This window comes from Acinetobacter lwoffii (assembly GCF_019343495.1).
GTDB classification, from domain to species: domain Bacteria; phylum Pseudomonadota; class Gammaproteobacteria; order Pseudomonadales; family Moraxellaceae; genus Acinetobacter; species Acinetobacter lwoffii_P.
The window spans coordinates 2,824,509-2,939,851 of sequence record NZ_CP072549.1 but is presented as its reverse complement, the minus strand read 5'-3'; the positions used below and the strand labels follow the sequence as shown (position 1 = coordinate 2,939,851).

Genomic DNA, 115,343 nt, shown 5'->3' with positions numbered 1-115,343 from the left:
TGCGGATGATGCTCACGGAACCGCGATCATGCTACGTGCCGAAGCGAATGGCATTTCACCTGAAGCGCAAATTGCCAATGTGCAAAAAGAACACATTCGTGACTTTGACGGTTTCGGTGTGCATTTCGATCATTATGATTCTACACATAGCGATACCAACCGTGCCCGTGCGTCAGAAATCTATGTGAAAAACCGTGATGCGGGCAATATTGCAGTTCGTCCGGTGACCCAGCTTTTTGATCCTGAAAAAGGCATGTTCCTGTCAGACCGTTTCATTAAAGGCACCTGTCCTAAATGTAAGGCGGAAGATCAGTACGGCGACTCATGTGAAGTCTGCGGTGCAACTTATAATGCGACAGAGTTGTTGAATCCGCATTCCACTTTAAGTGGCGCAACTCCAGTCGAAAAATCATCTGATCATTACTTCTTTAAATTGCCAAATTTTGGTGAATACCTGCAAAAATGGACTCGTGATGAAGGTCGCTTGCCGGTATCGATTGCCAACAAGCTGGACGAATGGTTTGAAAATGGCTTGAATGACTGGGACATCTCACGTGATGCGCCATACTTCGGTTTTGAAATTCCAGATGCGCCAAACAAATATTTCTATGTTTGGGTGGATGCGCCGATTGGTTATATGTCGAGCTTTGAAAACTACATCAAAACCAAACGTCCTGAATTGAATTTTGATGACTACTGGAAAAAAGATTCTGAAAATGAGGTCTATCACTTCATTGGTAAAGACATCGTGTATTTCCATGCCCTGTTCTGGCCGGCAATGCTTGAAGGTGCAAACTACCGCACGCCATCAGGCTTATTCGTGAATGGTTTCTTGACTGTCAATGGCCAAAAGATGTCAAAATCTCGCGGCACATTTATTAAAGCGGAAACCTATTTAGAGCATTTAAATCCTGAATATCTACGCTATTACTTCGCGTCGAAACTTTCTGACAAAGTTGAAGATTCTGACCTGAACCTTGATGATTTCGTTCAGAAAGTAAATTCAGATTTGGTCGGTAAAGTCGTAAATATTGCCAGCCGTTGTGCAAAATTCATTAACACCAAATTTGATAACAAGTTAAGCACGACATGTGCTGAACCTGAATTGGTACAAAGCTTTATTGATGCCGGTAGTTCAATTGCTCAAGCTTATGAAGCACGTGAATTCTCTGCGGCGATTCGTGAAATCATGGCACTGGCAGACAAAGCCAACCAGTACATCGACGAGAAAAAGCCTTGGGCACTTGCTAAGCAAGAAGGTCAGGAACAACAGGTTCATGATGTATGTTCTGTGGGGATCAACCTGTTCCGTCAATTGGCAGTTTACTTGGCTCCTGTATTGCCGACACTAGCTCAACAGGTTCAAGATTTCTTGCAACTTGAAAGCTTCGATTTTGCTTCTCGCAAAACCATTCTAGTGGGTCATGAAATTGCATTGTTCCAACCCTTAATGCAACGTGTAGATCCAAAAGCGGTTGCTGCCATGGTGGATGCATCTAAAGATTCTTTAGCTGCTCCTGCTGCTGAACCAGCAAAAGCTGAGAAGAAAAAAGAGAAGAAGATTGAAAAGAAAGCTGAACCTAAAGTCGGTGAAGCTGAAATCATTAATATTGATGATTTTATGAAAGTTGACCTGCGTGTGGCTGAAGTTTTGGAAGCGGCTACGGTTGAAGGTTCTGACAAACTGCTTCAACTCACTTTAAACGTTGGTGAAGCTGAGCCACGTAATGTGTTCAGTGGTATTCGTGAGTTCTACCAACCTGAAGACTTAAAAGGCAAACTGGTGGTGATGGTGGCGAACCTTGCGCCACGTAAGATGCGTTTTGGTATTTCGAACGGTATGGTACTTGCAGCGGGTAATGGCGAAGGTGTTTGGGTGATTTCACCTGAATCTGGTGCTAAACCGGGTGATAAAGTGTCTTAAGATTTCCATTTTAAGCAAAGAAAGCCTCTACTGATGTAGGGGCTTTTTTATTAGTTATTTCCCTCATCCCAACCTTCTCCCAGAGGGGGAGGAGCATTCATTACTAAATAAATTTTTGTGTAGTTCCCTCTCCTTATAGGAGAGGGTTAGGGAGAGGTCAGAAACTATTGCCTTACTTTTGAAAGATCAAAAGTAACAAAAATCTTTTGTTAACTTGATGATACTTCCATGTATCACAAGTGAACGGCGACATCCATGTCGCCTCCAACTAAATTAATACCATCATTAAGTCAACTTTTTTATTACATCGAACAGACCAAATGTTTAAATAAAGTATTGGCTTAACACTATTTTTAGTTTGAAATCATTTTAATTTGAGCCAAAAAACTTGAGTTGCAATATTTAAATACTCATATGCAACATTAGTTTTTTGCGCAAAGGCTTCATCACGAGTGATTAGATATTCACAAAAACAACCATAAGATGCATGTGACATGTCACTGAATGATGCAATAGAACGCTTTTCTTTATGTAATCCTTCATCTTGATAATAACCGATCAGATTTAATATAGTATAAATTTGATTTACTTTTTGAAAAATATAGTATTCCTGCTCTGAACCAATTAAATTTTTCAATTGAAAGAAGTCATCTAACTCATTATTTTCCAATTCAGGATTGTTTTCTTGAAGTAATTTCCATATTTGATTTAAAGCATTTGGTAATTTAATTTTTTGTAAGTTATCATGATTGATATTCAATGATTCTCGTAAAGATTTATGAGGTGATTTTTCTTTATTAGACTCTTCTAAATGCCTTACCGATCTCTGAATATATGATTTATATTTATCTCGCTGATTCATTAGGTTCGGGATTTTAACTTTAAATTTTTCTATTTCTGATAAAAGATAGTCATCTTTGTATGTACTGTTCTTAAGATCACTTAAAGATTTTTCTAAAAATAGTAATAAATTATCAAAAGCTTCAATTTGTTTGTATTCAAAAGTTTTAAAATCCTTTACACCACCATATAAAGCAAATAAATTCTTAGTTGATGGATTAATCATTTTGTTTAAAAAATTATTTTCAATATAATTATTAAAATGAACTAGTGGATCATCCCAGGATCTAAAAATAGTATTTGTTAAAGTCCCATGCTCATTAGTAGTTAAGGCGATATAGTGTGCATTTAACTCCCTTAAGATATCTAAAAACTCGACACAATATTTACTGCTTTTCCCCTTTATTACTGATCTGTAAATTTCTTCTAAAGTAATGGGTGAATAAACAGCTTGTACTTCTTCTTTTAAATATCTAAAAAAATCTGAATCTCTACTAAGCAATGGCTTTTCTTTATATTCACTAAATAAGTCTAGAATATTTTGATCTAAATAAGCTAGAGGTTTTCCTGAGTGCTCTGGTTCGCTCATACAATGCTCTCATTAAGTAATTATCTATTTTCTTCGAAATAATCCATCAAAAAAGCCTCTATCTCTAGAGGCTTTTTTATAGCTGGGTCACTTAGCCTTGCAACACAAATTCCCAAATCACATAGCCCAGTCCAAAACCCAGTAGTGAATATAAGGTAATAATGAAAAATACAAAGCTGGCATTGTTTTTTCTTTTCCAAAAACTCATCGCGACACCCAAAGCTTGTTCGTAATACCCCATGTTAACGAGCTTTTCATAAAAAGTGAAATGTATCTAAGCATTTTATTTATAATAATATTTTCATCAAAAATAAATTCTTTACTTTCAAAAAATCAATATACAGATTCAGACTTAATTTTTAGTACAGATGCCAAATCGGCATTGCTATTTAAAAAAATGGTAAATATATTCATATTCTTTTTTGCTGGCATCCGTGCTAATACATAGAATTGACTTTAATTACATAAGAATAGCCATGAAATACTTCACATCTTCTCTCGTCATGTCACTGCTTGCTTTAGGTTCAATGACGGGTATCTCTCAAACACATGCACAAACCGTTTCTAGCACCCAACAACAAAAACAGGTTCCGGGGTATTATCAGTATAACTTCGGAGATTACCAGATTACTGCCCTGCTGGATGGTAGCAATTATCTGTCCAAAGCCTTATTTAAAGATATTCCAGCAGCCCAAGCCGATCAGATCTTGAAAAAATACTACGTCGATCAGGCCAAAGGCATCCAGACATCCGTGAATGCCTTTCTGGTCAATACAGCCAAAGAACTGGTTCTGGTCGATAGCGGAACTTCAAGCTGTAATGGTCCACACCTAGGTTCAGTGTATTCCAATTTACAGGCTTCAGGGCATAAACCTGAACAGGTCAATGCCATCCTGCTCACGCATTTGCATCCTGACCATGTATGCGGCATCAGCAATAATGGCGTGGCCAATTTTCCCAATGCCAATATTTATGTGTCTCAAACTGAACTGGATTTCTGGATGAATTCTAAAACAGCAGACAAATTACCAAAAGCCAAGCAGGCAGGTTTTTTGGGCACAGTCGATAAAATCAAGAAAGCCATTGCCCCCTATCAGGTCAAGAATCAGCTCAAAACCTTTAAAACTGGCGATAAAATCCATGCTTTCGATGTCATCAGTTCGGCTGGACATACACCGGGGCATTTTGGTTTTAGCTTAAAATCACAAGGTCAGCAGATGGTGTTTATTGGAGATATTGTGCATTCACATACGCTGCAGTTTGATCGCCCACAGACCGGCGTTGACTTTGATGTCGATCCGAAAAAGGCGATCGAAACCCGCTTAAAATATTTTGCTGAATATGCGAAAAATGGTCAGACGGTAGCAGCACCACATTTGCCATTTCCGGGGATTGGACATATTTATTCTAAAGACAATAAAAGCTATCAATGGATTCCGGTACATTTTAAAGATTAATTGAATACTTCAATAATTTTATCTAAGCATGAAACCCTAATTTTTTAGGGTTTCATTTATTTTAAATATCCTTCAGCCAGATTCCCTATGACTTGGTAAATTTAAAACTTGAATGACGCTTTGAAATTTAAAAGCAATAGTTTCGTTTATTTTTAAATTTTTTCTTAAAAATCTTTTACTTTTTACGTGCACCTTTAGCATGCTTTTTTAGCACCGTTTTTCTTACGATAAATATAAACACCTAAAAATATAATATAAATCTGAATTTTATGAACTCTCGCCATGTCTTAGTTTGGTGCAAAAAAATAGTAACGTGCTTTATATCGAGTCTTATCAATTTCAAGAAATTCTTCATCAAAATTTCCCTTGCTTAGCCCTCTTCTACAATCAATTTGCCTCTATATACTGATTTTCTTTTGTGATCCCGCGCACTAAATTGGAACGCACCATGCAAAATATAGACTTATTATTTCTTCTTCTCGGTGCAGTTCTAGTGCTTGCCATGCATGCTGGATTTGCTTTTTTAGAGCTTGGAACAGTTCGACATAAAAACCAGGTCAATGCCCTAAGTAAAATTCTAACCGACTTTGCCATCTCCGCCATCGCCTATTTTTTAGTGGGCTACTATATTGCCTACGGTCAGCACTTTTTCCATGATGCTGCAACCTTGTCTGCCGATCATGGCTACAATCTGATGCGCTGTTTTTTCCTGTTGACTTTTGCTGCAGCAATTCCAGCGATTATCTCTGGAGGGATTGCAGAGCGTGCCAAAATGCGTTCACAGGCTTTAGCGACATTATTTCTGGTTGCGCTGATCTATCCGTTTTTTGAGGGTATGATCTGGAATGGCAACCTTGGTTTTCAGGATTGGCTGACCCATGCATTTGGTGCAAGTTTTCATGATTTTGCCGGCTCAGTTGTCGTTCATGCAATGGGCGGCTGGATGGCACTTGCCGCAATAATCCTACTTGGTGCGCGTCATGGCCGTTACAAAAATGATGGCCGGATCACCGCGCATCCTCCTTCATCAATTCCTTTTTTGGCTTTGGGTTCATGGATTCTGATTGTGGGATGGTTCGGCTTCAATGTCATGAGCGCGCAGCGGCTGGATGCCATTTCTGGACTGGTCGCCATTAACTCTTTGATGGCCATGATCGGTGGAACAATAGCAGCCAAAGTTGCGGGGAAAGATGACCCGGGCTTCCTGCATAATGGTCCCTTAGCAGGTCTGGTGGCGATTTGTGCTGGATCAGATGTTGTTCATCCCTTGGGTGCTTTTTTTATCGGGATCAGCGCCGGTATTATTTTTGTGAAACTTTTTACCTATACCCAAAATAAACTTAGAGTGGATGATGTATTGGGAGTCTGGCCTTTACATGGTGTTTGTGGTGCTTTTGGTGGATTAGCTGTGGGTATCTTCGGTCAGCAATGGCTCGGAGGAATGGGAGGAGTGTCTTTAATTTCACAACTCATAGGTACAGTGCTGGCGATTGTCATTGCTTTGGCGGGTGGTTTTTTGGTGTATGGCCTGCTTAAGGTTTTGATGGGTATTCGCCTGACTGAGGAAGAAGAGTTCAATGGTGCAGACTTGTCGATTCATCGTATTTCTGCTAATTCGGAAGAAAATACTTTTTAATAGACATAAAAAAAGCCTCTACGACTAGGGGCTTTTTTTATTTATAAGCAGAGCATCTAGATGAAGTAATTACTTCATACCAAAAATTAATTTTAAGCCAAGTACCGTCATAACTGCGCCTGCTGCGCGGTCAAACAAAGCCTTAAACTTCAAATAAACACGACGTGGCTTTTCCGCAGATAATGCAACTGCGACTAGTGAACACCAGCCTGCATCAATAAAGAAACATAAGACAGGCAAAACAAAATAAAAATACGTTGGAATTTCTTTGGGCAATAACGCGGTAAAAATACTGGCCAGCACAATCGCAATTTTGGGATTGGACAACTGTGTGATTAAACCAGTGGTAAAAGCACGGCGTAAAGACATCTGTTTGCTAATGGTTGTATCCGCTTCGATCGGATCTTTGGCATGTTTAATGATTTTAAACGCCAACCAAAGTAAATATAAACCACCACAAAGTTTTAAGGCCAGGTACGCTGAGGGTACAGCCAGTAAAAATGCCTGCAAACCGAGAACCGCCAGCAGACCAAAAATCGCTGCACCGAGACCAGTACCCAAGGCAGTAAATAAACCATGTTTACGTGAAATGGCAATTGAATTTTTTGCCACATAAATAGAAGTTGGCCCGGGACTCATTGCGCCTAACATCAGGGCAAAAGCAATCGAACCTAAAATCCAGAATGATTCCACGAAATAACCTGACTTAAAAATTGAAGGGCTATTTTAAGCAAAAACCTGACGATTTGCTGTAAAAATTTCTGGATTTATCATGAATTTTAACTATGGCAATTACTTAAGGTTTTAACTGATCCTGAGCACTTAAATGCTTGTCTAGCAGTTGATAATCCTGCTCATGTACAGGTACGCCACCAATAATCATGGTGCGGGTTTCTGTTTTAGGTTTATTCATCGCATCATCACAGCCCGACAGACTGAGCAGCATGCCGACCCACACAGCATAGGATAATATTTTCATTATTCTACCCTCCTCAGGGTTTCCTCTGTTTAGATTAGCATTGTTATTTAAATTATCAGCAGAATATTTGTGACAATCTACAACCAACTCCATAGCTCTCAGCGAATAATGGCTTATTGAAAAGCTCTGATTTTTAGCACTTCCGCTATAATGTTTTAATAACCTACTATCTTAATGTCTATGTTTGAAAAAATTGCTCAAAATATTCCAGATCAACAGATTAATTTTCACGATATTACTTTAACAATACGTCGTCTGGATCTGGTGCATCCGCAAATTTCGGGCAACAAGTTTTTTAAACTGAAATATAATTTTCTTGAAGCCAAAAGACAGGGTTATCAGCATATTCTGAGTTTTGGAGGTGCTTATTCCAATCATATTGCTGCTACTGCATTTGCCGCACAGCAGTTTGGTTTTCAGAGTGTTGGAGTGATTCGGGGTGAAGAACTGGCTGATCGACCATTGAATCCAACATTAGCCACCGCCCAAGAATTCGGGATGCAGTTGCATTTCGTCAGTCGTGATGAATATCGGCGCAAGCAACAGCCTGAGTATTTGGCCGAACTCGCTCGACAATTTCCTGAACATTATGTGATTCCTGAAGGTGGAACCAATGCTTTGGCGATTCAAGGGTGTCAGGAAATATTAAAAGATAGCGATGCGCAATTTGATGTGATTTGTTGTGCAGTAGGCACCGGTGGCACCATCAGCGGATTGATCGAAGCCAGTCACGCGCATCAACAGATCTTAGGATTTTCCGCACTGAAAGGTTCATTTTTAAAAGATGAAGTCGCCCAACTAATGAATAAAACCAACTGGAACATTCTCGATGATTATTGCTGTGGTGGCTATGCCAAAACTAGTGCAGCCTTGGTACAGTTTATCCGGGATTTTGAAGCCGAATTTGCAATTCCACTGGAGCAGATCTACACGGCTAAAATGCTGATGGGGATTTTTGATCTAATCGAGAAAAATTATTTTCCGGCTGGATCAAAACTGTTGGTGATTCATACTGGTGGTCTGCAAGGCCGTCATATTCCCTTTGGTTTTACAGCAACCTAAGCTTCAATCGGTTGATTATTATTTAAGGCAATTAACCCTTTGACCAAGCGGTAGATATGCCAGATAAAGACCAGAAATACAATCAGGAAACCAATCAAGATCACAGTCAATAAGCCACCGACGATATAGCCCAGCAAACTGATCCAGAAGGTTTTAATTTGCCAGTCGACATGACTTTCCAGCCAGGTACCGCGCATTTCATCACGCTTGATATAATTCATCACAATCGCAATAAATGGGGTCAGACCAAGAAAAAATCCTAAAATATAAAGAATATAAGTAATGAGATTATATTGTTTTAAATCTTCCGCGCTTGCCATTCGCTTTTCCTTGTTATTATGTTTTTAGTTTGTACAAAAACTATGCATGAGTTTTAGACAGCTTTCAAATATTTTATGTTTAAAATCCACTGTGAATCTGCAATCACGGAACTGATTTTTCTGGAATAGAGAAAGCTGAAATAAAATTGTCTATAATGCTTCCCTTTTCTTCTCCCTTGAGTGTGTGATGTCTTCCAAGCAATACGATGTTCTAGTCATAGGTGCCGGTGCCTCAGGTTTAATGACGGCGTATATGGCTGCGCAACGTGGGCGTAAAGTCGTGGTAGTGGAAAAAGCCAATAAGGTTGGCAAAAAAATCCTGATGTCTGGCGGTGGTAAATGTAATTTCACCAATCTGGAAGTCGAACCGAGCAATTACATTTCACACAATCCACATTTTGTGATTTCAGCTTTAACGCGTTATACCAACTGGGACTTTATCGGCTTGGTATGTGAATACGGTATTGCCTATGAAGAGCGCAAACATGGACAGCTGTTTACCTTAAATGGTGCAAAAGATATCTTGTCGATGCTGCTGGCGGAATGTGACAAAACCGGTCTGGTCGATATCAAAACCAGCTGCGAAGTGAAAGCAGTCAATCCAGTCGATGATCAAGGTTTTCAGGTGGCAACCTCACTGGGATACTTTGAAGTTGAATCTGTCGTCGTGGCATCCGGTGGTTTATCGATTCCTACACTTGGCGGTTCAGGCATTGGCTATGAGATTGCAAAACAGTTTGGACATCACGTCTATCCAACCCGTGCCGGACTGGTTCCATTTACCTTCTCTGACGGATTTAAAGAAGTCACCACGCGCTTAAGCGGCAATGCCGTAGAAGCAACACTCTCGAATGAGCTTAATAGCTTTACCGAAGCGCTACTATTTACCCATCGCGGTTTAAGTGGGCCAAGTTCCCTGCAACTTTCCAACTACTGGAATGTCGGGCAGAGCTTTAAGGTAGATTTTTTTCCAAGTGTTGATCTGTTGGATTTCTTCAAATCCAAAAAACAAAGCCAGCCCAAAGTCTTGTTACGTACACTACTCAATGAATATTTACCGAAAAGTGTGGTGGCTGAATTACAAAGTATAATCTGGACTGAAAGCGCTGAAACTGCCATTGGCAATATCAGTGATGACAAGCTGGAACAGATTGCGGCACGTCTGCATGGCTTTGAAGTGAAACCTTCAGGAACTGAAGGCTACCGTACAGCGGAGGTGACTTTGGGTGGTGTAGACACCACGGAAGTATCCTCAAAAACCATGGAAAGTAAAAAGCAGAAAGGCTTGTATTTTATTGGTGAAGTGCTGGATGTTACCGGACATTTGGGCGGTTATAATTTCCAATGGGCATGGTCATCGGCACATGCCGCATCGGAATATATTTAATCAATAGATAATCTGGATTGCTACTTAACTCATTCCAGATAATCTGTTTTAAACAGGTTAAGATTGGCCGTATTGGTTAGACGGTCAATCGCCAGCTGCATTTTTTGAGCTTCTCGCAGACATAGCGGTAAGTCATCTGCTGAAGATGCCATGAATTTATGTTGCAGTGCTTTCCACATATTGTTGATCTCCTTTTCTTTATATTTTTAATGCAAGAAAAATACCAAAATAATTTTAGTATTCACTTGAATATTCTATATTTTTTAAAAAATAAATTCTATTCCTAGCGACTGAGCAGGATTGACTTCTCAGTTAAATTCGTCTGCCTCTGGTATTTTCTTATCCAGCTCCCGCTCAGACTGCTCGTCCTGCTTGCTCTTTACAAAAATAAATCGATAGGCAGCGGTAAAAAAGCCAATCGTAATTCCTGCAATGACTAAAGGCGCCAGAACTTTGTTAGGTTTCTTGGTATTCATTCATTTTTCCTTATGACTGAACAAAATCGACCACATGAGCGTGGTCGATTTTGCTTAAAAATAAAAGGTTATTTCAGGTCATCTTTTTTCTGAGTTGAACGGTCAATATCGACATCTGGCTCTTTTTCTCCGGTTGAACCAAATGGATTATTGGCTGGTGGATGAGTCGGATCGACTTTTACTGAATCTGGTACGGCCTGATCCGCATCCGGATTGACAGGATCAATACCTAATGACTCATCATCCTGTGGTGCAGTGGTAAGGATTGCCGGGGTAGTATGGGATAAATCCGTACTCATAGGCGTACTCTTGTCTGAATCCTGATTTGGCACGATGCCTGCTCCTGGAGTTGTGATTGAGGAATCGCTAGTACCCGTAGCAGTTTGCGAACCACCAGAGGACTGGCTCATTGAGCTATCTGTAGAACTCATACCCATCGCCGCACCTGTAGTACCTGACATGTCGGCTGCACTTGTACCTGTGGTCTTGCTACCTAATCCAGAAAATATGCTGTTCTCAGCTTTTTCTTTGACTGGATTGGGTTCTTTAGCTTCTCGTTTGGCTTTATCAATCAAATCTGTGAGTACACGCTCCGCAGGTTGACGACCACCCAAACCAAATGCCAAGGCAAATGCCACTGCTACAGCACCCAAAGTTAGACCAAATGCCAAGTTAACAATTGAATCGGCAATACCCATGGCACGCAGACCCATTGCCACAACGAGTCCCATGATCAGAACACGAACCAGATTGGCTAACCAGCGTGAGCTGTTATATTCACCACGTTGTACGATATTCGCAACAATATTTGCCAGCCAGAAACCGATTACCAGAATCACCGCACCGAGCAGGATATTGGCACCGAAGTAGATGAACATTGCAATAAGACCACTGATCTGTTCAAAGCCCAGACGGTTCGCTGCTTCAGATACCGCAAATAGCATGGTGAATAAAACGATCAGGAAACCGACTACACTGGAAAGTTTAGTCGTGCCTAAAAAACGCTGGATATCCAGTTTGGCAGGAATTTCATCAACACCTGTACCGGCAACTACTTCAACCACCAGACGTGCTACCAGTTTAGACACCACATACGCCAGAATCAGAATCAACGCAGCAGCGATGATATTCGGAATGGCATTCATGATTTCATACAGCATGGCTGTAGCAGGCTGAGAAATGGCCTCGATACCCAATGCTTCAAATGCAATGATCAGTGCGGTAATGATCACCACGGCGAAGATAAATGACCCAATCACCTGGGAAACATTCGAGTTTTTAAAGATGCCTACTTTTTCAGCATGTTGTTGTACGTTCAGACTGTTTAATAGCCCTTCAACAATACCGCGCACAATTTTCGCCAGGATATAACCAACAAAAATGATGACTGCAGCAATGAAGATGTTTGGTAAGTAGCTTACGACATCGGTCAGCATATTTTGAACTGGTAACAACAGACCGTTGAGACCCAAAATAGACAGTACGATTGGCAAGAACAGCAATAAAATTAACCAGTAAGCAATTTCACTGATGTTTTTACTAATCGGACTGACACCGACTTCAGCACTAAGTTTTTCATCGAGTTGCGTTCGGTCCAGTAGCTTTTGTAACCCTATCTTGACCAGATTGGCCACAATCCAACCTATGAATCCGACTGCAATTGCACCTAGTAACTGCGGGATAAATAACAGGAATTGCTGGATCATATTACTGAATGGACCGCTGACACTGGTAAGATTAAGTACATTCAGCGCACCAATCACGGCAATAATCAGAATAATCCAGAACACGACGCGGGCGATAATGCTCTCCACATTGGAGTGATGACCTGTCGCCGTATTTAAATGTGTATTGGTGCCCAGTTTTTGCAAGAGCTTTTTAACGCCTGCCGAGACCAGTAACGCAATGATCCAGCCAATTACTAATATGGCAATTGCACTAAGAATGGGATGGAACTGATCCCAATAGTACATGGCATCGAAGCCACCACGCGGGCTTCTCATATAATCATTCATGTTGTTCTACCCTCTTTGTTATTAAGCTATTTATCTGAAATCGGGGGCATCTCCCTGAAACAATCAGCCCCTTCTTTTTCCGGATTCATATTAGATTTGATGTTTTCAGGCTCAAGCCAGGTAGATGGCACTACCTTAAAACATCACCATCCATTGCAAAAAAGCCCCAGTGGTTCACTAGAGCTTTTCAGGTATTTTCAGTTATTGAGTCGCCTGTCCATCAGTCGCAGTTGCTGTTGCTTCCGTGCCATCACCCACGGTTGCTGTAGCTTCCGTTCCATCATTCATGGTGGCGGTGCCTTGTGTAGGCTCACCGACTGGAGTTGAATTATTTGGGGTAGCAGGCTGTACATTCGGATTTGGATGTCCTGCAGGAGCATCATTCGCATCTGGATTCATGTCAGCAAACATATAGAACAGTAGTGCGAGTAAAAAAATACCGACCAAAATCAAGATATAAACAGGGATACGCTTTTTCTGCGTCACGTCTGCCTGATGATTTAAAGGTGGTTTTTTATTGAAATCATCGACCATAACCATCCTCACTCTTTGTTATTCATAAGTAGATTTTTAGAATAACAAGCTGTGAATAGGGCTTCTGTGACAAAACATGGTGAGATGGTGACGGGATGTAAGTCACTAATCCATCAGAATTCTCTGCTAGATGCTACTTTAAAATAGCCGTTTGGCTGGGCTATGTTGCATATCGACTGGGGTTTCGTGTTCATCTTTCAACTGCACCCCTGAAAGCTGTAACTCACAGGATTTACGCATCAATGCGACCAGTCGCTGGATAGCTAGTGGATAGGCCAAGCCCGCAGAACGGACATTGGAAATACAGTTGCGCAAGGCATCATGACACCCTTTAAAAGCATTATAAGTGTAATAAATTCCCATACTATCGGGTGAGCTCAAACCCGGCCGTTCGCCAATTAGCATGACCAGCATTTTCGCCTGTAAAATTTCTGCCAATTCATCACCCAGTGCCACACGACTGCCACGGGCAATCACTAAGGGGGCAATCTGCCAGCCTTGTTCTTTGCATGCCTCTAGCAAGGCCGGAATAAAATGCAGGCTATTTCCTCAATGGCACGTGCTGATAGTCCATCTCCCAGCACAATGGCTACATCCCAATGTTGCTGATGTTCGGCCCGGTATTGCTGCAATATCGTTTTGGACTGTTCTGAAAGCACACGCCCAAGATCGGGACGTTTAAGATAAAGATCTTTCTCTACCGCCTGGCTTTCAATTTCCAGAATAGGCAGTCCCGTTTTAGCTAAGCCAGATTTTAAGAATTCAACATCAAGTGGCTTCAGTACCGCATCTTTAGCTTGCGCATGTGCCAACTGAAATTCCAGACTTGGTCGAGTCGGCAAGCTGCCCCCAGTTCGACCTAAGGCAATCCGTGCATCAGTAAAGGCTTTTAACTTCTGCCAGGGATTATCCTGCAATTGAGACTCAAATTTCACATCAGCAATTAGTTTCATAGCACTTCTTCAAGACAAGATCAGACGTGAAAATTGCTTCGGCAATTCGGTCGGCCAGTGCAACTGATTAGACTGTTGCGCCAAAATTCCCTGCTGCTCCAGCCAGTGGTCAAATTCAGGAGCTGGTTTCAGTCCTAATAACTGTCGAATATAAAGAGCATCATGAAAGGATGTCGTCTGATAGTTCAGCATCACATCATCTGAACCGGGAATCCCCATGATAAAATTCAATCCGGCATTGGCAAGCAAGGTCAGCAGTATATCCATATCATCCTGATCGGCATCGGCATGATTGGTGTAGCAAATATCACAGCCCATTGGTACACCGAGCAGCTTGCCACAGAAATGATCTTCCAGCCCGGCCCGGATAATCTGCTTGCCGTTATACAGATATTCTGGCCCGATAAAGCCGACTACAGTATTGACCAGCAAGGGATTAAACTTACGCGCCACGGCGTAGGCACGCGCTTCCAAAGTCTGCTGGTCCACGCCATGATGCCCATTGCTAGACAAGGCACTGCCCTGTCCGGTTTCAAAATACATGACATTTTGGCCCACGGTGCCGCGTTGCAGGCTTAGAGCGGCTTCATAACCTTCCTGTAACAGCGCCAGATTGATGCCGAAACCGGTATTGGCTTTTTCGGTTCCCGCAATAGACTGAAACATTAAATCAATCGGAACATTTTTATTGGCGAGCTGAATGCCGGAAGTGATATGGGTCAAAACACAAGATTGAGTCGGAATATCATATTCCTGAATAACGTGATCGAGTAGTTTGAGCAGCTCAGTCAAATTCTGCAGATTATCTGTAGCTGGGTTGATTCCGATGACTGCATCACCATTGCCGTACATCAGCCCATCCAGAATAGATGCAGAAATTCCCATCAAATCATCAGTCGGATGGTTCGGCTGCAAACGTGTCGACAGATGACCTTCCAGACCAATGGTATTTCTAAAACGTGTGATTACACGACATTTTTTTGCCACCAGAATCAGATCCTGATTGCGCATAATTTTGCTCACTGCTGCGACCATTTCCGGAATCAAGCCCATTTTTAAAGCAGCAAGTTTTTCTGTGGTGGCATCTGCACTCAGCAGCCAGTTACGAAAATCCCCCACAGTAAAATGCGAGATCGGATAAAAAGCATCGGCATCATGTTCATCCATAATCAGGCGGGTGATTTCATCCGCCTCATAAGGAATCACAGCTTCATGCAAAAACTGCTGTAACGGTACTTCTGCCAGACACATTTGTGCAGCGATACGCTCGGTTGCATCCACGGCCGCAATCCCTGCCAGCTGATCACCAGAACGTTCAGGGGTAGCCTTGGCCAATAAGGTTTTTAAATCCTCAAAGACATAATGCTGACTGGCCACATTGATCTGATACAGCATAAGCGTATTCTCCCTGCAAGATGGTTTATTTCAATTCCTTTTCTGCTGCCTCGATACGCGCAAATTCTTCTTCCGGTGTCCCGGCCACCAGATGATGACGGCTATACAATAGGAAATAGAGAATCAGTACGACATAAATCGCAGCTGCCATTAACCAGACTTTAGGATCGACCAGAAAGCCAGCCACTACGGCAATCGCCGCAAGTACCAGCGCAATTGATGCAGTCACAATACCACCAGGTGCTTTATACGGACGCGCCAGATTTGGTCTGGATAACTTAAGCTTGATGTACGACATCATCATCAGCACATAGGAAATGGTGGCACCAAAGACCGCCATCAGAATCAGCAAATCACCTTCACCTGAAAGGGATAGCAGGAATCCGATAATGCCCGGAATAATAATGGCCAAATAAGGTGCATGATTGCTGTTGGTTAAGGACAATTTTTTCGGTAAATAACCGGCACGTGAGAGCGCAAAAATTTGACGGGAATAGGCATAGATAATCGAGAAGAAACTGGCAATCAGACCCGCCAGCCCGACAAAATTCACGAAACTTGCCATCCAAGTATTGGCCCCATAAACCGCTACTAAAGCATCAACCAGTGGCGCACCGGAATCTTTCAGCGTATCTGCACCTGCTGCGCCAGGACTGATTAACAAGATACTTAGCGCAAAGAATGCCAGAATCAGCATGGAACCAATCAGGCCACGTGGCAAGGATTTGGCTGGTTCTTTGGCCTCCTCTGCTGCCAGCAGCACCCCTTCAACTGCCAGAAAAAACCAGATCGCATAAGGCACTGCTGCCCAGATGCCCAGATAGCCCAATGGTAGGAAACTGCTTGCACCCGCCGCTTCCGTACTGACCGCAATATCAAACAGGTTTGCACTATTAAAATGGGGCAACATGCCAAAGATGAACACCATCAAGGCTACCGCAGCAATTGCGGTAATCACAAACATGATTTTGAGTGCCTCACCGGCACCTTTCAGATGCAAGCCCATAAACACCAGATAGCTCACCAGATAAATGATCCAGCCGCCAATACCAAACAGGGCTTCGCAATAGGCACCAATGAAACAGGCAATTGCTGCCGGTGCGATAGCATATTCAATCAGGATGGCACTTCCGGTCAGATAGCCGCCAAAGGGACCAAAAGCAGTCCGGGCAAAACTGTAACCCCCACCCGCAGTCGGCAGCATGGTTGACATTTTGGACATGGCCAGGCACATACACAGATACATAAATGCCACCACAATGGTCGCAATAAACATGCCTCCCCACCCCCCCTGTGCCAAACCAAAATTCCAGCCAGCGAAGTCACCGGAAATCACATACGCGACCCCCAGACCGACGAGAAGCAGCCAACCTACGGCGCCTTTCTTGAGCTGGCGCAAGGCAAAATAATCTTCTTGTACTGCTGTTTCAGTCACACTGGTATCAATCACACTTTTTGACTCTGACATAGCAACCTCGTTGTTTTTATCGTTGTTCCCTGAAGATATGCATAAGCCATACCGGTTCCGCAGGCTTTAGTGAAGACAGTTGAGACGCTGCCTTTCAGCGATGAAATGCGTTATAATTATCCACCTTCTCATTTATACACCCGAGTTATATGGCGTATCGTCAACAAAGTGTATCGCTTGATCTTGATACTGACGTCACACATCAATGCATGCTGCACTACAGCCGTGATCAGCATCTGATTGGAATTATTGAATTCAGCAAGCCAAGCTTCCTGCTGCGCTGGCAGGATCTGGAATATTTCCGCCGTCGTACCGAAGAATTTTCCGTGATGCCTTTTCCGGACTGTGTCAATGCGATGATTATCGATATTCGAGATGTAACGGCATGGTTGGATAATGAAGTGCCGATTATTCCGTGGCGATTATTGGAAGAAGACTGTCCGGTTCGCCTGGTGGTGCCTGCAGACCGTATTGAGCACTATGCCGGATTCTTTGAACCGACCTGGCTCAGCCCCGATGTCGAAACAGCTATTCAGGAAATCCGTGAATCCATGGATATGTTTGTGCATTAAGCTTGAATCGAAAAAACCTCCGTAATGGAGGTTTTTTTATGGCTTATTCTTTTTTCATCTTTTTAGCTTAATCCCTTTATCTATTTGTATGAAGCCATTTATCAGCAGATTTTCTTTGCTGATTCAGTAACATTTCAGCAATAAATTCAGCTTGAGTCATGCTGGATTTATCCCCTAAGATGAATATAAACGAGCACTTAGACTTTATAGCAATAATCCAAATACAGTCTCAGCATTAGAAATCGGCTCAAGCATAATAATTGAAAAATGGAGTTTTACGATGAAATCAAAATATCAGTTCGCCACGCTGCTGTGTGTCAGTGCCCTGACCTTGGGACTGAGTGCCTGTAGTGATAATCAGGCGCCAAATCATCAGCAAAGTGGCGAGAATGCTTCCGGCACACTGAATAAAATTAAACAGTCCGGCACCATTGTTCTAGGTTATCGCGACTCCTCGATTCCATTTTCCTATATTGCCGACAACCCGAATCAGCCGGTTGGCTATGCGCATGACCTGCAACTGAAAGTGGTCGAAGCCGTTAAACAGAAGCTGAATCTTCCTGATTTAAAAATCCGTTATAACCTGGTGACCAGCCAGAACCGGATTCCACTGGTCTCCAACGGTACAGTAGATCTGGAATGTGGTTCGACGACTAACAACAAGGAACGTCAGCAACAGGTCGATTTCTCGGTCGGCTTCTTTGAAGTGGGTTCTCGCCTGTTAACCGCAACCGATTCCGGAATCAAGGACTTTAGCGATCTGAAAGGCAAAAAGCTGGTGACCACGGCCGGTACCACATCGGAACGTTATATCCGTCAGCATGAAAAAGAATTGGGCATTGGTGAAATCATTTCCGCCAAAGATCATGCAGAATCTTTTTTAATGCTACAAAGTGGCCGTGCTGCAGCCTTTATGATGGATGACATTCTGCTGGCCGGAGAAAAATCCAAGGCTAAAAATCCGGAGCAATGGCAGATTGTCGGGACTGCGCCAATCAATGAAATTTACGGCTGTATGCTCCGTAAAGGCGACACCAAATTTAAGCAGGTGGTCGATGACGCGATTAAAGCCACGTATAGCTCAGGTGAAATCAACAATATGTATAAAAAATGGTTCCAGTCGCCCATTCCACCGAAAAATATCAATCTAAACTTTGCCATGTCGGACGACTTAAAAAGCTTGATTAGCAACCCGCATGACCGTGATCAATAAGTTCTAAATTTTATCCACATTGCTTGGGCATGATCTGCCTGAGCATATTTGTTGGAGTTGCGATGAATTACAGCTGGAATTGGGGTGTCTTATTACAGCCGACCGGGATTGGCGATAGCACCTATCTCAACTGGATTATGACTGGCATCGGCTGGTTGGCCGTGATTGCGATTGTGGCCTGGTCGATTGCCATGCTCCTGGGTAGTCTTCTGGGCATCATGCGGACCTTACCCAGTCCTACGGCTCGAGCAATTGGGACTACTTACGTCACTATTTTCCGTAATATACCTTTACTGATCCAGTTATTTATCTGGTTTTATGTGGTGCCCGACTTTCTACCGGACAGCATTCACAACTGGTGGATCAATGATTTAGGCGCCAATACCACGGCGCTAATTTCTGCCAGTATCGGCTTGGGGCTGTTTACCGCAGCGCGGGTTTGCGAACAGGTACGTACCGGAATTGAAGCCATCCCACCCGGGCAGGTCAATGCGGGCTATGCCATGGGTTTTAGTACCGCACAATTATACCGCTATGTGATTTTACCGCAGTCTTTCCGCATGATCTTGCCACCGCTCAGTTCTGAACTGACCAACTGCGTCAAGAATACTTCGGTGGCTTCACTGGTTGGGGTTGCAGAAATCATTTCCCAGATGAAAACCATCAGCGAATATACCCAAAATACCATTGAGATTTATACCTACGTCACGCTGATTTTTATCCTGATTAATGTCTGCTTAATAGGCTTGATGAACTTCCTGGAAAAGCGATTTCAGGTGCCTGGTCTGATTGCAGGAGTGAAATAATGGAATGGTTCACTGCGTTTTTTCAGGATTTACAGTTATCGGCACCGGCCCTCTGGCATGGTTTCAGTATCACCTTAAAAGTTTTATGTTTTGCCACGGTTGGCGGAGTTTTGATTGGTACCTTACTCGCCTTGATGCGGCTGTCTTCAATCCGAATATTGAACTGGATTGCCAAAGGCTATGTGAATCTGTTCCGTTCGATTCCCCTGCTGTTGGTGCTGATGTGGTTCTATTTCGCTGTGCCCTTTATCTATACCGGGGTGACTGGAAACTACCTGACCATGGATACGGCATTGGTGTCCAGTATTGTCGCCTTTATGCTGTTTGAAGCCGCCTATTTTTCCGAAATTGTCCGTGCCGGGATTCAGTCTATTCCCAAGGGACAAACCGATGCCGCCTCTGCACTGGGCATGAGCTATAGCCAGTCCATGCGGCTGATTGTGCTGCCTCAGGCTTTTCGCAAGATGACACCCTTGTTATTGCAACAGACCATTATTTTGTTTCAGGATTCCACCATGGTCTATGCGATTGGCCTGCTGGACTTTTTCCGTACCAATTATGTCCGGGGTGATCTGATGTCTTTACTGACTCAATATATTCTTTTTGCCGGTTTGGTGTATTTCATCGTCAGCATGATCGCTACATATATCGTGAAAAAATTACAACAGAGGTTAACTGTATGAGCGAAGCTAAAGTCATGATTGACCTCCAGCATGTCAGCAAATGGTATAAGGATTTCCAGGTACTGACTGACTGCACGACGCAGATCCGGCAAGGTGAAGTTGTCGTTGTCTGCGGTCCTTCAGGCTCAGGAAAATCCACCCTGATTAAAACCGTCAATGGCCTAGAACCTGTCCAGCAAGGCAATATTCTGGTGGATGGGATCAAAATTAATGATCCGAAAACCAATTTAAATAAATTGCGCAGTCGCGTTGGCATGGTCTTTCAGCATTTTGAGTTGTTCCCGCATCTCAGCATTATGGAGAACCTGAGCATTGCACAAATCAAAGTATTAGGTCGTTCTGAAGCCGAGGCCAAGCAGAAAGGGCTTGCCTATCTGGATCGTGTCGGCTTAAGTACACAGGCCAATAAATATCCGGCACAGCTTTCTGGAGGACAGCAGCAACGTGTTGCGATTGCCCGTGCACTGAGTATGGATCCGATTGCCATGTTATTTGATGAACCGACTTCTGCACTTGATCCTGAGATGATTAATGAAGTGCTTGATGTCATGGTCGGACTGGCCCAAGAAGGCATGACCATGATGTGTGTCACGCATGAAATGGGCTTTGCACGACAAGTCGCCAATCGGGTGATCTTCATGGATCAGGGTAAAATTGTGGAAGATTGCAGTAAAGACGACTTCTTCAATACACCGCGTGGTGAGCGTGCCCAGCAATTCTTAAACAAGATTCTGCACTAAGCTATCGTCCTTAAATAGGATCATTCACAAAAAAGCTCATCTTGGGATGAGCTTTTGACGAGGCTAGATTCAGCCTTACCAGTAATTCTCGACCGCGATATTACCTTCACCACGACGGTTCATGGTCAGGCCACGGGCTTTTAAGGCTTCTTTGGTGTCATCGACCATATCCGGGTTACCACAAAGCATGACATGCGTTGTTTCCGGATTAAGCGCTATACCTGCTGCTTTTTCCAGCTCACCATTGGCAATCAGAATGGGTAAACGGTCGTGTAAAGGTGCATCGGGTTCACGGGTAATAATCGGGATAAATTTAAAACCGGTATGCCCTTCACCAAAGGTCTCGGCGATTTCCTGAATCCGGTCAACATAAGCGAGTTCTGCCCGGGTGCGTACACTATAAACCAGATTGATTTTTTCGTATTTGCTCCAGGTCTCAAAGTCTTGCAACATGCAAATAAACGGTGCCAGCCCCGTGCCGGTACCCAGTAACCATAGGTCTTTAGGCAAAGGCAATTGATAACGTGCCAGAGTCAGATAACCATAAGGAATTTTTTCCAGATGCAGCTCATCCCCGACTTTGAGGTGCTGTAAATTGGAGGTAAATTTACCTTCAGGAACGACAATCGAGAAAAACTCCAGAGTTTCATCAAAAGGAGATGACACTACCGAATAGGCACGAACCACCAGTTCATCCCCCACTTGCAAACCAATACGCGCAAACTGCCCTGCGGTAAACTTAAAATGTGCCGGGCGTGTCATCGTAAAACTAAATAATGTATTGGTCCAACGGTGTACAGATAAAACTTTTTCTCGGGTAAATTTTTCAATTGACATGATTTCAACGTGGCATGAAAGACTGTGCTCATGGTAGCATGGCAACATAATTTATTAATATTTTTTAAATGTTAAGGCTCTACCCATGCGCATGACTTTACGCCAATTGGCTGTTTTTGTAGCAGTGGCACAAGAGGGTACCGTAACGAAGGCTAGCGATGCCGTCAAGCTTACACAAAGTGCGGCTAGTATGGCTTTAGCAGATCTGGAAGATGGTCTGGGTGCTCCACTATTTGACCGTCTAGGCAAACGTTTACAGCTAAATGACCTGGGGCGCTTTCTTCTCCCTCAAGCCCTGGAAATTTTAGGTCGTTGTGAATCTTTTGAACAAGTCGCTAAAGGTGAGCTTCAAAGTATCGATTTACGTTTGGGTGCAACCCTGACGATTTCAGATTACCTGATTCCTGACCTGATGGCCGATTTCTTGAAAATCAAGCCGCAAGCACATTTACAGCTTCAAGTCGGTAATACCCGTCAAATGATTGAAGCGGTGAATCAGTTCCAGCTGGATCTGGCCCTGATCGAAGGATCTTGTCATCTGCCACAATTGCAATGTATCCATTGGCGTGATGATGAGCTGGCTGTGTGCTGTGCGCCAGACCACCCTCTTGCGCAATTGAACCGTGAACTAACCGCTGAAGATTTCAAATCTGTAGAATGGATTTTGCGTGAAGAAGGTTCAGGTACCCGTGAGGTGTTTGACAATGCCATCTTGAAAGATGTACCAGATGCCAATATCCGTCTAACACTCGGTCATAATGAAGCGATTTTAAAAATTGTAGCGGGCGGAATTGGTATGTCCTGCATTTCCAAACTTGCGATTGAGCCTTTACGTGAAAAAGGTCAACTGGTAATTCTGGATACACCATTCTGGTCGCTGACTCGTCCTCTGTTTATGCTGGTACATCGCCAGAAATATCAGGGTCCAGGTCTGAGAGCCTTTATGAATTTTTGTGAAAGCTAAAATATTAGAAGCACCTTCAGGTGCTTTTTTTAGGATTCATCAAAACTGACTTTCACATGGTATCCCATCGCCGTCACCATCCATTTTAGTATTTGGACAGTTACGAATGAAAAATAATGCTTCCTCATAAGAACCCATCTGACTACAGTGTTCTCGACCATCGCATTTAAATTGAGATACAGATGGCGAAGTCGTTTCTGAAGTTTTCGAATTAACTGGGTTACTTTGGCTTCTTAACTCAGTGCCTTGATTTTCCAGGTTCTTCCTGCCCTGCTCAGATAATCCTTGCATAGGTAGATCACCTTGCGCTGCTCGCTGTTCAGCGACAATTCGTTGCTGCTCTACCATCAGTCCTTCCAGCTTTTGCTGTTTTTGAACTTGGTAGCTTTGGTATTTGTTATAAACAAGAACAGCAAGAATCACCATAATCACCAGTCCTGATATTGTGATTATTTTTGATGTAGTTGATGATTTTTTTTTTCATAACGTAGAGAAGCTCTGGTTTCAGTATCTCCATGTAGATCATTGTTTTGTGTAACAGGAACTTCTTGCTTAATATCCAAGCGAATAATATGGTTTGCCTTAAACTTTCCATTATCTTCCACAATCAAAAACTTTAATTTTTCCCCCATTTTTGGCGGAATATTTTTATTGGGAAAGTCTTTGACATGGAAAAATAAATCTTTGGATTGCCCTTCGATCTGAATAAAACCAAAACCACGATCTTCGTTATAGGCTTTGATTTTCCCCTCTTGAAACATAATTCGCTCTTATCTTTAATATTTTTTATGATTGTAATCAAAAAGAGACTGAAAATCTTTTGTAAAATTCTCTAAAGCAGAAACATAAAAACTAGAAGTGCATCTTATGGCGGAAGAATAGATCCCTAGTTAAAAGTAAAAAAAATAAAATTTCTGTTTTTATTTATACTTCGCCAAAAATCATAAAACCAACAGCTGATGCCAATGCCAGCCATAGGGTCGGACTAAAGAAAAGTGAATTACGTACAGGAACACCGACTGTGGGTGCCAAGGATTGCAAGGCGACGACTTCTGGCACAAATTCATCCTGCACTTTAATATCCAGACGTACCATGTTGTCTAATTTCATGCTGCCTTGTTGGGGAATGATTCTAAATTTAAGCCGCTCTCCAATTTGTGGTTCAATTTCAGGCGAAGGTAAATCCTGTAACTCGAAACTTAAATCTTGAGCTTCTCCTATCAACTCCAAAGTACCCATACCACGTTCGGAATCGTAAGTTTTAATTTTTCCATCCCTAAACATGACACTTTTCTCTATAGAATTCATTTAATTTGTATTCTAAGCCAAAGGAAATGTTCAGCATTGTTGCTGTTTGGTGGATTTTTTATGTGCTGTCTGTCTCTTTGAATATCTAAACGGTGGCACTATAAAAAAGAGGCTCGAAAGCCTCTTTTTAAATGTGACTCAACACGATTTAAGTATGAAGATTATCCATTAACCACGGAAGTTATTTAACAATGCCGATGTAATTGATTTATTGTGTGTCGCCACTTTGGTTTTTTTAGCTTTCTTTGAGTTGTCTTCGACACGTTCAATCTTAATCGCTTTGTACTTATCGCCATTTTCAACAACATTAAATTTTACGCGTTCATTACGTTTTGGCTCGCCTTCTGCCGCAGGGAAGTCTGAAATATGGAAGAATACATCTCCCTCAGCGCAGCCAATAAAACCGAAACCTTTGGCAGGGTCATACTGTTTGATTTTGCCCTGATACAATTCATCTTTCATGCTATTGTCCTATCCTGAAAATGCCCTGTCTACATTATATAAAAAAGAGGCTGTAGTAGCCCCTTTTTTCATCATATTCAAAAATTAGTCTTTTTGAACTGAACCAAAGATTTTATCGCCAGCATCGCCAAGACCTGGAACGATATAACCATTTTCATTTAAGCCATTATCGATAGAAGCAGTAAAAATCACCACATCCGGATGCGTAGCTTCTACACGCTTAATGCCTTCTGGTGCAGCAACCAGAACCATCACACGAATATCTTTACAGCCGCTGGCTTTCAGTACATCAATGGCAGCCACTAAAGAAGAACCAGTCGCCAACATTGGATCAATGATCATCGCGATACGGTTTTGTACGTCTGGAACCAGTTTTTTATAATAGGTACGTGCTTCCAGAGTTTCTTCATCACGCTCTAAACCAAGTACTGATACTTTTGCACTTGGAATCAGGTTCAAGAAACCGTCGAGCATACCAATACCGGCACGTAGAATTGGCACAACCGTGATTTTTTTACCCGCAATACGGTCAACTGTAACAGCACCATTCCAGCCATCAATATCATGTTCAACCATTGGCAGGTCTTTAGTTGCTTCATAAGTCAGAAGCATGGTCACTTCTTGAGCTAACTCACGGAAATTTTTGGTACTAATATCTGCACGACGGAGTAAACCAAGCTTATGTCGAATGAGTGGATGACGGATTTCATGGATTGCCACGGGAGAACACCTAAAAGGTTAAAGATAAATTTCCGCTATTATAAAGGCTTTTATTGATTTGTATAAATAAAAAAGCCTCCAATCATGGAGGCTTTTTTGTAATAACGTCAATCTTTACAGATATTAGTTAAAACCACTTTGAACCAAAGTGAAAATGAACTGTTGCAATTCAGGTGACATGGCAAAGAATGCATATTTAGATACTGCAATCATCGGATCTGGGTAGACACCAATCACAAGTACCGCAAGCGCAGCAAGAAGTACCATGATACCACCGACTTTTTGACCCCAATGATTCACCGCATCTAGACGTGGTGTTTCAGGTGGTGTCATGTAAAGCACAACCATCACACGTAGGTAGTAGTACAGACCGATACCAGAACCCAGGATGACCATGGCAGTCAGGAACCAGGCTTCGCCTGCAACTGCAGTTTTAATCACCAGGAACTTACCGATAAAGCCGGCAGTTAAAGGAATACCTGCAAGAGACAGCATCATCACTGTCAATACAGCAGTCAATACTGGACGGCGCCAGAACAGACCACGGTATTCAGCCAGACTACCCGCTTCATCCGTATTGTTATACGGACTAGACATTAGCGTAACAACACCGAACGCACCGATCGTGGTTAATACATAAGTAATCACGTAGACGTTTACACTTTCAAAAGTCGCGAAACCTTGAACTTGTAAGAAATCCGTATTACGTGAACTGACGATGGCAACCAGCAAATAACCGAAGTGTGCAATTGAAGAGTATGCCAGGATACGTTTCAAGTTCACTTGGCGAACCGCCAGCAGGTTACCTGCAAGGATAGACAGAACTGCAATGATTGAAATGATCGTTACAAAGCTGTCTGCCAGGATTAAACCTGAAGACAAAGCATAACGAACAAACAGACCAATCATGGCTACTTTCGCAACAGTCGCAAGGAAAGTCGCGACTGGGGCTGGGGCACCAGCGTATACATCTGGTGTCCATTTGTGGAATGGTGCCAGCGATAATTTAAATGCTACTGCAAATACAATTAAAGCCAGACCAATCACGACAGCCGGTTGACTGAATACGGTAAACAGTTTGCCTGGTTCAGCAACGAAACTTAAAGTACCTGTATATGCATAAATATATGCCATACCCATGAGCAGCATTGCAGACGCAGTTGCTGAAAGCACCAGATATTTCACACCCGCTTCAAGCGATTGAGAACGTTGATGTGTATATGCCAACAAGCCATATACGGGAATCGACATTAACTCAAGGCTAATAAAGAATGATGCATAGTGTGAGCTAGCTACCATTAGCATGGCACCCGCAACGGATGTCAGCATCAGGATATACAGCTCTTCACGGTTATCTTTATAGGTTTCGATATACGCGTGAGATAGCGTTGCACATGCAAGTGCAGCAACCAGGATCACAAACTGGTACAGCATCGTAAATGGATCTACGATGAACAGATTCATCACGTTGGCAGGTGCAAATACGCCCGCCAACAAAACGAAAATGATATAGAACGCAGCAAGGTTTAAACCAATCACTGTGGTGGTAGCCACCAGGTTATGGTTACGCTTGATTGCGGTCAGCAACATCACGACGATCGCAGTTAACGACACGATCATCACAGGTGCTAGAGGCATAAGCTCAGAAAAAGACATTGTGAAGTTCATGGCTTATTGGATCTCCACATTTTCAAGTTGAGTCGTTACTTGATCAGCAACTTCAACCACTTCTTGAACTGGAATGTAGCTATTCGCTAACCACGCCATGCTTGAGTTAGAAACGTCAAGGAAGCTTTGTGGATATAGACCAAGCCAAAGTAGACCAAACGCACAGATCAACAGTAATGCGATTTCACGTGCATTTAGATCTTTTAATGGATTTGTATAGTGCTGCTGTTGCGCTTCATTTGGTACACCAAACAGGGCTTTGTGAATCAGGATCAGACCGTACAGACCCGCAAATACCAAGCTGATTGCCGCAAGAATGGTAAACGCCGGGAATTTCGCATAAGCACCCATCAGGATCAGGAACTCACCAATGAAGTTACCTAGACCTGGAATACCCACCAATGCCGCAACGAAGAACATCAGGAAGAATGCAAGATATGGGAACTGACCACGCATACCACCCATCAAACGCATATCACGTGTATGCACACGCTCATATACCTGACCACACATAATGAACAGCGCAGCAGATGAAATACCATGTGCCAACATCATGATCATCAGACCCTGGAAGGTCAGGATGTTACCTGCGTAGATCGCAAGTAAAACGAAGCCCATGTGTGAAATAGAGGTATAAGCCAACAGGCGTTTCATGTCGGTTTGCTGGAAAGCACACCAAGCACCGTAGAAAATACCGATTAAACCAAGAATGATTGCGAAGTCTGCAAACTGTGCAGACGCTGCCGGGAAGAACGGAATCACGAAACGTAATAAACCGTACGCCGCAGTCTTAATCAAGATACCTGCAAGATCGACAGAACCCGCTGTTGGTGCTTGCGCATGCGCATCTGGTAACCAGCCGTGTAATGGGAAAACTGGAAGTTTTACCGCAAAACCGATGAATAAACAGATCATGAACGCATAAGCAACCGCTGGCGCCTGAGCATCAAGCGTATTCGCCACACCTAATAAATAGTTATAGTCGAAACGGATTTCACCCGTCATGGTATAGCCTACAGTCACCAGACCCAAGATACCAATCAGCATCACCAAACCGGCAACCTGCGTGTAAATGAAGAACTTGTTAGCTGCATAAACACGTGACTTGCCTTCTGCCCCTTTATGACCCCAAAGGGCAATCAGGAAGTAGATCGGTACCAGCATCATCTCCCAGAAGAAGAAGAACAGGAATAAGTCAATCGCCAGAAACACACCGATGACGCCACCCAACGACCATAAAAGGTTCAAGTGGAAGAAACCAACGTTCTTTTGAATCTCGCCCCATGAACAGCCTACTGCCAATACACCCAAGAGTGCAGTCAAGCCAACCATAAGAAGTGATAAACCATCCACTGCCAAGTGAATGTTAATGCCCAGGGTTTGAATCCAAGGCAATTTGAATTCGGCAGCCCACGAAGGTGTAGCACCGCCTAATTCATAGTTATAAGTACCAGTCTGCCAAAGGACGATGGTCAAGACCAAGGTCACCAGCATACCGATCAGCGCGATATAACGCGGCAAGTGTTGGTCGAGTTTATCGACCAACCAGCATATGAAACCTGCAATGAACGGAATGAGGATCAGAGCCGGCAAAATAATATTGTTTGGAGCTTCCATTTTATTTCCCCACGACCTGAATCACGATCAAGATCATCAGTAGGACAACGACACCGAGCCCCATACTAGATGCATATTCACGCAGTGAACCGGTTTGACGTGAACTTGTAAAGCTGTGACCACCTTTAACAAGTGCAGGAAGTACCAGCCATAGGCCATCAATTGGATCACGACCAAAGATCTTCGCGAACAATAAATATGGCTTCACGAAAATGATGTCATACAGCGTATCGAAACCTAATGCATTACGGCAGATGTTGACCAGGCCAGCACCTACAGAAGTGGCTGCAAAACGTTTGACTGCATTGTAAGCAAAAGCGAACAGCACGACACCCACTGCAAGACCTGTCAAAGCAACAGCAATTGCGATGTATTCAGCACCATGTGCACCTGCTTCAAGCGCTTCAGGAATAATGAAGGCTGGAATTTGTGCAGCATCCAGAATGCTCATTACCGGTGCTTTTAGGACGATCGCCAGACCTGTTGAAAGTACAGCAAGAATTGCCAGTGGCGCCCAGTAAGTTGCACCTTGGATTTCATGATAAGGTGTGTTTTCTTTGCCAAAGAATACAACCCAAATTAAACGGAATGTATAAATAGAGGTTAAGAATGCACCTGCAACACCGACCCAGTACAGCGTGTTATATACTGGCAAACCAGCAATATGACTTTGCGTCCAGACTGCAGCAAGAATCGCATCTTTTGAGAAGAAACCAATCGTCAGGAATGGAATCGCTGCCAATGCACCGCCACCAATCGCGAAACATGCAAACAGGAATTTGTTCTTGTAGAACAGACCGCCCATCTTGAAGATGTTTTGTTCGTGATGGTAAGCCAGAATCACCGCACCAGACGACAAGAACAATAATGCCTTGAAGAATGCGTGAGTCAGCATATGGAACAGACCTGCCTGGTATGCTTCAGCACCTACCGCCATAAACATATAACCGAGCTGACTCATGGTTGAGTATGCCAGAATACGTTTGATGTCGGTTTGAACCAGTGCAGCAAAACCAGCCACAAGCAAGGTCACCGCACCTGTGATCGAAATAAATACCATCACTTCTGGTGCAAGTTCAAAGACTGCGAACAGACGGCAGCACAGGTAAACACCGGCTGTTACCATTGTTGCAGCATGGATCAATGCAGAAACAGGTGTCGGACCTGCCATCGCATCGGCTAACCATGTTTGTAACGGGATCTGTGCAGATTTACCTGCCGCACCCAAGAATAAGAGCAATGCTGTCCAGATGGTCAATGAAGAACTTTGCGTCATTACAGTCGCCGCATTTTCAACGATGTACTGAATGTTCAAGGTACCGAATTGCTGGAAGATCAGGAACATGGCAATCAGCAAGAATACGTCACCGATACGGGTCACGGTAAATGCCTTGATTGCCGCCAGACCGTTTGCAGGGTTCTGGTAGTAATAACCGATCAGCAGGTATGAACACAGACCTACGCCTTCCCAACCCAGGAATAACAACGCCAGGTTGTCACCCAATACCAGCAATAACATGCTTGCAACGAACAGGTTGAAGTAAGAGAAGAAACGTGCGAAGTCTTCTTCACCGCGCATGTACCATGATGCAAAGATGTGAATTAAGAAACCCACGCCTGTCACCATGCCCAGCATCAATAAAGACAAGCCATCCAGTTGCAAGCTGATGCCCGGAGCAAAACCGCCAACACTGAACCAGGTCCAAAGATGTTGCACAACTGCAGTTGAACCATTATTCACAAAGTCCATACCTGCAATCAGTGCGAACAGTGCAGATAAACCGACTGCACCCACACCAATCATCGCTGCAACAGATTCCGGAAGCTTGTTGCGCCCCGCCGCTAACAGGACAAAACCAATGAGCGGAAATAAAATTGTTAGATATAAATAACTCATCCGCGCATCTCACTAGCAGCATCCACATCCAGGTGATGGAAGCGATGATAGAACTGAAGGACGATCGCAAGACCAATACAAGCCTCTGCCGCAGCAAGCGTCAGGATCAGGATAAACATGATCTGACCATCTGGCTGTGCCCATGCACTGCCCGCCAGGACGAACGCTAAAGCAGCAGCGTTCATCATGATTTCAAGGCTCATTAAAATAAATAGTAGGTTGCGTCGCACCATTACACCGTAAAAACCCAGTGCAAAGAGAATAGATGCAACGATCAAACCATGCTCTAAAGGGATGTTGCCCATTATTCTTTTTCCTCTTCTGCATCTGGTTCACGTTTACCCAAATGGAATGCAGCTACCAAGGCAGCAAGCAATAACATCGCGGCAACTTCAACCAACAACAAGTATTGCGTAAAGAGTGCTTGACCCACTGCTTTCGGGCCCACCATTTCTGTACCCATTACCAGTGAAGCTTGTGTGTAATCAGAGTTTAATACCCATACCAGCACCAAACCGATCAGGAAGCTCATCAACGCCGGATAAGCCCAAGCCGATGAAGTCAACCATTTGCGTTCTTGTTCAACGGTCTGCTCACCCAGGTTCAGCATCATCACCACGAACACGAACAACACCATGATCGCACCCGCATAAACAATTACTTCCAGCGCACCAGCGAATGGCGCACCGACGATCAGGAACATGCCTGCGACTGCAAGCAATGACACGATCAGACTTAATAAAGCATGTACCGGATTCGCGTTAGTCACCACGCGAACCGTAGAGACAATGGCCACGAGGGCCATTAAATAAAATGGCCACATCATGGTAATAGACTCCGTACATCAACAGGTGCACTTTCACGCTGTGCTTGACCTTTGTCCTTGCCTGCAACTGCCATACCGGTTACACGGTAGAAGTTATAGTCAGGATATTTACCAGGACCAGAAATTAGCAGGTGTTCTTTTTCATAGACCAGGTCCTGACGAACATATTCGCCAAGCTCGAAGTCCGGGGTCATCTGAATCGCAGTGGTTGGACACGCTTCTTCACACATACCGCAGAAAATACAACGCGAGAAGTTGATACGGAAAAATTCCGGATACCAGCGACCATCTTCACGTTCTGCTTTTTGTAGTGAAATACAGCCTACCGGACAGGCAACTGCACACAGGTTACATGCCACACAGCGTTCTTCGCCATCAGGGTCGCGCGTCAATACGATACGACCACGGAAGCGTGGTGGCACGATTTCTTCGGCCGGCACTTCCGGATATAAAATGGTGTCACGTTTACGTGTTGCGTGGCTGAACACCATCCACAACGAACGAACGATTGACCCGAATCCAGCTAGAAATTTAAACATTTTGTTCTCCCTGCTGTCTTAGGCCTGATTCATCAGAATCACAGCACCAGTTACCAAAAGGTTAACCAACGCCAATGGCAAGCAAATTTTCCAACCAAAGTTCATCACCTGGTCATAACGTGGACGCATTAATGAACCACGCGCCAGTACAAACATCATTACAAAGAATGCTGTTTTGATAATGAACCAGAATGCTGCTGGAAGGAACGGAATATCAAGGTTGAATGGCGCAAGCCAGCCACCGAAGAATAACGTCACGATCAATGCAGAGATCAGTACCACGTTGACGTATTCCGCAACGAAGAACATCCCCCACTTCATACCGCCGTATTCGACATGGTAACCTTCTGCCAGTTCTTGTTCTGCTTCTGGTTGGTCAAATGGGTGACGATGCGTTACCGCAACACCCGCAACCACGAAGATCAGGAAACCTAGGAACTGAGGAATAACAAACCAGACATCTTTTTGCGCTTCAACGATTTCACGCATGTTGAATGAACCGGCAATTGCCACCACACCCATCAACGAGATACCCAAGAACACTTCATACGAAATGGTTTGAGCTGCAGAACGTAAACCGCCCAGTAAGGCATATTTGTTGTTTGATGACCAGCCACCGAACAGGACTGCATAAACTGCAATACCCGCCATTGCCATAAAGAACAACAGGCCGATGTTCATGTCTGCTACACCTAAATAAGGTGATACAGGAATAACCATGAACGATAGCACCGCAGTTGCCATCGCAACTGCTGGCGCCATACGGAACGTCAATTTGTCAGCAAATTTTGGTGTCCAGTCTTCCTTGAACATGATTTTCAGCATGTCGGCAACAATCTGGAACATACCGCCCGGACCAACACGGTTCGGACCGTAACGGTCTTGCCACAAGCCGAGTAAACGACGTTCAATAAAAGACATCAACGCAGCGATCAGTACTACAACCAGCAAGATCACAATCGCTTGAATGACTGAATAGGCAATTGGCCAGTTTTCAGCCCACAGCGGCGTTTGACGGATTAATTCTTGTTCCATGAATTACACTCCTACCGCGACTGAAACAGGCTCTGCAAGAGATACCGTCGGTGCCAGACCGATTGGGTAGCCAATATAACCTGTCGGTAAATATTCAATCACTTGAACTGGAAGAACGATTGACGTTTCACCTGCTTTCACCGTGATTGTCTGACCATCTTGAACATTCAGGCGCGCTGCATCCTGCTCACCCACTGCAAATACCGCTTCAGGAATACGTGTTTCCATCGCTGGTGTTTTTACCGTGAATTCACCTGAACCAAAGATATGGTGCATTGGTACCAGACGGAAGCTTTCAGCATTGACCAGAACAGGTGCCGGTGCAACGAATGTACGTGCCGGACGTTTTGCCAAACGGTCGAATAAACGAACGCCTGAATCACCACCTTTGAGTGAACCACCTACAGTTTCCTGGAACTTGTTCCAGGCTTGTGGCGAGTTCCAGCCTGCAGACCATGCAAATGGAACCAGTGGAGATGGAGTCTGGTCTCCGACATAACCTTCCATCGAGAACGTTAATGCAGAGTCTTTATCTGTAGGCTGTTTCGGCTCATGTACAGACAATGGCGAACGCATTGAAGTACGACCTGAGTAACGACGTGGTTCACGTGCCACTTTCAAGCCATGAACACGGAAGCCCGCATCAGGTGCAACATCCAGAATGCCCTCAAGCGCAGGAACGTTCTTCGCCACTGACTCGATTACGTCATCCAGTAAAGTCCAAGAAATCGCTTTGCCTTTTACGCCTGTTTCCAGAGCGTGTAACCAGCGCCAAGATTCCTTGATCGCCAATTCAGGATTGTAGTAGCTTGGGTCATACACTTGGTAGAAACGTTGTGCACGGCCTTCTTGAGAAACGACAGTACCATCACCTTCAGCAAACGAAGCGGCAGAAAGTACGATGTCGGCTTTCTTCACAGTTTCAGTTTCAGAGTGATCCAGAACGATCACTTCTTTGCCTGCAAGTGCAGCATCGACCTGTGCAGCAGGAAGACGACGGTAAAGGTCGTTTTCAACCACAATCACAGTATCGTAATCTTGTGCAAATGCTTGCTCTAGGCTTTGACCACCCAAGATCGCCATACCCATCGAGTTCACTTCAGGAACCGTCAAGGACAGACCTGCATTACCCAGATTCTGTGCAACTTGTGCAGCAGCTTCCATAATGGCAGGATCTTGCAAGCTTGTACCCGAGATGACCAGTGGTTTCTTCGCAGCTTTTAAAGTGTCCGCAATGGTTTGTGCAAATGCTTTGGCATCGTCATCTAAACCAAGAATCGTTTCACCAGCAACTGCTGCAGCAACCGCAAAACCTAAACGCGCGATATCGTTTGGAGAAGCAACCACTTCGCCTTCAGCAACATCAGACAAACGGGTTTGTGTCGCAGCCAGGATGTAAATCGGAGATTTTGCATCTTGGGCAATACGTTGTACCGGCTCAGCTAACCATTCTTGCGTACGGCGCTCTGCCGCCATCTCTTTGCCTTTATTTTTCGCAGCCTGGCGAACAGATAAAGCCATACGAGGCGCAGTTTGGGTTAAGTCTTCACCTAAGATTAGCACTGCATCATAGCTTTCAATTTCACGCATGTTCGGGTTGTAAACACCCTCGGTTTGCATGATAGAAGCTGCCAACTCAACCAGGTTTTGCTCTTTTTGAGATAGACCTGTTGAGAAGTTCTCTTGACCCACCAACTCACGAAGTGCGAAGTTTGATTCAAGTGATGCACGCGGTGAACCAATACCCAATACTTTTTTGCCCTGGATATTTGCAATGACCGTGTCTAGTGCTGCATCCACTGAAACAGTTTCAACAGTTGCACCTTGACGGAATTGTGGTTGACGCGGACGGTCCTCACGGTTCACATAACCTGTACCGAAACGGCCTTTGTCGCATAGGAAGTACTGGTTGACTTCACCGTTATAACGGTTTTCTACGCGGCGAAGTTCGCCATAACGCTCACCCGGAGAGATGTTACAACCTGAAGAACAGCCTTGGCATACGCTTGGCGCATACTGCATGTCCCATTTACGGTTGTAGCGAGCCGAATGAGTTTTGTCGGTGAATACACCTGTTGGACATACTTCAGTCAGGTTGCCCGAGAATTCAGACTCTAAAGTACCTGATTCAGGACGACCGAAGTACACACGTGATGCATTGGCATACACGCCGAAGTCCGTACCACCTGCGTAGTCTTTGTAATAACGCACACAACGGTAACACGCGATACAACGGTTCATTTCGTGAGAAATGAATGAGCCAAGCTCCTGGTTGTAATGGGTACGCTTCGTGAAACGGTAGCGACGACGGTCATGCTGCGTCATTACAGTCATATCTTGTAAATGACAGTGACCCCCTTCTTCACAGACTGGACAGTCGTGCGGATGGTTGGTCATCAAGAATTCAACAATCGAAGCACGGAAATCTTTGGCTTCTTTGTCTTCAATCGAGATGTAGGTATTGTCAGATGCTGGCGTCATACATGACATGACCAAACGGCCACGCGTATCTTCTGGATTCGCGTACTGGGTCACGGCACATTGACGGCAAGAACCGACAGAACCTAAGGATGGATGCCAACAAAAGTATGGGATATCAATGCCAAGACTCAAACATGCTTGTAGCAAGTTTTCCGAGCCGTTGACTTCATACGATTTGCCATCGACATGAATTGTAGCCATAGTCGAATTCCTTAAGCTTGTTCTACGTTGCTGGTTTGAGCGGCGGCATTCACAACCTTCGCTTCAAATTCGCCACGGAAATATTTGAGTGCGCCCATAAGCGGCTCCATTGCACCCGGTGCGTGGGCACAGAAAGTTTTACCAATCCAAAGCTTACGAGTCAGTTCTTGTAAGTGATCGATATCTTCTTTCTTACCTGTGCCATCTTCCAGTGCTTTCAGCGCTTTCACAGCCCAAGGTAAGCCATCACGGCAAGGCGTACAGAAACCACATGATTCGCGTGCAAAGAATTCTTCGAGGTTACGTGTCGCTGAAACCATACATTGGGTTTCATCTACCACCATCAACAAACAAGTCCCTAAACGCGAACCTGCTTTCATGATGCTTTCCGCATCCATAGGAAGATCAATATGCTCGGCAGCCAGGAAGTCAGTCGATGCACCACCCGGTAACCATGCTTTCAGTTTTAAGCCGTCACGCATACCACCCGCATGGTCTTCAATCACTTCACGTGCTGTCGTACCAAATGGAAGCTCCCATAGACCCGGGAATTTTACCTTACCTGATGCACCATAAATCTTGGTGCCTGGATCTTTCGACTTACCCGCAGACAAGTTGATATACCATTCAGGACCACGCAGCATGATGGCTGGTAAGTTGTTGTAGGTCTCTACGTTGTTGACAATCGTAGGACGACCCCAAGCACCTGCAACTTGCGGGAATGGCGGTTTAGTACGCGGGTTGGCACGGCGACCTTCTAGCGAGTTAATCAATGCAGTTTCTTCACCGCAGATATAACGACCCGCACCGGTATGCACGTGTAACTCGAAGTTCCAGCCTGTACCAAGGATGTTATCCCCTAAGTAACCTTTGGCACGAACTTGCTCAAGTGCTTCATTTAAGTACTGAGCAGCTTCAATGTACTCGCCACGGATAAAGATATAACCGTGTGTTGCTTCAAGCGTATAACCCGCAATCAGCATCCCTTCGATCAATTGATGCGGAAGATCTTCCATCAACAAACGGTCTTTAAAGGTACCTGGTTCCATCTCATCGGCATTACAAATCAGGTAACGTGGACCTGAGTTGTCGTTTGGCGCCATCAAAGACCATTTAATGCCTGCCGGGAAGCCTGCACCACCACGACCTTTAACAGTCGCTGCTTTAACCACTTCCAATACATCTTTAGGCGACATGCTCAGTGCTTTTTTAAAGCCTGCATAACCTTCCAGCGCTTCGTAATCATCTGCATTACGTACGTTGGCTTGTTTGCTTAAACGCCATGTTAATGGATGCGTTTCCGGGTTACCGTCGCCATAAATTGGTTTTGGTTCAGTATTCATACATACTTCTCCAACAGCTGTTTCACCGAAGTCACTTCAACCAGACCGTGCGTGTCTTCATCAATCATTAAGGTTGGACCTTTGTCACAGTTGCCCAGACAGCAAATTGGCAGCAAAGTGAAACGACCATCTGCAGTCGTTTGACCAAACTGGATTCCTAATTCGCGCTGGAATGCTTCTGCCAAAGTTTCCGCACCCATCAAGAAACACGCAATCGAATCACATAATAAAATTACGTGACGACCGACCGGCTGACGGTAAATACGGTTATAGAACGTTGCCACACCTTCAAGGTCTGCAACGCTCATGCTCAGCATTTGTGCGATGGCATTCATTTGCGCATCATCTACCCAGCCATTACGGCGTTGTACACACTTCAGCGCATCTAGACACGCTGCACGTGGGTATGGGTAGTGCCCCATGTGATGTTCGATATCGTGAATTTCGTCCGCAGTCAAAATTCCTTCAACATTCACACGTGGCTTTTTATCAGTCAAAATCATCATAATGCGTTTACCCCTTAGCGATCCACGTCAGCCATTACGACGTCAATGGTCGCTAAATAAATGATTAAGTCAGACATTAAGCTGCCGTTAATCACAGAAGGCATTTGCTGTAAATGCGTGAAGGTTGGTGTACGAATACGGGTACGGTAACTCATGGTTGACTTGTCTGAAGTCAAGTAGTAGTTCGACGCGCCTTTCACCACTTCCGCCATCACAGATGCTTCACCCGCCGGCATTACAGGACCCCAAGATACACTCAGGAAGTGCGTAATCAAGGTTTCAATATCTTGTAATGTCTTGTCTTTTGGTGGTGGAACAGCCAGTGGATGGTCTGCTTTATACGCACCAGACGGCATATTATCTAAACATTGTTTGATAATTTTCAGTGATTCTTCAATTTCACGGTAGTGAACGATGACACGTGCATAGGCATCGCCTTCGTACTCCACTGGCACTTCGAAGTCGTAATTTTCATAACCGCTATATGGGCGGTATTTACGTACGTCAAAGTCAATACCTGTAGCACGCAGACCTGTACCTGTTACACCCCAAGCCAATGCAGATTTTGCATCGTATTGCGCAACATTACGGGTACGACCCACAAACACCGAGTTTTTTAGCGCTGCAGTATGGTATTCCTTCAAACGTTTCGGCATCCAATCCAGGATTTCACGGATCAGGTGCTGCCAGTTATTTGGAAGGTCATGTGCGGTACCACCGATACGGAACCATGCCGGATGCATACGGTAACCGGTGATCGCTTCAATCGCGTCATAGATTTTCTGACGATCGGCGAACATGTAGAAGACTGGCGTCATACCGCCGGCATCCTGAATCGCAGTACCAATGAACAGCAAGTGGTTATTGATACGGAACAGTTCAGACATCATCACGCGGATACATTGCGCACGGTCAGGTACAGTAATACCCGCCATTTGCTCTACGCCAAGCACGTAAGGCATGTTTTGCGCACAACCACCGAGGTAGTCGACACGGTCTGTATACGGAATGAATGAATGCCAGGTTTGACGTTCAGCCATCTTTTCCACACCACGGTGGTGATAACCGATGTCAGGCACACAGTCTTTCACTTCTTCACCGTCCAGCTGCAAGATCACACGGAACGCACCGTGCGCAGATGGATGGTTCGGACCCAAGTTCAGGAACATGAAGTCTTCATCGGCATTGCCGCGCTTCATACCCCAATCTTCAGGGACGAAACGAAGATGTTCCTGTTCGTAGTCCTGTTTGGCTTTATCTTGCAAATACGGCGTATATTCAGTCGCACGCGCAGAATATTCTTTACGTAGCGGATGACCTTCCCAATAGGTTGGCAACAAGATACGACGGAGCATTGGATGCCCTTCGAAATTGATCCCGAACATATCGTAAGCTTCACGTTCGTACCAGTTGGCATTTGGCCAAATATTGGTTGCCGTTGGAAGATTCAAATCGCTTTCAGCTAAGGCAACTTTAATACGAATGTCAGTATTACGCTCGAGCGACAACAGGTGATAGAACACGGTGAAGTCAGACGCAGGTAAACCGTCGCGGTGCGTACGCAGACGCTCATCTACCGCTGACAGGTCGAACAACATCACGTAAGGACGTGACACTGTACGCAAGAACATTAAAACTTCTTGTACACGTGCGCGCTCAACCCAGACTGTCGGGAAATCCTCGAAAGTCGTTTGCACAAAGAAGTTCTCACCAAATTTGGTTTTGAGTTCTTCAATGATGGCAAATGCTGGGCGTGAATCAACAGGCGTTGATTCTGGCATAGCAATGTCAGTTTCAGCCATTGGCTTGGCTTCCTATTTAATACAAATTCAGTCAACCTAAACGACAATTACACCCATAGCGGGTGCACAACAAAACAACCTGTCGTTTAAATTATTTAATTTCATCCATAGAGCGTAAGTTCTTCACAGCAACACGCTGGTCTTTCTTACGGTCACGTTCCGGCATCATCTTTGGCTTATACACTGGCTTAAGATCATCACCGATCACCGCAGAAAGCGGACGACGCTCTAGTTGAATCTGGTCTTGCAACAGCATCAATGCCTGAATCAAAGCTTCAGGACGTGGTGGGCAACCTGGAATATACACATCGACCGGGATGATTTTATCCACACCTTGTACGACTGAATAAATATCGTACATACCACCTGAGTTGGCACATGCACCCATTGAAATGACCCATTTTGGTTCAAGCATCTGTTCGTACAGACGCTGAATTACTGGCGCCATTTTTACGAAGCAAGTACCCGCTACAATCATTAAGTCCGCCTGACGCGGTGAAGCACGGATAACCTCGGCACCAAAACGTGACAAGTCATGCACGCCGGTCAAGGTCGTTGCATATTCTACGTAGCAGCAAGATGTACCAAAGTTAAATGGCCAAACTGAGTTTTTACGACCCCAGTTGACTGCTGTATGTACCACATCCTCTAAGCGAGTCATGAATACATTTTTATTCACTTCTTCTTCTAGCAACGGATCTTCTACAACAATACGTTCCTGAAGTGGATATTGGTCAGCATTCGGATTCGCACGGGTTAATGTATATTTCATCCCGTCTTACTCCTTATCAGATAATTGAGTTTGTGACTTTTTCACAAAACCAGATGATTGAGCCGGGATTTGACCCGTTGGATCCATCACCAATTCTTCAATTGAGTTGAAGCGCGTAATTTCTGCAAGATCCATATTTGGCGAACCAATCTTAGCTTTAATTCCTGCTGCCTTACGTCTGTCTGAAGGTGCCCAATTGAGTGCGCCTGTCGATAATTCGTAAATCAAACCAACAAGTAAAACTATGATAAAGATAGCTGCAGTTGCAAAACCAATCCAACCTACCTCACGAACAGAAACTGCCCATGCATATAGATAAAGTGCTTCTAAATCAAACACTACAAAGAAAATTGCAACTAAATAGAATTTTGCAGACAAGCGGATACGAGCTCCACCTGCGCTAACTACACCTGACTCAAACTGCTCCTGCTTGGCACGGCCCCATGATTTACCCCCGAGGAGTAATGGGACAGTCAGCATAAAGACGCATAAAAATGTAACGCCGATCACGAAGGCAATAATTGCCCATTCGTATGGAGTAATAGCACTCATGCGGGGATAACTCCTGGCAGGCCTATTTGTTAACAAAGAATGTATGTATTGGCCTTCAAATACACCAAACACAAAATTAATCCCGCCAATTGTACCTGATTTTGGATTTCACTTGCTAGTTTATAAGCCTTAGTCTTTGGGATGATTTTTTAGACATTTCAGCATTTAATTTGACTTTAATCATTCAGAATTCGTTTTAATCGTTTTCCTAAATTAAATTTTAATTATCTACGCGAATCTCAACTTTCTAAACTATTGAAATAAAAAGGACATAACACAATTTAGATTTCGACCAAGAAAACTACCTCGTGTTATGTCCATTTACGAATTTATCATTTCTGTGTATTTATTCATAGATTCTTGCTATTCACTTATCGTCACAAAGCCATTAAGAACGAGAGGATTTCCTCCAGCTTTAACCGATATTGAAATAATTACTATACAAATTGTAGGTGAATTTTTAGGATTGGATTCTGATAAAAATATCTGGAAATATTTTAAACACAATTACTTAGACTGGTTTCCAAAATTAGGTTCTTATCCTAATTTCTGTAAACACTGTGCAAATTTATGGCAAGTCAATCAGCAAATTATGACCAAGATTAGAAAAACCTTTATGCACGATAATATTCATTTTATTGATGGCTTTCCTATTCCTGTTTGTCGCTATGCTCGAGCAAAAAAACATAGAAATTTTAAAACCGATGCTGGCTTCAGTTATTGTGCAGCTAAACAAGAAAAATATTATGGTTTTAAAGGACATATTGTGATTAATTTCTCAGGAATGATTACAGATTATACTTTTGCTCCAGCAAACTGCGATGAACGAGATGTTGCACCTGAAATTACACAGAATATTCATGGTCTGCTTGGTGCTGATAAAGGGTATTTAAGACCTGAACTAAAAAAATATTATGATTTACAGTCTGTTGATTTACAAACACCATTTAGAAAAAATATGGTTGACCATCGACCGAAAGAAGCTATGAGAATACTGATGAATGCCCGAAGGAAAATTGAAACAGTCATAGGACAACTAACAGCGCAGTTTAATATACAAAAAGTCAGGGCTAGAGATCTATGGCATTTATCTCATCGTATCACTCGAAAAATTCTTTCACATACAATTTCAGTCGTTTTAAATTCTCAATTAGGTAATCCTCCTTTACAGTTGGAAAACTTAATTAAAAGTTGAGATTGGCGTTTATCTATTAATTTTTTTATAAATAGCGCTGCCAGAAAATAGACTGATCGATAAGTTGCTTTTCTCGCCCACCCATTTAGATATAGTCCTTTTCACTATTGAATCCAAGTTAAATCGGATAAAAACTTATTTTAACAACTATTTTTTCTTTCAAACTATTTGATTTAACTTGATATTTAATGTGATTTTTTACATCTAACTGTTGCTTTACCCCCCTGCAGCTACTTGGTAATCTTGGATTGGCAATTGTGTCTTTTTGCAACATGCTCAACGGACTGATTCAGAATATGTTATTTCTATTTCTAAACCACATCATGATATTAATAAAGTAACAATAAGGAGTCCTTGCATGTCTCTACGCTTTTCCCATCGACCTAATTATTTTTTATTTGCTCAATTACTGGTTCGCCATATAGAAAATTACATCCAGAAAAATCCTAATATAAACCAGGCAGCTTTTGACTTACGTGACATCCATGCACTTTTTCAAGAAGATCATGCCTCCTCCAGCATCAATCTGGATGGCATTATGAATATCGCTGACGAATATAAAGTCGAAACATTATCAGGCGACCAGAAACTGATTCAGCGCTATAATGTCGATGCGAAAAACACCAAACTGTTGATCGACTTTAACCCTGAAGCGCTACAAAGCTTAAAAGAGGGCAAATCACTCATTGAACCTGATGCGACCATTCAGGAATAAAATCTCTTCCAATAAAAAAACGATGCTGATGCATCGTTTTTTTATGACCAAAATCATTTACACAATATCAAGCTAAATGATCACTCGCTTCCTCTGGCTTTTTTTCCAGCATTTTGCGCTTACTCTTCTTGACATAACGTTGTGCCGGCCAGGTCATGGTAAAACGCGCACCACCCAGCGTCGGACTTTGATCCACCTGAATCGTGCCACCAAACCAGTACGCAATCCGGCTGACAATCGACAAACCTAAACCATAACCACCCGACGCACGGGTACGGCTATCATCCAGTCGGGCAAAGGCTTCAAAAATGCGGGCACGATCTATTTCTGGAATCCCCGGCCCGTCATCTTCAACGCAAACATAGGCCTGACCATCCTGATCCAGACCGCCGCTAATCAAGATTTTATTATCGCAATAACGTACAGCATTGCCGACCAGATTCTGAATTACACGATGCAGATAACGACGCTCCGCCTCTACTGTGACCGCAACAGGCATTGGATGTAATTCGATGATTTTCTGGGTTTTCAGCGCTTCAGTTTCTTGTGCCACCTGATTCAGTACGTCATACAGATCGATTTGCTCAAACTCAATCGACGGCATGCCCTGTTCCAGTTTGGCATAGGTCATGATCTCATCAATCAAGGTATTCAGCGCTTCAATATCTTTATCAATCTGTTCCACCTGTTGCAGACGATAATCGTAGTCATCTTCATCCGCCATCATTTCCACACCAAAGCGGATTCGTGCCACCGGTGTACGCAACTCATGCGACACCGCACGCATCAACTCACGCTGCGCTTCGATCAAACGCTGGATATGATCTGACATATTGTTATAGCTAGACGCCAGTGTAGACATCTCGTCACTGCCTTCCACAGGAAGACGCAATGACATATTACCCGATTTCATTTTGTTTAAGGCATAGCTGACTTCACGCAACTTACGCTGCATCGGAACCAGAAGACCATAAACACCCAGACTCAACACAAAAAGGCTTAATAAGGTAATACCGGTCGCCAACTGGAATGGCATCCAGTTAAACAAGGGTACCGGCCCCATGACCAATACTTGCGAAGTCGAACCAGGAATCGGTGAAATAATTGAAATCGTGGTGCCACGAATAGAGGCATTATCGCGGTATAAAATGATGCTATGGTCCAGACGCAGACGTCCGATTTGCTCGGAGTCTAAAGGTAGATTCTGGACATTTTCGATAGAAACCGGATAAGAAAAATAATCCTGAATACGAGCCAGATATTCTTTTTCCTGACCTGGATAGTAGACCAGATAGTCCAGGATAAAGACTGGTAAGGCCTTCATCTGGCGCTCAGTAATACTGTCGGCCTTAATATAAAGGTAATGACCCGGGTCATCGCGCAGCCCAACCACAATATAGGCAATACCTGATTCGGCGTCCCAACGCACCACCGCCTTACGTTCGGCAATACGGCGCCCTTCAGCACGGGTAATATCGACCTTACTGGCTTCTACATAATGGATAGGTAATTCCAGCAAATCGGAGGCATCAGAAACCCAATCCATCTTTTGCTGGAGATTTGGCTGGCGTGCGACCCCTTCACTGATGATATACGCCATACCATCAGTCAGGGATTCGCGATATTCTTGCGCACGCTGATAGTTGATAATCTGTACCAACAAATAGCCGAACACCGCCACCAAGACGACAAGGATGACGAGTCCTGCGTATATACGCAAAAATATACTGTGTTTAAACACCTATAATTTATCCTGCTTGTTCAAGCAACAAACCACATTTGCTTAAAGACCATTGGTCTCTTTAACAAAAAGATAACCCTTACTACGTACTGTTTTAATACGCTTCGGATTTTCTGGATCGTCACCGATTTTTGGACGGATACGAGAAATACGCACATCGATTGAACGATCTTGGCCATCATATTCGATACCACGTAAACGCTCGAAAATATCTTCGCGAGAGAGAATACGGCCAGCATTCGATGCAAGCAACCATAACAGGTCATATTCTGCGCTGGTAAAATCAACCAGATCGCCATTTAAGGTCACTGAACGGCCGCCATTGTCGATGACCAGATCATCAAATTCGATGCGCTGTGCCACTTCATCTTCAGGCACCTTGTCAGTACGACGCAGCAATGCACGGATACGCGCCAGCAATACACGCGGCTGAACTGGTTTAGCGACATAGTCATCTGCACCCATTTCCAGACCCAAAACCTGATCCATGTCTTCAGTACGCGCAGTCAACATCAAAATCGGTTGATGATAATGTGGACGTACTTCACGGCAAATGGTCAAGCCATCAGCACCTGGTAACATCACATCCAGCACCACCATATCTGGCTGCTCGGCAATAATCCGACGAATGGCACGGTTACCATCCGGCTCTACCCCCACCTCAAGTCCGTTACGAATGAGGTATTCTTGCGTTAAACGAGCAAGACGCTCGTCATCTTCAACAATTAAAATCTTGGGTAACTTTTCTTCTTGGCTCATGTATTGCCCCTTATTTGGTGGATCTACGCTATAGGCGTATCCTTTTGAAATCCAATAGATACGTTTTTAATATGCTTGCAATATACACACGTTTACATTGTAAACAAGATAGCGTTCACCAAACTGATACATCAAGATAGCATTTTGTAATATTTTATCGTGCATTTTTTGGACAATTATGCTTGAAACAGTGGCTTAGATCTGAGTTGCGATTTACACAACTATTACATGGACAAAATATGACTGCTTGATTCAGCACTTTTTAGTTATCCACAGTGTTATCTATAAGCACTTTCTTTTGACTTTGTTATGCTATGCCTTGCCTGATAAGGCTTATACAAAAATCAATAAAAATAGCGATATTTTTACAAGGATTAAAGCACAACTTAAGAAAAATATTTAGCTAAATGTCAATATTGATCTACCCTAAATTTTCCCGTATCTTGTGTTCAATTAATTTTAAAACCACTAGGTCTTGTGTTTATTCCTCAAACACTGTGGCATAAATTTTGCCCAGTTCAAACGGTCTATAAACATAAAAATAGATGACAACGGAGCTATGCTAACATGAGCGTAATCACTTCAACTCCTGGTCAACTTCAGGTGATTAAACGCACCGGTGATGTTGCCGCTTTTGATGCAGAAAAAATTTCTGTCGCAATTGGTAAAGCGTTTTTGGCGGTTGAAGGCCAACAAAGCGCTGACTCGAGCCGGATCCATGATCGTATCGAGCAACTGACGGAAATGGTATTAAATACCTTTAAACGTCGTTTACCTTCTGGCGGAACGATTCATATTGAAGAAATTCAAGACCAAGTTGAACTTGCGCTAATGCGTACGGGCGAACAGAAAGTTGCACGCTCTTATGTCATTTACCGTGAACAACGTTCTGAAGCACGTAAACAGTTAGGTGCTCATCATCACCCGACCCTGCAAATTACTGATGCTGAAGGCAAACTCAAGCCACTAGATTTAAGTGCTTTAACTGCGCATGTTACTAAAGCAGCAGAAGGCCTTGAAGGGATTGATGTACAAGCGATTGTCGATGAGACCGTGAAAAACTTGTACAACGGCGTAAAAGAGTCTGACATCTCGACCACGATGATGATGGCGACCCGTACCCGTATCGAGCAAGAACCTAACTATACATATGTGACTGCACGTTTATTGCGTGATGACCTGGTTGCGACTGGTTTGAAATTCCTGGGTCTACCTGTAGATACAGTTGAAGGCGATGCGCTGGAAACTTACCTGAAAAAAGGGATTGAGCTTGAGCTGCTTTCTCCAGAGTTGTTGAACTTTGACCTGGCGAAACTGGCTGCTGCGATTCAACCGGAACGCTCTAACCAGTTTACTTACTTGGGTCTACAAACTTTATTTGACCGTTACTTCATCCATTCAGATGGTGTACGTTTCGAACTTCCGCAATTGTTCTTTATGCGTGTTTCTATGGGCTTGTCGCTCAATGAAGAAAACCGCGAAGACCGCGCGATTGAGTTCTATAACTTATTGTCTAGCTTCGACTACATGGCTTCTACGCCGACCCTGTTTAACTCAGGTACGCTACGTCCACAGTTATCGAGCTGTTACTTGACTACAATTGATGATGACCTGTACGACATCTATGGCGCAATGCGTGATAACGCAATGCTGTCTAAATGGGCAGGTGGTTTAGGTAATGACTGGACGCCAGTTCGTGCCTTGAACTCATACATCAAAGGTACAAATGGTAAGTCGCAAGGTGTTGTTCCGTTCCTGAAAGTGGCGAACGATACAGCTGTTGCGGTGAACCAGGGCGGCAAGCGTAAAGGTGCAGTTTGTGCATACTTAGAAACTTGGCACCTCGACATCGAAGAATTCCTTGAACTGCGTAAGAACACTGGTGATGACCGTCGTCGTACCCACGACATGAACACTGCGAACTGGGTTCCTGACCTGTTCATGCAACGTGTATTCGAAGATGCAGAATGGACTTTATTCACGCCTTCTGAAACACCTGATCTGCATGATTTGACCGGTGCAGAATTCGCTGAGCGTTATGCACATTACGAAGCGATTGCCAAAGAAACAAACATGTTGCACAAGAAAATCCGTGCAAAAGATTTGTGGCGCAAAATGCTGTCGATGCTGTTTGAAACAGGTCACCCGTGGATCACATTCAAAGACGTATGTAATCTGCGTTCACCACAGCAACACGTAGGCGTGGTTCACTCTTCTAACCTGTGTACAGAAATCACGCTGAACACCAGCAAAGAAGAAATCGCAGTATGTAACCTGGGTTCAATCAACCTGGTACAACACGTTCAAGGTGGTGTTCTTGATCGCGAAAAACTGGCACGTACGGTTAAAACAGCCGTTCGTATGCTCGATAACGTGATTGACATCAACTACTACGCTGTTCCGCAAGCACGTAACTCGAACCTGAAACACCGTCCAGTTGGTATGGGTATCATGGGCTTCCAGGATGCACTGTATGAGATGAACCTGGCTTATGGTTCTGATGCTGCGGTTGAGTTTGCTGATGAATCGATGGAAGTGATTTCGTACTACGCGATTTCAACATCTAGCGATTTGGCTGTTGAACGTGGTACATACGAAACATTCAAAGGTTCATTGTGGGATCAAGGTATCCTGCCAATCGACTCGCTTGATCTGGTTGCGAAAACTCGTCCAGAACGCATGTTCGAAGTCGACCGCACTCAACGTCTGGACTGGGATACTTTACGTGCCAAAGTTCAAAAAGACGGTATGCGTAACTCGAATGTGATGGCAATTGCTCCGACTGCTACGATTTCAAACATCTGTGGCGTGTCTCAGTCAATCGAGCCAACCTTCCAGAACTTGTATGTGAAATCAAACCTGTCTGGCGAATTCACCGTGATTAACCCGTATCTGGTACGTGCGTTGAAAGAACGTGGTCTTTGGGATGCTGTGATGGTCAATGACCTGAAACACTTCGAAGGTTCTGTGCAGAAGATTTCCCGTATTCCGGAAGAGCTTAAAGCCATCTTCGCGACTGCGTTTGAAGTTGAAACTCGCTGGATCGTGGATGCTGCATCACGTCGTCAAAAATGGATCGATCAGGCTCAGTCTCTTAACCTTTACATCGCTGGTGCAAACGGTAAGAAACTGGACATCACTTACAAGATGGCCTGGTTACGTGGTCTTAAGACGACTTATTACCTTCGTGCATTGGGTGCGACTTCTGCTGAGAAATCAACCATTAACACTGGCGCATTGAACGCAGTTAAACCTGCAACTGTTGCGGCGCCTGTTGTAGCAGCAGCTCCTGTCGTTGAAGCGCAAAAACCTGAAGCTCCTGCAGAGGAAGAAGGTTTTGCTCAAGCGGCGCCAGTGCCAATGGCATGTTCAATTGACAACCCTGATTGTGAGGCTTGTCAGTAATTGGCGAGTTTCTAGAATCCCCCTAAATCCCCCTTTTATAAAGGGGGACTTCCAGAAATCAAAATAGGTGGATGGAAGCCCCTCCTTTATTAAAGGAGGGGTTTGGGGAGGATTTAGAATTTAATACAAATAAGGAAACCTCAATGCCCCATATGACTCACAACTACATGTTAGGACTTGCGGCATTGCTGATTTCCTTTGGCATTACCTTTTATTTACCAATTGCTTATTTCTGGCTCAAAGTTCGCCAGCAGCGTAAACAAAATAAGTAGTTTTCTTTAGACGAATTACTTCTTTTGATTATGTCAGCAGATTAGCTGATTGTCGAAAATGAAAAAAGGGAACATCGCGTCAACGATGCTCCCCTTTTCCCTAAAGATCATTAGGCTGTCTTTAGGGCGATAACTTTTTTACCAAAAAGCTAGGGAATATTCTGAACTAGTTTAAAGCAATCGTCAAATTAGCCTTTGTTGAAAGCTCAAATTTAGGAGTATTCTCATGAGCAAATCAAATGACCGCATGGTATATCAACGTGGAAATGAATGGGTAAATAAAGCAAATGGTAATTCTACCGCTTCATCCATTCACTCAACACAACGTGATGCAATAAACTCAGCTAAAACTATGTTAAAAAACTCTGGCGGAGGAGAATTGACAATCAAAGGTACTAATCAATTGATTCGTCAAAAAGACACAATTTCCCCAGGAAATGATCCAAGAAACATAAAAGGCTAATTTATCTCTTAAAAAACAACCTCGATTTAATCGGGGTTGTTCTGTTTTTAAAAAAACTATAACCGATTGATTTTATTATTTTTTTCAACGGAAAAACCAATAAAGAAATTCTACTTAAAAAACAAAAGAATAGAAGAACCATAGTCGTTTTTTCATCAAAAAAAATCTTATTACCTATTAAATTTTCGCGATCAAAACTACAATACATTCCAAATTTATTAAAAACTAAATCGCCTCGCTTAACAAATGTTCGTTGTTTCTTTAAACACCAGATAGTCCAATGTACATAAGTGAAGCGTATAATTTGAGAGAATTGATATGTCTATCCTAAGTTGGGACGATTTCGAAGATGATTCGCAAAAACCGGCTGCACCTGAACAGCAGCCTGCGCCCGTCGAGCCGCAAAAAGCGACTAATTCACAGATGGTATCTGATGCAGGCAACGCATCGCCGGATGTGGCAGCTGCACAACCCCTTAGAGCCACTCAAAACCGAGGATCAAATCCAACCGATTCGCTGGCAAGAGCATCTGCTTCCCTAGAGCAGCTTGATGTTGCTCCAGGCCTTGAAGAGCTTGAAATGGGTGCACAGCGTGTACAGGTTGACGACAAGGCGATGATCAACTGTCGTGCAGACTTGAACCAGCTTGTTCCATTCAAATACGAATGGGCTTGGCAGAAGTATCTGGACGGATGTGCAAACCACTGGATGCCGCAAGAAGTCAACATGAACCACGACATCGCGCTGTGGAAGTCTGAAAATGGCTTGACTGAAGATGAACGTACCATTGTGATGCGTTCACTTGGTTTCTTCTCGACTGCCGATTCACTGGTTGCAAACAATCTGGTACTGGCGATTTACCGTCACATTACCAACCCTGAATGCCGTCAGTACATCTTGCGTCAGGCATTTGAAGAAGCGATTCACACACACGCTTACCAGTACTGTATCGAGTCGTTAGGTATGGATGAAGGCGAAGTCTTCAACATGTACCGTGAAGTACCGTCAGTGGCACGTAAGGCAGCGTGGGGCCTGAAATATACTCAGTCTTTAAGTGATCCTACTTTCAAAACTGGTACCCCTGAAAACGACCAAATCCTGCTTCGCAACCTGATCGCGTTCTATTGTGTACTTGAAGGTATTTTCTTCTACTGTGGTTTCAGCCAGATCCTGTCGATGGGCCGTCGTAACAAGATGAATGGTGTTGCCGAGCAATTCCAGTACATCCTGCGTGATGAGTCAATGCACCTGAACTTTGGTATCGATATGATCAACCAGATCAAGATCGAAAACCCGGGTTTATGGACCACTGAATTCCAGGAAGAAATCATCCAGATGATTCTTGAAGGCACGATGCTGGAAATCGAATATGCACGTGACACCATGCCACGCGGTGTACTTGGCATGAATGCTGGCATGATGGAAGAATACCTGAAGTTCATTGCCAACCGTCGTCTGGCGCAGTTAGGCTTGCCTGAACAGTTTGCTGGCGTGAACAACCCGTTCCAGTGGATGTCAGAAATGATGGACTTGCGTAAAGAGAAGAATTTCTTCGAGACGCGCGTAACAGATTACCAAACTGGCGGTGCGTTAAGCTGGTAAGGTTTTTTACCGTCACGCGACACATAAGTTGTCATTTACGACTCATAGTTTGTCATAAAAAACCGCCAATACTGGCGGTTTTTTTACATCACATAACAATTAAAATTCTTTTGTCACACTCAGACCAGCGCTCCAGTTCCGTCCTTCTGCCGGCTCAAAGAAACGGCTATTACTTTCATTGACAATCACCGAACCAGAATAATCTTTATCAAACAGGTTATCTAAGCGTGCAAAAGTTTTTACAGACCAGTCTTTCACATTCCAGTTATAACCAACGTTTGCACCAGCGACTGTGTAGCTTGGCGCATATTCAGTATTGGTATCATTGACATAAATACGATCTGAGTAACGCACGTCTAAACCCGCACTCAAACCATTTTCAGGTTTCCAGCCTAAACTTAAAAATGCCTGATTTTTGGCAATCCCCGGAATATAGTTTCCTGATTCAACTCTCGACACTGCAATACTGCCATTCTGATTTAAAATTTCAGGAATATCTGCATCAAAAGTTGCATCTATATAGCTATAGCTGGCCTGTGCAATTAGGTCACACCATAGGTTTTTATTCCAGGAGAGTTCAATACCTTCTCTTAAAGTTTTATCGGCATTACGGAAAGTAGAGCGACCATTGTCATTACCTGCAGAAACAATGTCATTCTTCGTCTTGGTCTGGAAAACTGCAACAGTAAAATCACCTAATGTATTTGCAGATTTCAATCCCATCTCATAAGTTCTACTTTCTGCTGCTTTTAGATCAAGTGTGCGACTACTGCCATCTGCTGGATAAGACATTTCGGTAAAGGTGGGCGTTTCAAAGCCTTGTGCATAACTGGCATAAGTCATCAGCTCAGGAAAAATCTGCCAGCTTAACGCAGCTGAAGGCAGTAATTTCTGATAATCGGTTTTACCCGAATTATTGCCATTCGCCAGAAACTTGTCTTTAGACTTGAAATGTACATTGCTATAGCGCAGGCCGGCATCTAAAGTCCAATCGGGAGCAAAATGATAAGAAGCTTGCAAATACGGATCTAAATTCCACAGGGTATTATCTTCATCTCGACGCAGTTCGCCTTTGACTCCCAAGCGATCACCTAAAAAGTTTTGATAGCCTTTACGGTCTTCGGTCATGGCATCTACGGCGACACCTGCAATCAGTTTAGTATTTGGTAGAATATCTTTACCCGTCCAGCGTAAATCTGTCCCATAAAAATTACGGTCAAAATCAATGACACCACCGGGATGATTTCGGGCTAGTTGAACTGTATTAGGTTTACAAATATCAGTATTTTCTTCATATGCACACTTTGGAATCGACTGATATTGCGTGACTGCGCGCTGTCCCCAGTAGGCCATGCCATACAGGTCATGCTGGTCATTGATCGGTTTATTCCAGGTCAAACCTGTTTGCAACTGCTCAATTTCTTTACGTGCATTATAAAGAAGGACGTTGGTCGCGACCTGTCGGGGATTGACCTTCCACTGTTCTCGGGTTAAACCGCCCGGATCATCCGCTGCAATTTTAACGTAGTTATTCATCCAGTTGATTTTAGAACCATCTTCCAGATCCCAAGTCAGCTTGGCATTATGCAGAACTTTATGTGCACTGCTGTGGTCACGGTAACCATTGGTATCAAAATAAGAGGAGCTAATGACATAGCTTGGCTCTGAAGCATTCTCTGAACCGCCTTGCAAAACCAGCTTGGTCTGCCCTTTGTTCTGGCTCCCTGCAGAATGCCCCAGTTCAATTGAGTCAGCGCCTTGCCCTTCCCTTGTGGTGGTTAAAATCGTTCCTCCGGAAGAGTTGCCATACAGTGATGAAAATCCACCACCCAATACTTCAATATGGTCCAGACTATTCAAGTCAATATTCGAGGTTTGCCCCTGTCCATCCGGCATTGTTGCAGGGATTCCATCTACATATAAACGCACACCACGCACACCAAAACTGGAACGTGCCCCAAAGCCTCGCATCGAAATTTGTAGGTCTTGGGCATAGTTTTCACGATTGTTTAACTGTAATCCCGGAATGCCTTTTAATGTTTCCGAAAGATTCACATTCATGCTGTTATCTTGTTCTTGATTCAGATAATACACTGACGCCGGTGTGGTCAATCGCTCCCGATCTGTACGGGTCGCTTGAATGACAATCGTGTCTAACCTTTGGACTTCTTGTGTATCATTTTCTGCATAAATGTTCTGACCTGCGCAAGCAATCAGGCAGGACAAGGTCGATCTCACGAATGGAAATTTCGGGCTTTGGTACATAAATGACAGGCCTTATTTGAAAGTGGTTTAATGCGGCAAATACCTTATCGAGATGGCGTACATCTCATGATTCAACTCATTTTGTTTTAAGCATCGATACCAAATAAGTATGCTAATTCGATGACATATAGTTCGCTCAATGAATAGGAATATTTTGAGCTTAAAAATTCTGTGTTCGATAAATTTAGACTTAATTAATCCTTTATCTGAATTTCGCTTAAAATCAGCCATATACAAAGCATATTATTTTAATGCGATCTGAATGAAATTGAGCTTTCAGCAACAAATCAACATCATTTCTCTGTGTCCTTAAAACTGGATGTAGGCATTCAACAATACATAATAAAAAAGCCTGACGAATCAGGCTCCTTCATACTGATTTAAAAATTTAACTATTTATTGTCTGGCAAGGCATAAGCCACCAGAGAGTCGCCCATTTTAGTCCCAAAGGAACCATGACCACCTGCCATAATGACCACATACTGCTTGCCATTGGCTTCATAGGTCATTGGTGTAGCCTGACCACCTGCAGGTAGACGGCCTTTCCACAACTCATCACCGTTGTTCACATTGATGGCGCGAATGTAGTTATCTTGAGTTCCGCCCACAAACATCACGTTGCCCGCAGTTGAAATAGGACCACCCAACATCGGCACACCCATTTTGAATGGCGGCAATGGAATGCCCGGCATACTGTCACGAATGGTACCGATACGGCGTTTCCAGGCCACTTCATGAGTATTTAAGTCCACACCTGCAACAAAGCCCCATGATGGCTGTTTACACGGTAGACCGAATGGAGACAGGAACGCACTGATTTCAACGCCATAAGGCACACCATACATCGGTTGAACGCCGGCTTCTGTACCTGCACCTTTAGCCGTCTTAGGACGGTTCGGATCTTGAGGAATCAGTTTTGATACAAATGGCAGGCCAATCGGGTTGGTTAATGCAATTTGACGGTCCGGATTCACCGACATACCACCCCATTCAAACACACCTAGGTTACCCGGGAAGACCAGCGTCCCATTTTCAGAAGGTGGGGTATAAATGCCATCGTAATTCAGTTTGTGGAAAGCAACACGGCAGACCAACTGGTCAAACATGGTCGCACCCCACATCTGTTTATCGGTCAATTTATCTTGTGGCGCCAGATTAAAGTCAGAGAAAGGTTGAGTTTTAGAATAGAACTCGCCTTTGGTCTGAGGTCCGCGTTTCACAGATTGTGGTACCGGTTTCTCGGTAATTGGCACAATCGCTTTACCATTACGGCGGTCTAGCACAAAAGCATTACCCGTTTTGGTCAAGACATAAATGGCTGGAACCATATTGCCGTTTTTGTCTTTAATCTCGGTCAATGTTGGCTGTGAAGGTACGTCCATATCCCACAAATCGTGATGGGTAGTCTGGAAGTTCCATACCAGTTTGCCGGTCGTCGCATTCAAGGCCAGCATCGAGTTGGCATAACGCTCGTCCAGTTCAGTACGATGACCACCGTAAATATCCGGTGTACCGACACCCGTTGGTACGTAGACGATATCCAGCTCTGCATCATAGGCCAAAGGTGCCCAAGCATTTGGAGAGTTATGTACAAATTTTTGACCCGGTGCAGGAATCAAATTCGGATCTTCAGCGCCTGTGTCAAATACCCAAAGCAGTTCACCGGTATTGACATCATAACCACGGATCACACCCGACGGTTCTTCAGTTGAATAGTTATCTGTGGTTGAACCCGCAATAATAATGGTGGTGCCGGTTACTACAGGCGGTGAGGTTGGAATATAACCACCCGGATATGGGAATGGCATATCTTTTTGCAGATCAACTTCACCATTTTTACCAAAGTCAGAACAGACTTTACCGGTGGTTGCATTTACCGCAACCAGACGCCCATCATTGACCGGTAAAATGACTTTTTGCGGACATTCAGCCGATGTGGTTTTCTTCGCAGCGAGACTGCTTTCAAAACCAGCCGTATTGTTGACATCATAATAAGATACACCACGGCAGGTTAAATGCTGATAGGTATGATCGGCTTTCAGTTTTGGATCATAAGTCCATTTCGCCTTACCAGTTGCTGGATCAAGCGCAGTCAATTTCTGGTGAGTGGTACAGATGTACATGTTGTCACCCACCTTGATTGGAGTAACCTGATTGGTGGTTTCACCCGAGTCATTTTCAGTCTTGAATTCGCCCGTGTGATATTCCCAAGCCACCTGCAAATCTTTGACGTTTTCAGTATTAATCTGCTTTAAGGGTGAATAACGCAAACCGGACTGGGTACGGCCATAAGCTGGCCAGTCTTCATCTGCCACACCGGGAATTGGCTGGTGGGTTGCGGGCTGCTGGGATTTTAATTCACCGCGAATTTCTTGCGGGTCATTAAATACAGCATAAATCATGACGGCAATAGTAATGGCCAATGAAGCACCCAAGGCAATTTTCGCACCTTTGCTTTGATCAAAGCCACGTGTTACCGCCGGAATAAGCAGCGCTAAACCAAACAGACCTAAAATATCCAAACGCGGCGCAAGTGCAAAGAAATCTGAACCGACTTCCCATAGGCCCCACACCACTGTTGCCAAAACGAATATGGCATAAACCAGAAGTGCAGCGCTTTTTCGTTTATACAAGAGAACTGCGGTCGCAATAAAGAGAATACCTGCAATGATGTAGTACCAAGACCCACCCAGCACTGCAAGATAAATCCCTCCAATCAGCAGTCCTATACCGAAAACAGCGGCAATGACCGCTAAAATCGTTTTCAGTACTGAACCTGATGATGAAGTATTCATATTGAACACCTATAAAAGTTTTTTTGAAAGTCCATGCACATGACAGGCATGAGCACCCTTATTGTTAAATTCTGAGTTATAAATACATCAATGTCTTAAGCAGGCATTGCCCATTACTGCAACAAAGCACCTAGAGATTCAATAGTGTATTTGCAACTAAAAACTATATTTTAAAATGACGTATTAAACTTGATTCCGCCCACCCAGACATTTTCACCATCTTTATATGCACCGATGTGACGCACATATTGCACATTCGGGCGAATGGTGAGCCAATTAGTGGCATGTAAGCCATAATAAATTTCTGCATCGATTTCTTGATGACGGTCAGCACTGACATCGTCATTCATGTTGATGCGTGCAATACCAAATGCGATTTCATCTTGAGGGCGTGAATCCATTGCACCCTTATAAACCAGCCCGATATTTTGCATATCACTGACATTATTGGTTTTGGAGTCATGCACTGTCGCATTCACAAAGCCGGTCAAACCACGCGAAGTATCTCCGTGATGTGCAGTCAATTGTTGCTTGGCAACAATCCAGCCCCCATGGTGATGATCGGTTTGATCTGGATTGGAAATGACTTCAGCCTCTGCTGTACTGTAGTAATAACCGGCACGGTATTCACCCGGTAGTTTCTGTTCACCCAGTTTAGGTGCCCAAACCACTTCTGCAGGAAGCATTGCCCCTTTGGAACCATCCGTACTCAGGTTAAATCCTTTACCACGTTCCAGATTCTCAGGGTTGTATTCATAAGCACCGACTTGGGCATAAAATTCAGGGTTAAGGTTATATTTGACCCGTGCAGCCCATTGGCTTACCGGCCAGTTGTACCACTGATCGCCAACCCAGTTCCCGACTTGTGAACCGCATAGGGCCAGATTCTGGAAATCACAGTCAAAACTATTGAAGTCTTCACCCTCACCAAAGCGTCCGACTTTCACATCCAGTTTTTGTTCCAGGAATTTTTTCTTGATCCATAAATCAGTCAGGCGCCAGGTTTGACCACGGCCCCAGACTTCTTGCACTGAACTCAGATGGCCATTTAAAGCAGCAGCGCTTTGAGACAGTGACTGACCGTTACGCTGGGTCACTGTTATTTGTGCTTCGGTGTCTTGCCAGCCTGCAATTTTTGCCAGATCCAGATGTGCCCCAAAAACAAACTGGTCCGCATATTCAGTTTTATGGTTTGAAGATCTTAGCGCATCGATCAAGGTTGCCATTTCACCGGTATAACCAAAACTGAAATCATAGCCCTGATTTTGGAGTGCTGTACGTTGCCCGTTCCAGTCACCGAGCATCCACGGGCTTTCCGAACTGAAAGCAGCTTCAGCATGCACAGTGGTCGTGGTTAAGATGAAAGAGGCACAGCAAAGGTAAACGGCCTTCGATAATGGGGAGAGATACATTGAATGTGATACCTTCATCACAATATGAAGCTTTTTATTATACGCCTGTTGATTTTAAAAATCGTTACTAATAGATAAAAAGTATGAATAAAATGTTATATTTATTAGTATTATTATATGCTTTTTGTAAATTTAAAATTTATAAGTATCTGTTTATCATCATATTAAATTTAACAACATCAAACCATAGTTCCAAAGAAAAATTTGATATTCATCAGATAGATTTAGCTTTAATTTCTTATAAAAGATTCAGAGATAAATCAGCTCCATTACTATTTAATTTTCTTCATTTCAAATCATGCAACGCTACATTTTTTGTTGATTGAATACTGAATCACTATTGCGATAAGGCTTTTAAAAACATGAAAAAATTATTGTCATTTCACCATAAACTTTTAAAAATTAGATTATGCTAAAGTTATTCTGATAAGAAATTGCGTCGCTTTAAAACAATAATCTAGCTTAATAGACGAGAACAAGCATGAAAGGTTCAATCCTTGATTTTTCTATTCAACACAATACCGGTTTTATCTCGGGGGATGATAATCAGCGCTATAGCTTTAATGGCGCAGACTGGCGTAGTGAGCGTCCACCTTCACGCGGTGATCGGGTCGATTTTATCGTCAATACCGCGGGTGAAGCATCTGAGGTTTATTTAACCTCAGGCAGTTCTATTTATCTGGGAGAAAAAATTTCCAGTCAGCTTGGCAAATATTCAAATCTGGATCAAGCCGAGGAAAATTACAGCAGCATTGACTGGTTTGTAAAATGTCTGACCAACTATGCAAACTTTTCCGGCCGTGCACGCCGTAAAGAATTTTGGTTCTTTATGCTGTTTTGTGTAATTTTAGGCATTGTTGCTGAGGTAATTGATACAGTTTTAGGCACTAAACCGCTGGTGAATAGCTTGCTTAATCTGGCACTTCTAGTCCCAAGTCTGGCCGTTGGCACGCGTCGCTTGCATGATGTAGGACGTTCTGGTTGGTGGCAATTACTGACGCTTACCGTGATTGGCATACTGGTACTGATCTGGTGGTGGGCAACTGAAACCAAGCAACAAAACAATGAGTATGGTGCTCCTGCCAAATAACCGAACCTTACAAATCCCGTCTTGATGCGGGATTTGTTTATCGATTATTTAATGACTAAATATCAGCAAAATCAGACTTTATCCATGCTGCAAGATCAATTAGTGAAATTTCCAGATGCTGTATGGGTGCAAATCTATAAAGATAAAATGCAGCTGATGAATATAGATGGCACGATTACGCATACTCTGCTACCCGATGTGCCTTATGCCCATCCGCGGAGTATTATTGCCGACTTTGATGCAGCGGCGGTGACGCTAAAACAACTGTTACCCTCCTCAATGATGAAGAAACTATTTAGCTCTATAGCATTGCTGCAAATCATGGATCTGCCTGAAGACGGTTTAACCGAAGTTGAAAAGCGCGCGTTACTCGAACTCGGTTATGAAAGTAGCGTGCAAAATGTCATCCTGTTTGACCATGCAGGAAATGCTCTGACCAAAGCCAGAGTTCCCCCCCAACATCGAATGACGATCATCAACATTTTACTGGTGATCATCATTATGGTGGTGCTGGCATCGACCTGGTTTTTGACGCTTTAAATGTTCATCCAAGAGCAAAAATCCCGCACGCTGCGGGATTTTTATTGAGATAACCATCTAATAAGAGAATTGATCTCTATAGATGAACCAGCTTATAGACATCGCCTCTCTAAAAATCAGCTCAAATAAAATAAGCAAAAATTAGGGTTTATTTAAAATAATCTAATAACTGATTAAAGCGGTCAATTTTATATTTAGGTTGTGCCACCTCTAACTCTTCCTGACTGCCATAACCATAACTTACCGCTATAGTCTCAATACCATTGTGACGGGCGCCAAAAATGTCATGCTCACGGTCACCGACCATCATGCATTGATCGGCCTGTAACTGTTGCTGCGCTAAAATATACTGAATCAGCTCGGCTTTATTGGTGCGGTCACCATTCAGCTCACTACCATGAATGTCAGTAAAATACTGGGCCAGATCAAAATGTTCCAGAATCTGTTTGGCATACACTGTCGGTTTTGCTGTAGCGACAAACAAGCGATAACCACGGCGTTTCAGTTCTGCCAGCGTTTCTGCCACACCCTCAAAAACATGATTTTCATAAAGACCCTTGACTGCAAAGCGCTCCCGATAACCCATCAAGGCCTGCTCAGCCAGCACATGATCGGCTTCAACATTTAAAATTTTGGCTAGTGAGGCTTTTAAAGGAGGACCAATAATCCAGTCGATATTGATCTCGTCACTAATCGGATGACCAATTTTTTCCAGACCATAGCGTGCAGACGTCGTAATCCCCACTTTCGGATCGGTTAATGTCCCATCCAGATCAATTAAAATATTCTTAATCACCGCCTATCCCCTCTCATCAGCACCGATATAAATTAATATCGAGAGTTCATTCAAATTTGCCTATACTAATGCAATTTTAGTGAATGAAGGACATCATTTTGCGCCCTACCGTACTTTGCTTTTCCGGTTTAGACCCTTCAGGTGGAGCCGGCCTTCAAGCAGATATTGAAGCTATTGGTCAAAGTGGTGCACATGCGGCAATTGCCTGCACAGCCCTCACTATTCAAAATTCACAGCAGGTTTTTGGTTTCGAAGCCACTTCCAGAGAATTGCTATTGGCACAGGCCAATGCTGTGGTAAATGACCTGCCCATTCGTTGCGTAAAATCTGGCATGTTAGGCACCACAGACAATATCGTGGCTCTGGCCGAGTTTCTGACTGTACATCCAGATTATCTGTATGTGCTGGATCCGGTTTTGGTCGCCAATAGTGGCGGCTCGCTGGGTAATCAGGAAACGCTGGTCAAAGCATTTACCCAGCTGATTCCATTGGCCACCATTTTAACGCCAAATACGGTTGAACTGCGTGCCCTGACGGGTGAGCAAGACCTCAAACTGGCCACTCAAAAATTGTTTAAAATGGGTGCACAGGCTGTTTTGGTCAAAGGGGGGCATGAAGATACGCCTGATTATATCCAGAACAGCCTGTATATCGCAGGTGAGCTGGTCAACGAAACTCGCTGTCCACGTCTGCCAGGTGAATATCATGGTTCTGGCTGTTCACTGGCCAGTTTCATTGCCGGACGTCTGGCCATGGGTGATCAGTTGAAAACTGCGGTACAGCATGCTGAAACCTGGTTATTTGGGGTATTAAAAAATGCTGAAATTCCTGTTCCAAATGGCCAGAGAATTCCAAAGCGTTTTTAAGATCACACTTCTTAAAATCAAAACTAAAAAAGCCTGAGTCATTCAGGCTTTTTTATCACTGCTATTTTTTAAACAATACTATTTGGCCTGATAAATGATTTTGCTTACATAGGTCGGTAAATTCCAAGCACCACCGGCGAAGCCTTTGCATTGTACGGTCAGACCACTGAAGCTTTTGACAAATTTCTTGCCATTCCAGGCCCATTCGTTCTGACTCAGACAATCGCCCAAACCACGCACTTTATGCCCGGAAAATATCTGGCCTTGGTTAAATGTTTCTCCCGAGGTCGTCACCAACTGTTTAAATTGCTTGTTTCGATCCATCAGCCAGAAGCCACTACCCATATTATAAGCCCCACGCCAGCATGGAATCTGAATCAGTTGATTCTGGGCATTAATGGGATAAATGGTCATAACATCATCATCCAGAAAACGCTGGCTAAACAGCAAATCACATTGATCTTCCTTGGTGGTGGCTTGCAGTTTTCGAATCATCTGCTGACTTGTTGCCGTATTCAGTTTTGCTTGAGTGACTTTGCCTGACTGATATTTTGGTATCTGAATTTTCGGTATCCCTGCGGCTTTAAGCACCGCCTGATTGGATTTTATCCCCGGACTGATCAAGGCTGAGGGCGTAGAAAGTCGACGCTGAAATTCATCCATCTTGAGTAAAACGGCACTGGCGCCGGCGGTCGACAGGTTCCAGCGTGATTGCGCATTTTTAAATATCACTGGACTCGTTCCCTGCACCGCTTTCAGCAAGGCACGCGTTTGACTGCTATTGAGTTGCCCTATTCCCTCCCTATTCAGACCAATCACGCCATAAGGTGTGCTGGCAATTTGCAGCTGAAGCTGTCTGGTCGGTGTGGCAGCAGCTAAGGGTAAAATCTGGACCTGAGCTTTGATGCTACTGTTTATCCCAGCAGCACGCTCAAGTAGCACCGAAACCGGCTGATCGATATCTTGATCCGATTGATAACCGGCAGCGCGGCAGGTGCCGGTATTATCACAGGCAATTTCCCAGTCTTTATGTGAAAAATGCAGGCCCTGAATGGCCGCCAGACTTAATGAGCTGATACTGGCTAGACCAAATGTGACACTCATGGTTTTGATGCTGTAGATCCATTTTTGTTTCATCGTTTAGTCCTTATTTAAAACGCTTGCCGAGGTAGCAGGCTGCATCTGCTCAATCTGCTTCTGTTTATCTTTTTTCTTGCGCTCATTGCTCAAAGTCGCCATTAAATCCTGTGCCAAAGCCTTAAGCAGAATCATATCTTCGGCCTGCATCTGTCTCGGTTGTTTATCCAGCAGACACAGACTCCCCAGCGCAATTCCATTTTTATCTTTTAAGGGCACACCGGCATAGAAACGGATATGATGCTGTCTTAACTCTGACAGATGCGGAAAGCGCGGGTCACGCTGCAAGTCTTCAATCACCAAAGGCTCATTCTGATAAAGCAGATGGGTGCAAACTGAATCCTTGCACATTTGCCGGGTTGCAATAGGTTCTTGGGTAAAAGGACTGACTGGAATATACATTTCGTGCTGATTCAGCCAAGAAATTTGTGCGTAATCAACGTCAAAGGCTTGACGAGCTTCTTCAATATATTGTTTATAAAGGGTCTGATGACGATGATCCAATAACCCCAATTCATTTAAAGCCTGCTGCCGTTCTTTTTCATTCTTGATCTCCAGATTCTCAAACCAGCTTTCGCCTTCATTCAAGGTATAAGTTTCGATAGTCAGAATCAGATCATCGACATTATTGACCAGTGCCTCCAGCTCAAAACGTTGTTGCAGTTCATCCAGAAGCTCCAGCTGCCTCATGCTCCAAGTCGCAAAAATGATTTTCATCTCAGGATATTGCTGCGCCAGTCTATATTTCAGCAACCGAATCTGTGCTGCAGGCGCATGATGAAAAATCGACACACATAAAATCTTGATCGAAGCTGGCAGTACAATACCCTTTCCTGATTCACTCGATTGAATCAGCACATCCGGATCATTTCGGGCAGCAATATTTTTGAGATTCAGCGCGTGTGCCACCATGGCAGAAATCTGGGTGTCAATTTCCCAACGCGCACCGACACAATAAACTTCGGGCTGCTCAGCACTTAATTTACTTGGATAGGCTTTTTGAAACGCATGATTAAAGAACTGCAAGCCCTGATAAAGACGCAACCGGTGTTCGGCAGTGACATCGGTATCATGTCCTTGAGAATAAATCCGAATGGCTGGAATGGCCACTTCGCCATAGAACATTTGTACCCGACGGGCCACCTCCTCTGCACTGGGCTTTTTCGGTAATTGCGAACAGATGTAATCATTGGCTACCTGCATTGCATCATTGACTTCATCAGCCACCAGTCGTTGGTAAAAGCGTTCGGAGGGTGACAATACTGGCGTACTGCCAAGTAAGGTTTTGACAAAACCCAGTGCCGGTACATAATTGGACAAAACCAGCAGGCAGGCAGTCAAAGGCGTCGACAAGATCAGCCCTACCGGTCCCCAGAGGGTGGTCCAGAACGTAGCAGCCAGAATAATTGCCAAAGTAGACAGACCGGTACTTTCCCCATAGAGCCACGGTTCAATCACGTTATTGCTGATGAGTTCCAGCACCAGTATCAAGGCCACAGTCCAGAGCACCATGTCCCAGCCCGGATCAACGGCGAAAGCCAGTGTAATCGGGAAAATAGCTGAAACGATCGGGCCAACATAGGGTACAAAACGCATAACCACCGCGACCAGCCCCCACATGATCGCTGCTGGCACGCCAATCAATAACAGCCCAATCGCCATGGGAATACCATAAGTGACATTGACCAGCAGCTGCATGCGCAAATAGGTTCCGATACTCTTGCCGGCATCATCCAGCGCATCGGTGCCGATATTCAGATTACCACCCAAGAGTTTCAGAAAGCGGTCATGCAGGTCTTTACCATTGAATAAAATCAATACCATAAACAGGAACACAATCCCGATAATCGCCAACGGATTCAGGATTTTATTCAACCAGTCCAGCGCAGCCTCTTCACTCGTTGGCTCTAGGCCCACGACTTTGACATTCTGCACATTCGGGTCTTCTGTTTCCTGTTCTTGGGTGTCTATCGAATTTTCTACCGTGTCAAAGGTCTGGATCGCACCGTCCCACATACTCGGTCCCTGACGATAATTTTCGAGCATTTTCAGTTTTTGCTGGATGGTGTCCTGATATTGCGGCAGTTCCTGACTCAGCTTGCCAAGCTGCACCCCCAGATAAGTCGCTGTGCCGCCCAGAAATGACAAGGTCAAGCACATGACCAGGCCAATCGCCGCCCATTGGGGACAGCCCCAGCGCTTTAAACGGGAAACCAGAGGAGAAAGTAAAAATGCCAGCAGAATGGCCAAAGCCAGCGGAATAAAAATATCCCGGCCAAAATACAACGCCGTCATGACTACAGCAGCAATTACAAAGCCTGCCATCATTCTGAGTGCATGTTGGGTGCGCTGCCGCTCGGACTGATCTGGCATCAATACTTCAGTCTGTTGTTGCAGGTTGGCCTGTCTTGGTTTTACTTGACTGTTCTTGTTGTTATCCACCTGAAAAGTCCTAAAATATTATTCCTTCAACATAATTTAGGACTTTCTATATTTTTGTTACAAAGGTATTCCTGTAATCATTTGCAAAGATATTTCACTTAAATCTTTTCAGATGAGTGGATTAACTCACGCTTTTGATCCGGCGCATTTTCCGGGTTTCGAGTTGCACAGGAACTGAAGTATGTTGATGCAGCAATTGCCATTTGCCCTGCTGCTTGCTCAGGCACATGCTGACCCGACACCAGCCCAACTGGAAAATCGGTTCAATCACCGCATAATTCACCCGGACATAACCATCGACTACAGCCAGATCAGAAGTGACATGAATGTTCATATTCTGCCGCTCTACACGTATTCCTTCGGGCATAAAGTGCCGATATTGTTGCCAGAGAGCCTGATAGGCTTCGACACCTTTCACTTCCATACTGACATCGACCAAACGGATTTCCGGTCGGCACAATTGAACAATATCCTGAATTTCGAGTCTGGCTATGGCATTGTCCCACTCTCGAAGAAATGCCATGACTTCCCGAACCAATTGTTCATCCCCAAAAATCTGCATTAAATTTTCCTCAATCGGACAAGTCAGACCTGAAATCTGGGATTCAATCAACTCACCCGATTTCTGATCTTTTGTTCTTATTATTTTGCCTATGCTAAAGCGTTATTCTCGCTTTGCTCTCCCCACTGCCTGATTGGATACAGCCCACCTGAAGATTATTTTTTAAATTATTTTTATTTCAATCAGGATAAATATGCTGTTTCTAGATTGGATGATTCAAAAATCAGCAGCGATTAAAAGTTACTTTAGAACTTTTATTGCATGCCTGTAAATGACATAAAGCGTCATTTAAAAATAGAAATAATTTTAGATCTGAATAAGATAGCGGGCTGTTACAGACCAAGTCGATCTGTTTATAAATTTCGTATGGCATTAATAAAGTTTTAAGGCATTTGATCCATGCCATATCAACAGATAAAAGCCATCATTCAGATAATGGCTTTACTATAGGTCTGCTTTGGCATTTCAATGATTTCGACACAAAGCTGTATTTTTAATTCAGGCTGTGGCGCAATATATTGCTGCATGACGTCGAGCACCAATTCGGAAATTGCCTGACGACCTTCGACACTGCACCCGCTCAACAGTAAACTTTTGCATGTACATAGGCCTGATCTGTAACAAGATTCAGTCCAATCACATAATCCTGCTGCATAATCGCACGGCTTTTCAAATCATTGGAATCGGTGACATGGCCGGCTTTAAAAAGTGCCTGATGGATCGCGACCAATAAAGGTTTGATCTCGATGTGTTGCAGATTGTCAGAATATTCCAGATGCAGGTGCGGCATTAAAAGGAGCTTGGATCGAAAACGTGAGGATCAGGGCGACAGGAAAATAATCTGCCCAGAATTTCAGCAATAATGAGAATAATACGATTAATCAACCGTATTATTCTCTCGTCAGAATTTTAGTCTAGGGCTAAATTTAAGCTTTCTTTACATATTCTGATTTCAGTTTCATCGGGCCGATTCCCTCGATTTTACAATCGATATCATGCCCATCGGCAGCATCAGGCAGCAAGCGGATACTTTTGACTTTGGTGCCCACTTTCACCACTGAAGATGAACCTTTGATTTTCAGGTCTTTAATCACCGTTACGCTATCACCGTCCGCCAGCACATTGCCATTGGCATCCTTAATGATCACTTGCTCTTCAGTGATTTCACCTTCTTTCCACTCGTGTGCGCATTCTGGACAGATCAGTAGATCGCCATCTGCATAGGTATATTCAGATTGACATTTTAGACAGTTTGGCAGACCCATAAGAACCTCGAAAAAAAGAGAAAAATAAAATAAATGAAACAAATAAGCGCACAGTATAGCATCTTTGTCAGGCGCGCTGATGGAGAGGACATTGGGATGAAACCAACACAGGAGATCCAAGGAATTAATTGTCTGAAATCTGCGGATTAACCAGCAAAGACAGGAGTTGCAGTGATTCCTGCCAGCTCAAATGACACACCGCCGGCGGCACCACATCCGGATAACCTACCTGAATAATATGCAAACCGGTACCGATTGACACTTTTTCAAAGATGATCGTCACCTCTATTTCACCCTGCAAGTCGGGGGTAGAAAACTGATCGGTATAGCGCAGCAGCTGATTGGGAATGACCTCATGATAAATGCCATGAAAATGATGCTGGGTTCCGGTAGAAAAATTGGTAAAGGTCGTTTTATAGCTGCCGCCGGGTTTGACTTCCGCATGTTCTACTTTGGCAATAAAGCCATGTGGTGCCAGCCATTTGGCCAGTGCATCCGGATGCACAAAGGCACGATACACCCGCTCCGGTGGTGCACTAAACACACGATGCATTTTTAAGGTGTAACTCATTTTTTCTTGTCCTTTGTTCTTATTATTTTTTATTGCGGGATATTCCCTGCATTTGTTGTGACTAAATCCTCAGCATCATCAGCCTGAGTTAAGTACTCATTTGAGTTATTTTATCCAGTTTTGAGCTGGCTATATATAATGAGTATGTATCTATACTCAAGCTCAAACCTTCGTATAGCAATTAAAGAGTAATAAAAAAAACCCGGCAGCACCGGGTTTCTTACTTTAAATCATTTAAATACAAGCATGCTCAGCTACTACGCAGGCTGCTCTCTTCGTCATCCAGCTCATCATCATAGACATAGGCCATACAGCCCCAACCATCATATTCACCCTGAAATTGTGCAGCGATTTTGCTGAACCATTGTTCCAGATCCACGATATCTTCGTAGGCAGGCTCCATATATACATAAATCGTGATGATCCATTCCAAGGTATCGCTATCTTCGTCCTGAAACAGGCTAATTTTTTGCTCTTCTTTTAATAGATGCAAGGCACAACGATCTGCCTGCGCTTCATCCGCAAAGGCAATCGAAAATTCAATTTCGTGCGCTTCTTGCAAGTCGTCGCCATCCTGATGCATTTGCCACAGTACATTGCCATTTTCATCGTCAGGGAATTGATTGTAATCACGTGACATAGAAGTATCCTTATTATGATGCTGTTTTATTCTGCATTTAAGATTAGCTGATTTTTGTACAATTATCGAGATACAGACAAAAAATATTATCTTTTAACCATAAATAAACATATGATTTTTATAAATATAAAAATAAGTAAGGGGATCAATATATTCAAGATTCCTTAAGACCAAAAATCCTGAAAAATATCAGGATTTAAACCAACTTATGGCATTCAGAATACTCTGGTAAAAATCTTCTAGACCTATGAATGTCATGATCTACGCGATGTGTGAATGCGGATGATCCTGTTTCAGTTGCAAAAGCAGTGCAGCGAACTTGAGCTCCTCTAAACGCAGATCAAGATAGGATTCTTGAATCATCGCCTGACTCAGTGCCTGCCCGGTATAATTCAGCAAGACATAATCATCCTTTAAGGCTTGCAGCATCTCGCCCAGATTTTCTGTGCTTAATTGAGTGAGATATAAATCTGCCTTACAGTTGAAAGCCAGACTAAGGATTTCAATAGTACTTCGACGGCGATTGTCGTCGACATAATTACAGCTCGCCACCTGCTGTTTTTCTACAGCCTGCTGAATTCTGTCACGGACATTGCATAAATGCCGAACCGCATCCGTTTCACTATAACCGTCAATCAGCTGCTGTAAAACCTGTGTTGCGGGAAGTTGCAAACCGAAGCGCTTGGCCTGTATTTTATGCTCTAAAGCACTCAATACCTCTTGCAAGCGATGCTGTTGTTTGGCCTGTTCATAATAACCGTGCAAACTTTGTCGGGCCTCCTGCTCAACCTCGGCCACGGCCTGCGCCTGAAACTGGGCAAGATAATCTTTTACTCTTGTGATATAGGCTTTGAGATCATCGATCATGATCGAAGCATCCAGCTTGGTCGCTTCAACAAAGTTTTCGGCCTGCAAAGTCCGGTTAATAATATATTGCTCGATATCCCAGATATCCTGATATTTTTTATATTTATTCAGCGCAATGTTTAAACTGCCATTCTGTAGCCGCAATTGGGTGATTTCATAATTCAATTCATCGACTTGAGTTTCATAATCTGCCAATTTGCTGCGGGAATGATCCAGGTTTTCCTGTAAAAACTGGATATTGCTGCGTAATGAGGCCTGTACCTTCAAGCTCCATAGCAATGCACATATTAAAATACTCGCGAGAACGAAGAGAGCCATACTGAGCATCGTTCTTTCCTTTAACCCCGGGCAGCGCCCTAAACCATCAAATTAAAAATTTATTATAAACTCATGATTAATTTTGCATCACTTCGGACAGATAAGCAAAGCCGTTGATCACCACTAAGTCATTCATTCATTTTATTTTTCTACAAAATATTTATGTACAAGTCATGTATGACTGACTGCTTTCCGGCTCAAGTCAAATCCATTCTGAAACAACTTACGATATTTTTTATATCAAAAGATATAATTTAAAAGTTTAAAAATAATAAAAGCAAAATTAAAAAACCTGAAAAATAAAGATATCAGGCCTATAGCGAGAGATAAAAGAATAAAAATTCTCTAAGCTCATCATCAAGAGATAAACCGAACATTAAAATTTATATTCGGTAGTGACAGCCGATCAGGCAATGGATCAGTAGAAAATTTCATTTGAACATGCTTGTAAAGCCACTCATTTCCAAGCTGCTATCGAAATAAATTCTCACACTTTTTTATTCGGGTTGCCCAGTTTAAGAGCTTGATCCTCATCATATTTATGAGCTTAAAAAGCATGTGTCCGGTTGGCTCTGATTATCAAGCAGAATCAAATTAGAATGGTATGGCTGCCTTAATTTCGACCGCAACACCACTCAAAGGCTGGGTAAAAGCCAAATAACTGGCATGCAAGGCCATACGATTTAAAGGACTGCGCTGGGGTTCAGGATGATAAATTTTGTCGCCAGTAATGGGATGACCAATATGCAGCATATGGACGCGAAGCTGGTGGGAACGGCCGGTAATGGGGGTCAGTAACACCCGACTAATGTCTTGCTGAGGTAGATATTCTAATGCCTGATACAGGGTTTTGGCAGCCTTGCCCAGTTCAAAATGCACAATCTGACGCGGACGGTTTTCCCAGTCGGTAATCAAAGGCACTTCGACGCTGCCCTCACCTTCGAGTTTGCCTTGTACCAGCGCGACATAATTTTTAAGTACCGTGCGTGCCTGAAACATTTTACTCACCGCCACTTCTGCATCGCGGTGTTTGGCAAACATCAAAATACCGGAGGTGGCCATATCCAGACGATGGGTAATTTTGGCCTGCGGATACTGGTCCAGTACCCGCAAATAGGCACTGTCGTGATGTTCAGGTAAACGCCCCGGAACCGACAATAATCCGGCCGGCTTTTCAATCACCACCAGATCATCATCTTCATAAACGATATGCAGCGGTTCTTGCGGTGGACAATAGACAAAGTCATTGTTGATGGGCATTTTAAGGGTACAGCATCTGGAATAATGCGCGCAAAATAACAAGCGGCTTCTAGGCTGTCAATTACCGTGCTTGACCAGCTCAGCTTAATCTGCCAGATAATAATCGACCGTCGAGACCACGCGTACTTTTTTCAAATACGGCGTATTGCTGTCGCGATCTTCAATACTAAACAGCCCCTGATTGGCGGACTTGATTTTGCCCAGACTGCTTTTTGAATCTGCAGCAAATTTTTCCGCTACACTGCGCGCATTTTCGGTGGCCTGTTCAATCATCGCAGGCTTGATGTCATTCAGCTTGGTAAATAAATATTCCGTTCTTTGTCCAGAATCATCTCCGGCAAAGGCAATGCCTTTTCGACCCAAAGCCACCAGACGACTTTGTGCCGCACGCACTGCATCTATTTTATGGGTATAGACTGTAATGGTCTGGCTGGCGGTGTAACGTAGCGCGACATTGGCATCCCCGCCATATTGCTGCGCGTATTTATCGGTGATACTCGGTGAAGCACTGGTAATTTCTTCCGTGCTAAATCCTTCATTTTTTAAGAAGGTCTGAATTTCCTGGGTATTGGTTTGCATGGTATCGTACAATTCGGCCAAATCCTGACTGCCGGCATTAAAGCGGATTGGCCATACCGCCACATCGGCTTTGACTTCGCGTTCCGACAAGCCTTTGACCGAAACTATACGTTCATACTGTTTAATTTTCAGCGCGCTATTGCCCAGAATCCATCCTGCAATAATCATTCCCAAGCCGATCAAGGCGCCTAAAATCAGGGCCGGTTTGAATTGATTCATCCTTCAACTCCTTTGAAATCTTTTTTCGTTCTTATTGATCCTGCCACGCTATCAAGTAGCGATAAAATGATACTAATTCAATCTTATTTTTATCACTCGAAGATTCAATCACAACATCGTACTTAACCTTGATTTATCAGATAGATTGCAATTAACGGCGTCAGGTTAAACAGCAGAATGCCAATTTTATACACAGCCATTCCTGAATAATGAATCACATCAAAACTGGCATCTGACAGCCGAAACCATTTTCCATGCACCTGCTTCATCCAGTTTCGAGCAAAAATAAAGACCATGAACCAGATCATGAGAATGACATAATTAATGAGTGTGCAAAACAGTAAAAAACGGCACCAGATATCGAGATTCATGAGGATTCCCCTAAGGGGCAACTGATGTTTTTAAAATAACAGATCATGCTGATAAATGAAGGATGGATTTGTATCCTGCTTGGATAAATAGTTTTCTTAAATTTATGATTTATATTTATTTTAATTTTTAATTCTACGTATATTGCTGGAGAATTTTTTAGGGTGTTGGGAAAACTCGCAATGGTTTACTTCAACTATCATTCTTTGTAAGACCTGATCTTATAGCCTATAAACTTTTGGTCTATAGCGTCCTAAGCCGAATCGAGACCTTTTGGGTTCGTACTGCACTCGCGTTTTGCGCCGCTCACAGCATGCTACTCTTTCCGATCCCATCACACCCTTGAAAGCTATATTAGGTAAAGATGGACGGGATTAATTTCCTATGTTTTTTTAATTTGCATTAAATCTGAAAATTTATTTCATTATTAACCCACATATAGAGAAATAAATTCCATTTCCAATTTTTTATGCTTTTTTATTCGCCAAAATGAGACTTTATTGCAATTTATATTCAGGACAGGATTGCTGTTTTATTGAAAGAATGTTCCCTGAATCCATTGCGCACTAAACCACCAGGCACTAATCGCGGACATCCCGCACAGAAGATTAGCCAGTACCTTATTAATTCTAGTCAACTCAGAACTATAAATTTTCAAATTAAGCAAATAAGCGATCACAGCGTAAACCGAGCCAATCGCGCCCCCAAAAAGAATCAGGATCAGTGGCCATGCAGAATAGAAATGGGCTTTTTTATCTAATTTTCCTGACTCTGGTGCGTGCTGTTGAATATCCATAGGTGATAGCCCTCTTTCTAATATATGCACTTTCACTATTTCTAGGCAGATATTTACTCTTTAGAAAATATTTGCCTTCTAGGTCTTTCACTCAAGCAAGAAGCAGACCAGTTTTATCGTACAAAGAGCTGTCGGGTATGATGATTGATATAGGCATTCAGGCCATCGCCATATTGAGCAAGCTGTTTCATGTTTTCGACATGCTGATAGCCGGCACTGCTATAGCTGTAGGTATAAACTTTCGAGGTTTTCTTAAATTGAACCCGAATAAACTCATTACCAATCTCGTAATTGGCAACACCTGAGTCATGATTAAGATCAAGATAATATTGCAATTGAGCTGCCCTAAACACGATGAATCTAGGGTTTTATATGGGGTTTTATTGGTTAATTTTCAAACAATAATATTTTAAGAAAATAAAATCTATAAAAAAAATATCCCATTATTTAATGGGATATTTTTTAAATCGGAGTGAACTATTTAACAATTAGGATCCACTACAAAACTTGTCTGGCTGAATTTTTGCCATGCACCAGTAGCAGCACCATCCACAACGAGAATAGAGATAATTCCCCAATCCAAGAAAACACCTAATAAGGTTGTTGGATCAAAAGTTTTTTGTGGAATAACGATGTTGGTTTGGCAGCCTTGCTTCTCTGCTTTAATTACATAATTTTCTTTCTTTTTGAAAGTATAAACAGTATTACGCTGACCCATATATTCTTCATTGACATATAACTTAGCCAATTCATCGTTACTACGGATATTCACAGTTTGTGTTGAACCATTAAACATCGTCGCACAGCCTGAAGTAAATAACATCACACTTCCTATTACTAAAGCTGTAAATTTTTTCATTGTTTCCCCCCGGAAATATCTAACCTTAATTCTAAGTGGTTAGCTAATTTTTAAAGCAGACAACCTATACCTTTTATAACAATAGTTCAAATAATTTTTTGAATTTATTATAATTTTTTACTTTAAACCAAGATTCTCCTCCCGATATAAAACTGTTTTCTCATAATAATTTTTTATTTCTATGTATGAGATTTGGATACCACAGCAAAAAGCCCTATCGAGTAATAGGGCTTTCGTTCAAAACAGAGGGTAACTGTTTGAGTTGTTTTGCTTAGGCATTCTTATTGTTAAATTGATTGCCTTGGCATTTGGTACACGGTGGTAAACGATCAGTACCAATTTCTAAGTAGGTGCGGTGTCCGCATTGAACACAAAAATAGAAGCCTGTTCCGGGTTTTTCGCCAGCAGTAACCATCTTTGTTCTCCATGGTTTTAGAAATGGTCTGTCTAGTATAACTCTCCAGTGATGAATGTCTATTGTCCATTTTTGTAAATGATGATGGCATTTGGGCGAAGAGGATATGGCTCAAATTTATTATTGCTACTTTAAGTTATGAAGTTTGTTAACATTACTAAATAGGGAGCGAGAAACCCTAAAACCGTCACATGATTTGAGGCAAAATTTATAAGATCACTATACTGAGTTTTATATTCATGTGTTCCCACTGCAGTACCTAATTGTTCAAGTCTTTTTTCTACTTCTAAAGCAAGTTCATCCTCAATCTGAGAATGTTTTAAATCACTTATCAAATTTATAAAATCTTCTGGTAATTGAGTATTAGTAACTTCTTGTTGGATATTACTATTGCTATTCCCTGATGATAAATTTCCCACATTTCCCGAAATATTAATATTAAAAATCTGGCTTACTTTATCTTGTGGAATTGGATTCGAATTGATTTCTACATCTCCTGCATCTTTATTAATCATTTCTATTTCCAATGCAAAATTTAAAATTTTTGTTTTTACAGTATCAACCATACCAATCACAGCAGAGGCAGGAATGACCTTCCAAGCTTGTATACAATTATAGCCTTCATACATAGCTGAACCATACTTAGCAAGAATTATTAGATTCCAGTCCTGAGTTAAAACCCCACTATCACTACTAGATAAACTTTCTAATGTCGCAATAGGACTGTTAAATTTTGCAATTGAATAGTTTTCTTGAAGTTCTGATGGTAAACAAAAGATTGGCATATCAGCATTTCTTAATCCACTTCCAAAAGCACCAGAAAAATGCCCTTTAGAGTTAACACTTAAAACCCTATAGTTGGGTAATATTTCTGTTTGAGAATACCCATTTAACTCAGATTCAACCCAGTTTTTAAAATCATCATTTCCTAATCGATAAGCTAGAATTTTACATTTCCTTAATAAATCAGAAACTTTAACATTAGAATTTACCGCATCATTTTGAATTTCTCGTAATAAAGACATTTTACCCCCAAATAAAAACCCCACTTCACAGTAGGGTCTTTTTTAAACAATATCAACAACTTTAATCCACCCTTGCGAAGCAATGCTTCTTATCTTTCAAAAACATGAGAACTCCCTCCTTTTAAAAAGGAGGGTTGGGGTGGATTAAAAAGAAGTAACTTAAATCAAGCCACATTCCCTTCCAAGAAATCCTGTGCAAAGCGCTGTAATACCCCACCCGCTTCATACACATGTACTTCTTCTTCAGTATCCAAACGGCAAGTCACAGGCACTTCAATAATCTGGTTCTTACCATCATCGGTTGAACGCTCAACCACCAAAGTCAACGTCGAACGTGGTGCGATATTACCAATCACGCTATACAGCTCAGTACCATCAAGACCCAAAGTCTTACGGTCTGTACCCGGCTTAAACTCAAGCGGTAAAACACCCATACCGACTAAATTAGTACGGTGAATACGCTCAAAACCTTCTGCCACAATCGCTTCTACACCTGCCAGACGCACACCTTTCGCTGCCCAGTCACGACTCGAACCCTGACCATAATCCTTACCGGCAATAATAATCAACGGTTGTTTACGGTTCATGTAGATCTCAATCGCTTCCCACATCCGCATTACTTCACCTTCAGGTTCCACACGCGCTTTCGAACCCTGCTTGATGGTGCCATCAGAACGCACTACCATCTCATTAAACAGTTTCGGGTTGGCAAAAGTCGCACGTTGCGTCGTGAGGTGATCACCGCGATGCGTTGCATAGGAGTTAAAGTCTTCCTCAGGCACACCCATTTTTTTCAGGTATTCACCTGAAGCACTGTCGAGCACAATGGCATTCGATGGTGATAAATGATCAGTGGTGATGTTATCGCCCAAGATCGCCAGCGGACGCATATTTGACAAGGTACGCGGTGCAGCCAAAGCCCCTTCCCAATACGGCGGACGGCGAATATACGTACTTTGCGGACGCCAGTCATACAACGGACTTGTTGCTTTTTCATTCACACCCAAGTCGAACATCGGAATATAGATTTTTTTGAATTGTTCTGGTTTTACAGCAACTTTCACCAGCGCATCAATTTCTTCATCCGATGGCCAGATATCTTTTAGATAAATCGGGTTGCCGTCTTTATCAGTACCAAGTACATCTTTTTCGATATCAAAACGAATCGTACCGGCAATCGCATACGCTACCACTAAAGGCGGTGAAGCCAAGAATGCCTGTTTCGCATAAGGATGAATACGCCCATCGAAGTTACGGTTGCCCGAAAGCACCGCTGTTGCATACAGGTCACGGTCGATAATTTCTTGCTGAATTTTTGGATCGAGTGCACCCGACATCCCATTACAGGTCGTGCATGCATAGGCCACGATACCAAAGCCCAGTTTTTCTAAATCTTTAAGTACGCCTGCTTCTTCCAAATACAAAGCAGCCGCTTTAGAACCCGGTGCAAAAGAAGATTTCACCCAAGGTTTACGCACCAAGCCCAATTCATTGGCCTTACGTGCTAGCAAACCTGCCGCCACCGTATTACGTGGGTTGGAGGTATTGGTACAAGAGGTAATCGCCGCGATAATCACCGCGCCATCTGGCATTAAGCCTTCTGCTTCTTGCGCACGAGCTGCTTCTAAATTACCGGCAATACCTTTTTCTTTCAGATCAGCAGTTGATACGCGTGCATGTGGATTCGATGGGCCAGCGATATTACGTGTCACAGTCGATAAATCGAAACGCAGCACACGTGGATATTCCGCTTGAGTCATATCCGATGCCCAAAGCCCGATCTCCTTGGCATAAGTTTCAACCAGTTTGACTTGCTCAGGCTCACGACCGGTCAAGGTCAGATAATCAATCGTGTTCTGGTCGATATAGAACATCGCAGCCGTTGCGCCATATTCCGGGGTCATATTAGAAATCGTGGCACGATCACCCACCGACATGCTGTCAGCACCTTCACCAAAGAATTCTAAATATGCGCCAACCACACGCTCTTTACGCAGGAATTCGGTTAATGCCAAGACGATATCCGTTGCGGTAATACCCGGCTGACGTTGGCCCACCAGTTCTACACCAATAATATCTGGCAGACGCATCCACGACGCACGGCCCAGCATCACGTTTTCAGCTTCCAAGCCACCCACACCAATCGAGATCACGCCCAATGCATCGGTATGTGGCGTATGCGAATCTGTACCAACACAGGTATCCGGGAATGCCAGACCGTCACGGTTCTGAATCACTGGAGACATTTTCTCCAGATTGATCTGGTGCATGATGCCATTACCGGCAGGAATCACATCGACATTTTCAAAGGCAGTTTTGGTCCATTCAATAAAATGGAAACGGTCTTCGTTACGACGGTCTTCAATGGCACGGTTTTTCTCAAAGGCATCCGGATCAAAACCACCAAACTCAACTGCCAGTGAATGATCGACAATCAGTTGGGTTGGTACTACCGGATTGACTTTAGACGGGTCACCGCCCTGATCGGCAATCGCATCACGTAAACCGGCAAGGTCCACCAGTGCCGTTTGCCCCAAGATATCATGACACACTACACGTGCCGGATACCACGGAAAATCATGTTCCTGTTTACGCTCAATCAGCTGGCGTAAAGACTGTTCCAGAATGGCAGGATCACAACGACGCACCAACTGCTCTGCCAGGACTTTGGAAGTATAAGGAAGTTTGGCATATGCGCCTGGCTGAATATCTTCTACGGCCTGTCGCACGTCATAATATTCCAGCTGGGTGGATTGCAGCGGTTTACGGTAGTTGTTGTTCATAAGCTTGCCTGCTCTCGTTTATCTCTATTTTTATTCATCAATAGATATTGATGAGTTACTTTTGTAATAGCAGCATTGTACGCTGCACAAATAGCATTTCCCAAATTTTATATTTTTCAAGTACTTAATTATAAAAATCGGTATTTTCGTAAAAATTTGTTACATAGACTTTAGAATTTTTGCTTTAAAGCAGTCTTTTGCTAAAAAAATCTGAATAATTCGCCTTATTCTTTAGTCTTATGTTGCAAAATATTTCTCTATATTTTTATTTTACTATTCCTCTAAACCACTAATATCATTAATAAATAATTAATTTTATGTGCATTTTTTTAAAGATAAAAAAATATAGTCGCACTGGTTTTTATAGGCTTGTCCTGCCGCCGCATTTAGCAAAATTTCAATCCCCTAATTTGGGATAGCAGATTTTCCAAAACTATCAGAAGCTCAGTGTGACACATGTCACATTATTCGTAATCCTCACATTAAAACAATAACCATAAGAGGCAGAACTGAGATGTTGAAAATCGCAATATTCGGAGCTATAGCCGCCATTTTGACGCTCTTAGCTCGCGGTTGGGATGGAACAAAAAATCCATCGCCGCCGTCAAATCCCTCTAACCCGTTCCAACCCTCTCATCCCTCACACCCAACACCTCCACCCAAACCCTCACATCCCGTTCCGACAACATCAGACAGCTTGATTAGCAACCCACCTCTGTTACCGAAAAGTGCCAAAGGCAAATATGAGCTGATCGTGGCTTATAAAACCAGCAAGCTCTACAACCCCAGAAACGGCTTATGGGATCAGGTACTGCTGAGAGGCTATTTAACCAAACCGAGTTTATTTGATAAGAAAAAAACTGGTGAATATGTTGAGGATCAGTTGGTCGGGCCACAGATTCGGGTCAAACAGGGTGAAACCTTGGCACTTAACCTGAATAACCAGCTTCCACCCGAGTCAGAAACAACTTGTCCAACTCATGTTGAGAATGTAAATGAACCTCACTGCTTTAATACTACCAACCTGCATACCCATGGCTTCTGGGTCAGTCCTCAAGGCAATAGCGATAATGTTTTCCTGAAATTCAAACCTCAGGAAAAATTTGATTATCAGTTCAAAATGGAACCGAATCATCCCGCAGGGACTTACTGGTATCATGCCCATCTGCACGGTTCAACTGCTCTTCAGGTGTCGAATGGCATGGCCGGCCCATTGATTGTTGAAGGCTCAAGAACGCCAAAAGTCAAAAATGGTAAAGTCACCTCAACTGGAGATATGGATATTCTATGGAAAGAAAAAAACAGTTACCCGAACGAAAACATCCTGTTGTTCCAGCAAATCCAATATCGCTGTAGTAATCCCGATCCTAATGTCACATTCGCTGTTCCCAATAACTGTGAAGGTGTAGGTATAGGCATGCTGGAAAATTATAATGACCTGTCTATTGGCGGCTTCTGGACCAACCAGAATTACTATACGTCTATCAACGGTAAAATTTTAGGTGAGATCAAAGCAGAACAGAATCAGTTTAACCGCTGGCGCATGATTCATGGTGGTGTACGCGATACCATTGGTTTAATGATTAAGGAAATTCCCAACTCCAGTAAGTTTAGCGCAGAACAAACCATTAAAGCCTGTTCAGCCTATCAGGAGGCAGACAAGAAAGCTGAATTTGAAAAGCTGAATAGCTTGAATGTGCATACCATCGCGCAAGATGGCTTAACCATGAATCATGTACAGACCAGAACCCTGTCCGTGTTCCATCCTGGTTATCGTCATGATGCAATGGTTGCCTTTCCGACCACCAATAGATACTGCATTTTTGACACCAAATTGAATATCGATGATGAAATTAACGCGCCATTACCGAATGTAGGCCCTCAAATTGCTCCCACTCACCGCTTCAATGCCCAACTGCTGGGATGGGTCAATGTAAAAGCAGCCAAGACCAAGCCTCAGACTGCTGCCCAGTTCCTGAAAGATCGGGCACAAAAAATTGGTTTAAACAAAGACATCCAGAGCCAGTTATCTCAGCTTAATCTTTCTGCGTTTAGTGATCATCCATCACTGATGACGCCGGAAATTGATAAAGTAGTCGCTGCCCGACCAAAACAATATAGTGCTTTTTCGCTCGGTCCCGACCCTAGAACTGGCGTGTTCAAATTTGGCTTCCGGCATAAAAAAGATGGAGATACACTGAGTTTCGGAGATTTCTTTGATGGAGATGGTTCAGTGGATGGCGAATATGTCCGTCAATTACAAGTTGGACAGACTGATGAATGGGAACTGACCAGCGCTGGTTTTGGTGGTCATCCGTTCCATATTCATGTTAACCCGTTCCAGATTGTTAAAATTTTGAATCCTCAAGGTAAGGATGTCAGTGAGGCAGTGGCACCAGAAGATCCGGTGAATCCAGTTCTGGATGATGTGCAATACCGTGGCATGAAAGGACAGTTTAAGGACACGCTTTTTGTAAAACAAAACTATACCTATATTGTCCGCAGCCATTACAAGAAATTTGAAGGTGACTTTGTACAACATTGTCATATCCTCGACCATGAAGATCAGGGCATGATGGAAACCGTACGGGTCTGTGGAGGCAAATTCCCTTGCGATTCGCCATTACCGGCTAGCCATCACCACTAAAGATCCGCTCGCTAAAAGCCAATGATTTCGATTGTTGGCTTTTTTGTTTGCCTCTATTTGATGCTTGCTGCACAATAACTGCATTGATTTATAGTATTCAAACCGGGGCTTATTATGGCAGCGTCTCCTGCTTTTACATTGTTTAGTCTGAATGGTGTAGATGCACAAAAATTCCTTCAAGGTCAGGTGACTTTGAATACTGAAACTTTGGCGGAAAACCAGACCCGCTATACTGCAATCTGCAGTCTGAAAGGACGCATTCAATTTGGCTTATGGCTTAAAAAAATCAGTCCGGAAAGCTTTGAAATCGTGAGCATTGCAGATCAGGCTACGGAACTGGCCAATCATATTAAGAAATTTGGCGCCTTTTCAAAAATGAAACTGGAACTGGTTGGTCCGGTTTATCCAGCCGTCAATGGCATTCATACTGACTTTATGGCGACTGAAACCGATGTAACGATGTGGGAACAGCAAGCTATTGAATCAGGTCAAGCCTGGATTCAGGCTGCCACCGCGACCCTGTTTCAACCACAAGAATTACGTTTGCATCAACGCGAAGGCATTCACTACGATAAAGGTTGCTACCTGGGTCAGGAAGTCATTGCACGCTTGTGGTTTAAAGCCAAGCCAAAACACTGGTTACATCTGGTTCAAGGCACAGGTGTCGCGCCTGATGTTGCGACCAAACTGAGCAATGATGTTGAAATCGTCAATAGCATCACGACTGATACCGGTTATAAAGCACTCGTGGTCGCAAAACCTGAGGCATTGACTGAGCTAGGTCTAGAAGTTCTGGAACTTCCTGAAGCCTTAAGTGGTGATGTGGCGCGTCCGCAATAATGACTACTTAGCACATAAAAAAAGCCAAGATGAAATTCTTGGCTTTTTTGTTTTAGAAACCATGAAACAGCTTGTTCATGTCTTTCACGACATAATCTTTGAAATGATAGGCCCGCGCATGCTTGGCATCAAACTTTGCCGTGAGTTCACCTTTTTGAAAGATATATACTCGGTCTTCCTGACTCATCAAAAAATCTGCCCCAAGTTTCATCAGCAGCGCATCAATCTTGTCTTCATCGGCAATCGATTCATCAGCATTGATTCTGTCATAGTGACGTTTAATGGTTTTGACAAACATGGTGAAATCCTGGGAGGCTGATTCAAACCGAGATTTAATCAGAGAAGTCGACTGAAGCAAAGTAATCCTTTTAATATCTGCAAGATTGATCAAAACCTGTCCAAATCATGCATCGATTTAAACGGTGTATTGTGCTTTGATGATTTGTATTTAGTGACAAATTGTATATTTACAAAGCACAAAATCCTTTTATGATGTAAGTGAAAATGATTAAAACCGCATCAAGGAATAAGGTGCCAGCAATAATAAGGTTATAGGAACCATGAAAAAATTAGTACTCGCTACAGTTCTTGCCCTTTCTGCGCAATTCGCTTTGGCAAATACCGTAAAAGATCAAGTCGATCCCCAATTTCAAAAAGTTGAGGCCATGGTCAAAGCCAATAATTTTAAAGGTGCCTATGACGCTTTGAATCAATTGGCCAGTCAAGGAAACGCCCAGGCTTTATATAACTTAGGCTATTTGACCCAAACCGGCCAAGGTACAACCAAAGACGAGAAAAAAGCCATTCAGCTCTACGAACAGGCAGCCAGCAAAGGTTATCCGGTGGCCAATTATGTATTGGGTAAAAATTATGCAGCCGGCACACTCGGACTCAAACAGGATTTGACCAAAGCCAAACAGCATCTGGAACGCGCTTCGGCAGCCAAATTTGATGATGCCAGCATTGATCTGGCCATACTGCTGTTTTCTGAAAATACAGCAGCGTCAAATAAAGCCGGACTGCAAAAGCTGCAACCGCTGATCAGCAAAGGCAATATGCAGGCCATTCATGCCAAAGCCTTATATGACATCAGCAGCGGTTTCAAAAACAAAGATGAAAAACCGATTCAGCAAGGCCTAAGCAGCATTCAGGAACTGGCAAAAAAAGGTTATATTCCGGCGCTGATGGCAGTAGGTAATATGTTTGCCAATGGCAGTATTGTTCCGCAAAACCTGCCAGAAGCGAAGAAAATCTTTGCCGCACTGGCGCAGCAAAATGTTCCACAGGCCAAAGAGTCTTTGGCAGCGGTAGACAAAATGCTGGCTGAGCAGAAAAAAGCACCTGCGAAAAAGAGTTAAGTTAATTCCACAAAATTAAAATATAAAAAGCCCCATGCAATTTGGGGCTTTTTTTGTGGTGGAGCATCCATCTTCTAAAAGATTATCCCCACCACAAGGCAATTAAGCCACTGGTCACGATAAAACCGGCAATGGTACTCATCAACAATGGCGTTAAAGTTCGATCATTCAGACCATACGCCTGTCCCAACATGCCAAAAATCGTCGGCATCGGCAAAGCTGCAATGAGCGTACCAGCATGGACCATTTCCTGACTTAAATCAGTTAACTGGCTCAGTCCCAGATACATCAATAACGGCATCATGATATTGCTGGAAAATACCAGATAGAAACTTTGCAGATTGACATATTTCAGACTCATTCCTACGATCCCGCCGCCAATGGCAAACAAGGCCAATGGTGAGGCCGTCTGACCAATCAAGGCGAAGACCTGATCGAGATAGACTGGAATTTTAATCTGGAAAACCGCACAGGCCATGCCGAGCATGACCCCCATAAATAAGGGATTCTTCAGCAAGGTCAGCAGTACACTTTTCAAAATGGCGCCAAGATTTGCCTGATGTTGTGTGCCCAGCGCAGCCATGACCAGCACCAGCGGAATCAGCAACACGCTTTCAATGATGACCACCAGAGAGGTATAGGTCATCGCCTGTTGCCCGATCAATAAGCTGAGCACAGCCGTACCAATCAGGCCAGTATTTGACATTGCAGCGCCCAACGACAGCACTGCACTTTGCGAATGCGTATTCTGAAAATGACGGCGCATAATCCAGAAGCCGCTACCATAGAGCAGCAAGGTCACACTGCTGTACACGGCAAAGTATTCAAAATACCAGATTTCATGCAGGTCTTTGGAGGCAAGGGACTGAAAGAACAGCAAGGGCAAGGCCACTTTAATGACAAAAGCACCGACCGTCCCAACCTGCTCTTTGCTTAACACTTGACTCTTTACAGTCAGATAACCCAGTGCCAATAATAAAAATATGGGCACAATGACCGCAAAAATCATAATGCAGTATCCTCTTGTCAGTGATATTCCATTATAAGAATTTCTGAGACTAAAGCAGTGTTAAAAAGGCTCAAACAGGTGATTCAAACCATGCGGTGCGCAGCGCAGATATTGCGGTGAAATCTTGATTTTTTCATCAAGTGCTGCCGCTGCATGCCAAGGCCAATGTGGATCATAAAGAATGGCACGAGCCAGTGCGATAGCGTCGGCTTGGCCCTTTTGTAAAATATCTTCTGCCTGCTTAGCTTCAGTAATCAATCCCACGGCAATCACGGGAATATTCACGACTTTCTTGATCGCATCTGCAAAAGGTACCTGATAATTCGGCTTCACATCAATGTTCTGTTTGACATGCAGCCCGGCACTGGAGATATGAATATAGGCAGCACCCGCAGCTTCTAGTGCTTTAGACAATTCAACTGAAGAATCAATGGTCCAGCTGTCTGGCTGATCCATCCAGTCGCTGGCTGAAATACGCACTCCAATTGGATAACCTTCTGGAACCGCCGCTTTCATGGCTTGTAATACTTCCAGAGTCAGGCGAATCCGGTTTTCCAGTGAACCGCCATACTGATCATCACGTTTATTTGAAAGTGGTGACATGAACTGATGCAGTAAATAACCATGCGCTGCATGCAGCTCAATCAGGTCAAAACCGGCATCAACTGCACGTTTGGCACTTTCTGCAAAGTCAGCAATGACCTGCTCAATTTCCGACTGGCTTAAGGCTTTGGGTGGATGTTCATCGGCCTGAAAAGGAATATCACTGGCAGAAACAGTTTGCCAGCCATGTGCTTCATCCGGCTTAAACTGACCTTTACCTGCCCATGGTTTATCTGTTGAAGCTTTACGCCCTGCATGTGCGAGTTGAATCGCAAAAGGCATCGGGGAAATGGATTTGACTTTTTCCAGTAAGGTCTTGATCTGCTTTGCCTGTTCGTTATTCCACAAGCCCAGATCGGCATAACTAATCCGGCCTTCTGGCTGTACCGCAGTCGCTTCGACGATACATAAACCTGCACCCGATAAGGCATAGTTGGCCCATTGCTGCTCGTGCCAATAGGTAATTTCCCCCTGCTCTGTTGCAGAGTACTGACACATCGGCGCAATTACGATTTTATTTTGAAGTTGCAGTGATCCAAATTGAATAGGTTGAAATAGTAATGCCACGCTGTATTTCCTCTTTTTATTGCACAGTTTCACTCTAGAAATAAAAACAGGCTCCCAAGAGCCTGTTTAGTTATAACGTGAACGATCAAACTTTAGAAGATGATTCGTGTAGTCAAACCAAGTACCAGTGCATCATCCACATTGTTGCTTGAACCTGGATTAATGACATATTGCAGGTTTGGACGCAGCATCAGCCACTTTGTTGTGTTATAGCTATAGTTCAGTTCAATATTGTATTCTGCATCAGCATTGAAAGCTGGCCGTGAATCAGCAAAGCGATCATTCACATGCACACGGTTGACCGCCAGACCTAAAATGTCGTTCGGTTGACTGTCCGCAAGACCGATATATTTCAAACCGATTTGTTGTGAATTATCCACTTTATTGGTATCGCGGTCATGCCAGGTAAAGTTGGCAAATGAATGCAAACCCTGACGGCCCTGACCTGTAGACGTTAACTGTTGCTCTACAGCTAACCAGCCGGCAAAGGTACGGTTTTTGGCATCAGTAGGATTGGCAATATCCTTTTGGTTGGCAACATCATCGGCCGTATTGTACATCCCGCCAACCCGGTAGCTGCCTGGCAGGCCATTCACTAATGATTTCGGTGTCCAGATTACTTCTGCTGGAATTGTCACGCCATCTGCATGGTCGGTATCCAGACTCCAGCCTTGACCTTCTTTAGCGCCATTACCATTATCCGGATTAAACTCATACACACCGACTTGTACGGCAAGTTCAGGATTGAGTTGCTGCTTCACGCGCGCACCCCATTGTGCTACAGGCGTATTCATCCAGATATTGCCCTGCCATTTTCCCATTTGCGCTGCACAAAATGCAGTACTGGCAAAATCACAAGCCATGACATTAAAGTCCATGCCCAGACCAAGACGACCCGCCTTAATACTGAGTCCCTGCTCTTTATAATTCTTTTCAATAGACAGCTCGCTCAGACGGCTATCCTGATTACCACGTCCGAAAGTACCTTGTACATTGGCCAGTTGCGGTGCACTAGGATCCTGCAAGTCACGGACAGAGGTACTTTGACCCTGACGTGCACTCATCACGGCACGTACGGTGACGCCATTCCATCCTGCCAGCTTTTCCATGTCCAGTTGAGTACCTAGCCATAATTGGGCAGAAGTTAATGGATCTGCGCCCTCATTACGACCACCATCAGCAAGATAGGCGGTATCGGTTAACAGATTAGCTTCAAATTTAATTCCCTGTTGGGCCAGTTCTGTACGTTGACCATTCCAGTCACCCAGTAAATATTGACCTTGTGGATCAAATGCAGATTCCGCCTGAGCGGTTGTCATGGCAGCCATTAAAGGCAATAGAGCTAGACCTAAATATTTCATGTAAAACCTAAACATTCGGAGAGAAAAATAAGCAAGGTTTTTAAATTGCTATTAGGTGCATGAATTTACATAACTTTTCATATAAATTCTCAGCATTTTTTTTATTACTCATTAAACTTTTAGTTATGCCTTAAACATAAAAATATAATTTTTATTTTAACAATTTCAAATTATTTATATATTTTTCATTAACTTATAATTTATTGATATTTTCTATTCGATTTACTCCCAAGAAAATTTGTTATAAAAAAATAGAAACCTAGTTTATTCTTTAAACAATTACAGCTTAAATAAATATGAAATACCCAGTCATTTTCCAGCGATTTCGCCCAGATTAACGCTTGCAATCCCGGCCAATTCACCCAATATTAGCTGCATCTCCCTCGCCACTGATGTGTTATGCCTGAATTACCAGAAGTTGAAACCACCAAAACCAGTTTATTGCCTTTATTAGAGCAACGCGTAAAACGTGTTGAAGTACGTCAGTCAAGTTTGCGCTGGCCTATTCCGGAGAATATAGAAAAGCTGGTGGGGCAAAAATTACTGAAGCTCACTCGCCGTTCTAAATATATTCTGGCGGAGTTTGAACACGACACCATGCTCTGGCATTTAGGCATGTCGGGGAGTTTCCGTCTATGCGATGGCAATGAAGAATTACGTAAACATGATCATCTGATCATTCAGTTTGATGATATCGAACTGCGTTATCATGACCCTCGCCGTTTTGGTTGCATTCTTTGGCTGGATGCACAATCACAAAGCAAATTGATTGACACGCTGGGGCCAGAACCCTTAAGCGAGAACTTTAATGCCGAGTATTTATTTGAAAAATTGAAGAATAAAAATGTTGGCACCAAAGTTGCAATTATGGATAATCATGTGGTGGTGGGCGTAGGCAATATTTATGCGACCGAAAGTCTGTTTAATCTGGGGATTCATCCGGCACAACCGGCCTCGACTTTAAGCTTGGTGCAGATTGAAAAGCTAGTACTGGAAATCAAGCGTATCTTGAAACAGGCAATTGATCTGGGTGGTTCAACCTTAAGAGACTACACCAATGCCATGGGCGAAAATGGCTATTTTCAGCAAACCCTGTTGGCTTATGGCCGTGCCGGTGAGATGTGCGTGAACTGCGAGACCACGCTTGAAAATATCAAATTGGGACAACGGGCTTCTGTTTTTTGTCCTGAATGCCAACCTTTGAAAAAGATCCAGCTCCCTGTCAAAAAAGTGGCAACTGTACGAGGGAAAAAGTCATGAAAACAGCCATTGTGCGTCATATTCTGGTTAAAGATAAAGAAACTGCTGAACAGCTTAAAAAGAAGATTTTAAGTGGCGCCGACTTCAATAAAATCGCCAAACAATATTCAACCTGTAATTCTGCCAAACGTGGCGGTGAGCTAGGTGAAGTGAAGAAAGGCCAGCTGGTTCCAGTGATTGATAAATTGGTATTTACTGCCGCTGAACGTGTATTACATGGTCCGGTCAAAAGCCAGTTTGGTTTTCATTTGGTCGAAATCAAGTTTCGGATGGATTTTTAATATTTATAAATCCCTCCTTACCTCCCTTTGTCAAAGGGAGGAGTTCCCCCTTTATAAAAGGGGGATTTAGGGGGATTAGAAAAATTAGACTTGAGGTGGACGCTTTTTCAATTCATCACGAATTTCACGCAGCAATTCAATATCGGCTGGGGTAGTCGGAGTTTCCTCGACTGGGCCTTCTTGTTTACGTAAACGGTTCATGAATTTCACCAATAAAAATACGACCCAGGCCAAAATTAAGAAATTAATTAAAATCGTTAAAAAGTTACCGTAAGTCAGTACATTCACACCCGCCTTAGTCAAGGCATCCAAAGATTGTAAATTGTCTGGGTTTCTTCCTAAGATAAAGAATTTTTGCGTAAAATCGACGCCACCACCGGTGATCACGGTAATTAAAGGCATAATAATGTCTTTCACCAATGAATCGATGATCTTGCTAAAAGCGCCACCGATGATGACACCAATTGCCAGATCCATCATGTTGCCTTTGATCGCAAACTCTTTAAATTCTTGAATAATACTCATAACTGCTCCCATATTTTATTTTCAAGTTTTGGGTCAAATTATACCTGACTAAATACTTTTAATTTTGACTTAGTTTAATGCGTTTTAGTAAATAGCAATGTGAGCATCGCTTAAATATAAAAAAACCGTAATCTTCGAAAAGATTACGGTTTTTGAAAACCCGAAATAATCTAGCGATTATTTACCTGAACGGTTACGTTTACGTTCGTTTTCAGTCAAGAAACGCTTACGGATACGGATTGACTTAGGTGTTACTTCTACTAGTTCATCATCTTCAATAAACTCAAGCGCTTGCTCAAGTGTATATTCAATCGCAGGAACCAGCGTTAACGCATCATCAGTACCAGAAGCACGTACGTTGGTTAACTGTTTTGCTTTAGTCGGGTTAACTGTCATGTCGTCTGAACGAGAGTTAATACCGATGATCATACCTTCATAAACTTCTAACTGTGGTTTCGCAAATAGACGACCACGGTCTTGAAGTGTGAACAGTGCATAGCCCAGGCAAGTACCTTGAACCATTGAAATCAACACACCGTTTTGACGTTTCGCAACAGTACCTTGCTTCATTGGACCGTAGTGCGAGAAGCTAGACGTCATGATCCCTGTACCAGAAGTCATGGTCAGGAATTCAGAACGGAAACCAATCAGACCGCGTGAAGGAACAGTTGCTTCAATACGGATACGGCCTTTACCGTCAACTTCCATATTGGTCATTTCGCCTTTACGATGACCCATTTGTTCCATTACAGCGCCTTGGTGCTGTTCTTCAACGTCAAAAGTAACGTTTTCGTATGGCTCTTGTTTTTCACCATCAATTTCTTTAATGATTACTTGTGGACGAGATACGCCCATTTCGAAGCCTTCGCGACGCATGTTTTCAATAAGAACTGAAAGGTGAAGCTCACCACGACCAGATACTTTGAAACGGTCTGGACTGTCAGTATCTTCAACACGTAATGCTACGTTGTGAATCAATTCGCGGTCTAGACGTTCACGGATATTACGTGAAGTTACGAACTTACCTTCTTTACCAGCAAACGGTGAGTTGTTTACCTGGAATGTCATCGATACTGTAGGTTCATCTACAGACAATGGCGGTAAAGCTTCAACATTTTTCGGATCACAGATGGTGTCAGAAATGTTGAGTGCATCGATACCCGTTACACAAACGATATCGCCTGCAGAAGCTTCTTCAACGTCAACGCGATCTAGACCATGATAACCCATGATTTTTAAGATACGGCCGTTACGTGTTTTGCCATCTTTATCGATTACAGTTACTTGTGTGTTTAATTTCACTGAACCGCGTTGGATACGACCAATACCGATAACGCCTACGAAGCTGTTATAGTCAAGTGAAGATACTTGCATTTGGAATGGACCATCAACATCAACTGCTGGTGGTTCAACGATGTCTACGATCGTTTGGAACAACGGAGTCATGTCTTCAGCAAGTTCTTCTGGAGAAGGACCAGCAACACCACGAAGGCCTGAAGCATAAACAACTGGGAAGTCTAACTGTTCGTCAGAAGCACCTAAGTTATCGAACAAATCAAATACTTGGTCAATTACCCAGTCTGGACGCGCGCTTGGCTTGTCGACTTTGTTAATAATCACGATTGGTTTCAAACCACGTGCGAACGCTTTTTGCGTTACGAAACGAGTTTGTGGCATCGGGCCTTCTTGTGAGTCTACAAGAAGAAGTACGCAGTCAACCATCGACATTACACGTTCAACTTCACCACCGAAGTCGGCGTGTCCCGGGGTATCCACGATGTTAATGCGGTATTCAGTATTGGTACGTTCATCTAACCATTTGATTGCAGTGTTTTTTGCAAGAATGGTAATACCACGTTCGCTTTCAATAGCGCCAGAATCCATGACACGCTCGATCTCACCCGCGCGATCACCGAGAGCACCTGATTGTTGCAAAAGTTTGTCTACAAGAGTGGTTTTACCATGATCGACGTGCGCAATAATGGCGATGTTACGGAGAGTTTTAATATCTGACATGTAAATTCAATGCGTATGTAATTTGAGGGCAAATTATACAGAAAAATACAAAACTTTTATAGTCACTGTAACCACACTCCTCAACTTTTTTTGCCCAGTTGGGGCTTTTTTGATTTTGTAAAGACGTGTAACTCGATTAGAATAGCGCCACCCAGCCTTAATTCGCATTGACACATGTCTGATTTTAATCAATCTCCTCCTTCTAAAGATCAACTCGACTTGGTATATGGTCTGGAAGATCGACCAAAACCACTGATTGCTTTTCTAGCTGCATTCCAGCACTTACTGGCAATTATTGTCCCGATTGTGACCCCTGGCCTGCTAATTTGTCTGGCGCTTGGTGTTTCCAAAGAAGACACCAACATGATTTTATCCATGTCCTTGGTGATCTCGGGCATCGCGACTTTTTTACAGTCTAAAAAAGTCGGACCTTTTGGTGCCGGTCTGCTGATTGTCCAAGGAACCAGCTTTAACTTCATCGGTCCAATTATTGGTATTGGTTCAGCCATGGTGGCTGCAGGCACACCTGTAGAAGCAGTCATGGCTTCTATTTTTGGTGTGGTGATTGCAGGTGCATTTATTGAAATGGGCGTGTCACAAATTCTGCCTTGGATCAAAAAACTGATAACCCCTTTGGTCACCGGTATTGTCGTGCTGCTGATTGGTTTGACCTTAATTAAAGAAGGTTTAATCAGTATGGGCGGTGGTTATCAGGCCATGAGCGATAAAACTTTTGCCAATGCTGACAACCTGATCATGTCTTGTACCGTCTTGGCGTTGATTATTATTCTGAACCGTATCCGGATTACCTGGGTAAAAAGTTCTGCCATTTTGATCGCCCTGATCTGTGGTTATGTTCTGGCGGGCTTTATGGGGCATCTGGATTTCTCTGGTCTAAAAGATGCACCTCTGGTACAGATTCCAACCCCAATGCATTTCGGTTTAAGCTTCTCCTGGAGCCTGTTTATTCCGATGGCATTCATTTACCTGGTGACGTCTTTAGAAGCGATTGGTGATATCACTGCGACTTCAAAGCTTTCCAACCAGCCAGTTGATGGTCCAAAATGGATGCAGCGCATTAAAGGCGGTGTACTGGTGAATGGCGCGAATTCATTCCTTGCCGGTATTTTTAACACCTTCCCAAGTTCGGTATTTGCACAGAACAATGGTGTGATTCAGTTGACGGGCGTAGCGAGTCGTTATGTCGGCATCTGGATTGCTGCTTTGCTGGTTATTCTTGGTTTGCTGCCTGCAGTTGCTGGTATTATTCAGGCCGTTCCGCAAGCGGTACTGGGTGGCGCAGTCATGGTCATGTTTGGCGCAGTTGCAGCATCTGGTATTAACATTCTGTCTGGTGTTCATCTGGACCGTCGCGCCTTGCTGATTATTGCGATTTCACTGGCACTGGGTTTAGGTGTTGCACAAGTTCCACAAATTCTTGAGCATCTTCCTGAGTTATTCCGTAATATCTTTAGCTCAGGCGTTGCCACTGGTGGTATCGCGGCCCTTATTCTTAATGTTGTACTTCCTGAAACAAAGAAGTAATTTCATGTCCAAAGAACACTGTCTAGGTCAGGCTTAGGCAGTGTTCTTTATATTGGAGAGATACCTATGGATCCTAAAAGCGAAGTTTTATTAAGACAATATGATTTTTTGTCGGGTCGCATCCTACTGATTAATGCACCAACAGATGATCTGCTCGCTGAATTCGATGCCTCTATCAATCCCGCTGTCTGGACATGGAATTTTAACGATTTTCAATATTTCCAGTCACAACAAGCAGATGTGCATTTTGGTGCAGAGATGCCTGAAGCTGAGTTTGATCAGGCGGTTATTTTTGTACCCAAGTCTAAAGAACTGTTGAATTATTTACTGCACACTGTGGCAGCACAGCTTAAACCGGGTAGCAGTGTTTTTCTGGTCGGTGAAAAGAAAGGCGGGATAGAACGCGCAGCCAAACAGTTGCAGCCTTTTGGTAAAACACTCAAACTTGACAGCGCGCGTCATTGCCAGCTTTGGCAATTGGTTCTAGAACATACGGTCGAGAAAAAAGCACTTGCAGACTGGGCGCAGCGTTATACCGTTTCGACACCAAATGGCGACTTAATTATTTGTGCACTTCCAGGCGTATTTAGTCAAAACCGTTTGGATGTAGGAACTGCCACGCTATTACCTTATTTGTCACAAATCACTTCAGGTAAAATCGCTGACTTTGGTTGTGGTGCAGGTGTGATTAGCGCATATCTGGCAAAGTTGAATCCGAAAAACCGGATTTTTGCCATGGATGTCGATGCCTTTGCACTGGCTTCTACGCAAATGACCTTTGCAGAAAACCAGCTTACTCCTGAACAGATTGAAATCAAAGCGGTTACAGGCATTGAAGATGCACCCTTGTTCTTGCATGCCATCGTCAGTAATCCGCCTTTTCATATGGGAATCGAGACCGATTACACGGCAAGCGAAACCTTATGTAAAATCTCGCGCCGTCATTTAAAATCGGGCGGTGAGCTTTGGATCGTGGCCAACCGTTTCTTGAACTACCCGACCCTGATTGAACAAAACTTTGGTCGCTGTACAGTCAAAGCGGATCAACAAGGCTTTAAAGTGCTCTTCGCCAGCACTCAAAAAAATGTTAAGGAATCATGATGAGCGAAACGCAAAACACGATGCAGCTGCAGCGTAAGCTGGGTGCTCGTCATCTGAATATGATCGCCATTGGGGGATCAATTGGTACAGGTCTATTCCTGGCTTCAGGTGCGACCATTGCCAACGCGGGACCAGGCGGTGCACTGCTTGCATATATACTGATTGGGATCATGATTTATTTCTTGATGACCAGTCTAGGTGAACTTGCCACGCATAACCCGACCTCAGGTGCATTTTTCACTTACGGCACTAAATATGTCGAAGGTGGTTTTGGTTTCGCTCTGGGTTGGAACTACTGGTACAACTGGGCCATTACCGTGGCTTTTGAGCTGGTTGCCGTTCAGTTTATTATGAAATTCTGGTTTCCAGATATTCCGGGCGTGTACTGGAGTGCCATTTTCCTGGCCATTATTTTCGGGATTAATGCCCTGACGGTAAAAGGCTTTGGCGAATCTGAATTTTTCTTTTCTCTGGTTAAAGTTCTCGCGATCATTGCTTTTATCATCATCGGGATCTGGATGATCGTGAAGATCATGCTGACCCCGGGTGCAGAAGCATTTGCCAACTGGAGCATTGGTGATGCACCCTTTGTCGGTGGTTTCCAGGCATTAATTGGCGTAGCGATGATTGCCGGATTCTCTTTCCAGGGTACCGAAATGGTCGGTGTTGCGGCAGGTGAATCAAAAGATCCAAAGAAAACTATTCCGGTGGCCATCAAACAGATTTTCTGGCGTATCCTTCTGTTTTATATTGTATGTATTTTCATTATCGGCACCTTGATTGCCTATAATGACCCACGTTTATTACAGGCCGCTGCAACAGATAATATTGCGCTTTCGCCATTCACCTTATTGTATGAAAAAGCCGGTTTTGCCTTTGCCGCCAGTATCATGAATGCAGTGATCCTGACAGCCATTCTATCTGCGGGTAACTCCGGCATGTATTCGTCTACTCGTATGCTGTTTGATATGGCACGTAAAGGCAGTGCACCTAAAATGTTTGCGCGTCTGGACCCGCGCGGTGTGCCAATGAATGCACTCTATGCCACGACCGCAATCGCAGCTCTGTGCTTCCTGACTACTTTCTTTGGTGAACAGGAAGTCTTTAACTGGCTGCTAAACATGTCAGGGATGTGTGGCTTTATTGTCTGGCTCGGGATTGCCATTTCCCATTACCGTTTCCGTAAAGGTTATCTGGCACAAGGATATAAACTCGAAGATCTGGCTTATCGCGCTAAATTCTTTCCTTTCGCCCCTTGGTTTGCGTTTATCCTCTGTGCGATTGTCGTCCTTGGACAGAACTATCAGGATGTTTTGTCCGGTCAATGGATGGGTGTGTTATCGACCTATATCAGTATTCCGCTATTCCTAGCCATTTGGTTCGGCTACAAATGGAAGAAAAAAACTAAACTAGTATCTTATCAAGAGATGGATGTACAGCCCATGAAACTTGATCAGGAATAAAAAATTATTCATTAAAAAATCAGCTTACGGGCTGATTTTTTTATTTCTTGAATTAACTATGACGCATCACGAAATTGCGATCATCAATCACAATCACTTGCTGGCAAATTCCGCCTACCTGACGTTGCTGCTCAAACACATGCGCCGGCATTGTCTCAAAGCTATCAAAGAAGCTGATTTCATTTTCATCGATTCCATAAACTAATGAATGATTACCCACACCTTCTAGGGTATCGTAAAATACAATCACGAAACGTCCTGCTTCTACATTTTCCTGAATTTCTGTATAAGACAATGGCTGTTCTGTAACAGGAATATTTAAGCGATGGGCTTGTTGATAGAAATCGACTTCAATTGGCTGTTTATCTGCATCATGTTCAGTATAAAAATTAACATCCAAACCCAGTGTTTTTAAAGCAACCGCAAGTGCGATACTGGAGCTTCCCATTTCAGGGTCATGTTGACAGAGCTGAGTTAAATCAGGAATATTCAAATCAATTCCATAATGATGAAAAATCATCCATATTGCAAAAATTCCGCTATTGGCTTCCAGATTTTGCAAATCTTCAGGAATTTCGACACTCATATTTTTACTCAACGACATCTTAACAGGCTAAGTGTAGTCAAAATACAGACATAAAAAAAGCAGCTCCGAAGAGCTGCCTTTTTAATGAGTGTTCAATAATGAATTATTGAGCAACTGGTTGTTCAGCTAAAACAGTACGGCTACCAGTGATTGTCGCGAATACACGACGGTTCATAGCACGACCTTCTTTAGTGTTGTTGTCAGCAATCGGTTGATCCCAAGCGAAACCTTGAGTAGACAAACGAGATGCATCTACATTGTATTCGTTTACAAGTGAAGATTTAACAGAGTTAGCACGAGCTAGAGATAAACGTTCGTTCAATGCACGTGGACCAGTGTTATCAGTGTGACCTTCGATGCGAGCAGTAGCATTTGGATATTCAACTAGTTTCTCAGCAACTTTCGCGATTTCTGGTTTGTATTGATCTTTGATGTTTGATTTGTTGGTATCAAAGAACACACGAAGTTCCATGTTCAGGTCTTCAGTCAACTCTTGTGGAGCTGGAGCAACTGGAGTTACTGGCTCAACTGGAGCAACTTCTACCACTGGAGCAGCTGGTTTCAAACGGCCACCTAGAACTACGTTAAGACCAGCAAGTGCTGTATAGTTCCAGAACTGTTCGTCGAAGTGATAAGTACCACGAGCTTCTGTACGGAGCGCCAATGCATCGTTAATGTGCCAGAATGCACCGATACCTGCATTACCTAGAGTACCTTCTTCAGTGTTACCACGGTCAATCGCATTTGCTGCATTTACAGAGTTCTCACGACCTACGCCATCAAATTTGTATTTGTAGTGACCGGCACCTGCTAATAGATAAGGCTTCACTTTGCTGTCATAGTTGCCAGTGATTAAATCAGAAGTAACATAGAAGTTACCATTGATTTGAGTTGATTTGTACTCAGCACCAGGTAGAACTTGTGTATCAGGACGTTGTTCACGATTACGCGAACCATTCATTTGGCTAACATCGCCTTTCACTTGGTTATATTCAGCTTCGAAACCTAACCATGGAGTTAGTTCAACACCAATCGCAGCGCCAACGAACAAGTCGTCTTTCATTTCGCCTTGACCAAGTTTTGAAGATAATAACTGTGATTGACCGTTGTTGTGTTTAGTGTCCTGCCAAGTATAACCAAGCATTAACGGAGTAACAGTTACGCCTGCATTGGCAGCAGCAAAAGGTGCAGCTACAAGCATAGCTAAAGCAATACGACTCATTTTCATGGATTTATCCTCCAGAGATAACAATTGTTGTTCAAGCTCAAGCCCGTAATTAGGCCATCCTGAGATAGGCTTTTTATTACCCCAGTATTATTCTTAAGCTATTCACATGGCATCATACAAACACTTTCTTCTTTTTCCAAGTGCTTGATAAATCTAATCAAGTAAATTATTGACAAAATTACTTACAATTTCCGTTGTAATTCGGTAAATTTTTACTCAATTTTTTATTCTGAATGACCTATTGTGATTGCCAATTATTTTTAACAGCTTTCTTGAAACTTAAGTAAGCACTGATTTACACGCTCAATAAAGCATAAAAAACGTATAATTAATAACATCTTTATTATAAAAATAATATATAAATCAGGTAACTCTATGTATAAAAAAATAACAAGAGCGTTCACTATTGTTGAGTTAATTATCTGTATTGCAATGATCGCAATTCTCGTCAGTATCGCCCTACCGTACTTCCATGAGTATCGATCGAAACAGGAAGCCAAAAATATTCCGATCAAATTATCTCAAATTAATCGTTATGCACGCAGCCAGGCTGCAGTGTTTCACCAAAATATTGTGATCTGCCCTAGTCAGGATTCTCTGAGTTGCCAAGCCAATCAATGGAACAAGAACATGCTGGTTTTCATCGATAAAAATAAAAACAGGCAAGTGGATACAGGCGAACAAATTTTACAAATTGATGTACTTAACCTCAAATACGGTAACCTGAGTTGGCGAGGAGCTTTAAGTTTACCGAGTGTCACTTATCAAGCGCACACTGCCCTGCCGATTGGTTCAAATGGTAGTTTTTATTATTGTTCTACCCATCTTTCTAATCAACAGCGTATTGTACTCAGCAAAATGGGGCATATCCGGATTGAAAGTCTCTCGTCTTGCTAACAGAACTATCCAGTTTATGCTTCGCTGCGATTAACGCTTCAATCCTGAGTTTTTTTCAATATACTGCTTAAGTTTGAAAAAATTGATTAAAACTCATACGGAGAGAGAACAATGACTGACATCCTAATTGTCAATGGTGCACGTACAGCCATGGGTGGCTTTCAGGGGAGTCTTGCCAGTGTAACTGCGCCCGAACTCGGTGCGGTCACCATTAAAGAAGCAATTGCCCGTGCGGGTCTGCAACCAGCGGATATTGAAGAAGTCATTATGGGTTGTGTACTTCCGGCAGGCTTAAAGCAGGGTCCTGCACGTCAAGCGATGCGTCAAGCTGGTCTTCCAGATTCTACTGGTGCTGTGACCATTAATAAATTATGTGGTTCAGGCATGAAAGCCGTCATGCAGGCTGCTGACATGATTAAAGCCGGTTCTGCTGATATCGTGGTTGCCGGTGGCATGGAATCCATGACCAATGCACCCTATGTATTGCCAAAAGCACGTGGCGGTTTCCGTATGGGTCACGGTGAAATCAAGGACCATATGTTTCTAGATGGATTGGAAGATGCTGAAACAGGTCGTTTGATGGGTTCATTTGCCCAAGATATGGCAAATACCAAAGGTTATAGCCGCGAGCAGATGGATGATTTTGCAATTCGCTCATTAAAGCGTGCACAAACTGCGGTCAATGAAGGCTACTTTGCTGATGAAATCGTGCCAGTAACAGTTAAAACCCGCAAAGGCGATGTGGTCGTTGATAAAGATGAACAGCCGTTCAATGCCAACATCGATAAAATTCCAACTTTACGTCCAGCGTTTGACAAAGACGGTACGATTACGGCGGCTAATGCCAGCTCGATTTCAGATGGCGCATCCGCTCTGGTCATTACTTCAGCTGACAATGCAGCAGCAAAAGGGTTGAATCCTTTAGCCAAAATTGTGGCGTATGCATCGAATTCTCAACATCCATCTGAGTTTACCATTGCTCCAGTCGGTGCAATTCAAAAAGTACTGGATAAAACCGGATGGACCGCTTCTGATGTCGACCTTTGGGAAATCAATGAAGCCTTTGCCATGGTCACCATGTGTCCAATGGATGAGTTCAAGCTGGATCCTGAAAAAGTCAATATCAATGGTGGTGCATGTGCACTCGGCCATCCTGTGGGTTCTACCGGTTCACGTATTATCCTGACTTTGATTCATGCACTAAAACGTACCGGTGGCAAGAAAGGGATTGCAGCTCTATGTATCGGTGGTGGTGAAGCGACTGCTGTGGCGATTGAATTACTTTAACCTCTTCCCTCACCCCATCCCTCTCCCATAGGGAGAGGGAGTTAAAAAATCCTCCTAAGCTGGAGGATTTTTTTCGCTTACATTTTGATAAAGCTTGCTCGCGCAAAATACCGCAAAGTGGCGTAGATTAAAGCAAGCAAATAAAAGGGAGTTCTCCCATGCAACTGAATCATTACCTCAATTTCCAAGGTCAGGCTGAAGCAGCCTTTAACTTTTATAAATCAGTTTTTGGAGGCGAATTTTCAAGTCTGAGTCGTTATGGTGAAATGCCAACTGAAGAAGGGATCACGCTGTCAGAAGCGGATAAAAATAAAATCCTGCATATCTCACTTCCCATCAATGAGTTTACAGAACTGATGGCATCGGACACGAATGATCAATTCTGTGCACAAACCAATACGGTGTTCATTCCAGGTAATAACCACTATATTTCCATTAACTTAGACGCCAGCGAACAAGCTGAAGCACAACGACTCTTTGATACTTTATCGGTGAATGGTCAAATTGAGATGCCGCTAGAAAAGACCTTTTGGGGTGCACTTTATGCTGCCTTTAGCGATCAGTTTGGAATTCACTGGATGATTAACTGTCAACTTGAAGAAAATTAAAGGTTTTTATCAAGATATAAAAAAGCCGGAATCAATCCGGCTTTTTGACAGCAACTTAATTTAAATTAAGCACCTGTTTGATAATGTGCCTGTGCAACCGCAGTCGATGCCTGATACGGATTTTTGAAATCATTCAAACCGGCAGCAGCTTCCTGAATATCTTTACCTTCTTTAATCACGAAAGTATCGAAACCAGAACGCTTCATGTAGTTCAAAACATCTTTGAATACATCCCCAGTAGCACGCAATTCGCCCTGAAAACCCTGACGGCGAAGAAGTGCTGCAAATGAATAACCACGGCCATCATTAAAACCGGCAAACTCAATGAAGATTGCGTCTAGCTGGTCAAGTGGAAATTCATGGTTTTCAGGAGAAGCATCTACAGTTAAGTACAATGCTTTTTTACCTGATATATTGGCAATCTGGTCTAACTGGTCCACAGTCAGAACCACATCACCTTGTGGCAAAACGTCATCTTCACCAATTAATTGATAGGTATTGTCTGCAATCGTGCCATCTTTAGAGAGCACTTGAAGTGCGGTATTAAGCATATGCACGCTCCTTGAATGGTTGAATGCCGACACGGCGATAAGTATCGATAAACTCTTCACCTTCCTGACGCAGGTCAAGATAAGTATTCAGAATTTCTTCTACGATATCCGGCACGACTTCAGCTGCAAATGATGGGCCAAGAATGTCACCAATTGACGCATCATGATCTGCGTTACCGCCTAAAGTGATCTGGTAGAACTCAGCGCCTTTCTTGTCTACACCTAGAATACCAATATTACCAACGTGGTGATGACCACAAGCATTCATACAGCCTGAAATATTCAGATCCAGTTTGCCTAAATTGTAAATCGTATCCAGATCATCAAAACGGCGTGAAATTGCTTCAGAAATCGGAATAGATTTCGCATTCGCCAATGAACAGAAATCACCGCCCGGGCAGCAAATAATGTCGGTCAAGAAACCGATATGCGCACGTGCAAGGTTGTTTTGGTCAAGGGTTTGCCATACAGCGAACAAATCTTTTTGTGGGACATCGACCAGGGAAATGTTTTGTTCATGCGTGGTACGCAGCTCACCGAAAGTGTACTGATCGGCAAGGTCTGCAATCAGGTTCATTTCTTCTGTGCTGACATCACCCGGTGCAATCCCGGCACGTTTCAGTGAAATCGTCACGATACGATAACCTTTCACTTTATGTGCATTGGTATTGATGTTGAACCACTGTTTGAATTTTGGATATTGTGCAAATAGTTCAGTGAAATCTTCATCTGCATAATCTTGGTAATCGAATGGCGTGAAGTTCTCATCCATTTTTGCCAAAGTGTCTGCATCGATTTTCAGTGTTTTAATCGTATGCTCAAATTCAGCTTCAACTTTCTCGGCAAATACTGCTGGTGTTAAGGCTTTTACCAGAATCTTGATACGCGCTTTATATTTGTTGTCGCGACGGCCATGCAAGTTATACACACGAAGCACTGCTTCCAAATAAGCAATCAGGTCTTCACGTGGCAAGAACTCACGAATAAAGCTGCCAATCACTGGCGTACGGCCGAGACCACCACCGACTTTGATTTTATAGCCCATTTCGCCTGCTTCATTACGCACGATATACACACCGATATCGTGAAATGCAGTGGCGGCACGATCGGTTTCTTCAAGCGCAGAGACTGCAATCTTGAATTTACGTGGCAAGAAGGCAAATTCCGGATGGAAAGTTGACCATTGACGGATCAATTCACAAGTCGGACGCGGATCAGCAATTTCACCGGCAACCACACCGGCATACTGGTCGGTCGTGGTATTACGGATACAGTTGCCTGAGGTCTGAATCGCATGCATTTGCACCGTCGCCAGTTCAGCCAGCATATCCGGCACGTTTTCCAGTGCCGGCCAGTTAAACTGGATGTTTTGACGGGTCGAAATATGCGCGTAGCCACGGTCATATTCTTTTGCCAAATCAGCCACTTTACGAAGTTGTTTTGAGTTCATCAAACCATATGGCACGGCAATACGTAACATTGGCGCATAACGCTGTACGTACAGACCATTTTGCAGACGAAGCGGACGATACTCATCTTCAGTGAGTTTGCCGGCTAAATAACGTTCCGTTTGGTCACGGAACTGTGCAACACGTTCATTAATCAGTTGCTGATCGAAATCAGTATATAAATACATGGCGTACAGCTAGTAGTTTCTATTATATCGCCGGCAAGGATAGCGAGATTGAACCTATCAATAAAATGCTTTTTATACATATTTCATAGCGGTTTTATTGATAAGCCTGCCAAAGTTTTACTAATTTCAATGTTTACAGCATTTCTTTTAATTTAAAGTAATAATGATGAAAATCTTCAATCATTATTACTTATTTTCATATAGGAAAAATTTTCTCTCATTTTATTGGTAATCTTATTAACACGCTAAAAATACTACCAATTTTGACTTTCTCCCAATTGCTGTCCTACAAATTCATAACGTATTGTTGAACGTGAAAATTTAATCGGGCAAGCCAATTGTGGTTCGGTCTGCTGACTATTGGATTTGAGTGGCACCTGTACTACCCATCCCCGCTGCTGGGCCAGATCAGAATGTAATGCTTCCTCAAGTTTTAGCACCGGTTCGACACAGACATCCAGCGCGGCAAACAGCATTTGCCATTCAGCTAATGACTTGGTCTTGATTTTATTCTGAATCGCCTGCTTCACCGCAGCATGATCTTCAGCGGCATAAGAAGTGCCTTTTTCCAGAAGAATCGGCAGCTCTAAAGCCTGTGCCAGCCCCTGCATAAATTGTGGCTCCAGACTGCCAACTGACAGATAACGCCCATCCTGGGTTTCATAATAGTCGTAGAAAGTCCCACCATTCAGATATCCGGCTTCCGGTCGCTGATGCTGATTGCCGGCCAGACTGGCAGAAGCCGCCAGATTGCTCATCGTCACCACGCAATCGGTCATGGATATATCAATATATTGCCCTTTTCCGCTTTGCTGACGTTCAATCACCGCGGCCAAAATCGCAATCACGGCATGCATGGAACCACCCGCAACATCAGCGACCTGAATTCCCAAGGCAGGTGGGCCATTTTCAATCCGGCCACTGTGTCCGGCAATTCCGGATAAAGCCAGATAATTAATGTCGTGCCCTGCCTTATCTTTATATGTACCAGTTTGGCCATAACCGGTAATGGAACAGTAAATCAATTTTGGATTAATTTCGCTTAAGGTTTGATAATCTAAGCCTAGACGTTGCATCACCCCTGGACGGAATTGCTCAATCACAATGTCATAATCTGCAATCTTGGATTTAACCAGTTCGATATTTACAGGATCTTTCAAATCCAGTGCAACCGATTGCTTGTTTCGATTCAAATAACTTTGTGAAGTGGCCTGTCCATTGGCAAAGGGTGGCATTAATCGCAACAGGTCCGGTCGGGTGGGTGATTCAATATGCACAACTTCTGCACCTAAATCAGCAAGATATAATGTGGCAAACGGGCCGGGTAAAAGTGTAGAAAAGTCGAGGATTTTCAATCCTTTTAATACATATGACATTGGAGTATTTGCTCTACTTATATTGCTTTTTTCAACATCTTAGGCACATAAATGCACAAAAACAATGTCATGTTCAGCCATTTACCTTGATAGTTTCGGCAATCTAATATGTAAGAAAATGGCAAAGGTATTCTTGTAAATTGCCATTGCTTTATTATTTTTCGTCATTTAGGTCAATTATTAGTGAACATTAAAGAGACTGAAGGATTAAACATGAGTCGTGATACGATCAGTATCCATTTCGTCAATGCAGCCTTATCTGGCGTTAAGCGTCTGGGCATGGATGTCGATACTTTATTGTCTCACGTCGGGATTGAAGCAGAATTGCTGCATCAGCCCAAAGCGCGTATTTCGCCTGAACAATATACCCGCTTTATTAAAATGTTGTGGATGGTAACCCAGGACGAGCATGTCGGCTTTGACAAACAGCAACGCCGTCTGGGTACGTTTGCGATCATGTGCCAGCTGATCATTCATGCCAAAACTCTGGGTGATGCACTGGAACTGTCTTCCCAGTTCTACAAACTCTTTGGTGATGACTGGTCGGTGACCCTGGAACGCGACAAACACGAAGCACGTCTGGTTCCGCTGATTCCAAATGCGATGGATCCGGATCATTTCATTACTGAAAGCATGCTGATGATCTGGCATGGCTTGGCGTCTTGGCTCATTGAGCGTCGCCTGCCACTGGAACGCGTGCATTTTAGCTACCCTCGTCCAGACCATGCCGATGAATATGATGCCTTATTCTTTGCGCCGGTAATGCAGTTCGATATGCCACGCACCGAGATCACTTTTGCTGCGGATTATCTGGATTTGCCAATTCGCCAGAATGAAGAAACTCTGGAAGAATTTTTGAAAGCAGCGCCGGCCCAACTGCTGGTGAAATTCAAAAATACCAACTCACTGACTTCACGTATTCGTGATGTGCTGAAGAGCCAGATTGGCGAAGAAATGCCAACATTAAACGATGTCGCGTCGATGCTTTATCTATCACCGCAAACCTTGCGCCGCCGTCTGGCAGCCGAAGGCAAAAGCTATCAAGGCGTAAAAGATGCCTTGCGCCGTGATGCAGCAATTCACCTGTTACTTAATCCGGATCTGACCCTTGAAGATGTTGCACAACAAGTCGGTTTCAGTGAAACTAGTACTTTCCACCGCGCCTTCAAGAAATGGACAGGTGTGACTCCGGGTCTGTATCGTCAATTACATGGCTATCATTAATCAAGTAATGCCGCAAAAGAGCATGTAATAATAAAACCAGTTCTCTCCGCCTAAGCAAAAGCTTAGGCTTTTTTATAGCTAAAATTGGCTAAATCGCTCAAATGATCTGGCCCGTTCTCGTCATTGCACTTCAAAAATTAAGTATTACACTCGAGTCATTAGAATAATTTTCATCAAATCAATAAAAGGGACATGCTATGAGCGAGGCATATATTATTGACGCCATTCGTACGCCACGCGGAAAAGGCAAAAAAGATGGATCTTTACATCAGGTAAAACCCATTTCATTATTGACTGGCTTACTCAACGAACTTCAGGCTCGTCATCAGTTTGACACCGCAAAAGTAGATGATATCGTGCTCGGTTGTGTCACCCCGATTGGTGATCAGGGGGCCGATATTGCCAAGACCGCTGCCATTGCTGCGGGTTGGGACAATGATGTCGCTGGCGTGCAAATCAACCGTTTCTGCGCTTCCGGACTCGAAGCTGTCAATCTGGCCGCACAAAAAGTCCGTTCTGGCTGGGAAGATCTGGTCGTTGCAGGCGGCGTCGAATCCATGTCCCGCGTAGCGATGGGTTCTGATGGCGGCCCTTGGGCGCTTGACCCTGAGACCAATATGGCCTGTGATTTTATTCCGCAAGGTATCGGTGCAGATTTAATTGCCACGATTGACGGTTATACGCGTTCTGATGTAGATCAATTTGCCGAACAATCACAACAGAAAGCAGCTGCCGCTCAAGCCAATGGTTATTTCAACGCCTCTGTTATCCCGGTAAAAGACAAAGCTGGTGTGGTGATTCTGGACAAAGATGAATTTATCAAACCGACAACGACCGCAGAAGGCCTGGGCAAACTCAATCCAAGTTTCGCCACTATGGGGCAAATGGGCTTTGATGCAATTGCCCTGCAAAAATATCCTGAAGTGGGTGCTGTCAATCATGTGCATCATGCAGGGAATTCTTCAGGCATTGTCGATGGTGCGGCTGTGGTTTTGATCGCATCGGAACAAGCAGTAAAAGAACAAGGTCTGAAGCCACGTGCCAAAGTACTGGCGACGGCACTGGTCGGTGCAGATCCGACCATTATGCTGACCGGCCCTGCCCCGGCTGCTCGTAAGGCCTTGGCGAAAGCCGGTTTAACAATTGATGATATTGACCTGTTTGAAGTCAATGAAGCTTTTGCTGCCGTGGTGATGCGCTTTATCAATGAAATGAAGGTTGATCCTACCAAGGTGAATGTCAACGGCGGTGCAATTGCCATGGGACATCCACTCGGTGCGACTGGAGCCATGATTTTAGGCACTTTGCTGGATGAGCTGGAACGCCAGGGGAAAAAACGTGGATTAGCCACACTTTGCGTGGGTGGTGGTATGGGCATCGCAACCATTATTGAACTGGTATAAGGAGAAAAATAATGAGCGCAATTCAATATCAAAAAAATGAAGATAATATTGTTATTTTAACGTTTGATTCTCCAAACCAGTCTGCAAATACCATGAATGCCGACTTTCGCACGGCACTGGATGAAGTCGTTGCCCAGTTACAAGCAGATGAAGATATTGCCGGGATTATTTTCCGTTCAGCGAAAAAAACTTTCTTTGCTGGCGGCGATCTGGATGAACTGATTCAAGCCACTCCTGAACATGCAACTGAATTCTTCAATATGATTGAAGAGATGAAAGCCAAACTACGCTATATCGAAACTCGCGGTATTCCTGTCGTTGCTGCACTGAATGGTACGGCGCTCGGCGGTGGCTGGGAAATTGCCCTGTGTGCCCATCATCGTATTGCCCTGAATGACCCTAAAAGCAAATTTGGCCTGCCTGAAGTCACACTGGGTTTATTACCAGGTGGCGGTGGTATCGTCCGTAGCATCCGCCTGCTCGGTCTGCAAAATGCCCTTCCTTTATTAATGGAAGGCAAACAGTTTGGAGTCGATAAAGCTAAATCTTTAGGGCTGATTCATGAGGTCGCAGACAGTACCGATGAACTGTTGAAAAAGGCCATTGCCTGGATCAAAGCCAATCCAAAATCTCAGCAGCCATTCGATGTAAAAGGCTATAAAATTCCGGGTGGTAGCCCTTCGACACCAGCAGTTGCCCAGATGCTGGCAATTGCTCCGGCGATGCTACGCGATAAAACCAAAGGCTGCTACCCTGCACCTGAAGCGATCATGTCGGCTGCGGTAGAAGGTGCACAGGTCGATGTCGATACAGCCCTGACCATTGAATCGCGTTACTTTACTTATCTGGCGACCGGTCAAATTTCTAAAAATATGATTGGCACCTTCTGGCATGGTCTGAATGCAATCAAATCCGGTGCCAGTCGCCCTCAAGGTCTTGAAAGGTGGAAAGCCACTAAAGTCGGTATTTTAGGTGCGGGCATGATGGGTGCTGGGATCGCCTATGCCACTGCCAGCAAAGGCATTCCAGTGGTGCTAAAAGACATTTCAATCGAAGCGGCTGAAAAAGGCAAAGCCTATAGCCAGAAACTGCTGGATAAAAAAGTCGCTCAAGGGCGTTTATCAGCCGAGAAACGAGATCAGTTTTTAAGCCTGATTCAAACAACCGCATCTAATGCAGATCTAGCGAGTTGCGACCTGATCATTGAAGCGGTATTTGAAAATCCCGCGCTCAAGGCTCAAGTCACGCAAGAGGCAGAGCAATATCTTGTCAGCAACGGCGTAATGGCTTCGAATACCTCGACCCTGCCGATTACAGAGTTAGCCCAAGCTTCAAAAAATGATCAGAACTTTATCGGCCTGCATTTCTTCAGTCCGGTCGATAAAATGCAGCTAGTGGAAATTATCAAAGCTAAAAATACCTCGCCAGAAACGCTGGCCAAAGCTTTCGATTTCGTGCAGCAGATTGGCAAATTACCGATTGTGGTGAATGACAGCCGTGGCTTCTTTACCAGCCGCGTGTTTGGCACCTTTGTACAGGAAGGCTTGCGTCTGCTGGCAGAAGGCGTACATCCGGCACGAATTGAAATGGCAGCTCTCAAAGCCGGTATGCCGGTAGGCCCGTTGGCGATTCAGGATGAAGTATCCTTGACCTTGTCTGAACATGTGGCCAATGAAAGATACAAAGCTTTAGAAGCACAGGATCAGACCATCACTAAATCACCCGCTGATGACGTGATTCACAGTATGATTCACGAATTTAACCGTAAAGGTAAGGCCGCAGGCGCAGGTTTTTATGATTATCCGGCCGATGCCAAAAAGCAGCTCTGGTCTGGTCTCAGCCACTGGAAAAAAGACAACGATATTTCTGAACAGGAAATGATTGACCGCTTCCTGTTTGTACAGGCACTGGATACGGTTCGCTGTCTAGAAGAAGGTGTTTTGGAATCTGTAGTCGATGCCAATGTGGGTTCCATTTTTGGTATTGGCTTTGCCGCCTGGACGGGCGGTGCAGTACAATTCCTGAATCAGTATGGTTTAGCCAAAGCCGTGACCCGTGCCAAAGTACTTGAAAATAAATATGGCGAACGCTTCAAAGCCCCACAACTCCTCAAAGATCGCGCAGCACACGCCCAGCCGATTCAATAGTGTGGCCACTTAAATAAAAGAGGAACGTGTTTCCTCTTTTTTATTCTCTGAATTTACTTCAAGCAATAAACAGAGTCATGTGATGACAGATTTTGATCTGCTTTTTGATCAATTTATGTTATAAAGTTACATAAGTTTGGTATCCACGTGGGTAAAACCTATGACTGATCACAGTTCACCTGAAAAATCTCCTTGGGGTTGGAAAGCACTTATCATCTTCTGTATTTTAGGTGGATTATTCATGCTTATTTTTTGGCTCGCGATAAGTAATGAACCGGATTACATGCCAAGCCAGCAAAATAAACAGACTACCCAGCAACACGCTTTTAAAAATGCACCAACGATGTCTCCAGAAGCCATTGCCAAAGCACAAGCAGATCGTGAAGCACGTGAAGCTGCCAATACGGCCCATCCAGGTACGACAGCCGCTGAACACAATATGTCAGCTGAAGAACATGCCAACATGAATAATGCCGAACACAGCTCAAATGCAGCGCATGGCCACTAATTCAGATTCAGGCTATGCATCAAAAAGCGAGGTCAATGCCTCGCTTTTTTGTATTTGAATGGCTGAAAATTAAAGCTTTAAATACATATCAATATGCGGAATACCACAATCCAGATATTCCTCACCTTGAACTTCGAATCCCAGCGCTTGATAGAAGCCAATGGCGTGCACTTGCGAAGACAGCTTGACCAACTCGCGCTGCTCTGCACGCGCATAGTCAATCACGGCCTGCATCAAGCGCTGACCAACACCTAAACCGCGTGCTGTTGTTAGGACTGCAACCCGACCGATACTATTATTTGACAATAAGCGTGCTGTAGCAATCGCCTGATCCTGCTGAAAAACAATGAAATGTACAGCAACCGCATCCTCAACATCCCACTCATCTTCAGCTGCTATATGCTGTTCTTGAATAAACACGGCTTCACGAATCGCTTTGGCATACACTGCCAAAGCTTTCCAGCTGCCGGACACTATTTTCAGTTCTGGGTTGTTTAGCATTTAGAACCAATTCCCTGCTGATCCCACTGGTCATTGAGCAACAATTCCAGTGAATGTTTCTGGATACCATACATCTCTTTTAAGGCCTGAATTTGTGCCAGAACCGCCTGATCAGGTTGTTGATAGTCTTTACGTTTTGTCGCCAGAATCATTTTATTTTTACTGGTATGTTCCAGCGCCACAAATTCAAAAACTTTGGTTTCATAACCATAAGCTTTGAGCAGTAAAGCACGAATGGTATCGGTCAACATTTCTGCCTGCTGTCCGGCATGAATACCAAACTGTAACATCGGGCTGAGGACTTTTGGCGCCTGCAACTGCGGACGCAATTCCTTATGACAACACGGTGCACACATGATCATCTGCGCATTCAGGCGAATCCCGCTATGAATCGCAAAATCTGTTGCTACATCACAGGCATGTAAGGCAATCATCACATCCAGACGTTCTGGCGCATAAGTACGCACATCCCCCTGGAAAAAGTCCAGCTGATCAAAACCAGATTGCTGCGCGACATTCTGGCAGAATTCAACCATTTTCGGATTAAGCTCTACCCCCGTGACATGCGGCGTTTGACCATGTTTTTGCATATAGTCATATAAAGCACAGGTCAGATAGCCTTTACCCGAACCAAAATCCACCACGCGCAGGCCTTCGGCTTGTGGCTTAATCTGCGCCAGGGCACCTGAGAAAATTTCCACAAACTTATTAATCTGCTTCCATTTGCGCGCCATGCTCGGAATAATTTGCGCTTTTTGATCGGTAATCCCGAGATGCTGGAGAAAGATACTGTCCTGATCGACAAAACGTTGTTTAATCCGGTCATGACCTTGTTCAGCAGGCTTCGCCTGATTCATCGCTACTTTATGTTTACTGCGCGTTAACATGGCTTTTTTCTTGTTTTTTTTCAGCTGTAATTCTTCATCGACGGTGATCAGATTGGCTTGTTTGCAACACGCCAGTAGTGAAGTAACCTGAAATAATGCTTCATCCAAAGGATAATTCTTGGTGACATCCTGCGTCTTGTAACGATACAGGCAGCTCAATACGCGCTGTTCATTTAATGTAATGACTCGCAAGGTCATTTTTTCTAAATCCTGCAGTTCACCTTTATACTGGCTTAAGATCAGGCGATCAAATTGATCCCTTTCAACAGCTTGCTGAAAGGTGTCCAAGAATTGCTGTTCCTGATCTGAGAGAGTTGCCAACGTTGACATAGATAAAACCTGAAATGAATTGCGCATCAAGTTTAAATCTTCTTAACCTAAAAGCAAAATTGAATTACTATACAAGTGTATATTTGAAGAAGAATGACAATCATGCAGAATGCTCCACTGGTTCCAGATTATGATCAAAATGAGGAACGGATTAACTATATTAGTCATGGTGTAGGTGCCGGACTATCTATTATTGCCGGTATTCTTTTAATTATTAAAGGTTCTTACCTAAGTACAGGACAATGGATAGGGCTTTGGGTTTACGCGCTGAGCATGATTGTGCTGTTTTCTGCTTCCATGCTTTACCATATGGCCACCACAGCAGACCGCCGTTATTTTTACAAAAAAGTCGATCATACCGCGATTTATTATTTAATTGCCGGAACCTATACCCCTTTTCTGTTAATCGCCATTCCAACCCCCAAAGCTCAGTATTTATTGATTGCACTCTGGGTGATTGCCCTTCTTGGTACACTTTTCAAGTTCGTTTTCATTCATCGTTTCCAGAAACTTTCTTTGGCGGCTTATCTGGCCATGGGCTGGCTGGCGCTGCTGGTGATTGATGATATGCAGCAATATTTAAGTGCTCAATCTTTAACCTTTCTCATCATTGGTGGACTCGCTTATACCGTGGGTGCATTGTTTTACGCTTTAAAAAGAGTAAGATATACCCACGCTATCTGGCACATATTTGTATTGATAGGCGCAGGATCACATTTTCTGTCTATCTATCTTTACGTGATTTAATCATCTCCTTTTTCATTTCAGTGACCCTGAGCGAGTTGAAGCGAGAAGATTGCAGTTGTTTTTTTAAAAAATTACGCCTTTTTTAAAAAGATTACGCTTTTAAAACTAAGTTTTTTTATTTTTAGTAAGTGTAAGGTTTTCCATGGCGTCGTCTAATTCTGCTGCTCAGCCAGCACAAAATTCAAAATTTCGCGTTTTAACAGCAAGCTTGGTAGGCACTACAATCGAATTCTTCGATTTTTATATTTATGCCACCGCTGCTGTCATTATTTTTCCGTATCTGTTTTTCCCTGCAAGTACAGATCCAATGACCGCAACCATTCAGTCTCTTGCGACTTTTGCCATTGCATTTATTGCCCGCCCGATTGGTGCTGCATTATTTGGTCATTTAGGTGACCGGATCGGACGAAAAGCCACCTTGGTCGCTGCTTTGCTGACTATGGGGATTTCAACCGTTGCGATTGGCCTGTTACCAACTTATGCTCAAATCGGAATTGCTGCGCCACTGTTACTTGCACTGTGCCGTTTAGGTCAGGGCTTGGGTCTGGGTGGTGAATGGTCAGGTGCCGTACTTCTTGCAACTGAAAATGCTCCTGAAGGCAAGCGTGCCTGGTATGGCATGTTCCCGCAACTCGGTGCTCCAATCGGCTTTATTCTGGCAACAGGTTCTTTCCTGACCCTTGGCGCTTTCATGTCTGAAGCTGACTTTATGGCTTGGGGCTGGCGTATTCCGTTTATCTCAAGTGCCTTGTTGGTGATTGTCGGTTTATGGATTCGTCTAAAATTGCATGAAACCCCTGCTTTCCAGAAAGTGCTGGATAAACAAAAAGAAGTGAATGTTCCTTTTGTTCAGGTATTCAAAAAGCATTCCCGCATGCTGGTTCTAGGTACGATTGCTGCAATCTGTACTTTCGTTGTGTTCTATCTTACTACGGTATTTGCGCTGCAATGGGGAACCAAACAACTTGGTTATTCTCGTGAAGAATTCCTGCAATTGCAGTTAGTTGCAACCCTATGTTTTGCTGCATTTATCCCACTTTCGGCAGTATTAGCCGAGAAGTTTGGCCGTAAGACCACTTCGATTGCGGTATGTGTCATTTCTGCGATCTTCGGTATTTTCTTTGCAGATATGCTTGAATCTGGCAGCACCTTGGTGGTGTTCCTGTTCTTGTGTATTGGTCTGGCGATCATGGGCTTAACTTATGGGCCAATCGGTACTGTATTGTCTGAAATCTTCCCGACTTCAGTACGTTATACAGGTTCTGCATTAACCTTTAACTTGGCTGGTATCTTCGGCGCATCATTTGCACCGCTAATCGCAACCAAGCTGGCAACTGCCTATGGTTTGTCTGCAGTCGGTTATTACCTGACCGCAGCATCTATCCTGTCGCTTGTCGCGTTTTTGCTGATTCGTGAAACCAAGAATGATGATGTAAACAATCAGATCTAAGGTTTTAAATCGATTAAAAAGCCAGCACTCGATGCTGGCTTTTTTTATGATTTCACAACAAAACTTGGCTACTTATCTCGTTAAATTTGCTCAACAATCAAATGAACTCAATTTAAAAAATGAGGCAAGGCCATGCAGGATCTTATTGAATACCTATCGCAGGAGCAGTTAGTCAATATCATTATTTTGCTGGAAGATGATAAAAAATTAGAAGCTGTTCACTATATCACCGAGAATACGCCCTTGGATGAAGCTCAGGCACTGCAAGTGATTGATGAAATTGTGCGGGAACATGACGTGGTCATGAAGCATGAAAGTACCGGCCCACGCTTTAGTGATGATGCCGGTGATATCGACCTGGTGACACCGCCACTGGAAATCCCCACCCATCCTAGTTTGAGCACATCCACAGAAGCTGAAATCACTGCGCAACAATTACGTGAAAATGTGCCAACCCGAAAAATCGAAAAGAAAATCTGGATGATGGCAGCCGTCGCAGTCGTGTTATTGATTCTGGTCTGGATTATCAGTTAACGCAGTACAGAATGCCGACTGAATTTAGATTAGTTCAATAATATCAATGGTAGGTGGCACCCGAAAACGGAAAGGTACACCGACCAAGCCGGTACCAACAGTGACGAACACATCTGCATGTTCATGACGGTACATGCCCTTTTTATGTCCCAAAATTGAAACCTTTTTCATGACGTAATTAGTTAGCCAAGGCAGCTCTACCTGTCCGCCATGGGTATGTCCAGACAACATCAGAGGACGCGTCGGCAGTTTTGGAATCATATCGACCGTATCAGGGTTATGCGAAAGAATCACCCAAGGCTTGTCCTGAGGCAAGTCGGGCAAACTGCGCATATCGGCTTTACCAGCCCAGAGATCACCCACGCCCAAAAGTCGGAATTCATCAAATTCGACAATTTGACCTTCAATATCCATAACCTGATTGACTTGCAATGCATAGTGCAATAATTCTCGAATTGGCGGTCCGGGATATTGCTCATCGTGATTACCATTGACCGAATAAACAGGAGCGTGAATCTCTTTTAAAATGGCCAGTTCCTGTGCCAGTTTATTTTCTGGCTCGTAAGTCCAGTCGCCAGCAACCACCACCAAATCAGGTTGAATATGATTTAATTTGTGTACAATTTGTCGCAACTGCCGCTCATGACCTGAAAAAAGACCAATATGCAAATCTGCAATCAGGGCGATTTTCACCGGCTGCTTTAAACGTTTATCTGCATTGATCTGATATTTTGTCGTTTTCACTTGAATTAGATGCGGCTCGATAAAGCGTGCATAAGTCAAAACCCCACTAAGCAAAAATACAAAAATGGCTTCATGCAGTGAATAATAACCCGTCCATCCAGCATAAATACTGAAGAAAACCAAAGGGATTAATAAATAGGCAAGATAAAAAGCCAGCAAATGACCAAAAGCTTTAAAGGGATGAATGGTTTCGGTACGTGATTGGCTCGACCATGCCTGAGCCACAGCCCAGATGGCTAAAATCGCCATTCCCAGATAAAAATAAAACAGTACGGAATTCGAATCCCACATAAATTGGCCTTATTCAGTCGAGCAGCAGATTACTGGCTTTATATTTATCTTTTCATAGCTGGCAATTATACTCAATTCTAATTTTTCATTCTTCGACTTATATGGCCACTGCTCCCCGCGATCAAGTTCATCTTCAATCCTCAAGTTTTATACGCACTCATCGCTATAAAGCCGGCATTTTACTGAGCTGTAGCCTGGTACTGGGTCTGCCTGCGTGTAGCACCTTACCCAAGCAAACCGAACAGCCAAGCCAGATGGCATTTGAAACGGATACATCGCGAACCAGCCTGGCACAAATTGTTGAACCTTTACGTGATCAGAACATCGGGTTGACCGGTTATCGCGTGCTGTATGATCCGCTTGAAGCACTGGCTGCGCGGATTCAGCTGATTAATAAAGCGGAACGCAGTCTGGATCTGCAATATTACATTTGGGATAATGACCGAATCGGTGCCCTCGCCCTGCATGCGATTATTCAGGCAGCGGATCGTGGCGTAAAAGTGCGCCTGTTGATGGATGACAATAATGCCAAGAAAATGGAAGGGATTTATCTGGCCTTAAACCAGCATCAGAATATCGATGTCAAACTGTATAATCCCTATCGCTTTCGTAAATACCGCGCCATGGACATGGTGCTGGATTTAAAGCGCATTAACCGCCGCATGCACAATAAAAGTTTTATTGCCGATAACCAGATTGCCTTGATTGGCGGGCGCAATATGAGCAACCAGTATTATAATGTCAGTGAAAGCTATCAGTTCTCTGATGTCGATGTGATGCTGGTCGGTGCGGCATCGGATGAAATCATTCATTCCTTCGATGAATACTGGAATGATGATTATGCCTATCCGGTGCAAGAGGTTGTGAATCCACGGCATCATGGCTTACGTTTTCCAAGCTTAAAAGAACAGCTAGAAACCCATAGTCAGGATCCAGCGACTCAAAATTATCTGGATCTGGCCAATCGTTCCAGAGCCTTTGACCAATGGCTGGAACAAAACATTCAGCTGGATTGGGTGGAAGCTGAAGTGGTCAAAGATCCACCGAGCAAAATCAAAGCCAAGGCCAAAACCGAAGAACACCTGAATTTCCAGTTATTACAGCGCCTGGAAAAACCTGAACAAAGTGTCGATATTGTCTCTGCCTATTTTGTCCCGGAAAAAATTGGTGCAGACCGTTTAAAGAAACTGGCGAATGAGAATATCAAGGTTCGCGTCCTGACCAACTCTTTTAAGGCCAACGACGTTGCCGTGGTGCATGCCTTTTATGCCAAATATCGTCAGGATCTATTGGAAAATGGGGTGCAGCTGTATGAGTTCTTGGCAGCGCCAGAAGCTAATCACCTAAATGCCAATACTGAGGAAATTTCGAAAAAAGCTAAAGTCAGCCTGAAAGGACTGAGCCGTTCCAGCCTGCATGCCAAACTGATGGCACTGGATCAAAAACAGGTGTTTATTGGTTCTTTTAACTTTGATCCGCGTTCAGCCTATTTGAATACTGAAATTGGCGTGTTGCTGAACAGTCCGTCTTTGGCACGTGCAGTACACGACACCATGGACAAAAATTTAAGCAAATATGCGTATAAACTGGTGCTGGATGCGAATCAGAACATTAACTGGAAAATCAAGAAAGCCAATGGTGACGTTCAAACGTTTACCAAAGAACCAAAAATGAAATGGTATCAGAAAGCTGGACTTAAACTGGTGTCGTGGCTGCCTATTGAAGGCTTTATGTAAGTTTGATTCTTTGAACAAAAACCATAAAAAATCCTCTTATTGAGGCTTTTTTAATACCCGTGACTGAAGTTCAACCAGGCCAGTCTGCATTTTTTCCTGGACCACACGGGTGAGGCTTTCAACCGTATGCCCTTCAGTGGCAATTGCAGGTAAAGCCACTAAATGTGCAATGACTTGCGGCATTTCCAGTACTTTTTTGACATGGGCGGCAAAACTGATGTCATTGACAAACGGCGCAACCATATCCAGTTCGCCCTGCTGATTCACATAACAAATCAGACAGATTTGTACAGGACGCTGCGCTTCAATCGCGGCGCCTAAAATCCGGCCATGCACTTTTTTGATGGCTCGCCCATCAGAAGTCGTCGCTTCAGGAAAGAACAGCACCGGAATATTCTGTTTGAGGAAACCGGTAATTTGTTCACGAATCCTGACAGAATCCCCTGAACCACGTTTAATAAATAAGGTACCCCCACCCTTGGCCAATTTGCCTAAAATCGGCCAGTTCTCAATTTCTGCTTTTGCCAGAAAAAATACCCGCGCCCCTGAACCCAGAACTGCAATATCCAGCCATGACACGTGATTACTGACCCATAAGGCGGGTTCACGCGGAATCTCGCCATGCACCTGCACTTCGATATTGAATACTTTGCATAACTGACGGCAAAAATGTTGCACATAGCGCGTATTGGTCGGGTTATTCGGATTTTTATATAAGCCATGACGAAAAACCAAGTAAAACCCTTCACTAATGGTAGCCAATGAAGCTGTGATTTTCCGGCTATACAGGAAAAACTTGGCCAAGCCTTCGATATCTGGAGTCTGGTTTTGTACAGTTGAGTTCATAAAAACGTCATTAAATCCTAAGCGAGATACAGGGAATATCCACGAATTAAACTCATTCTATACTGTTCATTCGTAACTTGCATTGATAATAAAAATCGACCAATAACATCTATATCTTCAATTTTAATTGGATTAAAAAATCATTCAAAATAAAACTATCTAAATATTAGATTGAAAAGGATCGTAGCCATGCCAGATCAAACCCAGCCCGCGAACGACACACTACAACCTTTACAAGTGCTCAAATATATTTTGGGCGGCACCTTCATCTATGTCTTGGTACTGGTAACACTTGCACAACTGTTTATCAGCGCACTTTAAACCAAAGCCGCGCTAATTTAGTATCTGCTCAGCTCTTTTTCAACTACACTAAAGTTTTAAAGTGGAGATTGGCCTGAGTGGAATATTTACAACAACATCGAGGGAAAGAGCACGTCATTCTGGTGAGTGTCAGCGTACAGATGCTGGAAGACCTTGATGCTGAAGAGTTTCGTTTGCTGGCACAGTCTGCAGATGCTGAAATTCTGGAACATATTTATGCTCAGCGGGTGAAACCCGATGCCAAATTTTTTATCGGCTCCGGCAAGGCAGAAGAAATTGCTGAACGTGTTGAGGAACTGGATGCCAATCTGGTTATTTTTGACCATG

The 115,343-nt window shown here is 43.5% G+C and carries 106 protein-coding genes and 3 pseudogenes (2 of these 109 cut by a window edge); 41 read left to right on the top strand and 68 right to left on the bottom strand.

Annotated elements, in window-relative coordinates:
* Positions 1–1,924: the 3' portion of a methionine--tRNA ligase gene (gene metG, locus J7649_RS13785; protein ID WP_219308664.1), read on the top strand. The gene continues 137 nt to the left of window position 1, outside the view; 1,924 of the gene's 2,061 nt are visible here — the last part of the coding sequence; its start codon lies off the left edge, out of view; it ends in the stop codon at positions 1,922–1,924.
* Positions 1,925–2,288: 364 nt separating this feature from the next.
* On the opposite strand, the gene J7649_RS13780 is transcribed toward metG, so the two are convergent.
* Positions 2,289–3,353: a hypothetical protein gene (locus J7649_RS13780; RefSeq protein WP_219308655.1), complete on the bottom strand. Its 1,065-nt coding sequence runs from the start codon at positions 3,351–3,353 to the stop codon at positions 2,289–2,291.
* Between the two features lie 91 nt (positions 3,354–3,444).
* On the bottom strand, positions 3,445–3,561 hold the full coding sequence (locus tag J7649_RS13775) for a hypothetical protein (protein ID WP_086044934.1): 117 nt from the start codon (positions 3,559–3,561) through the stop codon (positions 3,445–3,447).
* A gap of 268 nt (positions 3,562–3,829) precedes the next feature.
* Between J7649_RS13775 and J7649_RS13770 the strand changes: the two genes are divergently transcribed.
* Both J7649_RS13770 and J7649_RS13765 read left to right on the top strand, forming a co-directional pair.
* On the top strand, positions 3,830–4,810 hold the full coding sequence (locus tag J7649_RS13770) for an MBL fold metallo-hydrolase (RefSeq protein ID WP_219308653.1): 981 nt from the start codon (positions 3,830–3,832) through the stop codon (positions 4,808–4,810).
* Between the two features lie 448 nt (positions 4,811–5,258).
* On the top strand, positions 5,259–6,446 hold the full coding sequence (locus J7649_RS13765) for an ammonium transporter (protein ID WP_219308643.1): 1,188 nt from the start codon (positions 5,259–5,261) through the stop codon (positions 6,444–6,446).
* Between the two features lie 69 nt (positions 6,447–6,515).
* On the opposite strand, the gene J7649_RS13760 is transcribed toward J7649_RS13765, so the two are convergent.
* Together J7649_RS13760 and J7649_RS13755 are read right to left on the bottom strand one after the other, a co-directional pair.
* Positions 6,516–7,139, bottom strand: a complete 624-nt coding sequence (locus J7649_RS13760) for a LysE family translocator (protein WP_219308641.1) — start codon at positions 7,137–7,139, stop codon at positions 6,516–6,518.
* A 103-nt stretch (positions 7,140–7,242) separates the two neighbouring features.
* Positions 7,243–7,425, bottom strand: a complete 183-nt coding sequence (locus J7649_RS13755; protein WP_085064447.1) for an NF038215 family lipoprotein — start codon at positions 7,423–7,425, stop codon at positions 7,243–7,245.
* Between the two features lie 180 nt (positions 7,426–7,605).
* On the opposite strand from J7649_RS13755, the gene J7649_RS13750 reads away from it, so the two are divergent.
* Positions 7,606–8,487 carry a 1-aminocyclopropane-1-carboxylate deaminase/D-cysteine desulfhydrase gene (locus J7649_RS13750; protein ID WP_219310130.1) on the top strand — a complete coding sequence of 294 codons (882 nt, stop codon included), beginning with the start codon at positions 7,606–7,608 and terminating at the stop codon, positions 8,485–8,487.
* On the opposite strand, the gene J7649_RS13745 is transcribed toward J7649_RS13750, so the two are convergent.
* Positions 8,484–8,807, bottom strand: coding sequence for a DUF4870 family protein (locus J7649_RS13745; RefSeq protein WP_044111062.1), 324 nt, complete (start codon positions 8,805–8,807; stop codon positions 8,484–8,486). The genes J7649_RS13750 and J7649_RS13745 overlap by 4 nt on opposite strands.
* Before the next feature lie 187 nt (positions 8,808–8,994).
* On the opposite strand from J7649_RS13745, the gene J7649_RS13740 reads away from it, so the two are divergent.
* Positions 8,995–10,194 (top strand): BaiN/RdsA family NAD(P)/FAD-dependent oxidoreductase, encoded by a 1,200-nt coding sequence (locus J7649_RS13740; RefSeq protein ID WP_219308639.1) that lies wholly within the window; start codon positions 8,995–8,997, stop codon positions 10,192–10,194.
* Between the two features lie 29 nt (positions 10,195–10,223).
* Here J7649_RS13740 and J7649_RS13735 read toward each other — a convergent pair whose 3' ends face one another.
* The 7 genes and pseudogenes from J7649_RS13735 to eat all read right to left on the bottom strand — a co-directional run bounded on the left by J7649_RS13735 (position 10,224) and on the right by eat (position 17,035).
* Positions 10,224–10,373: a hypothetical protein gene (locus tag J7649_RS13735; RefSeq protein WP_005247874.1), complete on the bottom strand. Its 150-nt coding sequence runs from the start codon at positions 10,371–10,373 to the stop codon at positions 10,224–10,226.
* A 129-nt stretch (positions 10,374–10,502) separates the two neighbouring features.
* Complete coding sequence (locus J7649_RS13730) at positions 10,503–10,670, bottom strand: hypothetical protein (RefSeq protein WP_005106221.1); 168 nt, start codon at positions 10,668–10,670, stop codon at positions 10,503–10,505.
* Positions 10,671–10,738: 68 nt separating this feature from the next.
* A complete protein-coding gene (locus tag J7649_RS13725) occupies positions 10,739–12,685 on the bottom strand; it encodes a mechanosensitive ion channel (protein ID WP_005247875.1) in 1,947 nt (648 codons plus the stop codon).
* Between the two features lie 201 nt (positions 12,686–12,886).
* Positions 12,887–13,219: a hypothetical protein gene (locus J7649_RS13720; RefSeq protein ID WP_005106219.1), complete on the bottom strand. Its 333-nt coding sequence runs from the start codon at positions 13,217–13,219 to the stop codon at positions 12,887–12,889.
* 138 nt (positions 13,220–13,357) lie between these two features.
* Positions 13,358–14,172, bottom strand: a pseudogene (eutC, locus tag J7649_RS13715) (ethanolamine ammonia-lyase subunit EutC).
* Between the two features lie 9 nt (positions 14,173–14,181).
* A complete protein-coding gene (locus tag J7649_RS13710) occupies positions 14,182–15,567 on the bottom strand; it encodes an ethanolamine ammonia-lyase subunit EutB (RefSeq protein WP_005247877.1) in 1,386 nt (461 codons plus the stop codon).
* A 25-nt stretch (positions 15,568–15,592) separates the two neighbouring features.
* Positions 15,593–17,035, bottom strand: a complete 1,443-nt coding sequence (gene eat / locus J7649_RS13705; protein WP_219308637.1) for an ethanolamine permease — start codon at positions 17,033–17,035, stop codon at positions 15,593–15,595.
* 149 nt (positions 17,036–17,184) lie between these two features.
* Between eat and J7649_RS13700 the strand changes: the two genes are divergently transcribed.
* The 5 genes from J7649_RS13700 to J7649_RS13680 all read left to right on the top strand — a co-directional run bounded on the left by J7649_RS13700 (position 17,185) and on the right by J7649_RS13680 (position 21,049).
* Entirely contained in the window at positions 17,185–17,607 is a 423-nt protein-coding gene (locus J7649_RS13700; RefSeq protein WP_005247880.1) for a hypothetical protein, read from the top strand.
* Between the two features lie 280 nt (positions 17,608–17,887).
* On the top strand, positions 17,888–18,820 hold the full coding sequence (locus J7649_RS13695; protein ID WP_219308635.1) for a transporter substrate-binding domain-containing protein: 933 nt from the start codon (positions 17,888–17,890) through the stop codon (positions 18,818–18,820).
* A gap of 62 nt (positions 18,821–18,882) precedes the next feature.
* Positions 18,883–19,626, top strand: coding sequence for an amino acid ABC transporter permease (locus J7649_RS13690; protein WP_219308633.1), 744 nt, complete (start codon positions 18,883–18,885; stop codon positions 19,624–19,626).
* The gene (locus tag J7649_RS13685) at positions 19,626–20,309 is read left to right on the top strand and encodes an ABC transporter permease subunit (RefSeq protein ID WP_219308631.1); all 684 of its coding nucleotides are present in this window, start codon (positions 19,626–19,628) and stop codon (positions 20,307–20,309) included. The genes J7649_RS13690 and J7649_RS13685 overlap by 1 nt, the downstream gene beginning before the upstream one ends.
* A gap of 14 nt (positions 20,310–20,323) precedes the next feature.
* The gene (locus J7649_RS13680; protein WP_219310128.1) at positions 20,324–21,049 is read left to right on the top strand and encodes an amino acid ABC transporter ATP-binding protein; all 726 of its coding nucleotides are present in this window, start codon (positions 20,324–20,326) and stop codon (positions 21,047–21,049) included.
* 75 nt (positions 21,050–21,124) lie between these two features.
* Here the strand turns inward: J7649_RS13680 and J7649_RS13675 are convergent, their stop codons facing one another.
* Complete coding sequence (locus J7649_RS13675) at positions 21,125–21,886, bottom strand: ferredoxin--NADP reductase (RefSeq protein WP_219308629.1); 762 nt, start codon at positions 21,884–21,886, stop codon at positions 21,125–21,127.
* Positions 21,887–21,971: 85 nt separating this feature from the next.
* On the opposite strand from J7649_RS13675, the gene gigC reads away from it, so the two are divergent.
* Complete coding sequence (gene gigC / locus J7649_RS13670; protein WP_004280761.1) at positions 21,972–22,850, top strand: LysR family transcriptional regulator GigC; 879 nt, start codon at positions 21,972–21,974, stop codon at positions 22,848–22,850.
* Between the two features lie 39 nt (positions 22,851–22,889).
* On the opposite strand, the pseudogene J7649_RS13665 reads toward gigC, so the two are convergent.
* The 17 genes and pseudogenes from J7649_RS13665 to ndhC form a co-directional block, all read right to left on the bottom strand.
* Positions 22,890–23,611, bottom strand: a pseudogene (locus tag J7649_RS13665) (cold shock domain-containing protein).
* A 163-nt stretch (positions 23,612–23,774) separates the two neighbouring features.
* Positions 23,775–24,134 (bottom strand): hypothetical protein, encoded by a 360-nt coding sequence (locus J7649_RS13660; RefSeq protein WP_216986604.1) that lies wholly within the window; start codon positions 24,132–24,134, stop codon positions 23,775–23,777.
* 192 nt (positions 24,135–24,326) lie between these two features.
* Positions 24,327–24,620 carry a cold shock domain-containing protein gene (locus tag J7649_RS13655; RefSeq protein ID WP_004732065.1) on the bottom strand — a complete coding sequence of 98 codons (294 nt, stop codon included), beginning with the start codon at positions 24,618–24,620 and terminating at the stop codon, positions 24,327–24,329.
* Between the two features lie 84 nt (positions 24,621–24,704).
* Entirely contained in the window at positions 24,705–25,340 is a 636-nt protein-coding gene (gene upp / locus J7649_RS13650; protein WP_004280765.1) for a uracil phosphoribosyltransferase, read from the bottom strand.
* Between the two features lie 123 nt (positions 25,341–25,463).
* A complete protein-coding gene (gene nuoN, locus J7649_RS13645) occupies positions 25,464–27,008 on the bottom strand; it encodes an NADH-quinone oxidoreductase subunit NuoN (RefSeq protein ID WP_219308627.1) in 1,545 nt (514 codons plus the stop codon).
* A 3-nt stretch (positions 27,009–27,011) separates the two neighbouring features.
* Positions 27,012–28,625 carry an NADH-quinone oxidoreductase subunit M gene (gene nuoM, locus J7649_RS13640; protein WP_004280767.1) on the bottom strand — a complete coding sequence of 538 codons (1,614 nt, stop codon included), beginning with the start codon at positions 28,623–28,625 and terminating at the stop codon, positions 27,012–27,014.
* 1 nt (position 28,626) lies between these two features.
* Positions 28,627–30,522, bottom strand: a complete 1,896-nt coding sequence (gene nuoL, locus J7649_RS13635; RefSeq protein ID WP_219308625.1) for an NADH-quinone oxidoreductase subunit L — start codon at positions 30,520–30,522, stop codon at positions 28,627–28,629.
* Positions 30,519–30,827, bottom strand: a complete 309-nt coding sequence (gene nuoK / locus J7649_RS13630; RefSeq protein ID WP_004280769.1) for an NADH-quinone oxidoreductase subunit NuoK — start codon at positions 30,825–30,827, stop codon at positions 30,519–30,521. Before nuoK ends, nuoL begins: the two co-directional genes overlap by 4 nt.
* Entirely contained in the window at positions 30,827–31,345 is a 519-nt protein-coding gene (nuoJ, locus tag J7649_RS13625; RefSeq protein WP_171054322.1) for an NADH-quinone oxidoreductase subunit J, read from the bottom strand. The genes nuoK and nuoJ overlap by 1 nt, the downstream gene beginning before the upstream one ends.
* Complete coding sequence (gene nuoI / locus J7649_RS13620; protein WP_004280771.1) at positions 31,345–31,887, bottom strand: NADH-quinone oxidoreductase subunit NuoI; 543 nt, start codon at positions 31,885–31,887, stop codon at positions 31,345–31,347. Before nuoI ends, nuoJ begins: the two co-directional genes overlap by 1 nt.
* Positions 31,888–31,905: 18 nt before the next feature.
* Positions 31,906–32,922 (bottom strand): NADH-quinone oxidoreductase subunit NuoH, encoded by a 1,017-nt coding sequence (nuoH, locus tag J7649_RS13615; RefSeq protein ID WP_004280772.1) that lies wholly within the window; start codon positions 32,920–32,922, stop codon positions 31,906–31,908.
* Positions 32,923–32,925: 3 nt separating this feature from the next.
* Positions 32,926–35,604 (bottom strand): NADH-quinone oxidoreductase subunit NuoG, encoded by a 2,679-nt coding sequence (gene nuoG / locus J7649_RS13610; RefSeq protein ID WP_219308623.1) that lies wholly within the window; start codon positions 35,602–35,604, stop codon positions 32,926–32,928.
* Between the two features lie 11 nt (positions 35,605–35,615).
* Positions 35,616–36,947: an NADH-quinone oxidoreductase subunit NuoF gene (gene nuoF, locus J7649_RS13605; protein ID WP_005106202.1), complete on the bottom strand. Its 1,332-nt coding sequence runs from the start codon at positions 36,945–36,947 to the stop codon at positions 35,616–35,618.
* Positions 36,944–37,453, bottom strand: a complete 510-nt coding sequence (nuoE, locus tag J7649_RS13600; RefSeq protein WP_004280775.1) for an NADH-quinone oxidoreductase subunit NuoE — start codon at positions 37,451–37,453, stop codon at positions 36,944–36,946. Before nuoE ends, nuoF begins: the two co-directional genes overlap by 4 nt.
* Positions 37,454–37,467: 14 nt before the next feature.
* Complete coding sequence (gene nuoC, locus J7649_RS13595; protein WP_004732074.1) at positions 37,468–39,255, bottom strand: NADH-quinone oxidoreductase subunit C/D; 1,788 nt, start codon at positions 39,253–39,255, stop codon at positions 37,468–37,470.
* 91 nt (positions 39,256–39,346) lie between these two features.
* The gene (locus tag J7649_RS13590; protein ID WP_004280778.1) at positions 39,347–40,027 is read right to left on the bottom strand and encodes a NuoB/complex I 20 kDa subunit family protein; all 681 of its coding nucleotides are present in this window, start codon (positions 40,025–40,027) and stop codon (positions 39,347–39,349) included.
* 6 nt (positions 40,028–40,033) lie between these two features.
* Positions 40,034–40,579, bottom strand: coding sequence for an NADH-quinone oxidoreductase subunit A (gene ndhC, locus J7649_RS13585; RefSeq protein ID WP_004280779.1), 546 nt, complete (start codon positions 40,577–40,579; stop codon positions 40,034–40,036).
* A gap of 313 nt (positions 40,580–40,892) precedes the next feature.
* On the opposite strand from ndhC, the gene J7649_RS13580 reads away from it, so the two are divergent.
* A complete protein-coding gene (locus J7649_RS13580; protein ID WP_005104069.1) occupies positions 40,893–41,774 on the top strand; it encodes an IS982 family transposase in 882 nt (293 codons plus the stop codon).
* A gap of 358 nt (positions 41,775–42,132) precedes the next feature.
* Positions 42,133–42,489, top strand: coding sequence for a hypothetical protein (locus J7649_RS13575; RefSeq protein WP_180180503.1), 357 nt, complete (start codon positions 42,133–42,135; stop codon positions 42,487–42,489).
* Positions 42,490–42,556: 67 nt separating this feature from the next.
* Here J7649_RS13575 and bfmS read toward each other — a convergent pair whose 3' ends face one another.
* Together bfmS and bfmR are read right to left on the bottom strand one after the other, a co-directional pair.
* Positions 42,557–44,230 carry a sensor histidine kinase BfmS gene (gene bfmS, locus J7649_RS13570; protein ID WP_005104083.1) on the bottom strand — a complete coding sequence of 558 codons (1,674 nt, stop codon included), beginning with the start codon at positions 44,228–44,230 and terminating at the stop codon, positions 42,557–42,559.
* A gap of 42 nt (positions 44,231–44,272) precedes the next feature.
* The gene (gene bfmR / locus J7649_RS13565) at positions 44,273–44,989 is read right to left on the bottom strand and encodes a response regulator transcription factor BfmR (protein WP_004280782.1); all 717 of its coding nucleotides are present in this window, start codon (positions 44,987–44,989) and stop codon (positions 44,273–44,275) included.
* A 567-nt stretch (positions 44,990–45,556) separates the two neighbouring features.
* Between bfmR and J7649_RS13560 the strand changes: the two genes are divergently transcribed.
* The 4 genes from J7649_RS13560 to J7649_RS13545 all read left to right on the top strand — a co-directional run bounded on the left by J7649_RS13560 (position 45,557) and on the right by J7649_RS13545 (position 50,731).
* Complete coding sequence (locus tag J7649_RS13560) at positions 45,557–48,394, top strand: ribonucleoside-diphosphate reductase subunit alpha (RefSeq protein WP_180086405.1); 2,838 nt, start codon at positions 45,557–45,559, stop codon at positions 48,392–48,394.
* A 143-nt stretch (positions 48,395–48,537) separates the two neighbouring features.
* Positions 48,538–48,666 carry a hypothetical protein gene (locus J7649_RS16995; RefSeq protein ID WP_257225578.1) on the top strand — a complete coding sequence of 43 codons (129 nt, stop codon included), beginning with the start codon at positions 48,538–48,540 and terminating at the stop codon, positions 48,664–48,666.
* Between the two features lie 226 nt (positions 48,667–48,892).
* Positions 48,893–49,129 carry a DUF2188 domain-containing protein gene (locus tag J7649_RS13550; protein ID WP_219308621.1) on the top strand — a complete coding sequence of 79 codons (237 nt, stop codon included), beginning with the start codon at positions 48,893–48,895 and terminating at the stop codon, positions 49,127–49,129.
* 318 nt (positions 49,130–49,447) lie between these two features.
* Positions 49,448–50,731 (top strand): ribonucleotide-diphosphate reductase subunit beta, encoded by a 1,284-nt coding sequence (locus tag J7649_RS13545; RefSeq protein WP_004645882.1) that lies wholly within the window; start codon positions 49,448–49,450, stop codon positions 50,729–50,731.
* Positions 50,732–50,830: 99 nt separating this feature from the next.
* Here the strand turns inward: J7649_RS13545 and J7649_RS13540 are convergent, their stop codons facing one another.
* From J7649_RS13540 to J7649_RS13530, 3 genes are all read right to left on the bottom strand, one after another.
* The gene (locus tag J7649_RS13540) at positions 50,831–52,996 is read right to left on the bottom strand and encodes a TonB-dependent receptor (protein WP_219308619.1); all 2,166 of its coding nucleotides are present in this window, start codon (positions 52,994–52,996) and stop codon (positions 50,831–50,833) included.
* A 392-nt stretch (positions 52,997–53,388) separates the two neighbouring features.
* A complete protein-coding gene (locus J7649_RS13535) occupies positions 53,389–55,791 on the bottom strand; it encodes a glucose/quinate/shikimate family membrane-bound PQQ-dependent dehydrogenase (protein ID WP_168387004.1) in 2,403 nt (800 codons plus the stop codon).
* A 170-nt stretch (positions 55,792–55,961) separates the two neighbouring features.
* On the bottom strand, positions 55,962–57,203 hold the full coding sequence (locus J7649_RS13530; RefSeq protein WP_219308617.1) for a carbohydrate porin: 1,242 nt from the start codon (positions 57,201–57,203) through the stop codon (positions 55,962–55,964).
* A gap of 481 nt (positions 57,204–57,684) precedes the next feature.
* Here J7649_RS13530 and J7649_RS13525 point away from each other — a divergent pair, with 481 nt between their 5' ends.
* Together J7649_RS13525 and J7649_RS13520 are read left to right on the top strand one after the other, a co-directional pair.
* Positions 57,685–58,293, top strand: coding sequence for a DUF805 domain-containing protein (locus tag J7649_RS13525; RefSeq protein ID WP_219308615.1), 609 nt, complete (start codon positions 57,685–57,687; stop codon positions 58,291–58,293).
* A 24-nt stretch (positions 58,294–58,317) separates the two neighbouring features.
* Complete coding sequence (locus J7649_RS13520; RefSeq protein ID WP_219308613.1) at positions 58,318–58,833, top strand: hypothetical protein; 516 nt, start codon at positions 58,318–58,320, stop codon at positions 58,831–58,833.
* Between the two features lie 148 nt (positions 58,834–58,981).
* Here the strand turns inward: J7649_RS13520 and J7649_RS13515 are convergent, their stop codons facing one another.
* Entirely contained in the window at positions 58,982–59,629 is a 648-nt protein-coding gene (locus tag J7649_RS13515; protein WP_180180509.1) for an HAD-IA family hydrolase, read from the bottom strand.
* A 98-nt stretch (positions 59,630–59,727) separates the two neighbouring features.
* Between J7649_RS13515 and J7649_RS13510 the strand changes: the two genes are divergently transcribed.
* Positions 59,728–60,495: a hydroxymethylpyrimidine/phosphomethylpyrimidine kinase gene (locus J7649_RS13510; RefSeq protein WP_114541029.1), complete on the top strand. Its 768-nt coding sequence runs from the start codon at positions 59,728–59,730 to the stop codon at positions 60,493–60,495.
* A gap of 78 nt (positions 60,496–60,573) precedes the next feature.
* Here the strand turns inward: J7649_RS13510 and J7649_RS13505 are convergent, their stop codons facing one another.
* The 17 genes and pseudogenes from J7649_RS13505 to acnD form a co-directional block, all read right to left on the bottom strand.
* On the bottom strand, positions 60,574–61,632 hold the full coding sequence (locus tag J7649_RS13505) for a DUF1176 domain-containing protein (protein WP_219308611.1): 1,059 nt from the start codon (positions 61,630–61,632) through the stop codon (positions 60,574–60,576).
* A 3-nt stretch (positions 61,633–61,635) separates the two neighbouring features.
* On the bottom strand, positions 61,636–64,074 hold the full coding sequence (locus tag J7649_RS13500) for an AI-2E family transporter (protein WP_219308609.1): 2,439 nt from the start codon (positions 64,072–64,074) through the stop codon (positions 61,636–61,638).
* A gap of 121 nt (positions 64,075–64,195) precedes the next feature.
* Entirely contained in the window at positions 64,196–64,636 is a 441-nt protein-coding gene (locus J7649_RS13495; RefSeq protein ID WP_129717774.1) for a YybH family protein, read from the bottom strand.
* Positions 64,637–65,064: 428 nt separating this feature from the next.
* A pseudogene (locus J7649_RS13490) lies at positions 65,065–65,426 on the bottom strand (5-carboxymethyl-2-hydroxymuconate Delta-isomerase).
* A gap of 136 nt (positions 65,427–65,562) precedes the next feature.
* Entirely contained in the window at positions 65,563–65,901 is a 339-nt protein-coding gene (locus J7649_RS13485; RefSeq protein WP_005106163.1) for a zinc ribbon domain-containing protein YjdM, read from the bottom strand.
* 124 nt (positions 65,902–66,025) lie between these two features.
* Positions 66,026–66,472, bottom strand: coding sequence for an SRPBCC domain-containing protein (locus tag J7649_RS13480; protein WP_004732106.1), 447 nt, complete (start codon positions 66,470–66,472; stop codon positions 66,026–66,028).
* Between the two features lie 250 nt (positions 66,473–66,722).
* A complete protein-coding gene (locus J7649_RS13475) occupies positions 66,723–67,112 on the bottom strand; it encodes a ribonuclease E inhibitor RraB (protein WP_004645916.1) in 390 nt (129 codons plus the stop codon).
* A gap of 261 nt (positions 67,113–67,373) precedes the next feature.
* Entirely contained in the window at positions 67,374–68,306 is a 933-nt protein-coding gene (locus J7649_RS13470) for an SNIPE associated domain-containing protein (RefSeq protein WP_219308607.1), read from the bottom strand.
* Between the two features lie 585 nt (positions 68,307–68,891).
* Positions 68,892–69,557, bottom strand: a complete 666-nt coding sequence (locus J7649_RS13465; RefSeq protein ID WP_219308605.1) for a pseudouridine synthase — start codon at positions 69,555–69,557, stop codon at positions 68,892–68,894.
* 84 nt (positions 69,558–69,641) lie between these two features.
* Positions 69,642–70,355 (bottom strand): SIMPL domain-containing protein, encoded by a 714-nt coding sequence (locus J7649_RS13460; RefSeq protein ID WP_005104124.1) that lies wholly within the window; start codon positions 70,353–70,355, stop codon positions 69,642–69,644.
* Positions 70,356–70,477: 122 nt separating this feature from the next.
* Positions 70,478–70,726: a DUF6868 family protein gene (locus tag J7649_RS13455; RefSeq protein WP_044111121.1), complete on the bottom strand. Its 249-nt coding sequence runs from the start codon at positions 70,724–70,726 to the stop codon at positions 70,478–70,480.
* 530 nt (positions 70,727–71,256) lie between these two features.
* The gene (locus tag J7649_RS13450; RefSeq protein ID WP_219308594.1) at positions 71,257–71,520 is read right to left on the bottom strand and encodes a hypothetical protein; all 264 of its coding nucleotides are present in this window, start codon (positions 71,518–71,520) and stop codon (positions 71,257–71,259) included.
* A 113-nt stretch (positions 71,521–71,633) separates the two neighbouring features.
* Positions 71,634–71,855, bottom strand: coding sequence for a hypothetical protein (locus J7649_RS13445; protein WP_016806680.1), 222 nt, complete (start codon positions 71,853–71,855; stop codon positions 71,634–71,636).
* 146 nt (positions 71,856–72,001) lie between these two features.
* Entirely contained in the window at positions 72,002–72,343 is a 342-nt protein-coding gene (locus tag J7649_RS13440) for a hypothetical protein (RefSeq protein WP_004645924.1), read from the bottom strand.
* 307 nt (positions 72,344–72,650) lie between these two features.
* Positions 72,651–72,794, bottom strand: coding sequence for a zinc ribbon-containing protein (locus tag J7649_RS13435; protein ID WP_004645925.1), 144 nt, complete (start codon positions 72,792–72,794; stop codon positions 72,651–72,653).
* A gap of 131 nt (positions 72,795–72,925) precedes the next feature.
* The gene (locus J7649_RS13430) at positions 72,926–73,819 is read right to left on the bottom strand and encodes an AbiTii domain-containing protein (RefSeq protein WP_219308593.1); all 894 of its coding nucleotides are present in this window, start codon (positions 73,817–73,819) and stop codon (positions 72,926–72,928) included.
* Between the two features lie 164 nt (positions 73,820–73,983).
* Positions 73,984–76,602 (bottom strand): Fe/S-dependent 2-methylisocitrate dehydratase AcnD, encoded by a 2,619-nt coding sequence (gene acnD, locus J7649_RS13425; RefSeq protein ID WP_219308590.1) that lies wholly within the window; start codon positions 76,600–76,602, stop codon positions 73,984–73,986.
* A gap of 514 nt (positions 76,603–77,116) precedes the next feature.
* Between acnD and J7649_RS13420 the strand changes: the two genes are divergently transcribed.
* Both J7649_RS13420 and ygfZ read left to right on the top strand, forming a co-directional pair.
* Positions 77,117–79,249: a multicopper oxidase family protein gene (locus J7649_RS13420; protein ID WP_219308589.1), complete on the top strand. Its 2,133-nt coding sequence runs from the start codon at positions 77,117–77,119 to the stop codon at positions 79,247–79,249.
* A 114-nt stretch (positions 79,250–79,363) separates the two neighbouring features.
* A complete protein-coding gene (ygfZ, locus tag J7649_RS13415) occupies positions 79,364–80,089 on the top strand; it encodes a CAF17-like 4Fe-4S cluster assembly/insertion protein YgfZ (RefSeq protein WP_219308587.1) in 726 nt (241 codons plus the stop codon).
* Positions 80,090–80,141: 52 nt separating this feature from the next.
* Here the strand turns inward: ygfZ and J7649_RS13410 are convergent, their stop codons facing one another.
* On the bottom strand, positions 80,142–80,387 hold the full coding sequence (locus tag J7649_RS13410; RefSeq protein ID WP_219308585.1) for a hypothetical protein: 246 nt from the start codon (positions 80,385–80,387) through the stop codon (positions 80,142–80,144).
* Positions 80,388–80,649: 262 nt separating this feature from the next.
* Here J7649_RS13410 and J7649_RS13405 point away from each other — a divergent pair, with 262 nt between their 5' ends.
* A complete protein-coding gene (locus J7649_RS13405; protein WP_195725637.1) occupies positions 80,650–81,447 on the top strand; it encodes a tetratricopeptide repeat protein in 798 nt (265 codons plus the stop codon).
* Positions 81,448–81,529: 82 nt separating this feature from the next.
* On the opposite strand, the gene J7649_RS13400 is transcribed toward J7649_RS13405, so the two are convergent.
* The 3 genes from J7649_RS13400 to J7649_RS13390 all read right to left on the bottom strand — a co-directional run bounded on the left by J7649_RS13400 (position 81,530) and on the right by J7649_RS13390 (position 84,987).
* Positions 81,530–82,456 carry an AEC family transporter gene (locus J7649_RS13400; protein ID WP_004732131.1) on the bottom strand — a complete coding sequence of 309 codons (927 nt, stop codon included), beginning with the start codon at positions 82,454–82,456 and terminating at the stop codon, positions 81,530–81,532.
* Between the two features lie 60 nt (positions 82,457–82,516).
* A complete protein-coding gene (locus J7649_RS13395; RefSeq protein WP_219308583.1) occupies positions 82,517–83,626 on the bottom strand; it encodes an NADH:flavin oxidoreductase/NADH oxidase in 1,110 nt (369 codons plus the stop codon).
* Positions 83,627–83,718: 92 nt separating this feature from the next.
* Entirely contained in the window at positions 83,719–84,987 is a 1,269-nt protein-coding gene (locus J7649_RS13390; RefSeq protein ID WP_219308580.1) for a carbohydrate porin, read from the bottom strand.
* Between the two features lie 399 nt (positions 84,988–85,386).
* On the opposite strand from J7649_RS13390, the gene mutM reads away from it, so the two are divergent.
* Both mutM and J7649_RS13380 read left to right on the top strand, forming a co-directional pair.
* Positions 85,387–86,247: a bifunctional DNA-formamidopyrimidine glycosylase/DNA-(apurinic or apyrimidinic site) lyase gene (gene mutM / locus J7649_RS13385; RefSeq protein ID WP_129717587.1), complete on the top strand. Its 861-nt coding sequence runs from the start codon at positions 85,387–85,389 to the stop codon at positions 86,245–86,247.
* The gene (locus tag J7649_RS13380; RefSeq protein WP_004281718.1) at positions 86,244–86,528 is read left to right on the top strand and encodes a peptidylprolyl isomerase; all 285 of its coding nucleotides are present in this window, start codon (positions 86,244–86,246) and stop codon (positions 86,526–86,528) included. Before mutM ends, J7649_RS13380 begins: the two co-directional genes overlap by 4 nt.
* A gap of 84 nt (positions 86,529–86,612) precedes the next feature.
* On the opposite strand, the gene mscL is transcribed toward J7649_RS13380, so the two are convergent.
* Entirely contained in the window at positions 86,613–87,053 is a 441-nt protein-coding gene (gene mscL / locus J7649_RS13375; protein ID WP_004281717.1) for a large conductance mechanosensitive channel protein MscL, read from the bottom strand.
* Between the two features lie 177 nt (positions 87,054–87,230).
* Positions 87,231–89,069 carry a translational GTPase TypA gene (typA, locus tag J7649_RS13370; RefSeq protein WP_004281716.1) on the bottom strand — a complete coding sequence of 613 codons (1,839 nt, stop codon included), beginning with the start codon at positions 89,067–89,069 and terminating at the stop codon, positions 87,231–87,233.
* A 174-nt stretch (positions 89,070–89,243) separates the two neighbouring features.
* On the opposite strand from typA, the gene J7649_RS13365 reads away from it, so the two are divergent.
* The 3 genes from J7649_RS13365 (at position 89,244) to J7649_RS13355 (ending at position 93,178) form a co-directional block, all read left to right on the top strand.
* Complete coding sequence (locus tag J7649_RS13365; RefSeq protein ID WP_004281715.1) at positions 89,244–90,614, top strand: uracil-xanthine permease family protein; 1,371 nt, start codon at positions 89,244–89,246, stop codon at positions 90,612–90,614.
* Between the two features lie 66 nt (positions 90,615–90,680).
* Positions 90,681–91,715, top strand: coding sequence for a methyltransferase (locus J7649_RS13360; protein WP_219308578.1), 1,035 nt, complete (start codon positions 90,681–90,683; stop codon positions 91,713–91,715).
* Entirely contained in the window at positions 91,715–93,178 is a 1,464-nt protein-coding gene (locus J7649_RS13355; RefSeq protein WP_219310126.1) for an amino acid permease, read from the top strand. The genes J7649_RS13360 and J7649_RS13355 overlap by 1 nt, the downstream gene beginning before the upstream one ends.
* A 52-nt stretch (positions 93,179–93,230) precedes the next feature.
* Here the strand turns inward: J7649_RS13355 and J7649_RS13350 are convergent, their stop codons facing one another.
* A complete protein-coding gene (locus tag J7649_RS13350) occupies positions 93,231–93,764 on the bottom strand; it encodes a cysteine peptidase family C39 domain-containing protein (RefSeq protein ID WP_219308576.1) in 534 nt (177 codons plus the stop codon).
* 103 nt (positions 93,765–93,867) lie between these two features.
* Positions 93,868–94,992, bottom strand: a complete 1,125-nt coding sequence (gene omp38, locus J7649_RS13345; protein WP_219308574.1) for an outer membrane protein Omp38 — start codon at positions 94,990–94,992, stop codon at positions 93,868–93,870.
* 375 nt (positions 94,993–95,367) lie between these two features.
* On the opposite strand from omp38, the gene J7649_RS13340 reads away from it, so the two are divergent.
* The 3 genes from J7649_RS13340 (at position 95,368) to J7649_RS13330 (ending at position 97,784) form a co-directional block, all read left to right on the top strand.
* Positions 95,368–95,889 carry a GspH/FimT family pseudopilin gene (locus J7649_RS13340; RefSeq protein WP_219308572.1) on the top strand — a complete coding sequence of 174 codons (522 nt, stop codon included), beginning with the start codon at positions 95,368–95,370 and terminating at the stop codon, positions 95,887–95,889.
* Between the two features lie 111 nt (positions 95,890–96,000).
* Entirely contained in the window at positions 96,001–97,176 is a 1,176-nt protein-coding gene (locus J7649_RS13335) for a thiolase family protein (RefSeq protein ID WP_219308570.1), read from the top strand.
* 158 nt (positions 97,177–97,334) lie between these two features.
* Positions 97,335–97,784, top strand: coding sequence for a VOC family protein (locus tag J7649_RS13330; protein WP_219308568.1), 450 nt, complete (start codon positions 97,335–97,337; stop codon positions 97,782–97,784).
* A gap of 65 nt (positions 97,785–97,849) precedes the next feature.
* Here the strand turns inward: J7649_RS13330 and J7649_RS13325 are convergent, their stop codons facing one another.
* The 3 genes from J7649_RS13325 to J7649_RS13315 all read right to left on the bottom strand — a co-directional run bounded on the left by J7649_RS13325 (position 97,850) and on the right by J7649_RS13315 (position 101,347).
* Positions 97,850–98,335 (bottom strand): DUF934 domain-containing protein, encoded by a 486-nt coding sequence (locus J7649_RS13325; RefSeq protein ID WP_219308566.1) that lies wholly within the window; start codon positions 98,333–98,335, stop codon positions 97,850–97,852.
* A complete protein-coding gene (locus tag J7649_RS13320) occupies positions 98,328–99,971 on the bottom strand; it encodes a nitrite/sulfite reductase (RefSeq protein WP_005266030.1) in 1,644 nt (547 codons plus the stop codon). The genes J7649_RS13325 and J7649_RS13320 overlap by 8 nt, the downstream gene beginning before the upstream one ends.
* A gap of 254 nt (positions 99,972–100,225) precedes the next feature.
* Positions 100,226–101,347, bottom strand: coding sequence for a CaiB/BaiF CoA transferase family protein (locus J7649_RS13315; protein ID WP_219308564.1), 1,122 nt, complete (start codon positions 101,345–101,347; stop codon positions 100,226–100,228).
* A gap of 213 nt (positions 101,348–101,560) precedes the next feature.
* Between J7649_RS13315 and J7649_RS13310 the strand changes: the two genes are divergently transcribed.
* The 4 genes from J7649_RS13310 (at position 101,561) to J7649_RS13295 (ending at position 106,629) form a co-directional block, all read left to right on the top strand.
* Complete coding sequence (locus J7649_RS13310; RefSeq protein WP_004645946.1) at positions 101,561–102,571, top strand: AraC family transcriptional regulator; 1,011 nt, start codon at positions 101,561–101,563, stop codon at positions 102,569–102,571.
* Between the two features lie 197 nt (positions 102,572–102,768).
* Positions 102,769–103,974: an acetyl-CoA C-acetyltransferase gene (locus J7649_RS13305; RefSeq protein WP_219308562.1), complete on the top strand. Its 1,206-nt coding sequence runs from the start codon at positions 102,769–102,771 to the stop codon at positions 103,972–103,974.
* Between the two features lie 11 nt (positions 103,975–103,985).
* Complete coding sequence (locus tag J7649_RS13300; protein WP_219308559.1) at positions 103,986–106,121, top strand: 3-hydroxyacyl-CoA dehydrogenase NAD-binding domain-containing protein; 2,136 nt, start codon at positions 103,986–103,988, stop codon at positions 106,119–106,121.
* A gap of 160 nt (positions 106,122–106,281) precedes the next feature.
* Entirely contained in the window at positions 106,282–106,629 is a 348-nt protein-coding gene (locus tag J7649_RS13295; protein WP_219308557.1) for a hypothetical protein, read from the top strand.
* A gap of 69 nt (positions 106,630–106,698) precedes the next feature.
* Here the strand turns inward: J7649_RS13295 and J7649_RS13290 are convergent, their stop codons facing one another.
* A complete protein-coding gene (locus J7649_RS13290; RefSeq protein WP_219308555.1) occupies positions 106,699–107,130 on the bottom strand; it encodes a GNAT family N-acetyltransferase in 432 nt (143 codons plus the stop codon).
* Positions 107,124–108,347: a class I SAM-dependent methyltransferase gene (locus J7649_RS13285; RefSeq protein ID WP_219308553.1), complete on the bottom strand. Its 1,224-nt coding sequence runs from the start codon at positions 108,345–108,347 to the stop codon at positions 107,124–107,126. Before J7649_RS13285 ends, J7649_RS13290 begins: the two co-directional genes overlap by 7 nt.
* Before the next feature lie 102 nt (positions 108,348–108,449).
* On the opposite strand from J7649_RS13285, the gene trhA reads away from it, so the two are divergent.
* From trhA to J7649_RS13270, 3 genes are all read left to right on the top strand, one after another.
* The gene (gene trhA, locus J7649_RS13280) at positions 108,450–109,094 is read left to right on the top strand and encodes a PAQR family membrane homeostasis protein TrhA (RefSeq protein ID WP_219308550.1); all 645 of its coding nucleotides are present in this window, start codon (positions 108,450–108,452) and stop codon (positions 109,092–109,094) included.
* Between the two features lie 142 nt (positions 109,095–109,236).
* Complete coding sequence (locus tag J7649_RS13275) at positions 109,237–110,544, top strand: MFS transporter (RefSeq protein ID WP_219308548.1); 1,308 nt, start codon at positions 109,237–109,239, stop codon at positions 110,542–110,544.
* A gap of 132 nt (positions 110,545–110,676) precedes the next feature.
* The gene (locus J7649_RS13270; protein ID WP_219308546.1) at positions 110,677–111,078 is read left to right on the top strand and encodes a hypothetical protein; all 402 of its coding nucleotides are present in this window, start codon (positions 110,677–110,679) and stop codon (positions 111,076–111,078) included.
* Between the two features lie 24 nt (positions 111,079–111,102).
* Here the strand turns inward: J7649_RS13270 and J7649_RS13265 are convergent, their stop codons facing one another.
* A complete protein-coding gene (locus J7649_RS13265; RefSeq protein WP_219308544.1) occupies positions 111,103–112,113 on the bottom strand; it encodes a metallophosphoesterase in 1,011 nt (336 codons plus the stop codon).
* Positions 112,114–112,214: 101 nt separating this feature from the next.
* On the opposite strand from J7649_RS13265, the gene J7649_RS13260 reads away from it, so the two are divergent.
* On the top strand, positions 112,215–113,849 hold the full coding sequence (locus J7649_RS13260; RefSeq protein WP_004645955.1) for a phospholipase D family protein: 1,635 nt from the start codon (positions 112,215–112,217) through the stop codon (positions 113,847–113,849).
* Between the two features lie 36 nt (positions 113,850–113,885).
* On the opposite strand, the gene J7649_RS13255 is transcribed toward J7649_RS13260, so the two are convergent.
* Complete coding sequence (locus tag J7649_RS13255; protein ID WP_004281693.1) at positions 113,886–114,695, bottom strand: lysophospholipid acyltransferase family protein; 810 nt, start codon at positions 114,693–114,695, stop codon at positions 113,886–113,888.
* Positions 114,696–114,884: 189 nt separating this feature from the next.
* Between J7649_RS13255 and J7649_RS16915 the strand changes: the two genes are divergently transcribed.
* Positions 114,885–115,016, top strand: coding sequence for a hypothetical protein (locus tag J7649_RS16915; RefSeq protein ID WP_267461082.1), 132 nt, complete (start codon positions 114,885–114,887; stop codon positions 115,014–115,016).
* Between the two features lie 77 nt (positions 115,017–115,093).
* On the top strand, positions 115,094–115,343 hold the 5' portion of the coding sequence (hflX, locus tag J7649_RS13250; protein ID WP_219308542.1) for a ribosome rescue GTPase HflX. It continues 1,091 nt past the right edge of the window; 250 of the gene's 1,341 nt are visible here — the first part of the coding sequence; the start codon lies at positions 115,094–115,096; its stop codon lies off the right edge, out of view.

Coding starts and splice junctions, on each gene's coding strand:
- J7649_RS13780 (WP_219308655.1), bottom strand. CDS start 3,353: ATGAGCGAACCAGAGCACTCAGGAAAACCTCTAGCTTATTTAGATCAA.
- J7649_RS13775 (WP_086044934.1), bottom strand. CDS start 3,561: ATGAGTTTTTGGAAAAGAAAAAACAATGCCAGCTTTGTATTTTTCATT.
- J7649_RS13770 (WP_219308653.1), top strand. CDS start 3,830: ATGAAATACTTCACATCTTCTCTCGTCATGTCACTGCTTGCTTTAGGT.
- J7649_RS13765 (WP_219308643.1), top strand. CDS start 5,259: ATGCAAAATATAGACTTATTATTTCTTCTTCTCGGTGCAGTTCTAGTG.
- J7649_RS13755 (WP_085064447.1), bottom strand. CDS start 7,425: ATGAAAATATTATCCTATGCTGTGTGGGTCGGCATGCTGCTCAGTCTG.
- J7649_RS13750 (WP_219310130.1), top strand. CDS start 7,606: ATGTTTGAAAAAATTGCTCAAAATATTCCAGATCAACAGATTAATTTT.
- J7649_RS13745 (WP_044111062.1), bottom strand. CDS start 8,807: ATGGCAAGCGCGGAAGATTTAAAACAATATAATCTCATTACTTATATT.
- J7649_RS13740 (WP_219308639.1), top strand. CDS start 8,995: ATGTCTTCCAAGCAATACGATGTTCTAGTCATAGGTGCCGGTGCCTCA.
- J7649_RS13735 (WP_005247874.1), bottom strand. CDS start 10,373: ATGTGGAAAGCACTGCAACATAAATTCATGGCATCTTCAGCAGATGAC.
- J7649_RS13730 (WP_005106221.1), bottom strand. CDS start 10,670: ATGAATACCAAGAAACCTAACAAAGTTCTGGCGCCTTTAGTCATTGCA.
- J7649_RS13725 (WP_005247875.1), bottom strand. CDS start 12,685: ATGAATGATTATATGAGAAGCCCGCGTGGTGGCTTCGATGCCATGTAC.
- J7649_RS13720 (WP_005106219.1), bottom strand. CDS start 13,219: ATGGTCGATGATTTCAATAAAAAACCACCTTTAAATCATCAGGCAGAC.
- J7649_RS13710 (WP_005247877.1), bottom strand. CDS start 15,567: ATGCTGTATCAGATCAATGTGGCCAGTCAGCATTATGTCTTTGAGGAT.
- eat (WP_219308637.1), bottom strand. CDS start 17,035: ATGTCAGAGTCAAAAAGTGTGATTGATACCAGTGTGACTGAAACAGCA.
- J7649_RS13700 (WP_005247880.1), top strand. CDS start 17,185: ATGGCGTATCGTCAACAAAGTGTATCGCTTGATCTTGATACTGACGTC.
- J7649_RS13695 (WP_219308635.1), top strand. CDS start 17,888: ATGAAATCAAAATATCAGTTCGCCACGCTGCTGTGTGTCAGTGCCCTG.
- J7649_RS13690 (WP_219308633.1), top strand. CDS start 18,883: ATGAATTACAGCTGGAATTGGGGTGTCTTATTACAGCCGACCGGGATT.
- J7649_RS13685 (WP_219308631.1), top strand. CDS start 19,626: ATGGAATGGTTCACTGCGTTTTTTCAGGATTTACAGTTATCGGCACCG.
- J7649_RS13680 (WP_219310128.1), top strand. CDS start 20,324: ATGATTGACCTCCAGCATGTCAGCAAATGGTATAAGGATTTCCAGGTA.
- J7649_RS13675 (WP_219308629.1), bottom strand. CDS start 21,886: ATGTCAATTGAAAAATTTACCCGAGAAAAAGTTTTATCTGTACACCGT.
- gigC (WP_004280761.1), top strand. CDS start 21,972: ATGCGCATGACTTTACGCCAATTGGCTGTTTTTGTAGCAGTGGCACAA.
- J7649_RS13660 (WP_216986604.1), bottom strand. CDS start 24,134: ATGTTTAGGGATGGAAAAATTAAAACTTACGATTCCGAACGTGGTATG.
- J7649_RS13655 (WP_004732065.1), bottom strand. CDS start 24,620: ATGAAAGATGAATTGTATCAGGGCAAAATCAAACAGTATGACCCTGCC.
- nuoN (WP_219308627.1), bottom strand. CDS start 27,008: ATGAACTTCACAATGTCTTTTTCTGAGCTTATGCCTCTAGCACCTGTG.
- nuoM (WP_004280767.1), bottom strand. CDS start 28,625: ATGGAAGCTCCAAACAATATTATTTTGCCGGCTCTGATCCTCATTCCG.
- nuoL (WP_219308625.1), bottom strand. CDS start 30,522: ATGAGTTATTTATATCTAACAATTTTATTTCCGCTCATTGGTTTTGTC.
- nuoK (WP_004280769.1), bottom strand. CDS start 30,827: ATGGGCAACATCCCTTTAGAGCATGGTTTGATCGTTGCATCTATTCTC.
- nuoJ (WP_171054322.1), bottom strand. CDS start 31,345: ATGTGGCCATTTTATTTAATGGCCCTCGTGGCCATTGTCTCTACGGTT.
- nuoI (WP_004280771.1), bottom strand. CDS start 31,887: ATGTTTAAATTTCTAGCTGGATTCGGGTCAATCGTTCGTTCGTTGTGG.
- nuoH (WP_004280772.1), bottom strand. CDS start 32,922: ATGGAACAAGAATTAATCCGTCAAACGCCGCTGTGGGCTGAAAACTGG.
- nuoG (WP_219308623.1), bottom strand. CDS start 35,604: ATGGCTACAATTCATGTCGATGGCAAATCGTATGAAGTCAACGGCTCG.
- nuoF (WP_005106202.1), bottom strand. CDS start 36,947: ATGAATACTGAACCAAAACCAATTTATGGCGACGGTAACCCGGAAACG.
- nuoE (WP_004280775.1), bottom strand. CDS start 37,453: ATGATGATTTTGACTGATAAAAAGCCACGTGTGAATGTTGAAGGAATT.
- nuoC (WP_004732074.1), bottom strand. CDS start 39,255: ATGGCTGAAACTGACATTGCTATGCCAGAATCAACGCCTGTTGATTCA.
- J7649_RS13590 (WP_004280778.1), bottom strand. CDS start 40,027: ATGAAATATACATTAACCCGTGCGAATCCGAATGCTGACCAATATCCA.
- ndhC (WP_004280779.1), bottom strand. CDS start 40,579: ATGAGTGCTATTACTCCATACGAATGGGCAATTATTGCCTTCGTGATC.
- J7649_RS13580 (WP_005104069.1), top strand. CDS start 40,893: ATGTCCATTTACGAATTTATCATTTCTGTGTATTTATTCATAGATTCT.
- J7649_RS13575 (WP_180180503.1), top strand. CDS start 42,133: ATGTCTCTACGCTTTTCCCATCGACCTAATTATTTTTTATTTGCTCAA.
- bfmR (WP_004280782.1), bottom strand. CDS start 44,989: ATGAGCCAAGAAGAAAAGTTACCCAAGATTTTAATTGTTGAAGATGAC.
- J7649_RS13560 (WP_180086405.1), top strand. CDS start 45,557: ATGAGCGTAATCACTTCAACTCCTGGTCAACTTCAGGTGATTAAACGC.
- J7649_RS16995 (WP_257225578.1), top strand. CDS start 48,538: ATGCCCCATATGACTCACAACTACATGTTAGGACTTGCGGCATTGCTG.
- J7649_RS13550 (WP_219308621.1), top strand. CDS start 48,893: ATGAGCAAATCAAATGACCGCATGGTATATCAACGTGGAAATGAATGG.
- J7649_RS13545 (WP_004645882.1), top strand. CDS start 49,448: ATGTCTATCCTAAGTTGGGACGATTTCGAAGATGATTCGCAAAAACCG.
- J7649_RS13540 (WP_219308619.1), bottom strand. CDS start 52,996: ATGTACCAAAGCCCGAAATTTCCATTCGTGAGATCGACCTTGTCCTGC.
- J7649_RS13535 (WP_168387004.1), bottom strand. CDS start 55,791: ATGAATACTTCATCATCAGGTTCAGTACTGAAAACGATTTTAGCGGTC.
- J7649_RS13530 (WP_219308617.1), bottom strand. CDS start 57,203: ATGTATCTCTCCCCATTATCGAAGGCCGTTTACCTTTGCTGTGCCTCT.
- J7649_RS13525 (WP_219308615.1), top strand. CDS start 57,685: ATGAAAGGTTCAATCCTTGATTTTTCTATTCAACACAATACCGGTTTT.
- J7649_RS13520 (WP_219308613.1), top strand. CDS start 58,318: ATGCGGGATTTGTTTATCGATTATTTAATGACTAAATATCAGCAAAAT.
- J7649_RS13505 (WP_219308611.1), bottom strand. CDS start 61,632: ATGAAACAAAAATGGATCTACAGCATCAAAACCATGAGTGTCACATTT.
- J7649_RS13495 (WP_129717774.1), bottom strand. CDS start 64,636: ATGCAGATTTTTGGGGATGAACAATTGGTTCGGGAAGTCATGGCATTT.
- J7649_RS13485 (WP_005106163.1), bottom strand. CDS start 65,901: ATGGGTCTGCCAAACTGTCTAAAATGTCAATCTGAATATACCTATGCA.
- J7649_RS13480 (WP_004732106.1), bottom strand. CDS start 66,472: ATGAGTTACACCTTAAAAATGCATCGTGTGTTTAGTGCACCACCGGAG.
- J7649_RS13475 (WP_004645916.1), bottom strand. CDS start 67,112: ATGTCACGTGATTACAATCAATTCCCTGACGATGAAAATGGCAATGTA.
- J7649_RS13470 (WP_219308607.1), bottom strand. CDS start 68,306: ATGCTCAGTATGGCTCTCTTCGTTCTCGCGAGTATTTTAATATGTGCA.
- J7649_RS13465 (WP_219308605.1), bottom strand. CDS start 69,557: ATGCCCATCAACAATGACTTTGTCTATTGTCCACCGCAAGAACCGCTG.
- J7649_RS13460 (WP_005104124.1), bottom strand. CDS start 70,355: ATGAATCAATTCAAACCGGCCCTGATTTTAGGCGCCTTGATCGGCTTG.
- J7649_RS13455 (WP_044111121.1), bottom strand. CDS start 70,726: ATGAATCTCGATATCTGGTGCCGTTTTTTACTGTTTTGCACACTCATT.
- J7649_RS13450 (WP_219308594.1), bottom strand. CDS start 71,520: ATGGATATTCAACAGCACGCACCAGAGTCAGGAAAATTAGATAAAAAA.
- J7649_RS13440 (WP_004645924.1), bottom strand. CDS start 72,343: ATGTTATTTACTTCAGGCTGTGCGACGATGTTTAATGGTTCAACACAA.
- J7649_RS13435 (WP_004645925.1), bottom strand. CDS start 72,794: ATGGTTACTGCTGGCGAAAAACCCGGAACAGGCTTCTATTTTTGTGTT.
- J7649_RS13430 (WP_219308593.1), bottom strand. CDS start 73,819: ATGTCTTTATTACGAGAAATTCAAAATGATGCGGTAAATTCTAATGTT.
- acnD (WP_219308590.1), bottom strand. CDS start 76,602: ATGAACAACAACTACCGTAAACCGCTGCAATCCACCCAGCTGGAATAT.
- J7649_RS13420 (WP_219308589.1), top strand. CDS start 77,117: ATGTTGAAAATCGCAATATTCGGAGCTATAGCCGCCATTTTGACGCTC.
- ygfZ (WP_219308587.1), top strand. CDS start 79,364: ATGGCAGCGTCTCCTGCTTTTACATTGTTTAGTCTGAATGGTGTAGAT.
- J7649_RS13410 (WP_219308585.1), bottom strand. CDS start 80,387: ATGTTTGTCAAAACCATTAAACGTCACTATGACAGAATCAATGCTGAT.
- J7649_RS13405 (WP_195725637.1), top strand. CDS start 80,650: ATGAAAAAATTAGTACTCGCTACAGTTCTTGCCCTTTCTGCGCAATTC.
- J7649_RS13400 (WP_004732131.1), bottom strand. CDS start 82,456: ATGATTTTTGCGGTCATTGTGCCCATATTTTTATTATTGGCACTGGGT.
- J7649_RS13390 (WP_219308580.1), bottom strand. CDS start 84,987: ATGAAATATTTAGGTCTAGCTCTATTGCCTTTAATGGCTGCCATGACA.
- mutM (WP_129717587.1), top strand. CDS start 85,387: ATGCCTGAATTACCAGAAGTTGAAACCACCAAAACCAGTTTATTGCCT.
- J7649_RS13380 (WP_004281718.1), top strand. CDS start 86,244: ATGAAAACAGCCATTGTGCGTCATATTCTGGTTAAAGATAAAGAAACT.
- mscL (WP_004281717.1), bottom strand. CDS start 87,053: ATGAGTATTATTCAAGAATTTAAAGAGTTTGCGATCAAAGGCAACATG.
- typA (WP_004281716.1), bottom strand. CDS start 89,069: ATGTCAGATATTAAAACTCTCCGTAACATCGCCATTATTGCGCACGTC.
- J7649_RS13365 (WP_004281715.1), top strand. CDS start 89,244: ATGTCTGATTTTAATCAATCTCCTCCTTCTAAAGATCAACTCGACTTG.
- J7649_RS13360 (WP_219308578.1), top strand. CDS start 90,681: ATGGATCCTAAAAGCGAAGTTTTATTAAGACAATATGATTTTTTGTCG.
- J7649_RS13355 (WP_219310126.1), top strand. CDS start 91,715: ATGAGCGAAACGCAAAACACGATGCAGCTGCAGCGTAAGCTGGGTGCT.
- J7649_RS13350 (WP_219308576.1), bottom strand. CDS start 93,764: ATGAGTGTCGAAATTCCTGAAGATTTGCAAAATCTGGAAGCCAATAGC.
- omp38 (WP_219308574.1), bottom strand. CDS start 94,992: ATGAAAATGAGTCGTATTGCTTTAGCTATGCTTGTAGCTGCACCTTTT.
- J7649_RS13340 (WP_219308572.1), top strand. CDS start 95,368: ATGTATAAAAAAATAACAAGAGCGTTCACTATTGTTGAGTTAATTATC.
- J7649_RS13335 (WP_219308570.1), top strand. CDS start 96,001: ATGACTGACATCCTAATTGTCAATGGTGCACGTACAGCCATGGGTGGC.
- J7649_RS13330 (WP_219308568.1), top strand. CDS start 97,335: ATGCAACTGAATCATTACCTCAATTTCCAAGGTCAGGCTGAAGCAGCC.
- J7649_RS13325 (WP_219308566.1), bottom strand. CDS start 98,335: ATGCTTAATACCGCACTTCAAGTGCTCTCTAAAGATGGCACGATTGCA.
- J7649_RS13320 (WP_005266030.1), bottom strand. CDS start 99,971: ATGTATTTATATACTGATTTCGATCAGCAACTGATTAATGAACGTGTT.
- J7649_RS13315 (WP_219308564.1), bottom strand. CDS start 101,347: ATGTCATATGTATTAAAAGGATTGAAAATCCTCGACTTTTCTACACTT.
- J7649_RS13310 (WP_004645946.1), top strand. CDS start 101,561: ATGAGTCGTGATACGATCAGTATCCATTTCGTCAATGCAGCCTTATCT.
- J7649_RS13305 (WP_219308562.1), top strand. CDS start 102,769: ATGAGCGAGGCATATATTATTGACGCCATTCGTACGCCACGCGGAAAA.
- J7649_RS13300 (WP_219308559.1), top strand. CDS start 103,986: ATGAGCGCAATTCAATATCAAAAAAATGAAGATAATATTGTTATTTTA.
- J7649_RS13295 (WP_219308557.1), top strand. CDS start 106,282: ATGACTGATCACAGTTCACCTGAAAAATCTCCTTGGGGTTGGAAAGCA.
- J7649_RS13290 (WP_219308555.1), bottom strand. CDS start 107,130: ATGCTAAACAACCCAGAACTGAAAATAGTGTCCGGCAGCTGGAAAGCT.
- J7649_RS13285 (WP_219308553.1), bottom strand. CDS start 108,347: ATGTCAACGTTGGCAACTCTCTCAGATCAGGAACAGCAATTCTTGGAC.
- trhA (WP_219308550.1), top strand. CDS start 108,450: ATGCAGAATGCTCCACTGGTTCCAGATTATGATCAAAATGAGGAACGG.
- J7649_RS13275 (WP_219308548.1), top strand. CDS start 109,237: ATGGCGTCGTCTAATTCTGCTGCTCAGCCAGCACAAAATTCAAAATTT.
- J7649_RS13270 (WP_219308546.1), top strand. CDS start 110,677: ATGCAGGATCTTATTGAATACCTATCGCAGGAGCAGTTAGTCAATATC.
- J7649_RS13265 (WP_219308544.1), bottom strand. CDS start 112,113: ATGTGGGATTCGAATTCCGTACTGTTTTATTTTTATCTGGGAATGGCG.
- J7649_RS13260 (WP_004645955.1), top strand. CDS start 112,215: ATGGCCACTGCTCCCCGCGATCAAGTTCATCTTCAATCCTCAAGTTTT.
- J7649_RS13255 (WP_004281693.1), bottom strand. CDS start 114,695: ATGAACTCAACTGTACAAAACCAGACTCCAGATATCGAAGGCTTGGCC.
- J7649_RS16915 (WP_267461082.1), top strand. CDS start 114,885: ATGCCAGATCAAACCCAGCCCGCGAACGACACACTACAACCTTTACAA.